Raw genomic sequence first — 113188 nt, forward strand, 5'->3', positions numbered from 1 at the left:
CGGCCGTGGCCGCAATACGCGGCCTTCCTGCTCGAACCGATCCAGGGCGAGGGCGGTATCCACAGCGTGGATGTGGAATTCGGACGCGCCATCCGCGCCTTCTGCAACCAGCAGGACTGCCCGCTGATCATCGACGAGATCCAGAGCGGCATGGGGCGAACGGGCGCCTTCCTCGCCTCCAGCCAGATCGGTTTGCGCGGCGACTACTACACCTTGTCGAAATCCCTCGGCGGTGGCCTGGCCAAGCTGTCAGCGCTGCTGATCCGGCAGGATCGCTACGACACGGACTTTGGTCTGGTTCACAGTTCCACCTTTGCGGAAGATGACTTCTCATCCGGCATCGCGCTGGCGGTGCTGGAACAACTGGAACGGGACGATGGCGCGCTCTACCGCCAGGCGGCGGAGCGGGGCAATGCGTTGAAGCGCGGGCTGGAAAGCCTGCGGGACCGCTATCCGGACGTGATCAAGGACATCCGCGGCCGCGGCCTGTTCCTGGGGCTGGAGTTCCACCCGCGTGACGCGGCGTACTCGCAGATCCTGCGCACCACGGATTACGCCGACTCGCTGGGCTATTTCATCGCCGGCTACCTTCTGCGCATCGAAGGTATCCGCATCGCGCCGACCGGTAGTTCGCCCAACGTGCTGCGCTTTGAGCCGTCCGTCTACCTCGACGACGACGCCATCGCGCGGGTGGTCGACGCGCTCGACCGCGTCTGCCGCATTCTGCGTGCGGAAGACACGCTGCACCTGGTTTTCCCGCTCAGCTCGCCCGAGCGTGCACTGCCGCGAAACGAAATCCGGGAATTCGGCCGCGGCCACATCGAGATGCCGGTGGCGGCAGCGCCGATACGGCCGGCGCGCAAGGTCGCCTTCATCAACCACCTGATCAGCCCGGACTGGCTGCGCCAGGTGGAACCCGCACTGGCAGAGATGGACGACAGCGAACTGCGCCGCTTCGTGCTCAACATGGCGGCCGTGAAGAAGAGCGCGCCGTATCCGGCGGTACGCATGCGTTCGCCGCTGGGCACGGCGGTGGACTTCATTCTCTATCCGCTTTGCGTGGCCTCCGAACAGATGGGCGACTGGCTGGTGCGCGCCGACCTGGAAGAGATCCGCGACGACATCGAAGAGCGCATCGAATCGGCGCGCGAGGACGGTTGCGAGATCGCCGGGCTGGGTATGTACACCTCGATCGTCACGAACAACTGCACGGCGCTGACGATCAACGAAATGGGGCTGACGTCGGGCAACGCACTGACGGTGGCGATGTCCCTGGAGGCGCTGGAGCGCGCCGTGGCCGACCGCGGCTGGGACTTTGCCGAGATGGACGTCGCCATTGTCGGCGCCGCGGGAAATATCGCTTCGACCTATGCGGCGATGCTGGCGGAGAAGACCACGCGCCTGACGCTGATCGGCAGCGGCCGCGACGGTTCGCGGGCGCGCATCCAGAAGACAGTGGAAGCGATCTACGACGCGGCATGGCAATCGCTGCTGCAGTCGGGAACGCCGCCGCGTGGACTGGTTGCGCGGCTGCTGGAGGAACCGCTGGTCAACGAATGGCTCCGCCAAGGGGCGCCGCGTGATGCGGGACGCCGGCTGCACGAGGCCCTCGTGGCGCGGCACGGCCACGACCCCTACATTCGAATCGGCACCATTGATGACATCCGCCGTTGCCAGGCCGTGCTGTGCGGCGCCAACGCGCCGGAGCCATTCCTGGATGCGGCGGTGTTCGCACCGGATGCGGTGGTGTGCGATGTCGCTGTGCCGCACAACGTGCGCGCCGAGACGCTGGCGGGCCGCCCCGATGTGATCTACCTGCAAGGCGGCATCGTTGCCACGCCCAATGGCGAGAGCCTGCACCCGGGTGCACGCGCCTACCTCGGCGCCGGCCAGATCTATGCCTGCATGGCCGAGACGGCGGTGCTCGGCCTGTCGGGACACCGGGGCAACTACTCCTACGGGTCGATCACGCCGCAGCAGGTGCGCGAGATCGCAGCGCTGGCGCGCCTGCATGGTTTCGGCCTGGCGGATTTCAAGCGCGGCAATTCCTTGTAGAAAATGGGATAATAGAAAAATGGAAATCATTGCCACTGAGCCGGTGACCGCTGCGGCGGTTCCGGCTGTCCTGGAAGGACAGGTTGCATTCATTACCGGCGCCAGTCGCGGTGTCGGCCGCGCCATTGCCCTGCGCATGGCCAGCGAAGGCGCCGACATCGCCGTGCACTACCGTTCCGATGAAGCAGCGGCGCACCAGGTGGCGGACGAGATCCGCGCGCTGGGTCGTCGGGTCGAGCTCTATCGCGGCAACATGGCTGATCGCGGCGATGTGGATCGCATCGCCGCCACTTTCCGCGACCAGTTCGATCGCCTCGACATTCTCGTCAACAACGCGGGTGTGACCCGCGACAACCTGTTGCTCACGATGAGTGACGAGGAACTGACCGAGGTCATCACCACCAACCTGCTCGGGCCCATCCGGCTCACGCGCGCGCTGGCGATGATGATGCTCGGTCGCCGCTACGGCCGCATCGTGAACATCTCCTCGTCGGCGGCGAGCAAGCCGGGGCGTGGACAAAGCAACTATGCGGCCGCAAAGGGCGGACTGGAAGCGTTCACCAAGGCGCTTGCCGTCGAGCTCGCACCCAAGGGCGTGCTCGTGAACGCGGTTGCACCGGGTGTGATCGATACCGCGATGTCCGAGCACATCCGTGCGCACGGCGAGGCGGAAATCTACGCCCGGCTGCTGCTCAAACGCATTGCGGAACCGAGTGAAGTGGCTGACGCCGTGATGTACCTGGCCAGCCCGCGCAATCGCTATGTCACCGGCGAGATCCTGCATCTCGACGGTGGCTTGAAGATGGCCTGACATGACCACGCGAAACATCGTCATTACCGGCGCCGCCATGGGAATCGGCGCGGCCATCGCGCGGCATTTCGCTGGTGCCCGGTCTCACCTGAACTTGATCGATCGCGACGCCGCCGCGCTTGCCGATATCGCGGCAAGCTGCCGTGAGGCGGGCTCCGTCGTTGAAGCCACCGTGGTCGACCTGGCCGATGCGGGTTGGCTGGCCCTGGTGCGCCCGCGCCTGCCGGGACAGGTCGACGTCCTGGTCAACAATGCGGGCATCTCGCCGGAGAATGACCCGGAAGATCGCCAGACCTGGGCGCGCGTCCTGGCCATCAACCTGGATGCGCCGGCGGCGCTGACGGCGGAATGTCTGCCGCGCATGCCGTCCGGAGCGCGCATCATCAATATTGCCTCGGTGCTGGGGCGTGCCGGCAAGGTACGCAATACAGCCTACTGCGCCTCCAAGCATGGCCTGCTCGGCTACACCAAGGCGCTGGCGCTGGACCTGGCGTCGCGCGGCATCACAGTCAATGCCGTCCTGCCCGGCTGGGTGGATACGCCGATGCTGCGCCGTGAGCTGGAGGCCCAGGCCGGCCAGGTCGGCAGCACACCCGAACAGGTGCTGCGCAACGCGCGCCGGCAGATGCCGATCAAGCGTTTCGTCCGCGAAGAGGAAGTGGCGGAAATGGTGGCGTGGCTGGCCGCGTCTGCAGCATCCGGCGTAACGGCGCAGAGTTTCGTGGTCGACGGGGGCTATACATGCGGTATGTAAGTGCCGTACTGGTACTGGCGGCATCGGGAGCCGCGGCGCCTGTGCCGGCCTTCGACGGCTCGATCGGCGCGGTATACAGCGCCGGCATTACCGACGGTGCCGCCTACGAGCGCGGCACGGTGCTGAAGCTGCGGTACGCGCAGTCGCTTGGCGGATTCGAGCTTCGAGCCGAGGCGCGGCACCGCTGGAATGACGCGGCCTGTGACGCATCTGCACCGGCCTGCGACGCTTACCGCGCGCACTTCGACTGGCGTGAGCTGTACCTCGCGCGCACCTTCGGTGACTGGCAATGGTCAGCGGGGTTGCAGCAGGTCGTATGGGGCCGCGCGGATAACCTGCGGGTGTTTGATCTGGTCAATCCACTGGACCTGCGCGACTACGTGCTTCCCGACCTCGGCGACTATCGCCTCGCCGTGCCGATGTTGCGTGGGCTGGGGCCGGTAGGTGAGTGGACGGTGGAGGCGGTGTGGCTGCCGTACTTCACACCTACGCGCTTCGCCGCGGCGGGCTCGCCCTATGACCTGGATCTGCCGGGACGGATCGCATCACTGGGCTTGCTACCCGAAGGAGAGCGGCGGCCATCGCGAAACGTGCGCAATGGCGAGGTCGGAGTCCAGCTATCGACGACGCGGGGAGCGCTGGATATCAGCCTGCTGGGATTCAGCGGCTGGAACGACGATCCGGTCTACGCGCTGGATGATCCGGCGCGGGTGGCTGTGGGCGCTCAATACCGGCGCCAGATGACGTTCGGGCTTGGCCTGGCCTATGCGCTCGAAAGCGGCTGGGTGCTGCGCGGGGAATCGACCTTCACGCCCGATGCCGCCTATTCCGCTCTGGGGCAGGTCCGCGGCGTGGCCCGGGCCGGTACCTGGAACGTGCTTGCCGGCGCCGATTACACCTGGCGCGACTGGGTGTTCTCCTTCCAGCTCAATGACCGATGGATCGACGACTGGCACGCCTCCTACGGCGTGCCCGAGCACGCGTCCATCGCCACCGCATCGGCGACGGGTACGACACATCGCGGCCGATTCACGCATCGCCTGGCCTACAGCGTGATGCCGCAGAACGGTGATGGCGCCTGGCTTCAATGGCGCAGTGCATGGCAATTCAACGATCGCTGGCAGCTGGAAGGCACGCTGGACCTGCTCAGCGGCGACGACACGGGTTTCTTCGGGCAGTTCCGCGACCGCGACCGGTTGCGCCTGGAACTGCGCCGCCAATTCTGACCGCTGGAGATGATGCAATGACATCGAGACTATGCACACTGCTGCTTGGCGCCTGCCTTGCCGGCACCGCCGGCGCAACAACGCCGGACGCCACGACGCTCATGGCCGAGGTGCGCCAGCGCAACGACGGGCAGGACGTCTACTCCGACCTGGACCTGGTCCTCATCGACGAAAAGGGCGGAACCCGCACGCGCAAGCTGCGCTACTTCCAGAAGGACTTCGGTGGCGACGAAAAGCTGCTGTTGTACTTCACCGATCCGAACGACGTGAAAGGCGTCGGTTTCCAGACGTTCACCTACGACGAGAAGGTCGGAAAGATCGACGACCAGTGGATCTACCTGCCGGCGTTCCGCCAGGTGCGCCGCATCGCGGCCACTGACAAGCGTGGCAGCTTCATGGGCAGCGAGTTTGCCTACATCGACCTTGAGAAAGTGCGTGTCACCGACTACACACAGAAGATCACCGGTGAGGAGTCGATCCTCGGGCGCGCCTGCTGGGTGGTGGAGCGGACGCCCTCCAGCGATGAAGTGGTTGCGCGGACGGGCTATTACCGCACCGTCGTGTGGGTCGACAAGGAGTCGGACGTGGTGCTCAAGCAGAGCTACTACGACGCCAAGGGCGTCGAGTTCAAAGTGATGACGGTGGCGCGCCTGGAGAAGGTGCAGGACATCTGGACCGTCATGCAGAGCGACATGCATGACCGCGTCAGCGACAAGAAGTCGAGCCTGGTGTTTTCCAACGTTCGCTACAACGTGGGGCTCGCCGACAAGCTCTTCGCCCAGTCCATCCTCAAGACCGGAGTCAGCGATGCAGACGTACCTCAAGCTCGTTGAGCGCTATGCGCTCGTCGTCCTGCTCGCGTTGCTGGGCGTCACGGCATTCTTCTTCCTGCAGTTGCCAAAGCTGACGACGGACAGCAACCCCTATCTGCTACCCGACACGCATCCCGCGCGCAAGACCATCCTGGAGATGCAGCAGGATTTCACCGGCACCTTCGACGCCGCGCTCATCGCCATCCACAACCGCAATGGCGTCTTCAACCGCCAGACGCTGGATGCCGTGTACGACATGACGCTGGCGTCGCGGCGGATGCTGCTGGTCAATGATGCGGATCGGGACCAGCTCGCCGCACTGCGCGACAAATACGCGGCGCAGTCGCCCGAATGGAAGTCGACCGTTGACGCCATTCTTGCCGATGGTTTGAGTCAGAACGACTTCAAGCTGGCGGAAAGCCTGCCGGCATTGGCCGCAAAGCTGCCGCTGGAGGACGCCGAGCGCGCGTTTGTGGATTTCTTCCCGCGTCGGATCAATCCGATCAAGGAGCTGGCGGGCATGGCGGCGACCGAGAACATGGTCGTGCGCGACGGCGTGCTCGTGGTGCGGCCGCCCCTGGTCGGGCGCGGCGCCGAACCCGAGCAGGTGCGCGGCGAAGTCATGGGCAACGCGTTGCAGGTGGGAGGCGCGGTTTCGGCCGATGCCACCGTCGCGCTGGTGGTGGTGGAACTCTACGTCAAGCAGGAAGACGCGGAAGGCCAGCTGCGCGCCTACGAGGCATTCCAGAAGATCGTCGACGACTATCGCGGCGCGCACCCGGACTTCGCCAAGGCCAACGATACTCATATCGCCGGCGTTCCGATCTTCATTGCCGAGCAGAAGAAGCTGGTCGATCGCGACATGGGCACGCTGTTTCCGCTGGTGATCGGCGTGGTGATGGTGGTTCTCGTGTTGTTCTTCCGGCGGCCGCTGGGCGTGATCCTGCCGCTCACCAACGTCGTGCTGGCCGCGATCTGGACGCTCGGGCTGATGGCCGTGAACCGTGCACCGCTGGACCTCATCACCAGTGTGCTGCCGGTGTTCCTGATCACGATCTGCGGGGCCGACGCCATCCACATGCTGAGTGAGTACTACACGCAGCGGGCCGACGGACACAGTGCGCGCGAGGCTGCGCGCCGGACGATGCGGGTCATGGTGTCGCCCGTCATCCTGACCACCGTCACGACCACGGCCGGCTTCCTGTTTGCGACCATGACCAATATTTCCAGTATCCGGTCATTCGGCATCTACATGGCGATCGGCCTGGCCTTTGCGCAGTTGATCGCGTTGCTCCTGGTGCCGGCATGGCTGAGCCTGTTCGGCGAGCTGGGCTGGCGCCGTGCGAAGACCGCCGCCGCGGCACCGGCACGGGCCCGTCACGAATGGCTGGGACAGGCGCTGGAGCGACTTTTCCGTGGCGTGATCCGCCATCGCGCTGCGTATGGCCTGGGGTTTGCGGCACTGCTGGCTGGCGCGGGTTTCATGACCACGCGTATCCATGTGGAAGACGCCGGTTCCAGCTACTTCATGCAGGACAATCCGTTCCGCCAGGCCGACGAGTTCGTCAACCGGCATGTGGCCGGTACGAGCCCGGGCTGGATCGAGGTGTCCACGGGCATGCCCGACGGCATGCTGACGGTCGACAAGGTGCGTTTCATCGAGGCGATCGACACGTTTCTCGCGGCGCAGCCCAATGTGACGTACAGCTACTCGCTGTCGAAGTACATCAAGCGCCTGAACCTGGTGATGCACGACATGGATCTGGCCTACGACCGCCTGCCCCAGGCGAGCGAAACGGTGGTCAGTGTCGATCCCGAGACGGGGGAGCGGACCGAAGCGGTCGTAAAGGGCGACGACATCGTCGCGCAGTCGGTGCTGATGTACGAGAACGGCGGCGGTTCAGACCTGACCAACGTGCTCAATCGCGACTTCTCCAAGGCCGTCACGATGTTCACGATGAACACCACGCGCGCCTCGGAGTACGACGCGCTTCTGACAGCGCTCAATCGCTGGCTCGCCGACAACACGCCGCCGGGCGTGCAGGTGAAGCTCGGCGGCACGCCTGTCATCTGGACCGGCGTGCTCGACGAAATCATCCAGGGCCAGCTCTCCAGCGCGTTGTACGCCCTGCTCGCCGTGGCGACCGTGCTGATGCTGTGGCTGCGTTCAGTGCGTCAGGGCATCCTTGCCACGCTGCCGCTCGCGGCCACGATGGTGTGTTACTACGGCTTCATGGCGACGTTCGGCATTGACCTGAATATCGGCACGGCGATCATCTCGTTCCTGGTCGTGGGCATCGTCGACTATTCGGTGCATTACCTGCACCGCATCCAGATTGCCCGCGAGGAGGGGCTGGCGCTCGATGAGGCCTTGCTGCACGCGGTGCGGCACGGCGGCCAGTCGATCGTGTTCAACGTCGCGGTGTTCTCGATCGGTTTCCTCACCCTGTTGATGTCCGAGTTCACGCCGATCGTGCACCTGGGGGCTCTGGTGGCGCTGGCCTTGTCAATCAGCGGTGCGATGTCGCTGTTCCTGATCACGTTGCTGGCGCCGGCGTTCCTGCGCGGACGACGGACGCCGGGGACCGCGGCGGTGTCGACGGCCGCGTGACCGGAGTGGCCGGCGGCGCCACGAAATTGCCGGAAGCGTGATGGTCTTCTCGTGAAACAGGGCTGCCGGGGCATGGATCCCGGCAACGCGGGCCCCGCGGCGCAAACCGGCGCCGCGGGGGGCTGCCCTGGCCGCGCCATTCGGGTCACAATCCGGGTTCGTCCTACCCGATCGGAACTCGCGTGCCGGCATTTGCTTACCAGGCCCTGGATGCCAATGGCAAGACGCAGCGCGGCGTGCTGCAAGGTGATACGGCACGTGCCGTGCGCCAGGCTCTGCGTGAGCGTGGACTCAATCCGCTTGAGGTGACGGCGGTCGAGGAATCGCGCAAGGGTGCGACGTTCGGACGCCGCGGACTCTCGGCATCGCAACTGTCCCTCTTCACCCGCCAGCTGGCGACACTGCTGGCCGCGGGACTTCCCATCGACGAGGCGCTCGCGGCGCTGGCCGAGCAGGGCGAGGACGAGCGCTCGCGTACCCTGACAGTGGCCCTGCGGGCCCGCGTGATGGAAGGCGCCGGGCTGGCGGCTGCCTTCTCGGAGTATCCCGAGACGTTTCCGGAAATCTATCGCGCGTCGATTGCGGCGGGCGAACAGTCCGGGCGGCTCGACACGGTGCTCGAGCGACTGGCCGACTACGCCGAGTCGCGCGACGCACTGCGCCAGAAAGTACTCACGGCGCTCGCCTATCCCATCCTTCTGACGCTGGTGGCGGTCGGCGTCGTCACGGGGCTGCTGGTGTACGTGGTGCCCCAGATCGTCGGGGTGTTCTCCAATCTGAAGCAGCGGCTGCCGCTGCCGACCGAAATACTGATCGGCTTATCGTCGGGCGTGAAGGACTGGGGCTGGCTGATCGCGCTGACGCTGGTGGCGCTCATTGCCCTGGTGGCCGTCGCGCTGCGACGCGAACCGGTGCGTTTCGCGTGGCATCGGCTCGTACTGCGGCTGCCGCTGGTGGGGCGTCTGACCCGCGCGTCGAATACGGCACGCGCGGCGCGCACCCTGGCCCTGCTGTCGGCCAGCGCGGTGCCGCTCCTGGATGCCCTGAGCATCGCCGCGCAAGTGGTTCCCAACCTGCCTATGCGCGACGCCATGCGGCGCGCGGCGCACCGTGTGCGCGAAGGTGGGGCATTCTCCCGGGCGCTGGCTGACAGCGGCTATTTTCCACCCGTCGCGCTGCGCTTGATCGCCAGTGGCGAGAAGTCCGGGCAGCTCGAACGCATGCTGGATGAAGCGGCCAATCACCAGGCCAAGGAGCTGGACCGCTGGCTCGCCGTGTTGACCGCGGTGCTGGGGCCGGCCGTCATCCTGCTGGTAGGCGCCATGGTGCTTTTCATCGTGCTGGCCATCCTGCTGCCGATCTTCAATCTGAACCAGATGGTCAAATGATCCGCTTCGACCAAGTCACCAAGCGCTATCCGTCGGGCCACGAAGCGCTGCAGTCCTTGTCGTTCGAACTGGCGGCGGGCGAGATGGCCTTCATCACCGGCCATTCGGGCGCGGGCAAGAGCACCCTGCTCAAGCTGATCGGACTGATCGAGCGACCCACGCGCGGGCATGTCACGGTCAACGGCCACAACCTGCACGGCATGCGCGCGCGCGGCATTCCCCAGCATCGCCGTGGCATCGGCATGGTGTTCCAGGATCACCGGCTTCTGATGGACCGCAGCGTCTATGACAACGTGGCGCTGCCGCTGATCATCGCCGGTCTGCCGCGCGACGAAGTGGGCAAGCGGGTGCGCGCCTCGCTCGACAAGGTGGGCCTGCTCGACCGCGAACGGGCGGCGCCCGTGACGCTATCGACGGGAGAGCAGCAGCGCGTCGGCATAGCCCGGGCGATCGTGGCCAAGCCGGCGGTGTTGATCGCCGACGAGCCGACCGGCAATCTCGATCCGCAGCTGTCCGCCGAGATCATGCAGCTCTTCGCGGATTTTCAGCAGGTCGGCACCACCGTGCTGATCGCCAGCCACGATCTGCCGCTGGTCAAGCGGATGGGCAAACGGGTGCTGGTGCTCGATCACGGGCGCCTGCTCGACGACTGGCGCCCGGGAGATCCGTGATGTTCCGCAAGAAGGCGCCCGCCAATCGCTTGAAAACCGCTGCCGCGCCCCGGCCCGCCGAACGCACGGTCACGCGCAGCCGGCCGAGTCTGCGCAGTTGGCGCGATCAGCATTTGTATAGTTTGTTTTCCAGTCTCGGGCGCCTGCTCGCACGGCCTTGGGCAACGACACTGACGGCGCTGGTGATGGGCCTGGCGCTGGCACTGCCGCTGCTGTTCCTGATCCTGCTGGACAACGCCCGTGGGCTGAGCGGTGGCTGGCAGGACGCGCGCGAGATCACGGTGTTCATGAAGCCGGGCACGGCGGAGGATCGCGTGCAGGCCCTGGTCGGACGCGTGACTGCGCGGTCTGACGTGACCGCGGTCAAGCGCAAGACGCCGGCCGAGGGACTGGAAGAATTCCGCGCCATGTCCGGCTTTGCCGACGCCCTGGATGTCCTGCAGGTGAACCCGTTGCCGGATGTCGTGATCGTGACGCCGCAGGAACGTCGCGACGGCGCCGAGCCCGACGTGCTGGCGGCGCTGCGCGCGGATGCCGATGTCGACCTGGTGCAGTACGACGCCGCCTGGCGGCGTCGCCTGGGCGCGATTCTCGGGCTGGGGCAGCGTGCCGGCGTCATCCTCGCCGGACTGCTGGCGCTGGGCACATTGCTGGTGGTCGGCAACACGGTTCGCATGGATATCCAGTCGCGTGCGGAGGAGATTGCCGTCATGCAATTGATCGGGGCGAGTCCGGGCTTCGTGCGCCGGCCCTTCCTGTATACCGGCATCTGGTACGGGCTCTTCAGTGGTGTGTTCGCGCTGCTGGTGGTGCTGGCGGTGCAGTGGGCAATGGCCGCGCCCGTCACGCACCTGCTGGAAAGCTACGACCATCGTTTCGTATTGAGCGGTCTCAACCCAATGTCGGGGGCTGCGGTGCCGCTGATCAGTGCCGTTTTAGGCTGGCTTGGCGCTATGCTTGCAACCGCACGGCATCTGGCCGAAGGTCATCCCGAATGAGCGTGGCGTGCTCCAGTCGATTCCGGCGCCGCTTCGATCGAGGGTCCCAATCGCGTTGACAGCACGGAGTTCCGCAGGGGGAACCATGGAAGCGCATCTCACCCGACACATCGCCAGCGACGAGCCGCGCGTGATGGTCGTGGACGGATCCAAGGTGGTGCGCCGCCTGATCGAGCAGGTGCTCAAGGCCGACTTGCCGGGCGTCACCGTCCTGGCCTGCGAAACCGGCGCGGAAGCCAAGCAGCAGCTGGAGTCGGGCGTGGTCGATTTCGTCACCACCGCCCTGCGCCTGCCGGACATGGACGGCCTGGAGCTGGCCCAGTACATCCGCGAACACGCACCGCAGGCCTACATCCCCATCGTGGTGGTTTCCGGCGATGTGCAGGAGCGCCTGGTGGCGCGCACCTTGTCGGAGGCGGTAACCGACTACTTCGACAAGTCACTCGGGTTCAACGCGCTGGCGTCGTTCATCCGCGGCTATGTGCGGCCGGAATCCAACGCCACTGGCGAAGTGCTCTATGTCGAGGACAGCCGCGTCGTGGCGCTCGCCACGCGCCGCATGATGGAAAAGCACGGCCTGACCGTGCTGCACGTGGTCAGCGTGGAGGACGCCCTGGCGCTGCTGGAAACCGCCAAGGCACAGGGCAAGGTGCCGGGTGCGGATATCGTCCTTACCGACGTCAACCTCAAGGGCGAGCTCACCGGCGGCGACCTGCTCGAGCGCATCCGCACCGAGTTCAACTACAGCAAGGCGCAGCTGCCGGTGCTGGTGATGACCGGTGATGACAACCCCAAGAACCAGGCCGCCCTCCTGCGGGCCGGCGCGAACGACCTGGTCGAGAAGCCGATCGAGGAGCGCCTCCTCATTACCAAGCTGCTGTTCCAGCTGCGGGTGGGCCTCCACGCACGCGGCAAACTCAATCCGGCCTAGCGCCATGCGGCGCGGTGCTTGACGGAAAGAGGCCAGGCAGGCAAAACCCGACGCCTGTTTGCCGGAGCGCCCCATGAGCGAATCCAAATTGAAGCTCGAACCGAGCTGGAAAGAACGGCTCGGTGACTACTTCGAGCGTCCTGAGATGACTGCGCTGTCGCAGTTCCTGCGCACCGAGCTGCGGGCGGGCAAGGTGATCTATCCGCCGCCGCGCCATATTTTCAGTGCGCTCGACGCCACGCCCTTTGACCGGGTGAAAGTCGTGATCCTGGGCCAGGATCCTTACCACGGCCCCAACCAGGCCCATGGCCTGTGTTTTTCCGTGATGCCCGGCGTGCCCATTCCGCCATCGCTGCGGAACATGTACGCGGAGATCCAGCGTGATCTGGCAATCCCCCCGCCCAACCACGGCTGCCTGCTGCGCTGGGCGGAACAGGGCGTGCTGCTGCTCAACGCCGTGCTGACGGTGGAGCAGGGCATGGCCAATTCTCACCAGGGCAAGGGCTGGGAGGGCTTCACGGATGCCGTGATCGACTGTCTCAACCGCGAGCGGGACGGCCTGGTGTTCATGCTGTGGGGATCGTATGCCCAGTCCAAGGGGCGGCTGATCGACACCCGCCGGCACTGCGTCTTGAAGGCGCCCCACCCCTCGCCGCTGTCCGCGCACCGGGGCTTTTTGGGCTGCGGGCACTTCTCGCGGGCGAATGAGTACTTGAAAGCGAACGGGACCGCCCCGATCGACTGGCAGGTCGGGCCGGCACCCGCCCTCACGGCGGCCTAACTATTTTACTGTACTCTCTGGTACAATATTGGTCGGGTCGCAGCAGGGCTCCGTTGCAAAAACAACGGGAACTCCCGCCGGCTTTAGCACTCACATCTGGCGAGTGCTAACCTAAGCACAGAATTGGAGGTTTCAAGCCATGAGTGAAGCCCTTGCCCTTGTCAGCAACAACCTGCCGATTCCGAGTGCCCTTGGAAGTCTCGACGCGTACATCAGCGCCGTGCACCGGGTACCGATGCTGACCCAGGACGAGGAACAGGACCTGGCCGAACGGCTGCGCTATGAGAATGATCTCGCGGCCGCCAAACGGCTGGTGCTGTCGCACCTGCGCTTCGTGGTCCACGTGGCGCGCGGCTACCAGGGATACGGCCTTCCCCTGGGAGACCTCGTCCAGGAAGGCAATATCGGCCTGATGAAGGCGGTCAAGCGCTTCGACCCGACCCTGGGCGTGCGCCTGGTCTCCTTCGCGGTCCACTGGATCCGCGCCGAGATGCACGAGTTCATCCTGCGCAACTGGCGCATCGTCAAGGTCGCCACGACCAAGGCGCAGCGCAAGCTGTTCTTCAACCTGCGCAAGTCGAAAAAGCGCCTGGGCTGGATGAACCACGAGGAAGTCCAGAGCGTGGCCAAGGAACTGGGCGTGCCGGTGGCGACGGTGCTTGAGATGGAATCCCGCCTGGCCGGCCGCGACGTCGGCTTCGACGCACCGCAGGATTCGGACGAAGACACCCCGCCGGCCCCGGTTGCCTACCTCGTCGACCATCGCGCCGACCCGTACGAGTCGCTGGCCAACCAGGACCAGGAAGATAACCAGCTCGAAGTGCTGACCGAAGGTCTGGCCCGCCTGGATGCCCGCTCCCGCGACATCATCGCGCGCCGCTGGCTCAAGGACGGCGAAAAGGCCACGCTGCAGGAACTAGCCGACGAATACGGCGTATCCGCGGAGCGTATCCGCCAGATCGAAGCCAATGCGATGAAGAAGATTCGCGCGCTGTTCGTTGCCTGATCCCCGTCGCCAGTCATGAAAGAAAACGGCCCCGGAAGGGGCCGTTTTCGTTGGTGGGCCCGCTACGGGGCAGCCGCTGTTTTGCGGCGGGGGTCAGCCCCGGCCGGTTCCACACGTTCGCGGTTTACCGCGTCGGTATCCGCCGCCGGCCTGGTTTCTCCGGGCTCCGTGCCGACGATGATCCGCGCGTGGCGCTGGTAGGTCCAATAGGACCAGGCCCAGTTGATCAGCACGATCAGCCGGCTGCGGAAGCCGATCAGGAACAGGATGTGGATGAACAGCCAGAACAGCCACGCCACCATTCCCGACAGCCGGACGCGTCCGAGATCGGCGACGGCCGCCCAGCGTCCGATCGTGGCGAGGTTGCCGAAATCCCGGTAGCGGAACCCGCTGGTGCTCTGGCCGCCGATCAGTCGACGGATCATGCGTGCCGCGTGGGTGCCCATCTGCTTGGCCGCCGGCGCGACGCCAGGCACGGGCTTGCCGTCGACACTGAGCGTGGCAAGGTCGCCGATGACGAAGACCGCGTCGTGCCCCGGCACCCGCAGGTCGGAGGCGACCGGCACGCGGCCGGCGCGATCAAGGCTCACGCCGAGACTGCGCCCCAGGGGCGAAGCGGCAACGCCGGCCGCCCACAGCACAGTCCGGGCTTCGATCCGCTCGTCGCCCAGGCTGATCCCGTCCGCATCCACGGCCGTGACCGGCGCGCCGGTCTGCACTTCCACGCCCAGACGCTCCAGTTGCTGGCGGGCCTTTTGCGACAGCGGCTCGGGCAAGGTCGAGAGGACCCGGGTGCCGGCCTCGACCAGCACGATGCGCGCGCGCGTCGGGTCTGCGCGCCGGAACTCGCGGCGCAGGGTGTGCCGGGCGATCTCCGCGAGCGTGCCGGCAAGCTCCACGCCAGTGGGTCCGCCGCCGATCACGACGAAGTTCAGCCAGGCACGGCGCCGCTCCGGATCCACCTCCGCCTCGGCCCGTTCGAAGGCAGTGAGAATGCGTCGGCGGATTGCCAGCGCGTCATCCAGGGTTTTCAGCCCTGGCGCGTGGGAGGCCCATTCATCGCGCCCGAAGTAGGCGTGGCGCGCGCCACTGGCAAGGATCAGATAGTCGTAGCCGAGGGATCCGCCGGCGGCCAATCGGATCTGCTTCGTGGCGGGTTCGATGCCGCTGACCTCGTCCATCAGCACGGTGACGTTGCCCTGGCGGCGAAGGATGTGCCGCAGCGGCGCGGCGATGTCGGGCGAGGAGAGTCCCGCCGTGGCGACCTGGTAGAGCAGGGGCTGGAACAGGTGATGGTTGTTGCGATCGATCAGGGTGATGCGGACGGCGTCCCGGCGGAATTCCCGTGCGGCCCACAGGCCGCCGAATCCGCCTCCGACAATGACCACATGGGGTACCTCCTTGTTGTTCACGATTGCACCTCGGTGATGTCAGTAGAGATCGATCGGGTCCACGTCCAGTGACCAGCGCGCCTGGCGCGCCGAGGGCAGCGCCCGGATCCGGTCCAGCCAGCGCGGCAGGCAGGCCTGCAGGCGCGCGCGATCGGTCGACGAGGCAATGAGCTGGAAGCGATGAAGTCCGGCGCGCAGGGGCATCGGCGCCGGGAAGGGACCCATGAATTCAATGCCGTCGAGGCTGCCCGGTTCCGTTTCCCGGGCTGCCGCGGCGGCGTCGTTGAGGAAGGCCAGGCTGCGCTCGCCGTCCTTGGCTTCGGCGCGCAGCAGCGCCAGGTGTGCAAAGGGGGGCAGTTCAGCGGCGCGGCGCTCGGCCAGCAGGCTTTCGGCCAGCGCGCGATAACCGCCCCGCAGCAGTTTCGCCAGCAGGGCGTGGTCGGGATGGTGCGTTTGCAGATACACCGCGCCAGGCTTGTGCGCCCGGCCGGCGCGGCCGCTGACCTGCACCACCAGCTGGCCGAGCCGCTCCGAAGCGCGGAAATCCACACTGTGCAGCCCCTCGTCCACGCCGAGGATGGCCACCAGGGTCAGGTTGGGCAGGTCGTGCCCCTTGGCCAGCATCTGCGTGCCGACATAGATACCCGACTGGTGCGGCCCCAGCCGGTCCAGCAATGCCTCCATGGCACCGCGGTTACGCGTGGTCTCGCGGTCCACGCGGATCACCGGGACGCCGGGAAACAGCTCGCCGAGGGATTCCTCCAGCCGTTCGGTGCCCTGGCCCTGCGGTTGCAGCGCCGGCCCGTGGCATTCGGGGCATTGCACCGGAACACGCCGCTCCGCCTCGCAATGGTGGCAGACGAGGCGCCCGCGCCCGCGGTGAAACGTCATCGGTTTGTTGCAACGCTCGCAGTCGGCGTGCCAGCCACAGTCGTGGCAGAGCAAGACCGGCGCATAGCCGCGCCGGTTGCGGAAGATGAGGGCCTGCTCGCCGCGCTGTACGCAGGCCTTGATGGCACTCACCAGCTCCGGTGCCAGCCCGTGCACGAGCCGGGCGCGGCGCTGGTCGACGATGTGCAAGGTCGGTGGCTTCGCGGCGCCGGCGCGTTGCGGCAGGGTCAACCGTGCGTAACGGCCGGATTCGGCGTTGGCCAGGCTTTCCAGCGACGCCGTGGCCGAACCCAGAACGACGGGGATCGACAGCGCCCGCGCCCGTACGAGTGCCAGGTCACGGGCGCTGTAACGGAAGCCGTCCTGCTGCTTGTAGGACGCATCGTGCTCTTCATCGACCGCGATCAGCCCCAGCGCCGGCAAGGGAGCGAAGATGGCCGAGCGCGTTCCCAGGATGACTTTCGCATCCCCGCGCGCCGCCGCCAGCCATGCGCGCGATCGTTCGCCTTCGGCCAGGCCCGAGTGCAGGGCGTGAACAGCGGGACCGAAGCGGTCGCGGAATCGGCGCAGGGTCTGGGGCGTCAGGCCGATTTCGGGCACCAGCACCAGGGCCTGGCGATCGCGCGCGAGCGCGGCTTCGACCAGCCCCAGGTAAACCTCCGTCTTGCCGCTGCCGGTCACACCTTCCAGCAGCCAGGGCTGGAACCGGCCGAAACTGGCCGTGACCGCGCCGATGGCTTCGGTCTGATGGGGATTGAGCGGTGGCCCCGGCACGCGCGCGCCGACCGGTGCACTGGCAGACAGGGATACCGTTTCGATAAATCCGCGATGGCGCAGCGCGGTTGCGCTGTCGCGCCAGCCGGGCAAGTCGGTATCGAGGGCAGCATAGGTCACCGGGCCCTCGGCCAGGCGCTCGAACAGGCTGCGCACGCGGCTGCCGCGGCGCAACGGCGGGTCGGACACCATCTGGCGGCCATGCGCGCTCAGCGCCAGCGCGCGATAGCCCTCGAAGGGCAGGGGCTTGGCCTGGCGCAGGCCGACCGGCAGGGCAGTCTCCAGCGCGATGCCCAGGGCGCATTGGTAATAGCGCGATGCCCATTGCAGGGTGGCCAGCCATTCGCCATTGACCAGCGGCGTTTCGTCGAGCACCGCGGTCACCGGCTTGAGTTTTCCCGGTGGAACATCGCTTTCGCTGGCGTGGCCGACAACCACGCCCACGCGGCGGTCACGCCCGAACGGCACTTCGACGCGGCACCCAGGGCGCACGCCGGTACCCCGCGGCGCGCGGTAGTCGAACACCTGGGGCAGGGGAACGGGGACGGCCACCTTGAGGATGGGCAGCGCAGTCGGGTCGCGAGGCAGGGGGGCGGGCGGCACACGCCATTTTCGCATAGGCCGCAGGGCCGTTCCGAGTGCTGCCGACACCATTTCCGCGCTTACGCGCAATTATTGCCAGAATATTGACAAATATGACGTAAAATATTGTTTTTAAACGAGTTCGCCGCTTATCCACAAGACCTGTGGATAAGCTTGTGGACCAACGCCGGCCAGACCCCCGAAAAGGCCGTCACGACTAGTGTCTGCTTGGCTTGGCGAATCTTTAATCAATCTGAAATATAGCTTGCAAAACAACGATTTAAGTTGCCATAAAAAGTCAAAATCTGACAAACGCGCGATTCGCGCCCATCGCCGCATCGGCAGCTCCAGCCTGTGCACAACCCTTGACAAGGGGGGCGGATCCGGAACCCGCGTCACTGCTGAATTTGGTCGATGTCAACCGGTCGGCCGGTGGTGCGTTGGGGCGATCAACGGGCGGGTCGAGAGCCTAGAATGATCGGGACCAGAGTGGACGGGACGCGTTGGATGCAGGCCGAGGACGGTGAGCTTGCCGATGCAAGGGTCAGGCTGGATCACTTCCTGCGTGGCGTGGAACGACGCGCCTTGCGCATGGCTGAGTTATCTGTCGGCGACAAGGACGAGGCGTTGGACGTCGTGCAGGACAGCATGCTCGCGTTCGTGCGTAACTACGCCACAAAACCGGCGGCCGAGTGGCCGCCCTTGTTCCACCGGGTGCTCGACAGCCGGCTGACGGATTGGCACCGGCGCAGCACGGTGCGCGGCCGCTGGCTGGCGTTCCTGCGTCCGGCGCGCGACGATGACGATGATTCGGACCTGCTCGCGGATATTCCAGACCCCGGCGAAGTGGGCCCCCTGGCGCGACTGGCCGGTGCCGATGCGGGTGCCGCGTTGGACGGCGCGTTGAAGGCGTTACCCTTGCGCCAGCGGCAGGCGTTCCTGTTGCGCATCTGGGAAGGCCTGGACGTGGCCGACACCGCCACGGCCATGCGCTGCAGCGAAGGCAGTGTGAAGACGCATTTGTGGCGCGCGCTCAACAGCCTGCGCGTGACGCTGGAGGAGCATCGATGAAGCCGGACAACGCCACCGACCAGATCCGCCGTCTGCTCGACGACTCGGTCGACGGCCTCGACGCCGCGACGCTGTCGCGGCTCAATCGCGCACGGCAGCGCGCCCTTGCCGCGCCGCCGCGCCAGAATGCCTGGATGCCGATGGGCCTGGCGGCTGCCGCCTCGCTGGTGCTGGCGGTGGCGCTGTTGTGGCAGCGCGAACCGGTGCATCCTTTGGCCCCCGCCGCCAGCACCGCCAGCCCGGTGCTGGATGTTCCGGAAGAAGAAGCGCTGGAATTTGTCGACGATCTGGAGTTCTACGCATGGCTGGAAGCGGAGGCCGAGCAAAATGGCTGATGGCCCTGTTCGCGGCCAATGCGTCGGCGCAGGCGCCAGCACCGGCATCACCGCCGGATCCGCCACGGGCCTCCCAGCCCGTGAAGGCCGCCCGTTCCGATGCTGCGCCGCGCGCCGAGCTGCTGCTGTTTCTGTCGGAATTCGAGGATAGCAATGGCGAGTGGGTCGATCCGATCGACGTGGCAGCGGCGCAAGACGCCCGCGCCGCTGGCGCAGAGGATGACGGCGATGAGTAAGTTCCGCTCGCTGTGTGTCCTGTGCTGCGCGCTGGTCCTGGTTGTGAGCCTTTCGGCTTCGGCGCAGACCGGGCCGGCTTCGGCCGCGCCGGTCGCCTTCCAGTCCCTGACAGCAGCCGAGCAGGAGTATCTCCAGCCGTTCGCGGCGCAGTGGGCGCAGCTGCCTCCGGAACAGCAGCAGAAGCTGCGCCGCGGCGCCGCGCGCTGGGCCACGATGACGCCGGAGCAGCGCCAGGAGGCGCAGGATCGTTTCGACCGCTGGCAGGCCCTGCCGGCCGAACAGAAACAGGCCATGCGCGACCGCTTCAAGGCATTTCGCCAGTTGCCGGCTGATCAGCAGGCGCGCATCAAGAAGGGGCTGGAGCGCTTCCGTAACCTTCCGCCGGCCGAGCGGCAGCGGTTGCGCGAAGAATTCCAGAACATGACGCCGCAGGAGCGGCGCGCCTTCCTGCATGGCGCCGAGACGGAGCGCCGTGCCATGGCCGAGCGTCGTTGGCTGCAGAAGCTGCCGGAGTCCGAGCGCGAACCCATGCGTACGATGCTGGAGAACTTCACGCCGAAGGAACGCCGTCTGTTCCGTCGCGCCATGCAGTCGGTACCTCAGGCGCAGCGGCCGGCGCTACGTAGCGAATTGCTCGCGCTCGATCCGGCGGCGCGGCTGCGCCGCCTGCAGGCGCTGGCGCCGCCCGAACCGCCCGGCAAGGCACCGGCCGGCGACGGTCTGGATTAGGACAGTCAGGCCTGCGCGCCCTCGGCGCGAACGGCAGCGGCGTGCAGTGTGAGCATCGGCTGCATGACCCGCCGGGTCGCACTGAACCGGCCACCAAAACGGTTCAGCGCATCCTCGCGCAGGCGCGGGGCGTGCGCCGCGAGATAGCTGTCGAGGGCGGACTGGTCCGTCAGCGTGTAATGCATGACCACGCCGACACGGTCGGTGTTTTCCAGGACGTCGCACCGGTCGTGCACGGTCGCGTGCAGGAAGCCGGGCAGGGCGATGATTTCCTCGACATGGCCGCGCAACCATTCGCGGTAGTTCTTTTCAATGGCGCGGTCCACTTCGACGGCGACTTCGTAGATGATCATGTGACGGCGAGGCTCACGAGGGCGGCAAAGACGATGGCCAGCGAGATCAGCACCGTGTAGCAGATGCCGATCGTGCCGAATTTGAGGATGGTCATGATCCATCCCTGGCGATAGACCCGCTTCTGCATCAGTAGCAGGTAGAGCGGAATCCACCAGCTGATTCCGAACTGCAGCCAGCCCAGCGGCGCGTCGAGTGCCGTCACGCTCAGACGGACGTGACCGAGGATCGCCAGCGACAGTGTCGCCATCGCGATAAAAGCATGGCTGTGCAGCGCAACGATCAGGTGTTCCATGTAGAGCCGCCGCTTGAAGAGATAGAAGAACTTCAGCAGGACGGCGAACAGCGGCATCAGGAAGAACAGCGTCTGCGGCAGCACGGTGAAGAAGCCGGTGACCAGGCGGCGCGGATCGCTCTTGGCCAGGATGAGGTTCTTGCGCGCATTGCCGATCAGATCGTTGATCTTGTCGTTCACGCTCTCGGGCAGGCTTTCGAACGTGAGCGGATTGGTCTTGGCGTTCCAGGGCGTGCCGTTGAACGACATTGTGCCGTCATCGATACCGGGTTCCGGTGGTGGCGGGGCGCCCTTGTTCTTCGCTTCCTCGACCTCCTTGAGCCATTGGATGCGCAGGCGGCCCGACTCCTTGATGCGTTCCTGGGCGATCACCAGGGGCGCCTGCGCCGCGGCGGCGATGCCGTCCTTGGCCTTGGCGCGCTCCAGCTCAGCGATCTCCTTGTCCACGGCGGCCTGCACCGCCTCGGGCGTCTTGGCACCGCGCAGGTCGCCCCCGTCGGCGATGAAGATCGGCGCGCGGTCCATGCCGGCGCGGTCCATGTAGGTCTGGACCGCGAAGAACGCCACCAGGGTCATCACGAAGAACAGGCGGAAGGGCGTGACATAGCGCACGCGCCGTCCCTGGAAATACTCGGTCGTAAGGAAGCCGGGGCGCCAGAATAGTGGGCCGAGCGTGCGCAGAATGCGCGAATCGACATTGAAGACGCTGTCGAGGACGTCGGCCATCATGCCCGACAAGGGACGGATCATGCCCTTGAGGGGTTGGCCGCAGGAGTAGCAATACGAACCATGCAGCGGCGCATCGCAGTTGGCGCAGCGCGCGGCGGAATCGGTTGAAAGCGGTGCTTGTGTCATTGGGGTCGCAACATTCCCTGGCTGCGCATCCATGCAAGCGTATCGCGGATCAGGATCGGCAAGGGCGTCTTGCGATAGTCCAGCTCCGATTCGGCCTTGCGGCAGTCCACCCGCAGCTGGCGGCAGGTCATGTCCACGGCTTCGGGTGTGAGGCGCGGTTCGCGGCGCGTGACCAGGCTGAGGACGTCGAGCATGCGCGCATACGCCCGCACCACCGCTTCGGGCGTGGCGCGGCGTGGTGCGGGGCGGCCCAGCTCGTCGGCTACCATGCGAATGAAATCCAGATAGGTGGCGTGTTCGCCGCCGAGCAGCCAGCATTCGTCGTGCCGGCCGCTGCGCCATGCGGCGATGTGTGCCCGCGCCACTTCGCGCACATCCGAGAATGTTCCACTGCCCGGCGGCGCGCCCGGTAGCCGACCTTGGTCGATAAGCCGGATCAGTCGCGCCCAGTGGCGCCTGTCGCCGGGGCCAAGTATCCGTGGGGGGGCCAGGATCACCGTTTCGATTTCGCCGCGCCGCCCGGCGTCGCGCACCAGCAGTTCTGCCAGCGCCATGCTGCGTTCGTAGTTGATCCACGACTCCACGCCCAGGCGCGGCAAGGCCTCGAACAGCGCAGAATGCTCGACCTTGCCGTAGGCGGCAACGGTGGAAGTGTATACAAAGCGTCGTGTGCCCGACTCGCGCGCCGCCGCCAGCAAGTTCGCCGTGCCGTCGACGTTATTGCGGGTCTGCTCGGCGTTGTGCAGGCGCCAGGTCGATGCATCCGACGCGGCGTGGAAGATGGCGTCGGTCGGAATCGCCAGCGCCGCGGCGAGGCTCGCGGGATCGCGCAGGTCGCCCTGGATCGGCTCGGCGCCCAGCGCGGCGAGCGCATCGCGGGATTCGTCGCTGCGGTGCAGGGCGGCGACCGCGACACCCTGTTCCACCAGCTGGCGGAGGAGGTGTTCGCCGAGGAATCCTGTTGCGCCGGTCAGCAGTACGCGTGTCATCGCATCCCCAGACTGGATGGACCCCCATGGCCACATCACCCTTGGCAATCCCGGCGGCTGGCAAGCCGAAGGCCTCGCAGGAGGCCCTGCGCCGTCGCATTGCGCTTCCGCCGGCGGAAGACAGGCCTGCCGGCCGTATCGGCTAGACTGCGCCGTTGCCCCGACCTCTCTCCATGGCTCCGATTCTAGCCTTCGACACCCCGCGCTTGCAGAGCGAACTCCGCGACACCGTACGTCTGGCCGGCCCGTTGATCGCCGGCCAGCTCAGTGGCGTAGGCATGACTTTCGTCGACGCGATGCTGGCCGGCCACCTGAATGCGCACACCCTGGGCGCGGTTGCCGTGGGCGCCAGCATCTGGGCGCTCGCCTTCGTTGCCGCACTGGGTGTGATGATGGCATTGCCGCCGTCGGTGGCTCAGTTGTCCGGCGCAGGCCGCCAGGCGGAGATCGGGCCCTTGTTCCGCCAGGCCCTGTGGCTCGCTGCCGCCTTGGGCGTGGTGCTGTTCCTGGCCGTGCGCCATGGCGGGCCGGCCCTGGTGACGCTGATCGGCGTGGATCCGGCGTTGCACGCGGATACGACGGGTTTTCTGCGGGCCATCGCCTGGGGCGCTCCCGCGCTGACCGGCTACTTCGCCGTGCGGGGCGTCAGCGAAGGCAACGGGCTCACCTGGCCGACCATGTATTTCGGCCTGCTGGGCCTCGTCGTGCTCGTGCCGATCGGCTGGATCCTCATGTACGGCAAGTTCGGCCTGCCGGCCATGGGCGCGGCAGGTACCGGCGCGGCCACCGCGATCGTGATCTGGCTGCAGTTCGCGGCCTATCTGGGCTGGCTGGCCTGGCGCGCCGAGTACCGACCGCTGGCCCTGTTCACCCAATGGGACCGCCCGCGCTGGCAGCCCGTGGCGGAGCTGTTGCGCATCGGCCTGCCCATGGGCATCGCCGTGTTCATGGAAGCCAGCCTGTTCGTCGCCGCGGCACTGGCGATCGGGCGGCTGGGCGAAACCACGGTGGCCAGTCACCAGATCGCGCTGAACGTGTCATCCATCGCGTTCATGGTACCGCTCGGGCTGGCGCTGGCGATCACCGTCCGTGTCGGACATGCGGTCGGGCGCAACGACGTGCGCGGCGTGCGCTATGCCGGCTTCTGCGGCATCGCGCTGGCGTTCGCCACGCAGCTGGCGGGCACGACGGTGATGCTGCTCTTTCCGGGCACGATCGCCAGCCTCTACACGAAGGATCTGGGCGTGATCGCCCTGGCCTCTGAACTTCTGGTACTGGCCGGCCTCTTTCAATTTCCCGATGGTATCCAGGTCGCCTCGAACGGTGCGCTGCGCGGGCTGAAAGATACCCGCATCCCCATGCTGGTCACGGTGCTGGCCTATTGGGGCATCGGCATGCCGGTCGGCGTGTGGCTGGCGTTCGGACGCGGCATGGGCGCGCGTGGCATCTGGATGGGCCTGATCGCGGGGCTCTCGGTAGCGGCCCTGCTGCTGTTCTGGCGCTTCTACAGCCGGGCCCGGCGAGGACGCTGGCAGGCGGCGCCGGCCTTGCGGGATTCTTGACCGCAGACGCGAGACAATAGTCGTCATCGATCGATTGCAGTGCTTTGGAGATATCCATGACCGAGCGAAAGCCGGGAGTGATACGCCGGTTCTTCGGCGGAATCTGGGCGGCCCTCAATTTCACGCGCAGGCTGGTGCTCAACGCGCTGTTCTTCCTGATCCTGCTGATCTTCGTCCTGGCGTTGTTCGCACCCTCGCCGGTCGTGCATCCGCGCACCGCGCTGGTGCTCGATCCGAAGGGGGAAATCGTCGAGCAGTACAAGTCCGACCCGGGTTCGCGCGCGCTGTCGCGCATGGTCGGCGAGAAAGGCTCGGAAGTGCAGTTGCGCGACCTGCTGCGCGTGATCGAGAAGGCCACGCACGATCCGAACATCGAACGAATCGTGTTGATGCCCGATGAGATCCGCGGCGCAGGCATCGCGACGCTCACCGAGATCGGTACCGCGCTGGAGCGCTTCCGCTCCTCCGGCAAGGAAGTCATCGCCGTGTCCGACGGCATGAACCAGATGCAGTACTTCCTGGCCACCTATGCCGACCAGATCCTGCTCCATCCGGACGGCGCCATCCTGCTCACGGGGTTTGGCAGCTACCGCAACTACTACAAGGACCTGCTCGACAAGCTCGCGGTGAAGGTGCACCTGTTCCGAGTGGGTGAGTACAAGTCGGCGGCCGAGCCCTACGTGATGAACCATGCCTCGCCCGAGGCGCGCGAGGCCGATCTGTTCTGGTTGGGCGGGCTGTGGGAAAACTGGCTGGCCGAGGTCGGGAGTCGCCGCAAGCTGGCGCCGCGGGCCATCCAGAATGGCATCGAATTGCTGCCGGAGACGATCAAGGATGCGGACGGTGATCTGGCCAGGATCGCCCTCACGGCCAATCTGGTCGATCGCCTGGCCACGCGTGACGAGGCGCGCCAGATCCTGATCGAGAAAGGGGAACGCGACGAGGCCATTCACAGTTTCCGCCAGGTCAGCTGGCGCGACTACGACGCCATGAATGTGCGCGACGCATTCGCCGAGCTGCGGCCGGCTGTCGCCGTCGTGGTCGCCGAGGGGGATATTTTCAACGGCGAGCAGGCGCCGGGCACGGTGGGCGGCGAATCCACGGCCAACCTGCTGCGCCGCGCGCGCGAGGACGACAAGGTCAAGGCCGTCGTGCTGCGGGTGAATTCCCCGGGGGGCGAGGCCTTCGCGTCGGAACAGATCCGGCGCGAGGTGGAACTGATCAAGGCGGCGGGCAAGCCCATGGTGGTATCGATGGGCGATGTGGCCGCCTCCGGGGGGTACTGGATCTCCATGAACGCCGACGAGATCTACGCCCAGGCCGGTACGATCACCGGCTCGATCGGTATTTACGGCCTTTTCGTCAGCGTGCCCGAGACGCTGGAGAAGATCGGCGTGCATACCGATGGGGTCGGCACGACGCCCTTCGCCGGGGCCTACGACCCGCGTCTGCCGCTCGATCCGGCGGTGGGCACGGTGATCCAGGCCGTGCTTGAAAAGGGCTATCGCGATTTCATCAGCCGTGTCGCTGCGGCGCGTGGCAAGGAAACCGAGGCGATCGAAGAAGTGGCGCGCGGCCGGGTCTGGATCGGACGCCAGGCGTTGGAGCGGGGGCTGGTCGACAAGCTCGGCGGACTGGATGCCGCGATCAGCGCGGCCGCGGAGCGCGCCAACCTGGGGTCCCACTGGACCACGCGCTACATCGAGAAACCCATGAGCGCGTTCGAGAGTTTCCTGATGGACGTCGCCGGCTCGTCCGGCGCGCGGGCACTTGCACAGATTTCCGCACTGCGGCCGGAGGCATCCTTCCTGGCAGAGGCGGCTGACCTGCAGCGTCCGTTGCGCCTGTTGCGCGGGGCGGCCAGCGGAAAGCCGACCATCTACGCCTACTGTTTCTGCGAAGTGCGCTAGTGCCCCGTGCCGCCCGCAGCGCGAGCCCCTCGCAACGGGGCTCGCGGCGCAGGTAGTTACTGACCTTCCGCTTCCTTCAGCCGCGCGTCGATTTCCTGCTTGTGCTGTTCGACTGTCTGTTCCACGGCCTTGGCGCGTTCCAGCGCCTTGAGCTGCGGATCGATCACGGTCTGGGCCGGCGGCGGGGTGGTGCAGGTGGCGGCGGCGGTGCGTCGCCGGTGCACGCGGTGAGCAGCAGGGCGAGCGGAAAGATCCAGGCAGTGCGCGACATGGGCCTTCTCCATAGCAGGTCAGGTACGACAGAGTAGCGGGTCCACCGGACTGGCGTGAGTCCTGTCGGGGACAGCGGCGCGAGTGCTGCGGTAAAGTCTTGCCCCCTTTGAAGGGCTCGCAACAAGGGCAGAGCGATGACGACAGCTTCACGCTGGCGGCTGGATGGCCGCATGGCGCTGGTGACCGGCGCCAGCAAGGGCATTGGGTTCGCCTGCGCGCGCGAACTGGCCGGGCTTGGCGCCGATGTGATTCTCGTGGCGCGCGATGAAACGCACCTGGAGACGTCCTGCGCCGAGCTGGCCGAGGAATTCCCGGACCGCGACATCGACGGCTTCGCCGCTGACCTCGCCGTACAGGAACAGCGCCTGGAATTGTTCGACTGGATCGCCGATCGCGGCACCAGCCTTTCCGTGCTGGTGAACAACGTCGGGACCAATGTGCGCAAGGCCACGCTCGATTACACCGAGGCCGAGTACCGCGGCCTGATCGAGACCAACGTGATCAGCGCCTTCGAACTGTGCCGCCTGGCGTATCCGCAGCTGGCCGAACACGGCAGTGCGGCCATCGTGAATGTGGGATCCGTATCCGGGCTGACGCACGTGCGTACCGGCTCGCCGTATGGACTCACCAAGGCTGCGCTGCACCAGCTCACCCACAATCTGGCTTGCGAATGGGCCGAGGACGGCATCCGCGTCAACGCCGTCGCGCCCTGGTACATCCGCACGCAACGTTCCGAGCCGGTGCTGGCGGATCCGGAATACCTCGAAGAGGTGCTGTCGCGTACGCCGATGGGACGGATCGGCGAGCCGGAAGAAGTGGCCGCTGCGGTGGCCTTCCTGTGCCTGCCGGCCGCCAGCTACGTCACTGGCGAGTGCATCGCCGTCGACGGCGGTTTCCTTCGCTACGGATTCTGAAGCATGGTCCGCGCCCGGCCGAACTGCCAGATGCCTTTCGGGCGGCTGCCGCAGGAACCGGATGGCGCGCCGCGCACTCCAGGGCCAGGCTCTGGAACCATGCCTGCACCGCTTCCCCTGCACCAGCACCGGCTTGCCATTGAACCCGCCTACGACTGGAACGCCGTGCTGCGCTTCTTCGAGCGCCGCGCGATTCCCGGCGTGGAGTCCGTGGATGGATCCACCTACCGGCGCGTGTTCGTCGACGAAGGCACGGCAGGCTGGTTCTCGGTAACGCAGGACCCCGACGATGCCCTGCTGCGGGTGACGGTCTCGCATCCATCGGCAGCGAGTGCGGCGCGTGTCTGCGAACGCGCGCGGGACCTGTTCGACCTCGATACCGACATGGCTGCTGTCCGCCGCCGCCTGCGACGCGATCCGCGGTTGGCGCCGGGCTCCCGCCGTCATCCGGACATCCGCGTGCCGGGTTGCTGGAACGGCTTCGAACTGGCGGTACGGGCAGTGCTGGGCCAGCAGATCACCGTCGCGGCGGCGCGCACGCTCGCCGCGCGCATCGTGGCGCGCCACGGCCATCGGCCGGATTCGCCGTATCTGGCGCCCGCGGACGCTGTCTTTCCCGACGCGCGGGTGCTGGCCGACGCCGACCTGGACGGCCTGGGCCTGACCGGCGCGCGTATCGCAACCCTGCATACGGTCGCGCGCGCCGTCGTCGACGGCGCACTGTCCTTCGAGCCGGAGCAGCCGTTGGAAACCTTCGTGGAGCGCTGCGTGACATTGCGGGGTATCGGTCCCTGGACCGCCCACTACATGGCGATGCGCGCCCTGCGCCATCGCGACGCCTTCCCGGCCGCCGATATCGTGCTACGTAAAGTGTTGCAGCCGGGCCACTGCTTCTCTGCCGCCGCGCTGGAGCGCGAAAGCCAGGCCTGGCGGCCCTATCGTGCCTATGCAGTGCTGCTGCTGTGGCGCATGGCGGGGTAGAGTGATGCACTACGATATTCTGTCCACCCCGATCGGGCCGCTGCTCCTGGCGGGCGACGCCAACGGGCTGGTGCGGATCGATTTCCCGGAACACGGCGCAGCCGCGTCGCCGGCGCCCGGCTGGGTGCACGATCCGGCCTGCTTCGCCGACGCGCGCGAGCAACTGCTCGACTATTTCGACGGACGGCGGTTCGCCTTCGACCTACCGCTGCAATTGCGCGGCACGCCCTTTCAACTGCAGGTATGGAACGCGCTGCTGACGATCGCGTGCGGTGATACCTGCAGCTACGGCGACCTGGCCTCGCGCCTGGGCAGGCCGAGTGCGAGCCGCGCCGTGGGCGCCGCCAATGGCGCCAATCCGATTCCCATCATCGTGCCCTGCCATCGCGTGATCGGCAGTCGCGGAGAATTGACCGGCTTCGGCGGTGGCCTTCCGCTCAAGCGCTGGCTGCTCGACCACGAACGCCGCTACGCACCGCCGCCACCGCTGCACCTGCGCTGAGGCTGCCGGCGTCGATTCCTCTACGAGGCGTAGACGCCGGCCGCGGGCGCGTGCTGTGGAAAACCCGGCGCGCAGTTACTCACAGGCGCTGTGGAAATCCCCCCGGAAAAGCCTGTGGATGAACCGCTACATCCCTTGTGGCACAAGGGCTCTGAGCATTCTGGCCGCTTTTTGCGCAGGTCGCTTCAGACTATCCACAGGGCCTGTGGACAACTGTGAGGACAAGTCTGTGAATGGCTGGCGCATCGCCAGGCGTAGCGCGGGGCTGGCCCGATTTGCGCAAGAAATGAGCAGAGCGGGAGTCGCATCGCGTCGGCGCAGGTATACACGTGGTCATGTGTACCCCCTCCGGCGTTTATGCACAGGGGCTGTGGACATCTGCCCGGAAAAGCCTGTGGACGGATTCCTGTTGACCGTTCTGCGCAAGGCTTTCGAGCAGTTTGGCGAATATTTCGCCAGTTGGTGCGCGCTATCCACAGGGCCTGTGGACAAGCATGGTGACAACGCTGTGCATGAGCCGCGCATCGCCAGGCCCGGCGCGGTCCTGGCACGGTTTGGTGAAATCTTGATCAACCATGGCGGCAGGCGTGCGCTGCAAAGTAGCAATGTGGTAAATAATGCGGGCGCGCGATGAAATCCACAGGCGCTGTGGATTACCGCTCGGAAAAGCCTGTGGATGGAATTCTGCAGGCCTTGCGGCGCAAGGGTTCCGCCCGGTTTGCTGAGTTTTTCGCCAGGCATCGCGCACTATCCACAGGGCCTGTGGACAAGTGTGGTGACAAGCCTGTGGGCAGGACCCTGATTGGCAGCGGCCGCGCGGGGTTCGTCCTGTTTGTCGAAATTTTGCCCAGCCTGCCAGAATACACATATACAACGCGGCGTTGTGGAAGTGCGCGGTGTGGCGGCGCGCTTATCCACAGCGCCTGTGGACAAACCGTGGGAGAAGCTTGTGGATCAAACCGTGCTGGCCGCGGCTGCGCTGGCGATCGAGCGGTTTGCGCACAGTTTGGTCAGCAGCCGGCCAGTTTCTCGGCAATGGCCTGTGCTTCCCGCCGGATGCCTTCGCGTTCGTCGCCCGATGCGGACCGCTGGCGCGCAAGATTCTGGTCAAGCTGGACGCGGAACTGGCGGCAGGCCTCAGCGGGGCTCATGCGGACGCAGCGATCCTGCACCTGCACATACGCCGCGGCGATGTCGCGCGACGTGCCAGGCGCGGCGATCGGCGTGCGGTTGAGCTCGGGCGCCGATACATGCGCGTTCTCCGCCAGCGACGAGGACGGGATACCCAGCACTCCGGCCGGGACGGCATAGGGAGCGGTGTCCCCGGTGTCGCTGTAGTAGACCTTCTCGTTGTCGGCGCGCACGCAGCGGAACAGGGGCGGTACCGGCGGTCGGGCGATGGGTGTCTGTACGACCGATGGCGCGGCGGCCGGGGCCGGAGCCGGTGGTGCGGCGGGTGGTGCTTCGGCGATCGCGCCGTCGCCGCGCTCGTACTGGAATGCCGTGGTGTCGTGGCCCGCCGTGCAGGGTTTGTCCTGGAAGGCGATACGGCCGCTGGCGTCGGTGCAGCGGTATCCCGTGGTCGCCGCCGCAGCAGCGCCGAAGGCCACAATCAGGCCGATGCCAAGCACACTTCCGGGAAGCGCGACTCTCATGGCGGGCGATTCTACGCCGCGCATCCCTCTTGCGGATCACCCCCGGATCTGGCCAAGCTCACGCCCTTTGCCAAGGTGCTGCCATGGCGGACTTCCTCGACTTCTTCAGCGACACCAAGACACGGCCGACCGCCGCCATGCGCCGGGCGATGGCAGAGGCGGAGGTCGGCGACGAGCGCGCGGGCGAGGACCCCACCGTGAACCGCCTCGTGGCGCGCTGTGCGGCGCTGCTGGGCAAGCCGGCGGCGATCTACCTGCCCTCGGGCACGATGTGCAACGAGATCGCGCTGGCCGTGCATTGCCGGCCGGGTGATGAGGTCCTGTGCGATACCACCTCGCACCTGATCGGCTTTGAGGGCGGCGGCCCCGCTGCCCTGGCCGGCGTCATGCTCCAGGCGATCCCCGGTGACCGCGGCCGCTACAGCGCCGGGCAACTGGGCGAGGCGTTGCGGCCGGATCGTCCCTACGCGCCGCGACAGCGCCTGGTGACGGTGGAGCAGACCGCGAACCTGGGCGGCGGCGCGATCTGGCCGCTGCAGCAGCTGGCGGCCGTCGCTTCCACGGCGCGGGCGGCAGGGCTTGCCACGCACATGGACGGCGCCCGCCTGTTCAATGCCTGCGTCGCGACGGGCACCGCGCCGTCAGCACACGCGGAAGGGTACGACTCGGTCTGGGTGGACTTCTCCAAGGGGCTGGGCGCGCCGGGCGGCGCGGTGCTGGCCGGCGATACCGGCTTCGTCGCCGAAGCCGAACGCCTGAAGTTGCGCTGGGGCGGGGCCATGCGCCAGAGCGGCATCATCGCCGCCGCCTGCGAATACGCACTGGATCACCACATCGACCGCCTCGCCGACGACCATGCCAACGCCCGGCGGCTGGCGCAGGGGCTGGCGCGTCTGCCCGGGCTTCGGATCGACCCGGACACCGTGGAGACCAACCTCGTCTATTTCGATGTCATCGATCCGCGTCGTGATGCGGCGGCGCTGTGCGCGGCGCTGATGGAGCGCGGTGTGCGCATGGGACCGATGGGCCGGCACACGGTGCGTGCCGTGACCCACCTGGATGTCGACGCGGCGGCGGTCGATGCCGCGTTGCAGGCGGTGGCGGCCTGCCTGGGGTAGCGCCGGCTGGACGCCACGCGCGTCTTTGGTAGACTCCGCGGCCGGGTGCACAGGGCGCCCGCCTCGCGAAAGCCGCCGCACCTGCCTGCCAGAACAATCCGATACCCCTCCTTGGCCCCTGCGAGAACGGCCGGACTTTGAAGGAGCTGGTATGTCTGCACATTCCGTTTCGACGTCCCCTGCCGCGCGTCCGTCGCCTTCGGCGGTGACCGTGGTCCAGTGTCAGGCGCGCAAGCTGCACCGGGTCGCGCGTGAAGGCCGTATTTCGGCCGCCATGCCGGCCTTGCGTCGACTGCAGGCCGCCGGCGTGCTGCCGGATCGCTCGTTGCGCCAGCTGTACGACGACCGCGCGAGCCTGCAGCGCAAGCACTTCCTGCGGCTGCTGGCCCGGGAAGCCGGCTACGTCGACTGGGAGCGTTACCGTCCGCACCTGGACACCCTGTCGATGGAAGCCTATGACCGCGCCCAGTCGGAACACCGCTGGTCCGGGCAGTTGAACGTGTGGTTCTCGCGCGTGCAGGACGCCGAGGCGTTTGCCGCGCGTCATGGTGGGCGCGTGGTCCGCGTCGGCCAGCATGCCCTGGTCACGGAGAACACCCCGGCCAGCGACGGAGACACCCCATGACGAACGAGATGGGCTACTACGTGGCCTGCGCGGCGCTGTCTGGCTGGATTCTGCTGGCACGCACGATCCGTCTGCGCTGACGCCCCGCGCCCTGGTGTGATGGCCGCCGGCCTGGCGATGCTGGCGGACCCTTGTGTTCGGGAAACGCTGCCCGCACGTCCTTGGCGTGGCGGCGGGCAGTCATCCGCTACCCTTTTGAAAGCAGGAAGCGGTGCAGGCTGCCCCGTGCAGCCCGCGCGTCGCTGCGTCCCGGCCCGGGACGCAGCCGTTGCCTGTCAACCCGGCGCGAGGAATACCGGATGTCCGCTTATGAATTGGCGCAACTGAACGTTGCCCGCATGAAAGAACCGCTCGAATCGCCGTCTATGGCGGATTTCGTGGCAAATATCGACCGGATGAACGCGCTGGCCGAGTCCTCGGCGGGCTATGTCTGGCGTTTCGTGGGCGATGGCGGCTATGCCAGCGAAGTGCGGCCACTGGGCGATGACATCCTGATCAACCTGTCCGTGTGGAAAGACGTCGAATCGCTGGCACGCTTCGCGTTCAAGAGTGATCACGTTGAAATTCTGCGCCGCCGTGGCGAATGGTTCGACCGCATGCCCGAGGCCTACGCCGTGCTGTGGTGGGTGCCCGAAGGCCACCGGCCGGATCTCGACGAAGCCAAGGCGAAGCTGGACCTGCTTCGCACACAGGGCCCCACCGCCGAGGCGTTTTCCTTCCGCACGGCATTCGCGCCACCCGGCCAGCCGGTCAAACCAAGCGACGTGCCGGACGTGGCGTAACCCGAACCCTGATTCAGCCGCGTTTGCGTTCGATGCCCAGCGGCAGCGCATCGATGCGCGCGTATTCGGGCGTGGCGAAGGTCTCTGGGCGCGCCAGATAGTCGGCTGCCATTGCCGTCGCGTCGTTGCCCCAGAATGCCTCGTCGCCGATGAGCAGTGTCGGCACGCCGAACACGCCCGCCGCGAGTGCGCGCTCGGTGTTGTCGCGGACAGCCTCTTTCACGGCCGGCGCGGCCAGCGCCTGGGCAATGTCAGTAACCCCCAGCGAGCCGGCCACGGTTTGCAGTGACGCAGCGTCGGTGTCACGCCCTTCCTGCCAGATGTGCCGGAAAATGGCCTCGACAGCGGGCCAGTCGCCACCTGCAGCGACGCACAGGCGCAGCGCCGGCAACGGATTGAACGGATGCGCCGGCGGAAACCGCAGGAGCGTGCCTTCCTGCGCCGCCAGCCACTGCACGAAGCGGTACGTGAAGCGGCGTTTTGCGGGAATTTCGGCGGGCCCAAGCTGGCCCAGCCGGTCGAGCACCGCGGCAAACAGGATCGGTACCGGCTCGATCGCCACGCGTTCGCGCAACGCCACCACCTTGGGCAATTGCAGCCAGGCAAACGGTGAAATGAAGTCGAAGTACCAGCTTGCCTGCATGACGCGCGCTCCGGTGCTGTGATCGGTGCCGTGTCTTGTACGCGTCTGGAACGACCGCGTCGACCTCGATTATGGCGTCACGGCCTCGCGTGTCGCTTTGCGTGCATCCAGGGGCCGTCGCCAGGGTCACACTGGTACAGTGAGCCGGTACTGCACGCCGGCGGGCGGAAGGCCTGCCGGCGTGGTGCGCCGCTTCACGGCAAGGCAGCGAGGATCACGCCGATCACGGTGAACTGCAGCGTGTGGTAACCGCCGTCGATCAGGAACAGTTTCAGGCTGCGCCGGGCAAACAGGTAGTTGATCCCGAAACTGGAAGCGACCCAGCACAAGCCCGCCGCAAAACCGGCACCCAGCCCCAGCGCCATGGGAGGTCGCGGCCCCAGGAACAGGGCAAACACCCAGGCGGCAAGAATACTCAACACGAAGGACAGCCCGAAGATGCGCGCCATGTTGCCGCGCTGCAGCTCTTCGTCCGTGAGCCCCACCTCCCGCTGCCACGCCCGCCCGAACAGCGCGGGTGAATACCAGATGCCGCCCAGAACGAATCCCGCCACTGCGGCGGCCAGCACGGCCCAATAATTGACGACTGGCATGAGGCTCCTCCCGTTGGAATGTGCGACGACAGTACCGGGGCCGGTCGGCGGGGTATTGGAAAAATGTCACCTCACCACGACGCTGCCCGGATCCGGTTGCGACAGGCGCAGGAACTCGGCCGGAGTGGTTCCGGCGTACTGCTGGAACTCGTTGATGAAATGGGACTGGTCGAAATAGCCGCAGCGATTGGCCAGGTCAGCCCAGGTGTCCGGGTGCCCGCGGCCGAGCGCCTGAAGCGTGGCGCCGAAGCGTTGCAACCGCATGAGAGCCTTCGGTGGCAGGCCCACTTCGCGGCTGATCACGCCGGTCAGGTGCTTGCGGCTGTAACCGGACTGCTGCGCCAGTTCCTGCGTGCGCAGGTTGCCACCGGCTTCGGCGATGCGCTGCATCGCCCAGTGCACCAGGGGGTGCACGCTCCGACCGGTCATCCCGACATCGAGCAGCCAGTTTTCCACTAGGTCAAAGCGCGCAGTCGTATCCGGCGTGTGCAGGAGGCGTTCGCGCAGTTGCCGCGCGCTGACGCCGATGATGGCCTCCAGCGGTTCGGTGCGGTTGGCCAGCGCCGCCTGCGACCACGGCAGCAACGACGCCGCGCCCGTTGCGCTGAAGGCGACGCCCAGCAGCGCGCTGCCCTCGGGGGCCTCGGTATCGATGGGGCCTTCGTACAGGCCCGAAAACCAGAAGTCGTCGAAAACGATCCGGATTTCGGGTGGGCCCGGCAGCACCAGGAACTGGGGAGGTCCGAGATTGACCAGAAGGTAGCTCTGCGTGCGCGGAAGAATGCGGTCGCGCTGGTACGCGACGCGCCCTTCGCCGTACCAGAACTGGGTGACGTGCTGGCGCAGGGCCGGGTGCGGTCGACGCATGGTCACGGACCACTGCCCGAGGGCGGATTCGTGCCGATACACGGTGGAGGCCGATTGCCCGGTCATGCGTTGCCGTCGCGTGCGTTGCCTGGCGAGCGGAGAGAGAAAGCGGGCCTTCCCCGGGAAGGCCCGCGCGAACGGTCAGAAATCTGCCGAAAGCGTGAGGATGACGCGATCGTCGGCGAGCTTGCCGAAGATGTCTTCGCCGCCGCCGCTGGTGTCGGAATAGGACAGCGCAACCGTGAAGTGGCCCCAGGTCCGCTTCACGCCCAGCACGGTCTCGGTGTAGCTGTGATCGTAGGAGTCATCCAGGTCGTAGTGACCCAGCGTCGCACTGAGGATGAATTCGTGCGGCAGCTCCCATGAACCGGAAAGCCCGTAGTAGATCCCGGTTTCGTCGGTCGCGAACACATCGTTGCTGTAGCCGACCAGCAGGGAGTAGTTCTCCTTGAAGATGATCTTGGTCAGCAGCTCGTTGTAGTCGTAGTCGTAACCATCCTCGGTGCCGGGATAGTTGTAGCGGATGAACTGGAGGTCCAGCTTCCAGTCTTCGTTGATACCCCAGTTGTAGCCGATGAAGGTATCGACCTCCATGTCGGCGCCGTCGTCGTAGTCGGCGTTGTCGGGGGTGAAGTCGACGGCGGAACCCCACACGCCGGCATAGAAACCGGATTCGTGCGAGTAGGTGACGCCGCCCTGGATGGCGGGGTCTTCCTGGTTCTGCGATACGCCTCGGAAGACGTAGTCGCTGGTGATAGCGGCGGTAAACGCGAATTTGTGCGGACTGGAGGACTCTTCCTGGGCGGCGGCAGTGCCGGCCAGGGCAATACCTGCGATAGCTACCCACAGTGCAGCTTTCTTCACGATGAATCTCCCATTGGGGTCGGGACGGTACGCATCATTGCTGATTTATGGTGTGTTCCACAATTGCCGGCGGCGCCGGGCCCGCTCCAGGCCCGGGTGGATCCGCTCAGGCCGCGGCGGCAGCGCCGCCGATGCTGCGCTCGATCAGACGCAGCAGGTCCTCCTCGGAATAGGGTTTGGAAAGGATGGTGTCCACGCCGGCATCGCGCGCCAGTTCCCGGTGGCGCTCGGTGGTACGCGAGGTGATCATGACCACGGGGATGTTCCGGGTCGACGGGTTCTTGCGGATGAACGAGGTGAGCTCCAGGCCGTTCATGCGCGGCATTTCCAGGTCGACCAGCATCAGGTTGGGACGCCGTTCGCGCACACGCTCGACCGCCTCCAGGCCATCACGGGCCGTGGTGGCCTCGAAGCCGGCGTCCACCACCAGCTGTTCGAGCGAGCGGCGCACGCTGAGGGAGTCATCCACGATCAGGATCAGTGGCGCCTCCACCGGCGTTGCCTCGACCAGGGTTTCGATCTGGCCCTGGCGCAGACGCTCGTGGACACCGATCACCTCCAGCAGGTCAACCACGGGGGCGACGGCGCCGTTACCGAGGATGGTCGCACCGAGCACGCCGGGCAGGGGCGGTACGCAGGCGCCCAGCCCCTTGACGATGACCGAGCGCGCTTCGCCGAGACGGTCCACGATGATGAGCGCACTGCCGCGCGGCCCGGCCTTGGCCATCAGCGCCGAGTGGCGCGCGCGGCGCACGGGTGCGCCGGAATAGCCGAGCAGGTTCTCCAGGCCGTATACCGGCAATGTCTGTTTCTGTACCTGTGCAAAAAGCTGCCCGTCCTTCTCGAGGAAGTCGCCCGGTTCCAGTGCAATCAGGCGCTCGATGCCATGCAGGACCAGCGCCACGGTGGCGAAGTCCGTCTGGGTCAGCAGCACCTCGGCGACCACCTGGCTGACCGGCAGCTGGATTTCGAACTCGCAGCCCTGGCCCGGTTCGGTCTTCAGGGTCAGCGAGCCCTTCAACTGGGCGATGCTGCGATGGACGATGTCCATGCCGATACCGCGGCCCGAGGTCTGCGTGACCTCGTTGCGGGTGGAAAAGCCGGGCCGGAAGATCAGCTGACTGATCTGTTCCGGCGTGACCGGCTGGTCCGCTGCGATCAGGCCGCGCTCGATTCCCTTGCGGTGAATCGCTTCCAGATCGAGCCCGCGGCCGTCGTCGGTGCAGCGGATGCGCACGACGCCGGCGTCGCGCTGGAACGACAGGGCGATGTGCCCGTGATCCGGCTTGCCGCTGGCGCGGCGTTCCTCGGGGTATTCGATACCGTGATCGACCGAGTTGCGCAGCATGTGTATGAGCGGTTCGGCGAGCCGGTCGATAATCTCGTGATCGACTGCCGTGGTTTCGCCGTCGAAGTGGATATCGCATTGCTTGCCGAGCTGGCGCGCGGTTTGCCGCACGACGCGCTGCAGGCGCGGTAGCAGGCCGGAAACGGGCAGGGTGCGGGTCTTGAGCACCTGGCCCTGGAGGTCCAGGTGAATCCGGTCTTGCAAGGACAGCAGGTCGCGCAATTCGACGATGTCCTGGCCCACGTCATTGTTGGTGGTGCGGGCGTCGACGCTCGCTTCGACCAGTCGCAGGGTCACCGTGTGCAATTCGTTGTAGCGGTCCATTTCCAGGGCGTCGAGCTCGTCGCCCATGCCCAGCCGCACCGAACCGACGGCGGCGCCGCGGACTTCCACCAGTTGCTGCAATTCCGCCACGAGGGTCTGCAGTGCTTCGTTCTGGCCGGCGATTTCGCCGGCGCGCTGGTCGATGCGCGCGACGCGGTTTTCAATCTGTCGGGCGTAGATCACCGCTTCGCCGGTGAGTCGCAACAGATGATCGAGCAGGCTCATCGGCACGGTGATGGTCTGCTCCGGGGCGACTTCCGGCGCGAGGTCCTCCGCAGCCGCCGGCGCGGGCGTTTCACCCACTGGGGCTTCGGCGACGGGTGCGGCCTGCGGCCGCTCTGCCGTCGCGGAGACCGATTCACCCAGCAGCGCATTCGCCCAGTTCAGTACGCTCTGCAGCACTTCCAGCGCGTTGTCGGGCTGCGGGCCGCGCCGCAGCACGAAATCGCTCATCGACTCCAGGCAGTCTGCCGACTCGACGAGTACGTCCGCGAGTTCAGCGACCGGTATGCCGGGTTCCTCGGCCAGCTTGATCAGGATCTCTTCGAGGTTGTGCGTCAGGTTGGCGATGCCGCGCACGCCGACGATGTTCCCGTCGCCCTTGAGGGTGTGCGCGATGCGGCGTGCCGCATCGAGGTCGTCCGCATCGCCGGTCCGCACGAACCGCTGGATGCGCGCGGAAAACTCGCTGGCGCGCCCCGGCAGCTCGTGCAGCATGCCGGCCAGAACGGTCGGAAGGACGTCTTCGGCGATATCGAGTGCGATATCGTCGGGTTCGGCCAGCGTCTTGCGCGCGGCCTTGAGCGCCGGATCCAGGCCGATCGCCACGTTGACCAGCAGGTCGACCAGTGACTCGACCTGTGGCGGCGAGACGCCCCACGGCTGTGCTACACAAAGCGTTGCAGCGAGATCCGTCGCGGCTGAGCGTTCCGTCGGTGACTGCAGGTAGCCGATCAGCATCACCGGCCATTCGCCCAGCAGGGACAATGCGTCCGGATCGAGCGGTTCGCTACTGTTGCCGTACTGTTCGAGCGCGCCACTGAAGTGGATGCAGACACGCTCGAGGCCGGGCAGATTCAAGGCCTCGGCCGCCGCGGTGATCAGGTCGAATTGCTCGCGGTAGGCGGCAATGGCTTCCATCTGTCCCGCCAGGTCGTCGCTGTACTGCACTTGTCCCGCCAAGGGCAGCAGCTGCGACGATACGGCCTCGATGACCAGCTCAAGCTCTTCGGGAGCGACCCAGGCAACGGCGTTGGCGTCCGTTTCAGCGAACGCCGGTTCGTCCGCCTGCGGCGAGGCCCCCCACGCGTCCGCCGCGACGTCGCCGGGTTCCGGCAACTCTTCGCCGAGCGGGAAGCTGGCATCGGGTTCGGTATCGCCCAGGAAGGTGTGGTCCTCGCCGATGGCCAATCCGGTGTCTTCGTCCGATTGGGCGATGACAGGGTCTTCCTCGCCAATCGAAAACCCGTCCGATGTTCCGCCGATCGCAAAACCTGGGCCATCCTCTTCCGTGTCGATCGCGGCGTAGCGGTCGGTGTGTCCGGCCGGGACGGCACCGATGGCCAATCCGGTGTCTTCGTCCGGGCGCGCGGCGAAGGCGGCTTCCTCGCCGATGGCAAACCCGTTCGGTGGTGCGCCGATCGCGAAACCGGATTCATCCGCAGCCGCGCTGACCACGAATCCGGAACCCTCCGCATCCGCCGGATACATCGGTTCCTGCGCTTCCGCGGCCACCGGCGGTGACGCTGGCGGGATCACATCGTCGGTTGCAGGGACGTGTCCCACCACGCGCAGCGGTGCCTGGCTCGCTGCTGCCATTGCCGCTGCGCAGGCCTCGCGCGCGAGGCGGTCCGCGTCGCGCGCGAGCCGCTCACGCACCAGCGAGGTGAGTTCGCTGGGAAGGTTGGGGAACCAGGATATCGCCAGCAGGTCATCCAGCACCGCCGAGCTGTGTGCCGAATCGGTCTGCCCCATGGCGTAGACAGTCAGGTCGCCGATGAAGGCGGCGAAGCGCTCGGCATCTTCCGAACGCATCGCGCCCGGCGGGCGCCGGCCCTGCACTTTGCGTAGCAGTCGCATCACATAAAAGATGCCCTGCAAGCCGTGGGCGGTGCTTTCGTTCTCCAGCTCCTGCAACGCGCTGTCGAGCGTCGCCGTGGGCGTGCCGAGCTCCTCGTCGAGCACGGACGCGGCAAGGTGCGCGATTCCGTCAATAAGCCGATCGATATGTCCGTCGGAGATCATGGCCTGGTTCCGATGAGCCTGTAGCCGCTGGGACGACCGGGTCCGTTATGAGGACGGCAGCGTGAACACGCGGACCGATTCGAGCAGGCCCGAGGCGTACTCGCTCAGGTTGCGCGTTTCCTTGGCCTGCGTTGCCAGCTGTTCGGTCGTCAGGCGTGTGGCCTCCTGAATCTGGTGTGCACGGGATTGCAGCACGTCCGAGGCCTTTGACTGCTCTTCGGTGGTGTGTGCAATATCGCGGACCGAGCTCACCAGGAGGTCGGTCTTCTCCTCCGTGGTGCGCATCTGCTCACCGGCGCGTTCAGCCATCTTGGAAATTTCCACGACCTGCGTGATGGCGCGGTTGATGGCGTCCACCGTGTCGACGGTTTCGGACTGGATTGCGCCGACGAGGTTGGAGATCTGCTGCGTGGCGGTTCGTGCGCTCTCGGCCAGTCGCTTCACTTCGTCCGCCACCACCGCGTACGCGCGGCCTGCCTCACCGGCCGCCACGGCCTGCATACTGGTGTTGAGGGCCAGCATCGAGGTGCGTTCGGCGATCGTGCCGATCAGGTTCACCGCCACGGTAATTTCCTGCGAGCGCTCGCCCAGGCGCTTGATGCGCTTTTCCGTCTCTCGAATCAGGTCGCGGGATGCCGAGATGCCGCCGACCGTTTCGCGCACCGATGCCAGTGCCTGGCGGGTCGAGCGGATCGCTTCTTCCGCCGCGGTATCGGCGCGGACAGCACGTTCTGCAATTTCCTTCAGGGCGCGGGCCGCGGATCCCAGCTCGTCCGAGGCCTGCTGGATTTCCTTCGAGCCCTTGACCGCCACCGCCATCGCCGACTCGGAACGTTGCCGCACCCGTCCGGACGCGTCCGCCACCTTGTTGGAAATGTCGTCCACCCGCCGGAGCACGTTGGCGGTTTCGCGGGTCATCATGTTCAGGGCGTCCGAAATGGCGCCAGTCACGTCGGGCGTCACGGGCACCTTCACGGTAAGGTCGCGGGCGCTGAGTCGGCTCACCGCCTGCATGATTTCGATTACCGAGTGGTTGAGGCTTTCCGACTCGCGCGCGGCCTCTGCCAGCGTCGACACACGTTCGTCGAGCAGTTTGTCGAGCGCGGCGCCCAGCTCGCCCAGTTCGTCGGTCGTGGGCAGGTGGGAACGTGCGGACAGGTCGCCCTGGGTCAGCTTCGTTACGGTCGACTGCAGCGTGCCGATCGGCCGGTTGATCGACCGCGCCAGCCGGGTGGCGAAGAATGCCGCCGCTGCCAGCACCAGCGCCAGCGTAACGATCGTGGCATAGAGCACCGTCCGGAACAGGCCTGCAATCGGCGCAAAGGCTTCCGCTGCGTCAATTTCCGCCAGGAGTGCCCATTTCTGACCGAGGATGTTGATCGGCGTGTACGCGCTGAGCACCGGAATGCCGCGGTAGTCGGGGAACACACCGTATCCCGTCTTGCCGGCGAGGCCGTCGGCGATACCCTGTGTGCTCATGCGTTGCAGACCGATGTTCGAGTTCTTCGCATCAATGCGCTTCTGCAGTTCGGCCGGCACGCCTGACATCGTCAGCGATGCCATGTAGTCGTTCTTCTGCTCGATCAGGAAGCGGCTGATACTGCGCGGCGTGGAGTCGGGGCCGACCATGTAGATTTCGCCTGAGTTGCCAAGACCTGCTTCGCGCCATTTGCGGTCGAATGTCATGATCTTGTTGATCTGGTCGATCGGCACCTGCACCAGCAGCACGCCGATCTTCTTGCCACCTTCAAACAGCGGCGTGGACATGAACGCCGCCTGGTCCTCGTACGATGGAAGGTAGGTGGCGTAGTCGGTGAGGTAGAAGAAGTCCGGTGTGGTTGCGTCGCGCGCGGCGCGGAACGCCTCGCCGAACTGGGTTTTCGCGTACGGCCCGTTGAGCAGGGAGGTGGCGAAGTCCAGTTCCTTGAAGTAGGTGTAGACGAGGTTGCCGGTTTCCACATCCGCCAGGAAGATGTCGTAGAAGGCGAACTGCGTCACCACCTCGCGCATGAAGGGGTGGAGCTGCTGGTGCGCCTGCGTGTACGCGGAACCGTCCGGGGATGCGTCGAGATTGTTCTTGCTGCCCAGCGGATTCGGGTTGGCGGCGATGTAGTGATACTGCAGCGCGATCGTGGCATCCGGCAGCTGGGTCAGGATGGGGCCCATGTCCACGTCGGAGCCCGGGTTACGCTTGCTGTATTCCTGGACGAAGTCGCCAGCGTAGTATTTTTCCAGTCGTGCCCTGGCATCGGCGACGTTGAAGCCGGGGGCCATTACCGGTGCGTTGAACGCAGCGGTCAGGGACTTGATACCACGCTGCACTTCGGGGGCGTGGGCCACCACCTGGACAGTCTTGCGCAGGCTGTCGAAATACGCCTGGATTTCTGACTGTTTCACCGCGCGCAGCGAGATGAGCTGATCTTCTGCGCGTTGCTCCAGGGATCGTCGTGCCGAGGTCAGCGCCAGTGCCGCAATCACGATGGCAGCCAGTAGTACCGGGACACTGGCCAGCGCCAGCGAGCCGTATTGCACGCGACCACGAATGGTCTGGAACGCACGAATGGAAATAGCCATGATCAGTTCCCCTGCAGCGACACTCGACGCACAGTCCTTCCGCGGACCGCGCCAGTGAAAAGGTGTTTGACCCATTGGTCGAACTGGAAATCGAGCCAGTCGATCCCGCTACTGGCGAAGTAACGATCTACGTAGGGCAGCAGCTCGGGCGCGACGTGGGACAGGTCGTCGGACGATTGCCGGATACGCTCAAGCTGCGGTTCCGTCGCAATAGGTATCGCAAATGCCGTTTCGCCGGTGCCCACGACCAGGACAGAAGGCGACGCCTGGCGTCGCGATTCGCCGAACAGCTCGGCCACGAGGTCGAAAACGGGAACCAGCGTGCCACGTAAATTGAGGACGCCCGCGAACCAGGCGGGCACGTTGGGAATGGGGCACAGGGTTGCGCGCCTGACCATCTCGGTCGGACGCGCCGCAGGCAGCAACAGGTTGGCGTGTCGCCCGTCGGGGATGGGTAGCGAGATAGCGAAACGTGGCTCGCCGGGATCGGCAGCCGGGCTGGGTTCGGTCGTCGCATTCACCGCGGGACCGGCACCGGGAAGAGGAGGCGGCTGGGAATCGCCGGGTGGGAACTGCTCCGTTGTCTGCATCGCAACACCTCTGCTGGTAGAGGGAGTGGACGCTCCTATCGCAACTCGGTATTTTGCAGCGGTCTGCCGGACGCGACCGTTCGATCGCAGCCCGGCGGAGACGGTATGACGTGGTGATTCAGCTCAGGGCTGACTGGATGGTGTCCAGCAACTCTGTTTTCGTATAGGGCTTGCCGACGAGGGCTTTTGCACCCTGCATCTTTGCCCACATGTGGTCGGCCTTCTGGTTCTTGGTGGAAACCATGACGATGGGGATGGTCTTGGTCACCGGATCCGCCTGGAGCGCGCGGCAGGCTTCATAGCCGTCCATCTCCGGCATGACGATATCCATCAGGATCAGACTGGGTTTGTCAGATTTTGCCTTGTCCACGGCTTCGCGGCCGCTCCCGGCGGTGACAGCGAGCCAGCCAGCCTCCGTGACGATTGCCTTGAGGTTGGCCATCTCGGCTGCGGAATCGTCCACAATGAGAATTTTCTGAGGTGCCATGGTCAGCTCCTGCGGTGGTAAGGGAATTGTGGGTTGGCCCTGGTGAGGCGCTGTCCGGCCGTCAGGCGGCGATCACATAGCCGCGCGCCTGCGCCGCGACCGTGTCGTTCTTGAACAGCTTCATCACCACTTTGTTAACGGCCTGATAGAACGTCTTCAGGTCGATCGGCTTGACCAGATAGAGATCGCATCCGGCGAGCGCGCCGCGGGCGCGGTCAAAGGGCGATGACCGGCTGGTCAACATCACGATGGGGAGGTGCTTGGTCGCCGGGTTGCGCCGCAGCTGCCGGCAGACGTCGTAGCCGTCGATTCCGGGCATCACGACGTCCAGGAACATCAGGTCGAACTGATGCTTCTCCAGAAGCAGGAATGCGCTGTCGGCGTTGGAGGCCAGGTCGGCGCGGATGCCCACTTTCGACAGGGCCGCTTCGAGCTGGTTACGCACGGTGACGCTGTCGTCGAGGATCAGGGCCCGCAGTGGGCCGAGTTTCGACAGTGGATGCGGCGCGGCGCCGGGCTTGAACGGGCCGGGCTCCGGAGCGCGTGCAGCCACCGCGGGAGCCGGTGCCGGGCTCTGCGTCGGGGCGACACTTTGCAGCGCGCGCTGTGCCATGTGGAGAAATTCTACATGCACAACGTCGTCGAGGGTGAAGACCAGTTGCGACCAGAGCGACTTGCGCGGAATGCGGTAGCGGCCTGGGGTGGATTCGGGGGTGTCGGTGAGGTGCACGACGACCAGTCGCGGATTGCGGGCCTGGAGCTGGGCACAAAGGGTGCGCCCCTCGGGGCTCTGCGGGTCCAGCAGCGCGACGTCGCAATTATTGGCCAGATTGGCCACTGCCGCGGTGTATCTGAAGCGCGTGGACGGCGCATGCGAAAGAATGATCTGGATCATCCGTTCGTCTTTCGGTGTGATGCCGCACAGCCCCACGGAATACTGATCGCCAGCCATAGGAACCCCCCAAAGCATTGGAAGTCAGATTCGACTTCCGATCATTTCGCCCGGGCAGAGTGGTGACGCACATCCTGTACGAGGACCCTGCCATCGCCGGGAGCGGCTGAAGGATTTGCCGCTGTTCCGGGACGCTTCGCTCCTGCGAATGCCGTGCCAACATGTTGCTACTACTTTGTCCCGGCGTTCGCAAAGAAACGTTTCGTCACTGTTGCCCATGCGCAATGGTGCGCCGTTTTCGCCGCATGCGTAGGCAGCGGCCGCAACTCAGGGTAGAGTGGCCGGGATAGGCAGTGGATTCGGTAGACCGATCAGTGACCTGCCGGCGTGGCGTCGCCGGCGCGCAAGGGAAAATCCGGACAAACCGTGCAAGGACGGCTTTTCGCGGCAGTTCGCGCCCAACGGCGTGCGATCCAGGGGGGACGTCGTCCACCCGTCGGGCGGTCAGCGTGACCGCGTGCCGCCGGCGGGCCAGCCATCGGTGTGTCCGGACCATGCCCAAGGAGACCGGTTTCGACACATGAAGGACAAAAACGAGATAGTGAGCAATTGGCTGCCGCGCTATACGGGCGTGCAGCTGGACGAATTTGGCAAGCATGTCCTGTTGACCAATTTCAGTAACTACGTGGAATTGTTTGCCCAGTGGCATGGCGTGGAAGTCCGCGGGCGCGACAAGGCCATGCCCAGCGCCCATGCCGACGGGCTGTCGATCATCAATTTCGGTATGGGAAGTCCCACCGCGGCGACGGTGATGGACCTGCTCTCGGCCATCATGCCCAAGGCCGTGTTGTTCCTGGGCAAGTGTGGCGGCCTCAAGCGCAAGAACCAGCTTGGCGATCTGATACTCCCTATCGCAGCGTTGCGCGGAGAAGGGACATCGGCCGACTATTTCCCGCCCGAGGTACCGGCCCTGCCGGCGTTCACCCTGCAGCGCGCGGTGTCTTCCACCATCCGCGACTGCGGCCGCGACTACTGGACCGGCACGGTCTACACCACCAATCGCCGGGTCTGGGAACACGACGAGGCCTTCAAGGGCTATCTGCGCCGCACCCGCTGCATGGCGATCGACATGGAGACGGCCACGCTGTTCAGCGTCGGCTTCTTCAACAAGATTCCCACCGGCGCGCTGCTGCTGGTATCCGACCAGCCGATGATCCCGGAAGGCGTGAAGACCGAGGAAAGCGACCGCAAGGTCACCGGCGAGTATGTCGAGGCACATATCCGCATCGGTATCGACGCGCTCAAGGAACTTCGCGACGAGGGCAAGTCGGTCAAGCACCTGCGGTTCTGACCGCAGGCGGCTGCGCCAGGCGGGGCATCCCGGCAGGGGCCGGGTGTCGCCGCTGGCCGGGCGAGGCAACCCCGGTGACAGCGACGCCGGCCCGGAGCCGGCGTTCGTGGGTCAGTTCTTCTTGATTTCGTCCATGCTCCAGTTGAACTGGAGGAAGATGACGGACGGTTCCTTGCCGGGATCAAGCCGGACCTTGCATTCGACCGTCTGCCGGTACTCGCTGGTCAGCCCCTTGTCGAAGACGATCTGCGAGGACAGGTAGAGCACGTCTGCCTGCTCGGGCTTGGCCTTGGCGGCGAGGTCGGCCAGATCCAGCTCGAAGGTGCGTCCGGCCAATTTGTTGCGGACTTCGGACTCGCAGGCCTTGGCTGCCAGTTCCTCACGTCCGCCGCCGCATCCGGTCAGCACGACCGCCATGGCAATCGCCATCGTGAGCGCACGCATCGATGTCTCCTGTCGTTCGTAGGTTGTACGGGAAGGCAAACCCACGTTCCCATTGGACCACTGAGCGCAGTATACCAGCCGGCCTTGCAGTCGCCGTGCCATTGCTTGCGCACCGGCGCGCGATAGTACGGAGCGACTGGCCTGCCTGCCTGGCCATCTGGCCAGGCAGGCTGGTCGTTTTTCAGTAGCGCGGAATGGCCGGGTCGATCTGGCGCGACCAGGCGTCGATACCGCCCTCGACATTGAACACCTGGCGGAAACCCAGGCCGCGGAAGTGCTCGGCGGCGCTGCGGCTGGAATTGCCGTGGTGGCACAGGAAGGCCAGTGGCTGGTCCTTGGGCAACTGGGCGAGCCGGCCGATCGAGTCTTCGTCGAGCACCTGGGCACCGGCAAACGGGGCGTAGGCGCGGTCGGGTGCGGGGCGGACGTCGACGACAGTGATCGTGCCAGCCGCGATGCGTGCCTGGAGCGCCGCGACGTCGAGGTTCTGCACCGCCGGCGGCGCGTTCGGATTGGTGATGGACAGCCCGCTGCCCTGGATCGCGTCGACCCAGTCGATCACGATTCCGCGGGCGCGCTGGGCGGTGTTGAGATCCATGTGGATGGCAATGCCGTTACTGCTGGCGACGATTTCGGAGCCATCCGCCTCGCGCAGGAAGAACTGCGCCTGGAACCGGGCATCGATCTGCAGGTGCAGGACGGCGTCGCCGGCGTCAGCCATGCCGGCCTTCATGGCCTCGGCGGCCGCGTCGGTGACGGTGACCGGCGGCGGCGTGCGGTCCGGCCTCGGGCAGGCCCAGCAGCTCGTGCAGCTCGCCGCTGTTGGCCATGCTCGCCACGATGTCGGCCCCGCCGATCAGCTCGCCGCCGACGTACAGCTGGGGAATCGTCGGCCAGTCGCCGTAGACCTTGATGCCCTCGCGGATTTCCGGGTCGGCAAGGACGTCGACGCTGAGGTAGTCGTCCAGCAGGCCATTGAGGATGCCGGCAGTACCGGCGGAAAAGCCGCAGCGCGGCGCATTGCGGGTGCCCTTCATGAACAGGACGATGCGGTTTTGCTGCAGCAGCGCGTCGATGCGTGCGCGGAGGCTGGGATCAAGGCTCATCGGTATCTCGGGTCTGACGGCAGAACCCGATGATACCGCGTCGCGCCGGGGTGGGCTGGGCAGCCCGGCGCGGCGCGGCCGTCCCGTCCGATGTCGCCCGCCAGCCCCCGGTTGCGTGAAGGAAACGACAAACGCCGAGTTCCGCCAAGGGCTTACGTTGTGTCTGGCGTGCTTTCGGTGATAATCCGCGCCGCCGCCGGCCCGACGGCCGGCCACCCCCTGGAGATCCTATGCACCGCACCCTGCTCGCCCTGGGTATTGCCTTGGCCCTGTCTGCGCCGTCAGCAGCGCAGGAGAATCCCGCCGCCGATGCGCGGCCGGTCGACCACACCATCCCCCTGACCTATGTGGGTACCAACGCCCGGGTCAGTCTGGGCGTGAACGACGACGGCGACATTCACGGCGAGGGCCTCGGCATTTTCGGCTTCGACGGTGATTCCGCCTGGCTGGGCCAGCTGTGGCTTGCCGAGCATGGCGCTGGCGGCGTGCAGTTCGACTACCACTGGCTGTGGGGCGGCAAGACCCGCCAGGACACCATCGACAATCCGGACAGCGTGGCTGTCGCCAAGGCCTTCGTCGCCGTCGACCAGAATATCTGGAATGACCGCAAGGCGACGCTGGGCGTCGGATACGAGAAGAATGATTTCTTCGTCGATGGCTACCTGACCGCGGGTATCACCGGCAAGCGCTTCATCGGTTCCACCTTGACGATGGATACCACCACGCTCAACGGGACCGAGAACGGCCACACGTATACGCAGATTTCGACCACGCGCACCATTACCGACGCCTTCGAGCATCCCTATGAAAAGGGGCTCGGCGTGCGCCTGGGGCGCTACTTCGACCAGCCGCTGCTGCGCCTGCGCGGCGGCCTGGATTACGAGCGCGGCAAGTTCGATTCCGACCAGCTGACCGTCTCGCTCGGTGTGGACAAGTACATCCGCAACACCGGCTGGAGCCTCTCGCTGGACGGTGAATACCTCAAGAAGAGCGGCGAGTTCGAAATCGACAAGCGCGACACCCGCGGCTGGCTGTTCGCGCGCTACGAGTTCGGCGAAAGCTTCCGTGCGCGCGAGCCGCACAAAATGGTGGAGGTCGTGCACCCCGCGGTGCAGGCGGTGCCGCCGGCGCCGCAGGTGATCCGCAACGAGGTGAAGCTCGACGGCGACGCATTTTTCGATTTCGACCGCTCGACCCTGCGCCCGGACGCCGTCGCTGCACTCGATGAGCTGCTGGCGAAGCTGTCCTCCAATGCACGTGTCAGCCGTATCCTGATCGTCGGACACACTGACAGCATTGGCACTGACGCCTACAACCAGAAGTTGTCGGAACGCCGCGCCGCGAGTGCGAAACAGTATCTCGTCAACCACGGCATCCCCGCCGACCAGATCGACACCCGTGGCGACGGCGAGCGCGATCCCAGCTTCCCGAACACGACGAAAGAACTGCGCCAGAAGAACCGTCGCGTCGACGTGGAATTCCTCACGGTCGAGGAAACCACGGTGCCCGTATCGGTTCCCTCGCCCAAGCCGACGGTGGAGTGGAAGAAGGAAGCGGTGCCTGCGCCAGCCGCCTGGATCGAGCGCGCGCTGCGCAATCCGGCGCAGCACAAGCGCACGGTTGACGTATACCGTTTCGAACGCGAAACCAGTACCACCACGCTCGGACCGAAGGTGTTCGACAACCGTCCCCCCGATGCAGTCGATGATTCGGCGACGCTGCCGGTGAACGCGCCGGCCACGGCCATTGCCGTGCTGGCCAATGACACGGATCCCGATCACGACACCCTGACCGTCACGGCGGTGTCCGCTGCAGCGCACGGTACGGCGACGTTCACGGCCGGCGGCGTGAGCTACCAGCCCACCGCCGGTTTCACTGGCACGGATACCTTCACCTACACCATCTCGGATGGCTTCGGTGGCAGCGACACGGCCACCGTCACGGTTCGCGTCGGTGCCGGCAACCGCCCGCCAGTGGCGCAGAACGACCAGGTTTCCACGCCGGCAGGTATACCTGTGAACGTGAGTGTCCTGGCTAACGACAGCGATCCGGATGGCGATACCGTCTCGGTTACGAGCGTGGGCACGCCGGCGCATGGCACAGCCCTCAAGAACGCCGATGGCTCGGTCACCTACACGCCGGTGGCGGGCTACACCGGTACCGACACCTTCACCTACGCGATCAGCGACGGCAATGGCGGCAGCGCAACGGCGCAGGTGACCGTCACCGTGGGTGGTGCAGGCAACCGGCCGCCGGTGGCAAATCCGGACCGGGCCCAGGTGCTCAAGGGCTACGGCGCGGACATCAATGTGCTGGGCAATGACACGGACCCGGACGGCGACCGCCTGCGCGTGATCGCCGTGCAGCACAGTGGCGATTTCGTGGTGAACCTCTCGATCAATCCTGATGGCACGGTGCGCTACCAGCACACTCACGGCACGCAGGGCTATGACTACTTCACCTACACCGTGACGGATGATCACGGTCACGAGGTGACCGGCACCGTCGAGGTGCTGGTGCAGGTGATTCCGTAGGGTGAAGCCTGGCCTGCGATCGGGTGTCCGATCGCAGGCCGGAAGAACGGCCGCTACCAGCTAGGTAGCAGTCGTCGCGCCCAGGCCGGCAGCGGCACGGGGCTGCGGAGAGTGTCGCTGGTCGGAAGCTGTGCAAGCGCAGCGCGGCGATCGGTCCAGTGCAGGAGTTCGAAACGACCATCGAAGTGCTCCACCAGTGCGGTGCAGTGCTCGACCCAGTCGCCGTCGTTCATGTAGTCGACGCCGCCTTCCCGGCGGATCGTCCCGAAGTGGATATGGCCGCAGATCTGTCCATCGAGTCCGCGTGACCGGGCACTGTCGATCGCGCAGGATTCATAGCGGCGGATGAAATCCACCGCCTTTCCGATGGACGACTTGGCCAGGATGGAAAGCGCGAAGTACGGCAGCCGCAATCGCCGGCGCAGCGCGTTCAGGCCGCGATTGAGAGCACACAGGAAGCGATAGCCGCGGTCTCCGAACCACTTCAGCCAGCTGCGGCCCTGGTGTTCCGGATCGAATTCGTCGCCATGGCAGACGCAGTAGCGACGACTGTCCGCACCAACGTGGATCGCATCCAGGGCGATGTCGATCGCGCCGATGCGTTGCCCGGCCAGTCCGCGTAGCCGGGCATCGTGGTTTCCGGGAATGTAGGTGACCTGCGTACCGGTAGCGGCGAGGTCCAGGAATTCAGCCATCACCTGGCTATGCAACGCAGGCCAGTACGGCGTGTGTTCAAGCGCTTCCAGGTCGATGATGTCGCCGACCAGGTACAAGTGGTTGCAGCGCGTGGATCGAAGGAAATCCAGCAGGAACTCCGCGCGGCAGTCACGCGTGCCCAGGTGGATGTCGGAAATGAAGATCGTGCGAAAGCGCAGGCGGTCCATGGGGCGCGCCGGTAGCCGAGCCGGTCAAAGGCTAGCGGCGAGGTGTCGCCGGCCGATGGCAGTCGCGCTTCAGTGCGATGACAACGCCGCCAGCGCCGGCGGGTAGATCTCCCGCACCCAGCCAGTGTACTGGCGACCGGAGGGATGCAGGCCGTCGCTGGCCAGCTGGTCCGGCGAATTGCCGGCCCGGCGCGAGGCCGGTGCGACATCGGCCCAGGCCACCCGGCGCTTGCGGGCTTCTTCCCGGTTCACGGTGTTGAAGGTGTCGAGCTCGCGCGCGATGGTGGCAGTATCACGGCCAGATCCCGCACCGAAGGTTGTCACGCCCCAGTCGGGAATCGATACCACGACCACCCGTTCCGGACGGTGGCCGGCCAGCATGATCGCGCGATCGAGCAGAGCAGCAAATTCCGTGCGGTACTGGTCGACCGGATAGCCCCGGTACTGGTTGTTGACGCCGATCGAAAGCGTGACAAGGTCATAGGGTGGCGACAGCGCTGCCTTGTCCATGGCTGCCGACAGCTCGTCCGTGGTCCATCCGGTGGTCGCGACGATGGTCGGGTCTGACAGGGGAACGCCATTGGCGCGCAGTTGCGCGGCCAACTGGTGCGGCCAGCGCTCCGGTGCCGAAACGCCCTCGCCGATGGTGTAGGAATCACCCAGCGCGAGGAAGCGCAGTTCAGAGACGCCCGTGCTGACTCCCTGAGTCGCCAGCACGGCGCCAAGCAGCCACTCAGGCCACATGGCGCGCGCGCGCCTTGCTGCCGGCGGCCAGGCGATCCAGGCAGCGTTCGATGCGGTCGAACACGTCGGCGATCTGGTCGGGCTCGGGAAGCAGGGTCAGGCGGAAGTGGTTACGTTCGCGGATATTGAAGCCGGTACCGGGCACGACCAGCACGTTCTCGGTTTCCAGCAGATCCAGCGCAAAGGTCTCGTCGTCGAACTGCGAGAAATGCTCGTTGCGGACACTGGGGAACGCGTACAGCGCGCCCTGGGGCTCGACCACGCTCAGGAATTCGCTGTTGCGGACGCCCTCGATGACGGCCCGGCGCGCTTCATAGAGACGCCCACCGGGGGAGGTCAGCGCAGCGGTGGTATCCGGGCCGTTAATGGCCGGTGCTACCCCCCATTGCGTCGGAACGTTCGCGCACAGACGCAGCGCAGAAAGCAGGTCGAGCGCGGAACGGAATTCGGCAAGCTTGGAATCGGCGCCGGAAAGGCTGATCCAGCCCACCCGGTAGCCGCACGCGCGATGCATCTTCGACAGGCCGCTGTAGGTGACGCAGGGCAGGTCGCCGGCGAGCGGCGCCAGCGGCTGGAACGCGGCCTGATCGTAGAGGATGCCGTCGTAGATTTCGTCGGAGAGCAGCAGCAGGCGATGGCGCTCGGCGACACGCACCAGCGCCTTCAGCAGATCGGTCGGGTAGACCGCGCCGGTCGGATTGTTCGGATTGATCAGGACCAGGGCGCGGGTGCGCGGCGTGATCAGGCTTTCGACTTCGTCCGGGTCCGGCAGGTGGCCGCGCGACGCCGGGCAGGGATAGTAGCGGGCCCGGCCGCCGTTGAGCACGGTGGCTGCACTCCAGAGCGGGTAATCGGGACTGGGCAGCAGCACTTCTTCACTGCTGTTGAGCAGGGCGCGCAGGGTCAGGTCGATCAGCTCGCTGACACCGTTACCGATGAAGACGTTTTCGGCATGGGCGCCAAACGCGCCGCGGGCCGTCTCGCGCGCCGCGATGGCCTCGCGTGCGGCCATCAGGCCCTGCTGGTGGCAATAGGCCTCGCTCTGGGCCAGGCGCGATTCCACGGCGGCGCGCACGTGCACCGGCACGCTGAAACCGAACAGGCCCGGGTTGCCGATATTGAGGCGGATGATCTCGCGCCCTTCGGCCTCCAGCTCACGAGCTCGACGCGACAGGGCTCCACGAATCTCGTAGCGGACATCGCCAAGACGGGAACTGACTGGAACGTTGCGCTGCGCCATTGGAGCCGGCCTCTGTCAAATTTCCGCATCCTAGCGGCTGTATTTGAAATATCCAACCGAAGGTCCGAAACAACTGTCTCAAGCGTACGGCAACGCAGCATCGCGGCGCCGTGAGCGGCTTCAAAAAGACATCCGGATGTGTCTGCCAGCGGCCGGTGGCATGGCAGATGAATGGCAGCTGGCTGAACGCATCGGGCGACGGTAATCCGGCGCAACCCTTTGCCTCCGGTAGCCATCCGTACGCGGGCCTCCCAGAAGTCACTGTTCCTACTGGCAGGCGCCAGTTGACCACCGTGCGCATACGATGCGCCCTTGACGGAAGGAGTTATGGTGTTATAGTTACCTACAACACCAGGGCAAAGACCATGAAAACCTCACTATTGGCGAGCTTGATCGTAGTGTCCCTAGCGACATCGGCGCTGACCGGCTGCGGGCGGGACGCCCAGTCCAAACCGCCCGCCGCGGATGCGAAACCGAAGGTCGAGGCCGTACCGGTCGAGGTGGCCGCGGTGGCGCAGGGCGACATCACCGCGACCTATTCGGGTACGGCAACGCTGGAAGCCGAGCACGAAGCGAAGGTCGTCAGCGAAATCGGCGGCATCGTCCTGCGGCTGGAAGCCGAAGAAGGCCAGCGCGTGAAGAAGGGCCAGATCCTGGCCCGGCTCGATGCCGAGCGTCACAGCGTGCTGCTGCGCCAGGCCGAGGCGGAGCTGGAGCGTCTGCGTCACAGCGACACACGTAATGAGAGCCTGTTCAAACGCCAGCTGATCGCACGCAATGCCTACGAGCAGAACAAGTCTCGACCTGGCCTCGCGCAAGGCCGAGGTCGATCTGGCACGCCTTTCCCTGTCAAAGTGCGCTGTCATCGCGCCGTTCGACGGCGTGATCACGCGCCGCCTGATCAAGCAGGGCCAGCTTCTGAAGATGAACGATGTCGCCTTCGAGATGGCCGACTTCAGCGATCTGAAGGTGCGCCTGCGTGTCCCGGAACGCGCCAGCGTGGCGCTCAAGGCGGGCCAGCCGGTGCAGTACCGCGCCGACGCGCTGCCGGGCAAGGATTTCACCGCCACCGTCAACCGCGTCAGCCCGGTCGTCGACGCCAGGAGCGGCACGGTCGAAGTGGTCGTGGCGGTGGACAACACCACGGGCGCCCTGCGGCCTGGCCTGTTCTCCCGCCTGGACATCGCCTACGACCACGTCGCCGCGGCGACCCTGCTGCCCAAGTCGGCCGTGCTGACCAACGAGCGTGAATCGAGCGTCTTCGTCATCCGCGACGGCAAGGCGGCACGCGTAGCCGTGAAGCTGGGTTACGAGTCGGGCCATCAGGTGCAGGTGCTGCAGGGGCTGAGCCCCGGTGTCGAAGTCATTACCGCGGGACACACCAGTCTGACCGACGGTGCCCCGGTCGACGCGATCAAAGCCGTTGATCGCGAGCTGGCGGCGGTCAAGAGCTGAACAGCGGGCGGGTGGTTCGCAAGGATCAGCCCGCCCTTTCCGTCTGTACAATCGGCGAATGGAGCTCACCCCGGAACACGGCGCACGCCTCGCCGCAATAGGCTGGCGAAGCGATATCACCCTTCCTGCCGATGCGCCGGACCAGGCCATTCCGGCGCGCGTCATCGTGCAGCACCGCAACGGCTACGTGGTGCACGATGGCGAGAAGGAATTCACAGCACAGCCGGCGCCGCGCTTCCTCAAGCGCAATCTCGATCCCACCGAGCGGCCGGCGGTTGGGGACTTCGTCCTGCTCAAGCCGGGCAAGCCGCCCCAGATCGAAACCATTCTTCCGCGCCACGCCCTGCTGTCGCGTGCGGCGGCCGGCGAGCGCTATCAGCGCCAGCCGATCGCCACGAATGTCGACACGGTGCTGGTGCTGATGGGGCTGGACGGTGATTTCAACCCCCGCCGGCTGGAACGCTATCTGGCGTTGATCCAGGCCTCCGGTGCGCATTGCGTCGTGGTGCTGACAAAAGCCGACCGCCACGACGATCTCGACGCACTCCTGGTCGACGTCGGGGACGTCCTGCCGCCGGACACCATCGTGCACGCGGTCAACGCCAAGGACGCGGCCAGTATTGCCGTCCTGCACCCCTATCTGGGACCGGGACTGACGGCGGTGCTGGTGGGCTCGTCCGGGGTCGGCAAATCCACCTTGACCAATACGCTGCTGGGTGTCGAACGCCAGGCCACGCGCGAGGTGCGCGAGCACGACAGCCGCGGGCGACACACCACCACGTTCCGGGCGTTGATCGCGCTGCCGCAGGGTGGCTGCCTGATTGACACCCCCGGCATGCGCGAGCTCAAGCTGACCGGCGAGGAAAATCTCGAAGCGGGCCAGTTTGCCGATATCGAGGCACTGGCGACCCAATGCCGCTTTGGCGATTGCGCCCACATGAGCGAGCCCGGTTGCGCCGTGCGCGCTGCGCTCGAGCAGGGCGACCTCGATTCCGACCGCTGGCACAGCTACCAGAAGCTGCGCGACGAAATCCAGGCCCAGGCCAGCAATCTCGAGGCGCAACTCAAGCGCAAGGGCGAGGCGCGCATTCTTGGCAAGGCGCTCGGGCAGCGGCTGAAGGAAAAATACGGGCACCGCTGAGCGGGCCCGTCAGCGCGCGCTTTTGCGCCGCACCAGTTTCAGGCCGCTCCACGTCGCATCAACCGCGCACACTTTCACGTCGACCAGCTGTCGCGGCAGCGCGAGCTCGCGCACCGTATCTTCCGTGACGTCCGTGGCGATCTTCGACGCCTTCTTCGGCCATGAAATCCACAACTGGCCGTCCGGCGCCAGACGCTCGTCGAGCGCTGCCAGTGCCTGGGCCAGCGCTTCGCGCGACTGCACGAACACATGGCCGAAGTTGAAGGGCGCGCCGTGTCGTGCGAGGGTCACTTGGGTCATGTCAAAGCCGGTCAGCTGCGCGTAGCGCTCGACCGCTTCGGACAGGTGCACGCACAGGCCTGGTTTGAGGCCCAGCTTCTGCCACAAGGGCTTTCCCGAATATCCCGCGTCGTTAGAAGTGGTTTGCATATGACGGCCTGTCGTCGCTTCTCGCATAGCCCACAAAGTCGGTGCGGCGAGGCGGAAGGTGCCACCGGCGTCACACTCGCGCACCCATCTGACACCTGTCACCTCCGATGGCTGACCGTCGGCCGTGGTGGAGGCGCGGCAGGTGAGCCACTCTATGGCACACTCTAGAGTGGTCTGACCCCGTTGGGAGCCGACTTTCCTGCCAAGACCCCAATCAGCCCAGCCGCGCCGGCCCTCACTGCGCACAGCCGGCGACCCCGACCTTGAAGGGGTACGCGAACGACCAAAGCAGGCACGGCCTTTTCAACGGCCCTTTGGCGATCCTCATCAGCGCGACAGCCGGCGCAGAACGCATTCGTGACTTTCAAGCAAGGTGGAATCGTGGACAACTCGGAAATGCTCAAACAGCTGCGCATCGACCGCAACGAACCCGCGGCCGAATCCGGCGGAAAGGGAAAGTGGGTGGCGATCGCAGCCGTCGTTGTCGCCGGAATTGCCGCCGGCGCCTGGATGATGCTCGGCAAGGGCAACACCTGGGTCATCAAGACAGCCGTCGCGCAGCCGGCGGCAACGGTGGCGTCTTCCGGCGGCTCGGTGCTGGATTCGTCCGGCTATGTCACGGCGCGCCGACAGGCGACGGTGTCGTCGAAGGTGACTGGTCGCGTGATGGAAGTGCTGATCGAGGAAGGCCAGCGCGTCGAGGAAGGCCAGGTGCTGGCCCGCATCGATCCGATCGACGCGACCGCCCATCTCCATCTGACCCAATCGCAGCTGGACGCCGCCCGCGCGCAACTGGCCGAACACAGGGTGCAGCTGCAGCAGGCCGAGCGTGACCACAAGCGCGTGCAGGACATGGTCGCGCGAAAACTCACCAGCCAGCAGTCGGTGGAAGATGCACAGACCAAAGTGGCAGCGCTGCGCGCGCGCATTGCCGCGCAGGAGCGGCAGGTCGCCGTGGCCGAGCGGGGCGTTTCGATCGCCCAGGTCGACGTGGACAACACCGTCGTCAAGGCGCCTTTCGCTGGCGTGGTGACGGTGAAGGCGGCGCAGCCGGGCGAAATCGTCTCGCCGATGTCCGCCGGCGGCGGCTTCACCCGCACCGGTATCGGCACGATCGTCGACATGACTTCGCTCGAAATCGAAGTGGATGTGAACGAGTCCTACATCGGTCGCGTGCAGCCGGGCCAGCCGGTGGAGAGCACGCTCAATGCGTACCCGGACTGGAAGATCCCGGGCAAGGTCATCGCCATCATCCCGACCGCCGATCGCAGCAAGGCAACCGTCAAGGTGCGCATCGGAATGGATAGCAAGGACGCCCGCATCGTGCCGGACATGGGTGCCCGCGTCGCCTTCCTGAGCGAGGAAAAACCCGCCGAGGTGAAGGCAGCGCCGATGCCGGGCGTGCTGGTTCCCGGCGACGCCGTGCAGACCGAAGGTGAGGCGACTTTCGTCTATGTCGTGCGCGATGGCCGTGTCGAAGCGCGTAAGGTGACGCTTGGCCAGTCGATGAACAGCAATCGTCAGGTGCTCAGTGGCCTGACCGCCGGCGAGCGTGTCGCCGTTGCCCCGCCGGATGGCATCAAGGCGGGCGACAAAGTGAAGACCAGCATGTAACGACATTCCGACGCGGGCGTACCGGCCATCGAGATGGCCGGTGGCCGCGTCGTGCCGGCAGCCAGCCATCGGCGCCGGCCGGACATCAAATCAATACCGGAGATACGTGTATGACCAACCTTGTCAGCATCCGCCAGCTCACCAAGAGCTATACGCGCGGCAACCAGAAGGTGGAAGTGCTGCACGGGCTTTCGCTGGATATTCCCAAAGGCGATTTTGTTGCCCTGATGGGGCCGTCCGGCTCGGGCAAGACGACACTGCTGAACCTGATCGGCGGGCTCGACCAGCCGACCTCGGGCGAGCTGGCGATCGACGGCAAGCAGATCGGCCGCATGAGCGCCGGGCAGCTGGCCAAGTGGCGCGCGCAGAACGTCGGCTTCGTGTTCCAGTTCTATAACCTCATGCCCGTGCTCACCGCCGAGGCGAATGTCGAGCTGCCGCTGCTCCTCACCAATCTCTCGAGCGCCCAGCGCAAGAAGAATGTGCAGATCGCGCTGCAGGTCGTGGGACTTGCCGATCGTGCCCGCCATAAGCCGAAAGAGCTTTCCGGTGGACAGGAGCAGCGCGTCGCCATTGCCCGCGCCATCGTGTCGGATCCGACGATCCTGGTCTGCGACGAACCCACGGGTGACCTCGACCGCAAGACGGCCGATGAAATCCTCACCCTGCTGCAGACGCTCAACCGCGAGCACGGCAAGACCATCGTCATGGTGACGCACGATCCGCGCGCCGCCGAGTACGCCAAGCGCACCCTGCATCTGGACAAGGGCCAGCTGGCCGAACAGGCCGCGCACTAAGCGCTGCCCGGCAACCAGGACATTGCCATGACCAAGACCGGTTTCGTCATCGCCAATCTGTTCCGAAAGAAGTCGCGCTTCGTGCTCACCCTGCTGTCGGTGATCATGGCGTTCCTTCTGTTCGGCCTGTTGCAAAGTGTCAACGTGCTGTTCAATGCCGGCGCCGATTTCGTCGGTGCCACGCGCCTGATGACCCAGGCGCGCGTGTCCTTCACCCAGTCACTGCCGCTGCGCCAGCTGCCGGAAATCGAGAGCATCCCGGGCGTCAAGCGCGTGATGTACCAGCAGTGGTTCGGCGGCATCCTGGAGAAGGACAAAGAACAGCTCTTCACCTTCGCCGTTGATCCCGAGCGCCTGCACGACGTCTACCCCGAATGGCAGATGCCCGAGGAGCAGTGGAAGGCCTTCGCCAATACCCGCACCGGCATGATCGTCGGCAAGCTCCTGGCCGACAAATACGGCTGGAAGGTGGGCGACAAGGTGCCCCTGGGTTCGGACATCTTCCCGCAGAAGAACGGCAGCAAGTCCTGGGCCTTCGACCTCGTCGGCATCTACGACGGCAAGGACGAGGAATGGAAACGCAAGGCGCTGCAGGTCTTCATCAACCACGCCTATTTCGACGAAGCGAACATGTTCATGCACGGCATGGCCGGCATCTACACGATCCAGCTGACCGATCCGGACCTCGCCAAGCAGGTGGCCGAGGCGATCGACAAGCGCTTTGAAAATTCGCCCGACGAAACCAAGACGCAGACCGAGAAAGACTGGAACGCCGGCTTCATCAAGCAGATGGGTGACATCGGCATGATTGTCCGCTGGATTCTCTTCGCCGTGTTCTTCACCCTGCTGCTGGTGGTCGGCAACACCATGGCGCAGAGCGTGCGCGAACGCGTTCCGGAACTGGCCGTGCTCAAGACGCTGGGCTTTTCGGATGGCGCCGTGCTGGGCTTCGTGTTGTCCGAATCGCTCACGCTGTGCGCCCTGGGTGGCGTGATCGGGCTGGGCATCTCTACCTTGCTGGGCTTTCTGATCCAGAAATCGCCCGCGGGAATGATGTTCCCGATCAGCGTCGACTGGCGCGTGTGGAGTGCCGGCATCGTGGCGATCCTGGTGCTCAGTCTGGCGGTGGGTCTGTTGCCCGCGCTGCGTGCCCGTCGCCTGAAGATCGTCGACGCGCTGGCCGGTCGCTAAGGAGTCCGACATGTTCAAAGAAACCACTGCCATTACCGGCATCAATCTCAAGAGCGTTCCCGAGCGCTGGGCGCCGTCGCTGGTCATCATGATCGGCCTGGCCGGTGTCGTGGCCGTGCTGACGGCATTGCTGGCGATGGGCGAAGGCTTCCGCCAGACCCTCGCCGCTACCGGCAGCCGCGACGTCGCGCTGATCCTGCGCGGCGGTTCCAACACCGAGCTGAACTCCGGCATGTCGCGCAACGAGGCGTCCGTCGTTGAGCAGGCCCCGGGCATCAAGAAGGATGCCGAAGGCAAGCCGCTGCTGGCCAAGGAACTCACCGTCATCACCGAGCTGCTCAAGAAGGGCGAAACGGTGAACGGATCCAACGTCACGCTGCGCGGCGTCGATCCCAACTCGTTCAAGCTGCGTCCGCAGCTGCGCCTGGTGGAAGGGCGCATGTTCGAGCCGGGGCTGCGTGAACTGGTCGTCGGCCGCGGTGTGACACGCCAGTTCAGCGGCGCTGCGGTGGGCGAAGTGATCCGCATGCGCAGTTCCGAGTGGAAGGTCGTCGGTGTGTTCGAGTCGGGCGACGCCAGCGAGAGCGAACTGTGGGCGGATGCCGAAACCGCGCAGACCAGCTTCGGCCGCCAGGGCTATTCGTCCATCCTTGCGGCCCTGGATGGCGAGGGCGCGCTGGAAACCCTGCGTACGGCGCTGAGCGCGGATCGCCGCCTCACGCTCGATGTGCAGACCCAGCAGGACTACTACAGCGCGCAGACGAAGAACTTCCGCATGACGATCGGCGTTCTGGCCGGCTTCATCACCGTGGTCATGGGCCTAGGCGCGATCTTCGCGGCCTTGAACACGATGTACGCCGTGGTGGCCACGCGTTCGCGTGAGATCGCAACGCTGCGCGCACTGGGGTTCGGCGCATTTCCGGTCGTGCTGTCGGTGATGATCGAGGCCATCGTGCTGGCGCTGGTCGGTGGCCTGTCCGGTGCGTTGATCGCCTATGTGCTGTTCAACAATTTCACGGTTTCCACGCTGAGCCAGAACTTCACCCAGGTGGTTTTCAGCTTCAAGGTGACGCCGGCGCTGGTCGTGCAGGGCTTGATCGTGGCCCTGATCATCGGAACGATCGGCGGGCTGCTGCCCGCGATCCGTGCCGCGCGACTGCCCGTGACGACGGCCTTGCGCGAATCGTGAGAACACACGGTGCTCCGGCAAGGGCCGGAGCACCGTTTCATGGCGTCAGTTTCCGGGTTTGTCGCGGGCGAGCGTGATCGTCGCCACGCCCGCCAGAATGATCGCCATCCCGACCATGTCGAGCAGGTGCACTTGCTCGCCACCCAGCAGCACGCCGAACAGCACCGCCACCGGCGGATTCACGTACGCATAGCTGGTGGCCAGCGCAGGACGCACGGTCTTGAGCAGATACACGTAGGCGCTGAAGCCGACGATGGATCCGAAGACGCCCAGGTAGACCAGGGCGAGGGTCGCGCGCAAGGTCGGCGACGTCGGGAACGACTCCCCGCCAACCAGGGCGAATACGGTCAGTGCCACGCTGCCAGTCAGCATCTGCGCGGCGGTGTTCATGGCGGGGGCCGGCATGTCCTGGCGCTTGCTCCACAGCGAACCAAAGGCCCACGACGCCGCGGCGGTAATCAGGGCGACCGCACCCACTGGCGAACCACGCAGGTCACCCCCGAAATTGAGCACGATCACGCCGGCGAAACCGATCAGCAGGCCGACCGTTTCCAGCTTGCGCGGCCAGTGTCCGAACAGCGTGCCGAAAATGGCGGCGAACAGCGGCATGCTGGCTACGGCGACCGCGGCCAGTCCCGACGACACGCTCTGTTCGGCGTAGCACACCAGGCCGTTGCCGAGGCCGAGCAGCAGGCTGCCGCTGATCGCGCAGTTGCGCCATTGCAGCGGGGTGGGTGCCGGCATGCCGCGCCAGCGCAGGAAGCCGTACAACACCACGCCAGTGACCAGAAAGCGGATGGCCGCCATCGTGAACGGCGGATAGCTTTCCAGGCCGACGCGAATGGCGAGGTAGGTCGAACCCCAGACGATGTACAGGGAAACCAGCGCGAGTGGAATCAGTACACGCGGGGAAAAACGCGGCGCGGCAACGGGCGGCGCGGAACACACGGATTGATCAGTCATTGCGGCCTTCGATCACGGACACCTTCCCCCACCGTGCATCCTAGGCCAGCGGTGACACGCGCCCCAGACCCACTGGTCACGGCGAAACTGGAGCCAATTGCGCTTCCTGGCGCAGGATCTGCCGCTTGCGATTGATGCCCCAGCGATAGCCGCCAAGCGAGCCGTCGTCGCGCACCACCCGGTGGCAGGGCACCACGATAGCCAATCGGTTGGCGGCACAGGCGCGTGCCACCGCACGCGCGGCGCGCGGTGCGCCGATGGCCTCGGCGATTTCGCGATAGCTGCGTGTCTGGCCCGCGGGGATGCGCGTGAGTGCCTGCCACACGCGCCATTGGAACGCGGTGGCGCGCAGGTCCAGCGGCGGCAGCGCGGCCGGCGGACGGTCCTGCCAGCCCAGCTCGCTCTGCACGCGATCGATCATGCCAGCCAGCCATTCGTCGCGGCCGGCGTCCACGCGTTCAAGTTCTGCGGCGGGCAATTCCTTGCGCAGTTCGCACAGCAGCTCGTTCTCGTTGGCGCCCAGCAGAATGGCGCAGATACCGCGTTCAGTGGCCGCGACCAGCAGTTCGCCAAGGTCGGTCGGCAAGGTCGTATAGCGCACCGCGGTGCCTGCGCCGCCGCGGCGGTAGCTGGCGGGCGTCATGCCCAGCAGCGGATCGCTCTTTTCGTACACGCGACTGCCGGAGCCGAAACCGGCTGCGTAGATCGCGTCGGTGACGCTGGTGCCCTCGCGCAGCGCGCGCTTGAAGCGCTCCATGCGCCGGCTGGATGCGAACTCGGCGGGACTGATGCCATAGCGCGCCCGGAATCGCCGCTGCAGATGGCTCGGACTCAATCCCACCGCCTGGGCCAGTTCGTCGAGCTTGGGCGCGGGATCGCTGTCGGCGATCAGGGCGTGGGCGCGGGAGACGGGATCATCGCGGGTCATGGCGGCATTCTGGCGAGGGTGGATGGGGCAAAGTCTGCGCCCGCTCCACCCGCGCCGCTATCCGGAAGTTGCGCCCGCCCGCCGGCTGGCGCTCAGCCCGCGGCGCGCATTGCCGCCCGCTCTTCCAGGAGACGGAACAAGCCGGCGGCCTGCGCCGCCGGGCGCTGGGCGAGACGATCCCGGTAGGCGACCAGGTGAGGATAGGCCTCGATCACGCCCGCAAGGGTCAGCAGCACCGTGCCGTGGCCGAAGATCACGTCTGGCAGGGTGAAGGCCTCGCCGAGCACGTAGCTGTTGCGCGCCAGATGCGCGTCGAGCACCTGTAGTCCCGGCTTCATCGCGGCGATGGCCTGCTGGCGCTTTTCCGGGTTCGGTGCCAGGAAGCCATGGCGGAAAACGTCCACCCCATAGCGGTCGAAGTCGCTGGCGGCGTGGAACAGCCAGGTCCAGTACTGCTGCCGCGCCGGTGTGCCCGGCGGCGGGATCAGGTCGTGTCCGGCGTGGCTCTCGGCCAGGTGCTGGCAGATGGCGACCGACTCGAACATGGCGGCGTCGCCCCATTGCACCGTCGGCACATGGCAGAACGGATTGAGGTTGCGGTACTCGTCGGCGAGGTGATCGCCGCCGCCGTAGCTCAATCGCCGCTCGTCCAGGGGAAGGCCGAGCTCATGGGCGGTCCAGCGCACCCGGGCGGAGCGGTCGAACGGAGCGAACGAATACAGCGTCATGGCGTCGGTCATCGGGATACCTCGGGCTGGTCAAGGGAAAAAGTACGATTGCGTACGGTTGGCCGGATGCAGCCATCCTCGCCATCCACGCCGGCGGATCCAGAGCGGAAAACGCCAGCACCGGCGGACCTCGCCCGGGTGCCACCTTTCGTCGTCCCGAAGCCCCGGACGAATGGCCCGTACGCGCCCGTGCAGTCGTCATCGAAGCCCGATATAGTCGGCGGCCATGCCGGCCATGTGTGCCGGTAGCGGGGTCGTCCGCGAGGAATGGCGGCGATCCTGGCGAAGCCCGGCAGCTTCGCATCCGGGATGGGATCGCCCATGCCCGCACCTTCCGGCTCAGCCCGGTTGCTCGCTGCGACGATTCGGCGCGGATGTCGCCTGATCGCGTCTTTCTTTAGGGGGTATCACCAGATGTCTTACGGGATTGGGGCGCTGCGCGGCATCGCGCTGGCGTCGGTATTGGCCGCGGCGACGGCTGCGCAGGCCGATACGGCGATTTTCATCAATGAATTCCACTACGACGATTCGAGCAGCCCTGACGCCGGCGAAGCCATCGAGGTGGCCGGGCCGGCGGGTACGGATCTGACCGGCTGGTCGATCGTCCTGTACAACGGCTCGGGCGGTGCGCCCTACGCCACCCTGACCCTGAGCGGCACGATCCCGACACAGTGCGGCGCCTACGGCACCGTGAATGTGCCGGCAGTCGGCCTGCAGAACGGTTCACCCGACGGGTTCGCGCTGGTCAACGGAACCAGCGTGGTCCAGTTTCTGAGCTACGAGGGCACGTTCCAGGCCGCCGGCGGGCCGGCCGGCGGCATGACCAGCGTCGACATCGGCCGCTCCGAAAGCAATAGCACGGCGCCGGGCACCTCGCTGCAACTGACGGGCACCGGCAGCGAGTACGGCGATTTCGCCTGGCAGCCGTCGGCGACCGCGTCGTTCGGTAACTGCAACGTCGGACAGAGCTTCGGACCACCGGTCGACCATCCGCCGCGCGTGGCTTCCACGTCGCCGGTACCCAATGCCTCCGGCGTCGCCGTCACGGCAAACATCGACATTACCTTTTCCGAAGCCGTGACCCTGGGCGCGACCTGGTACGACATCCAGTGCAACCTCAGCGGCGCCCACGCCGCGTCGGTGAGCAACACCGGTCTGACGTATCAGCTGGATCCCACCGTCGACTTCGCCTCCGGCGAAACCTGCACAGTGACCGTGCGGCGCGACCAGGTGACCGATACGGATCCGCCGGCCGATCCGATGGTGGCCGATCACGTCCTGACGTTCTCCACCCTGGGCGACCTGCCGCCGACCGTCGCCAGCAGCGCGCCCGCCAACAACGCCAGCGCATTCCCGCTGGCCGGCAATCTGCAGATTACTTTCAGCGAAGCGGTCACGCTGGACGATGGCTGGTACACGCTCAGCTGCGCCACCTCGGGCACGCATACTGCCGTGCAGACGGGCAGTGGTGCGGGCTACACCCTGAATCCGGCGACGGACTTCACGCCGCTGGAGCAGTGCACCTGGACGATTCTTGCCGATCACGTCCACGATACCGATGGTGTAGCGCATGCAATGGCCGCCGATCGCGTCGTCACGTTCACGACGGCCGGCGACACCAGCAATTACTACGCCGGCGTCGACACCAGTTCGGGCCCCGCGCTCAAGGCCTGGTTGCACAATCGCATCAAGAACCACGTGGCGTTCCCCTATTCGGATGACGTCAATCCGGATACATGGAATGTCCTTGAAGCGGCGGACCAGGATCCCGGCGATACGTCCAAGGTGCTCGATGTCTACAAGAACGAGAGCTACGCGAAGGTGGGTGCCGGCAACAGCAACTACAACCGCGAACACACCTGGCCCAATTCGTTGGGTTTTCCGAATGCGAGCGTGAATTCCGCGGTCAATCCGCCCTACACGGATTGCCACATGCTCTACATCTCGCACATCGGCTACAACGCCGACCGCGGTAACAGCCCCTACGGCAACTGCGCCTCGTGCACCGAGCGTCCGACGACGCTCAACCACGGTGTCGGCGGCGGCAGTGGTGCTTATCCGGGCAATTCCAACTGGTTCAACGCGAACACGTTCGAGACCTGGAACCATCGCCGGGGCGATGTGGCGCGCGCCGTGCTGTACATGGCGGTGCGTTACGAGGGGGGCATGAATGCAGCGAACGTCATGGAGCCGGACCTGGAGCTGACCGACACGCGCTCGCAGATCGTGCAGACCAACGCGCAGCCGACAGGTGCGGTGGCCTATATGGGTTTCAAATCGGTGCTGCTGGACTGGAACGATCAGGATCCCCCGGATGCGCGCGAGCAGCTGCGCAACGACGTGGTGTATTCCTACCAGACCAACCGCAATCCGTTCATCGACCACCCGGAATGGGCGCGCTGCGTGTTCAACAACACGGGGTGCCCGGTGCAGCAGGACGGCATCTTCGCGGACGGCTTTGATCCCTGACGGACACAGGCGGGGTGGCCGGCACCGGCCACCCCGGCGTTCAGAGCGTGCGGTAGATGTATTGCAGGATGTCCAGCCAGTACACCGCCTGGTAGATCAGCGCAAAACCCAGCACCGGCACCGTGAGCAGCCCGATGCGATGGTGGCGTTCACGCAATGCGGCGCGAACGTAGCGGAAAAAGGCCAGCACAGAACCCAGCAGCCAGATGACACCCAGCCCGAAGCCAGCAACGATGGCGGGGTGGAAGGGCGAGCGCGGTGTTGCCGCGAGCCATTGGGAAAACAGCACGGTCGTCGGCCAGAGCAGCACGGCGGCTGCCGCCAGTGCGAGTAGGCCGAAGCCGACTACGTAGGGTATTTCGTCGGACTCGAGCGGGCGCGACGAACTGGCTCCCCAGGCCGCCGCTGCGAATGATCCGAGCAAGGCGGACGTCCACGCGCCCCGCGCGAATGCCGGCGATCCGTAGGCCAGCGACAACAGGCCGACCAGTACGGCAGAACTGAAGAGCGCGACGCCCAGTCCCGTGGCGACCAGCTTTCGATCGGAAGGCGTAATTTCCGTGTGCATGCGCCATTGCTCCGTTCACGGCATGGCGCGTCGGGCGCCATGCCGTGTTTGGCTGGATTACAGCGCCGCCAGGCGCTCGGCCTGTTCGCGCAGGCCCGACAACGTCGTGCTGAATTCCGCCAGGCGCTGGCGTTCCTGGTCGACCACGGCCGCGGGCGCATTGGCGACAAAGCTCTCATTCGACAGCTTGCCGTTGCACTTGCCGATCTCGGCCTGGATCCGGCCGATTTCCTTGGCCAGGCGCGACTTCTCGGCGTCGACGTCGATCAGGCCGGCCAGGGGGATGAGCAATTTCAGGTCGCCGATGATCGCGGCCGAGGCGGCCGGCTCCGATTCGCCGGCTTCCAGCCAGCGCTGCGATTCCACCCGGGCCAGGAAGCCGATCTGCGATCCGAACTTGGCCGAACGCGCGCGATCGCTGGCGTTGCCGCCGGCAAACAAAAGCGGAATGGTCTTGCCCGGTGCGAGATTCATCTCGCTGCGGATGCGTCGCAGGTTGGACACCACGGCCTTGAGCCACTCGATTTCCGCCTCGGCGCTGTTGTCGAGCGCGATGTCCGCGGCGCGCGGATAAGACTGGCGCGAAACCGTTGGCGCATCGATGCCCAGCTTGGGCGCGATGTTTTGCCAGATCTCCTCGGTGATGAAGGGAATCAGCGGGTGCAGGCCGCGCAGCAGGGCTTCCAGCACGAACAGCAGGGTGTGGCGCGTGGAATCGGCGGCAGCGGCGTCGTCGCCATTGAGCGCCGGCTTGGCCAGCTCCAGGAACCAGTCGCAGAACTCGTTCCAGGTGAACTCGTACAGCGCCTGGGAGACGAGGTCGAAGCGGTACGCGGCGAACTGGGTTTCCACTTCCGCCAGGCAGTGATTGAGGCGGCTGAGAATCCACTTCTCCGCCTCGGTCACCGCGGCCGGTGCGGCACCCGCCGGCGCCGCGTAGTTCTCGCAGTTCATCAGCACGAAACGCGCGGCATTCCACAGCTTGTTGCAGAAGTTCTTGTAGCCGCCGCAGCGGTCCAGGTCGAACTTGATGTCGCGGCCGTGGGTGGCGAGCGAGGCGAAGGTGAAGCGCAGCGCATCAGCGCCGAATGCGGGAATGCCGCCGCTGAAATCCTTGCGCGTGGCCTGTTCGATCTTCTTGGCCATCTGCGGCTGCATCAGGCCGCCGGTGCGCTTGGCGACGAGTGCTTCCAGGTCGATGCCGTCGATCAGGTCCAGCGGGTCGAGGATGTTGCCCTTGGACTTGGACATCTTCTGACCGTCCTTGTCGCGCACCAGACCCGTGATGTAGACGTCGCGGAAGGGCACCTGGCCGGTGAAGTGATCGGTCATCATGATCATCCGGGCGACCCAGAAGAAGATGATGTCAAAGCCCGTCACCAGCACCGAGGTGGGCAGGTAGCGGTCAAAGCCGCGCTCGGCCATGGCTGTTTCGTCCGGCCAGCCCAGCGTCGAGTGGGCCCACAGGGCCGAGGAGAACCAGGTCTCCAGCACATCCGCTTCGCGCTGCAGCGCCGGCGCAGTGCCACCGTTCTTGGCGGCGGCCTGGGCGATGGCACCGGCTTCGTCGCGCGCCACGTAAGCGTTGCCGGCCTCGTCGTACCAGCAGGGAATGCGGTGGCCCCACCACAGCTGGCGGCTGATGCACCAGTCCTGGATGTTGCCCAGCCAGTGGCGGTAGGTGTTGATCCAGTTCTCGGGCACAAAGCGAACTTTCCCGCTTTCCACCAGTTCCAGGCCGCGGCTGGCCAGGCCGTCCATCTTCACGAACCACTGCCACGTCAGGTAAGGCTCGATCACCTGGCCCGTGCGGTCGCCGCGCGGCACCTGGAGCTTGTGCTTCTTCTCCTCGACCAGGAGGCCGGCGGCCTCCAGGTCGGCGAGCACGACCTTGCGCGCGTCGTAGCGGTCCAGCCCGCGGTACTTCGCCGGCGCGTTGTCGTTGATCTGCGCGTCGTCGGTGAAGATGTTGATCGGGGTGAGGTTGTGGCGCTGGCCGATGGCGTAGTCATTGAAGTCGTGCGCCGGCGTGATTTTCACGCAGCCGGTACCGAACTCGCGCTCGACATAGTCGTCGGCGATGATCGGGATCAACCGGTCGGTCAGTGGCAGCCTGAGGGTCTTGCCGATGAGGCCGGCGTAACGCTCGTCTTCCGGATGCACGGCAACGGCGACGTCGCCCAGCATGGTTTCCGGGCGGGTGGTGGCCACCACCAGCGAGTCGCTGCCGTCGGCCAGCGGGTAGCGGATCGACCAGAGCTTGCCGTCTTCTTCCTCGCTGACGACTTCCAGGTCGGAAATGGCGGTCTTGAGCACCGGGTCCCAGTTGACCAGCTTCTGGCCGCGGTAGATGAGGCCCTGCTCGTACAGGCGCACGAAGGTTTCGACGACGGCCTGGGACGGAATCGCATCCATGGTGAACGCGGTGCGCGACCAGTCGCCCGAAACGCCCATGCGGCGCATCTGGCGCTCGATGGTGTCACCCGATTGCTGCTTCCATTCCCACACCCGCTCGATGAATGCATCGCGGCCGAGCTCGTTGCGGGTCTTGCCTTCGGCACCGAGCAGGCGGGTTACCACCATCTCGGTGGCAATGCCGGCGTGGTCGGTGCCCAGCTGCCAGAGGGTGTCGTAACCGCGCATGCGGTGGTAGCGGATCAGCGTGTCCATGATGGTGTGCTGGAACGCATGACCCATGTGCAGGGTGCCGGTCACATTCGGCGGCGGCAGCAGGATCGCGTAGGGTTCGCCGGTGCCCGAGGGCTTGAACCAGCCGTTGGATTCCCACTGCGCGTACCACTTCGACTCGATCTGGCCCGGTTCGAAACTCTTGTCCATGACGTAAATGACCTCGGCCCGGACACTGCGCACCCGGGCGGCAAACGGAAAGGAATGGGCCGATTGTAGCGGGGCGGGGGGCGTGGGCCCAAACCCGCCCGTCCGGCTCGGCAGGACGCCGCTATTCCAAGGCCCCGCGGGGCGCCGCTACACTCGGGTCGACGAGGCTGCCGATGGGGGATCGCATGAGCGTCAATACCACCGATCTGGCCAAGCTCTATCCGCTGGACTCCCTGCGTCCGGAAAACCTCGAGCAGCTGGCGCGCGAGGCGGCGAGCGAGGAATTCGGAAAAGGCGCCGTGCTGTTTACCGCCGGCGAGACTGACGAGCAGACGATCTTCGTACTGGCCGGCCGGATCCGCGGCGACTACCCCGACGGCAAGATCAAGGAAACCGACGCGGCCACACTGCAGGGCCGTTACGCCCTGGGCGACATGCAGCCGCGCCGTTTCACGGCCACCGTGACCTCCATCAGTGCCACGATCGTGCGGCTGGACCGGCGCTACATGGAAAAGATCATCTGCTGGGACCAGCTTTCCAGGGCCGAAAACTTCAAGCACTACGATCCCGCGCCCGAGGCCAACCGTTGGGTGTTCCGCCTGCTCCAGTCGCGAGTGATGCACAAGTTGCCGACGGCCGGCATCGAACGCATGTTCCAGCGCTTCGAGCAGGTGGATGTCCGCGCCGGCGAAGTGATCGTGCGCGAGGGAGAGGAGGCGGACTACTTCTACGTCATCAAGGATGGGGCCGCGTCGGTCTCGAAAAGCCTGGAAACCGGCGATTCCGTCGTGGCCTACCTGGTGCGCGGCGACAGCTTCGGCGAGGACGCCCTGCTGGCCAACACTGTGCGCAACGCGACCGTCACCATGATCAAGGACGGAAAGCTCATGCGCCTGGCCAAGCGGGGATTCGACGAGGTCATGAAGCCGCCCGCGGTGGACTGGCTCACGCCCGGCAAAGCCTCGATCATGGCCCGCCAGGGCGCTGTCGTGCTGGACGTGCGCATGCCCGAGGAGTTCCAGCAGCGTGCGATCAAGGGGGCGATCAATACACCCTTGTATACCTTTCGCGAAACCGTGGCCGAGTTCGACCGCGGCAAGAAATACGTGATCTATTGCAACACCGGCGAGCGCAGCGCGGCGGCGGCGTTCATCATGTCCAAGATGGGATTTGACGCCTACGCCCTTCAGGGCGGCATCTCCGGCATGATCAAGCAGATCGACCGCAAGCCGGAAGCGCAGGCCAAGGTCGACTGAAGCGCGGCCGCAGCGGCGGCCGCGCGGTACCGCTTACTGCATCAGCTGGTCGCCGATCAGCACCACGTCGGCCGGCCGGGCGGCGAACAGCCCGACACACACCACGCCGACGATCTGGTTCAGATCCCGCTCGAGCGCGACCGGGTCGAGGATCGTGAGGTTGTGCACGTCCAGCACCCAGTTGCCGTTGTCGGTCACCACGCCTTCGCGCCACACCGGCTGGCCGCCGCGCTTGACCAGTTCCCGCGCCACGTAGCTGCGTGCCATCGGGATGACCTCGACCGGCAGCGGGAACTTGCCGAGTACGTCCACGCGCTTGGCCGGGTCGATCATGCAGACGAACCGGTCGGAGGCCGCGGCGATAATCTTCTCGCGCGTGAGTGCGGCGCCACCGCCCTTGATCAGGCGCCGGTGCGGATCGCATTCGTCGGCGCCGTCCACGTAGAGCGGTACCGTGCCGACGCTGTTGAGGTCCACGACGCGGATGCCGCGCTCCTTGAGCAGTTCCGTCGAACGCTCGGAGCTGGAGACGGCGCAGTCGATGCGGTCGGCCATCTTGCCCAGTTCATCGATGAAATAGGCGACGGTCGACCCGGTGCCCACGCCGACGACGCTGCCGTCCTCGACATAGGTGATGGCTTTCTGCGCGGCCAGGCGCTTCTGTTCTTCGCGGTTCATGGGGGGCTCTGTGAAGTGTTTGGAGGTGAGGCGGGTGGCGTATCGGCACTATTCCAGCGCGAGGATGAAGTCCCATTCGGATTTGGCGACCGGCATCACCGACAGGCGGTTGCCGCGCTTGACCAGGGCCAGGTCTTCCAGTTCGCCGTGCGTCTTGAGTTCGGCCAGCGTCACGGTGCGGCGCAGCTTGCGTTCGAAGGCCACGTCGACCATGAGCCAGCGCGGCTCCTCGCGCGTGCTGGCGGCGTCGTAGTAGTCGCTGGCGGCGTCGAACTGGGTCGGGTCCGGATAGGCCGCCGAGGCGATCCGGGCAATGCCCACGACGCCCGGTTCATCGCAATTGGAGTGGTAGAACAGCACGCCGTCGCCGACTTTCATCCCGTCGCGCATGAAATTGCGCGCCTGGTAGTTTCGTACACCGTTCCACGGTTCCACTTTTTTCTTCGCCAGCGCGTCGATGGAAAACTCGTCCGGTTCGGATTTCATCAGCCAGTAGCGCATGGGTACTCCGCAATCGTGTGAAGGCAGGCAGCCGTTACTGCGGCGCCTCGCAGGAAATCAGTTCGGATTCGGTGGCGATGAAGTCGAGCTTGACGTCCCAGGGGGCCTCGTCGAGGGCGTCGACTTCCTGGAAGGCATAGCCCACGCCGACCAGCAGCGGTTCGGTCGGCCGGTCCTGCCCGTGCAGGAAGGCGAAACTCGTATCGTAGAAGCCGCCGCCGTAACCCAGGCGATTGCCGCGACGATCGAACGCCAGCAGGGGCACCAGCACGAGCTGGATAGCGGCCGGGTCGACCAGCTGGGCGGTTTCGGCCGCCGGTTCCGGGATGCCGAACCGGTTCGGGACGATGGCGGTGTCGTTGCGGTACGGGGCGAAGCGCAGCTGGCGGCGTGCACCGGCGATCGGCAGATAGAACTGCCTGCCGCGGCGCCAGGCGTCCGCGACGACCAGATGCAGCGACAGCTCGCCATTGACGGCGAAATAGCCGGCGATGTGCTGGTCGATGGTCAGCTCGGGAAGCTGCCGCAGCTGGGTCATCAGTCCCTGGGCGGCCTGGATGCGGGCACCGGCGCCCAGGCGGGCGCGTTCCTCGCGCATGCGGGCGCGCAGGGCATGTCGCTCCGGGCTGATCTCGGTCATGCGGCACGACTCTAGTGGGGCAGGGCTCCACGCGCGCCGGAATACGGTCGGCGGAGCGTCCAGCCCTGCATCCCGCATACTGCTCCGCACGCGCCAGGAGCGGCGTGCAGGGCGGCGGGAGACACGGCTGTCAGGAGAGGAGGACGTCCTCCGCCACGCCGATGCGCACTTAACGACCTTGAACCCCAGTAACAGGTGGGACAGCTCGCGAGATCTCAGGCTTTCCGCTCATGACGGACTTGCACACCGACCTCAGCACCGCAAACCCGGGGTAGTCGATTAGGAACAAGGCAAATGTTTGATGCGCTGTCGTACGCGGCAGAGAACGACGGCGCCTATTTTACGGATGCACTGAGCACACCTTCAAGCTTGTGTTTCAGGGCCTGCACGTGCTGTGCCACATCACTGGCATCGGTGGCACCCTGTTGCTTGAGATTGATCAGTTCGTGCGTGATGTTAAGCGCGGCTAACACGGCGATGCGATCCAGGCCCGGCGCGCGGATGGCATTGCGGACTTCACGCATCTTCCCGTCCAGGTAGGCCGCGGCGGCGATCAGGCCGGGACGCTCCTCCGCGGTGCAGGCGATGAGGAATTCGCGATCGAGAATGCTGACCGAGACCGGGTCGCTCATGGAATCCTCAGGCGTTCTGTTCCAGCGATTTCAGCCGCGCGATCATGGCCTCGACCCGGATGCGCGCCTGTTCGTTCTTCGATAGCAGGACGGCTCGTTCGTTGGCCAGCTGTTCCTGGCTCTGGCGCAGGCTGCGGTTTTCTTCCGTCAGACGCTGGCACAGCTCGACCAGGCGGTCGATGCGGGCGCTGATTTCGCGGAGATCCGCGAGGGTGGAGTCGGAACCGGACATGGCTGGAATATAGCAGAGCCCCGGGTGCTGGCAATGACGACGCCTTCACTGGCCGGCGGGTGCACCGGAAGCCTGGCTGGCGGTGGTCGTACCGGTGCGCCGCGCCGTCAGGAACTCCAGGCAGCGCTCGGCCGGCAAGGGCAATGACAGGAGATTGCCCTGGATCTCGTCGCAGCCCTGCTCGCGCAGGTAATCCAGTTGCTCGGAGGTTTCCACGCCCTCGGCGATCACATTCAGCCCGAGCGAGTGGGCCATGGTGATGATGGTGGCAGTGATGGCCTCGTCGTCCGGGTCGGAGGTGATGTCGCCGACGAACTCCTTGTCGATCTTGAGCGTATCGATCGGCAGGCGCTTGAGGTAGGCCAGCGAGGAATAACCTGTTCCGAAGTCGTCGATTGCCAGCGAGACACCGACGGACTTGAGCTCGTTGAGCGTACGCACCGATTGCTCGGCGTTCTCCATGATCGTGCTCTCGGTCAGTTCCAGCTCAATCTGGTTGGGCACGATATCGTGCTCGGCGAGGATGTCGCACAGGCGCCGCGTCAGCTCGCCGCGCAGCAGCTGCAGCACGGAAACGTTGACAGCCATCACCACATCGCGGATGCCGTGATCCCGCCACGCGGCGAGGGTGGCGCAGGCGCGGTCGAGTACGAAGTCGCCGATGTCGATGATCAGGCCGGCCTCTTCCGCCAGCGGAATGAACAGGGCCGGGGAAACCTCGCCGAGGTCTTCGCTACGCCAGCGGATCAGGGCTTCCACGCCGACGATGCGCGAATCGGCCAGCGCCATCTTGGGCTGGAACACGAGGCGGAATTCGCCGCGTTCCAGTCCCTTGCGCAGGGCGCCGATGATGGTGGCGCGGCGGCGCGCCGCGGCGTCCATGTCCGACGTGTATACTTTGTATGTGTTGCGCCCGGCTTCCTTGGCCTGGTACATGGCCGTGTCGGCGTACTTGAGCAGGTCCGTGGGCACCTGGCCGTGGTCCGGGTACAGGCTGATGCCGATCGACGGGGAGATCACCACTTCCTGGCCCGCATCCAGCTCCAGCGGATGGGCGAACGCTTCCAGGAGTTTCGCGGCGACGTGTTCGGCCTCGACGCCGTCGCGCACATCTTCCAGCACCACGGTGAATTCATCGCCGCCCAGGCGTGCCACGGTATCCGTGTCGCGCACGTGCGAGCGCAGGCGGGAGCCGGCGGCCTTGAGCATCCGATCCCCGGCCGCGTGACCCATGGAATCGTTGACATGCTTGAAGCGGTCCAGGTCCAGGAACAGCACGGCGACGCGCCGGCCGTGGCGCCGTGCGCGCATGATGGCGTGGCCCAGGCGTTCGCCCAGGAGGGTGCGGTTGGGCAGGCCCGTCAGGGTGTCGTAGTTGGCCAGGTAGCGCAGCTCCTGCTCGGCACGCTTGCGGTCGGTGATATCCGACAGCACGCCGACGAAGTGCGTGCGCGTGCCGTGGGCATCGCGCACTTCGGCCAGTTCCAGCCAGCTGAGAAATTCCTCGCCGTCTTTGCGCCGCTGCCACAGTTCGCCGCGCCAGTGGCCCGTCTGGCTGAGCGTTTCGCGCATCTGCTCGTAGACCTCCGGCGCGTGCTGCGGCGAATTGAGGATGGCCGCGTTGCGGCCCGCGACTTCCTCTTCGCGGTAGCCGGTCATGCGCGTGAAGGCGAGATTGACCGAGGTGAAGTGGTAGTCCAGGTCGGTCACCGTGACCGCCTCGGTCATGTTGCGGATCACTTCTGCAGCGATGCGGCGTTCGCGATCGGCCAGGCGCGTGGCCGTGATATCGCGCGCGGTACCACAGATGCGCATCGGCTGGCCTTCACTGTCGCGCTCGACGATCTTGCCGCGCGACAGTACCCAGACCCATTCGCCGTTGGCGTTGGCGATGCGGTGCTCGGACTCGAAATGATCGCTCACGCCGCTGATGTGGTCAGCCAGGGTGCGGTCGACCCGGCTCAGATCGTCCGGGTGCACGGCAAAATTGCGCCAGTCGTCCGCGGAAACGGTTTCTTCGGCGGTCTTGCCCAGGAGTTCGTCGGCGCCGAACCGGTACAGGCGGCCCTGGCGCATGTCGAAATCCCAGAACTCGTCGCCCGAACCCCACAGGGCCAGGCGCAGCCGGTCCTCGCGCTCGCGCAGTTCGTTCTGGTGGCGCAGTTCCTCGCGCCGCTTGGTGCGCCGCTCGCGCCAGATGATGGCAATGACGAAGGCCGCGCTCACGGCATACAGTGCCTGCATCCAGCGTGAGGCCCACCAGGGCGGCACGATGACGAACGACAGCGAAGCGCCCGCCTCATTCCAGATGCCTTCGGAGTTACTGGCGCGAACCCGGAATTCGTAGCGGCCGGGGTCGAGATTGGTGTACGTCACGTCGTGACGGGCGCTGCCGTCGATCCAGTTCTCGTCGAATCCTTCCAGTTTCCAGGCGAACCGGTTCCGTTCCGGCGCCGCGAAATCCAGCGCGGCGAACTCGAAGCGGACCAGGCGTGCTGACTGCGGCACACGCCACACCTGATTGTCCGGCACGGCCGGCAGGGTACTTCGCTCGGTGCCGATGCTCAGCGCCGTGAGCACGACCGGCGCCACGAACCGGCGCTGCGTCAACGCGTCGGGCCGCACGACATTGGTGCCATTGATGCCGCCGAAGAGCAGCTCGCCGTCGGGGGCGGCAAAGGCGGCGCCGCCATTGAATTCGTAGGCCTGCAGGCCGTCCTTGAGCGAGAAATTGCGGATCTGCCGGTTGCGCGTGTCGTAGCGCGAGATGCCGCGGTTGGTCGACAGCCACAGGGCGCCGTGCCGGTCTTCCAGAATGCCGTAAATGGTGCTGCTGGCCAGTCCGTCGCGGGTCAGTACGCGCGAGAAGCGCGCACCGTGGTCGTCCAGTTTCAGCAGGCGGTTCAGGCCGCTGTGCGTGCCTACCCAGATGGTGCCGTCGGCGCTTTCGTGGATCGTGCGAACCAGGTTGCCGGCCAGCGAGCCTTCCACGGATTCGTCCTGCGGCAGCAGGCGCAACGTGCCCGTGGTGGTATCGAGCAGGGCCAGGCCATCGAGTGTTCCGACCCACAGGCGTCCCTGCCGGTCCTGGCGCAGCGCCAGCACCATGTTGTGGGGCAGGCTGGCCGGGTTGGCATCGTCGTGCTGCCAGGTCTGGGGCGTTGGCGAGCCCGGTTTGTAACGGATCAACCCGTGGGTTCGGGTACCCAGCCAGAGGTCACCGTCAGTGCCGCGAATCAGGCTTCGCACCTCCGATTCGCCGCTGGCGACCAGGCCGGCGCCGGCGAGCACGCTGATCGGTGCAACGCTGCCCTGGCGGGTTTTTGGATCCAGCTCAAGCAGGCCATGACTGCTGCCCAGCCACAGCCGCCCGGTTCCGGAACCGACGATGGCGTGGATGCGAAATTCCGACGGCGCGGTCTTGAAGCCCAAGGCCTTGGCCAGGGGTTCGTTCCAGTCCTCGAAGCGGTCGCGCTGGCGGTCGTAGCGCTTGAGGCCGTCGCCTTCGGTGCCGATCCAGATGAATTCTGTCGAATCGGTCCACAGCGCGCTGACGACGTTCTTGTTGACGCGGTCCTTGGGCGGCTCCAGGTCCAGCAGCCAGCTGAAGACGACGCCGCCGGGCCGCGTCGTGGCGACGCCGCGTGCTTCGCCGCCGATCCACAGTAGACCCGAACGATCCACCATCAGCGTGGTGATGAATTCCTCGGGCAGTGAGCCGGGCAGATCGCGCTGATGATGCAGCCACTCGCTCTGGCTGGTGCCGGGGTCATAGTTGGCAAGGCCGGCGCCGCGGATGGCCAGCCAGAGTTTGCCGTCGCGGTCCTCGGCGATGTCCCATACATTTGCCGGCTCCGCCTTGGGCCAGAGGCGCTCGGCCTTCGAGCCGTCGCTGTTGACCCGGAACAGTCCGTTCAAGGTGCCCGCGTAGAGCACGCCGTTGCGGCTGACCGTGGCGGTCAGCACGCGATCCAGTTCCGGTGCGCGCAGCCGTTCCACGGCGCCGGTGTCGCGCTGGATGCGCAGCAGGCCCTGGCTGGTCGGCGCATACAGAATGCCGCCGGCTGCCGGCACGAACCGCCGCACGGGCCGCAAGGGCAGCCCGTCGAGGTCAAAGCGGAAGACGTTGTGGCGGCGACCCGTCTTGGGATCGACCAGGTCGATGCCGTCGCGCGAACCGACCCATAGTCCGCGCCCGGCTTCGTACCACAGCGCCGAGATGCTGTTGGCGCGTGCGGTCGCGGCGGTGGCATTGGCGGCCGGCAGCGTGGCGGCCTTGCCGCTGACCGGATCCACGCGCGCCAGGCCGCTGGCATTCGTGCCGACCCAGATCGTGGCGTGCTCGTCCTCGGTGATCGCCGTGACGAAATTCTCCGGCAGGCTGTCGACGTTGCCGGCGCTGTGCTCGAACACGCGGAAACCGTAGCCGTCGTAGCGGTGCAGGCCGCCCTGCGTGGCAATCCAGATGAATCCGGCGCGATCCTGGTGGATGGCGCCAATCGTGTTCTGTTGCAGGCCCTGTTCGCTGCCCAGGCTGTCAAAGTAATAGGTGCGCTGGGCTGCAGGCGCGGCGTGGGCCAGACACAGCAACGCCAGCGAGGCGAGCTGGCGCCACGCCCGGCGAAATCCGGGACCCACAAGGCCTTGCAAGCCTGTCATGCAGCCCGCCCTCCCTCGACCTGCCGCGACGCCCGGCGCCGCCTGGCCAGTTTAGGGTTTCGGGGGTGCACGCGCTATGCCAGCACGGGAAGGCGAAACCGTTTTCCACGGGATGTCCGGGGCGTGGCGTCCGGTTCCGCACCGGTCACGGCTTTGGCAATCCCGTTACACTATGGCCGCCCACTCTTGCGCTCAGCCGCCATGACGACGATCGCCATCTCCCACGCCGAGCTCGATTCGGCGCTCAATGATCTGCGCTTCGGCGTGGCGCCCAGCGACCTCCACGGTTCGCTGACCGGATTTCTCTGCGGCGGCGGCATCGCCAATGCCCGCAACTGGCTGCAGCGGCTGGAAATCGAACCGGACGAGACACGCAGCCAGGCCGAACGCCAGGCGCTGCTCGAACGTGTCTTTGCCGATTGCCGCGCCCAGCTCGACGATCCCGACATGGGATTCGAACCTTTGCTGCCCGGTGAAGACCAGCCCCTGGTCGACCGCGCCGAGGCCCTGGTGCAATGGTGCCGCGGATTTCTCGGTGGTTTTGGCCTTGCCGGCGTGCATGCGCGGGGGCTTTCCGACGACAGCGCCGAAATCCTGCGCGATTTCAGCACCATCGCCGGCTCGCGCTTCGACTACCAGGACGCCGAGGAGGACGAATCGGCCCTGGTCGAGGTGGTGGAGTTCATCCGTGTCGGCGTGATGTTGCTGCGCACGGAGCTGACCGCCGGCCCCGGCGCGGGCAGCAGGCTGCACTGACGCCGCCGGGCCGCATGATCTCGCCCAAGGAATACACGCGCCGACGCCGACAACTGATGCGCCTGGCCGGTGGCCAGGCCATCGTGGTCGTGCCCGCAGCGCCGCAGCGTCTGCGCAACAGCGATGCGACCTATCCCTACCGGCAGGACAGCGATTTTCACTACCTTTCCGGTTTTCCCGAGCCGGAAGCCGTGCTGGCCCTGCTGCCCGGGCGCAAACACGGCGAAGCGATCCTGTTCTGCCGCGAGCGCGACAAGCTGCGCGAAGCCTGGGAGGGGCCATCGGCCGGGCCGGAAGGCGCTGTACGCGACTTCGGCATGGACGATGCCTTTCCAATCGATGACATCGACGACATCCTGCCGGGACTGATCGAGGGGCGCTCGCGGGTCTATTATCACTTCGGCCGCGACAGCGACTTCGACCTCAAGCTGATCGGCTGGGTCAAGCGCGTACAGACGCTGCGCGGACCGGATGCCCGGGCGCCGCGCGAATTTGTCGCTTTGTCACATCTTCTGCACGATCTTCGCCTGTTCAAGTCACGCGACGAGCTGCGGGTCATGCGCCAGGCGGCAGCGATCGCTGCCGAGGGGCATCTTCGCGCCATGCGCGTGGCGCGGGCCGGCATGGCCGAGCACCAGGTCGAGGCGGAGCTGCACCACGCCTTCCGCAGCGCCGGAGCGGTGCCCTCGTACGAGCCCATCGTGGGCTCGGGTCACAACGCCTGCGTGCTGCACTATCGCGCCAACAACGGCACGCTCAGCGACGGTGACCTCCTGCTGATCGATGCCGGCGCCGAATACGCCTGCTACGCCTCGGATATCACACGGACGTTCCCGGTGAACGGGCGGTTTACCCGCGAACAGGCCGCGCTGTACCAGATCGTGCTGGACGCCCAGGAAGCGGCCATTGCGCAGGCGCGGCCGGGACGTCCCTGGCTGGCCACGCATGAGGCCGCGGTGAAGGTGATCGCCGGTGGACTGTGCGATCTGGGCCTGATCAAGGGCGATGTGAAAGGCGCCATCGAAAGCGGTGCCTACAAAGCCTTTTTTCCGCACAAGACCGGCCATTGGCTCGGGCTGGATGTCCACGACGTCGGCGATTACCGTGTCGACGGCGAGCCGCGTGTCCTCGAACCCGGCATGGTGATGACGGTCGAGCCCGGCATCTATATCGCGCCGGACGCCAGGCACGTGGCGGCGAAGTGGCGCGGCATCGGCATCCGCATCGAGGATGACGTGGTGGTGACGCAGAACAAGCCGGAAGTCATCACGGATGCGGTCCCCAAGACGATCGCCGCGATCGAGGCTTTCAAGTCGCGCTAACGCTCGCTGTCCGCATTTGTCGCTTTTGTGTTGTTTTTGTCATTCCCGCGCATCGCCGAATGCAGCACTGGCCAGGCGATCACCAGGATGATGCCGCCGTAGAAGGGCGTCATTCCGGCGCTCACCCGGCATGCCTCGGCCGTGCTCAGGGCGCATTCGATGCCGTGCACGATGAGTGCTCCGACCACCGCCACCAGCGCCGCATAGACAAATGCTTTCACCAGTCTGCCTCCTGCCATCAAGCCGGGCCCGAGTATGCCAGTCCGCGGCTGTGCCGGGCGGACACGCTGCCAATCTGCCGTAATCCCGCGGGAATTGCGGGTGTTGCCGGAATCCGTGGCGTCGCGTGGCAAGATGACGCACGCGCCTTCGCTTGATCCAGGTCAAGCGATAATTCCTTCGTTCGTAGGAGCGATGAGATGGCTGATGCGGAGTTACTGTCGCGAATCCAGTTTGGATTCGTCATTTCCTTCCATATTCTGTTTCCCGCGTTCTCGATAGGGCTGGCCAGCTGGCTGGCTTTTCTCGAAGGCGTCTGGCTCTGGAAACGCACCGATATCTGGCGTGACCTGTACTTCTTCTGGTTGAAGATTTTCGCCGTCGCGTTCGGAATGGGCGTGGTTTCCGGCATCGTGATGAGTTTCCAGTTCGGCACGAACTGGTCAAACCTCACCCTCGCGGCGGGCAATATCCTCGGTCCGCTGCTCAATTACGAAGTACTTACCGCGTTCTTCCTGGAGGCCACCTTCCTGGGCGTCATGCTCTTTGGCTGGCGTCGCGTCAGCCACGGTACGCACTTCTTCGCCACGTGCATGGTGGCATTGGGAACGCTGGTATCCACTTTCTGGATCATCTCCGCGTCGAGCTGGATGCATACGCCGGCCGGGCATGTCATACGCGACGGCATCTATTACCCGGAAAGCTGGTGGGCGGTGATCTTCAATCCGTCCTTTCCCTACCGGCTTGCGCACATGACACTGGCGGCGTTCATCACCACCGCGTTCGTGATCGGCGGCGTCTCGGCCATCTACCTGCTGCGCCGCCGGTGGGAGGAAAAGGCGCAGCTGATGCTCAAGCTCGCCCTGGTGTTCGTGATCATCGTGGTGCCGATCCAGGTATTCGTCGGCGACCTGCATGGCCTCAACGTACGCGAGCACCAGCCGGCGAAGCTGGCGGCCATCGAGGCACGCTGGGAAACCGAGAAGCGCGTCCCGCTGACACTCTTCGCGTGGCCCGACGAAGTAGCTGAAACCAATCACTACGCGGTGGATGTTCCGTACCTGGGAAGTCTCATCCTGACCCACTCGCTCGACGGCGAGGTCAAGGGGCTGAAGGATTTTCCCCGGGACCAGCGGCCGCCGGTGAAGCCCGTGTTCTTCGCCTTCCGCGTGATGGTGGGGCTGGGCTTTGCGATGCTCGCGATCAGCGGGCTGGGCCTGTTGCTGTGGTGGCGCGGGCGTCTGTTCACGGCGCGCTGGTTCCTGTGGGCGTTCGCGCTGATGCTTCCATCCGGATTCATCGCTGTTCTCGCCGGCTGGTATGTCACTGAAATCGGACGCCAGCCCTGGGTGATCTACGGACTGATGCGCACCCGTGACGCCTTCAGTGGGGTAGACCTGGCCAGCGTGGTGATTTCACTGAGCACCTTCGTGGTGGTGTACGCCATCGTGTTCGGTTTTGGAATATGGTACTTGTACCGCCTGTTCCGCGCGGGGCCTGGCTCGGCACCGCCGCGCAACGTACCCGGCAAGACACCGGCGCGCCCCCTTTCCGTGCCGGATGCGCCGGTGGAGGAATCGCCATGAATGCGGCTGACGTGCTCCCCGTGGTCTGGTTCTTCATTATCGGCTTCGGCGTGCTGATGTATGTGCTGCTGGACGGCTTCGTGCTGGGCATCGGCATCATCTCGCCCTTCAGCGACGATGAGCACCAGCGCGACCTGATGATGAACACCGCGGCGCCGATCTGGGACGGCAATGAAACCTGGCTGGTGCTCGGTGGCGCCGGCCTGCTGGCGGCGTTCCCCAAGGCCTATTCGCTGATCCTCTCGGCCTTGTACCTGCCGGTCCTGTTGATGTTGATCGCGCTGATCTTCCGCGGCGTCGCCTTCGAATTCCGTTTCAAGGCCGAGAGCTCGCGCTGGGTGTGGGGCGCGGCCTTTCACCTGGGTTCCCTGGCCGCCGCGTTCGCCCAGGGTGTCATCCTGGGTGCCATCGTCGAAGGCATGCCGGTCAAGGAGGGAAAATACATCGGCGGTGCGCTGGGCTGGTTCAGTCCCTTTTCGATGCTGACCGGTGTCGCACTGATTTTCGGCTACGCCCTGCTGGGGGCGACCTGGCTGATCCTGAAAACCGAAGGGCGTGTGCAGCGCATCGCCTTTGACCTGACACGGCCGCTGATGATGGTGGTGATCTGCTGCATGTTCCTGGTGAGCGTGTCCCTTCCTTTCCTGGATTCGCAGCTGATGCAACGCTGGTTCACGATGCCCAATTTCCTGTATCTCTCGCCGGTGCCGATCCTGACGGCGATCAATGCCATGCTGTTGTGGCAGGCCGTGATCCGGAATCGCGAGCTGGCGCCCTTCGTGCTGTCGCTGAGCTTCTTCGCGCTGGGATTCATTGGCCTGGTGCTGGGCGTGTGGCCCAACATCGTGCCGCCGTCGCTATCGATCTGGGAAGCGGCGTCCGCGCCGTCGAGCCAGGGTTTCATCCTGGTCGGGACGGTCATCATGCTTCCGGCGGTGCTGGCGTATACCTGGTATTCCTATCGGGTGTTCCGCGGCAAGGTGACGGAAGATGCCGGGTATCACTGAGAACGCCCCGACCAGGGCGCGATAGGCCTGATACGGCTGGCGCCGGCAGAGTCAATCCGAGAGCGGGTCCGGGCTTCCCTCAAAGCCCGGTTCGACCGGTCGCAGGTGCAGCGCCTGACCAATGGACTGCGCGCCTGGCGTGAGCTTCTGCGCGATGCCGCCGGTGATGGCGAGGATCAGCGCAACCACGGCGAAGATCCAACCGGTGCGGCGCACCGCGGTGCCGAGCCAGTTGCCGTGGCGGTCGATGCCACGTACCCGCTTGTACAGGCCGCCGGCCAGCGCAACGTCGACGAGCAGTTCGGCCAGAAGGGCCGGCGCGGTGACGATCACCGAGATCGCCAGCACGGCCCCCGTGGCCAGTGCCAGTACGGCGATGATGACCAGGAAAAGCGCGATGCCATCGTCGCCGGCGTTGCCGAAATCCCAGCCTGAACCGATGTCGCCACTGGACCCGCTCTTGCGTTCACGCTCGACCGGTTCGATATCGTCGCCGATATCCGCTTCGGATTCGGAATTTCCCGCATGCAGCCAGCACCACAGGAAGAACAGGAAGGCGCCGTACGCGATGCCCGTGGCGAGGGGGTAACGGATCCACATCGCGCCGACCCCGGCCCGCAACATCAGATAGGACGCCAGGAAGCCGACCGCGCCGGTCAGCGACACCATGAGGAACATGGTCAGGCGCGGCCAGTGCACTTTCTCCAGCAACTTCCTGCGCCGGGCGATTTCGCGTTCCCGATTGAATGTGCGCGGTGAGTCCTGCATGAGGGGTCTCGTTCCTGAAGCGACGGCCAGAGACTAGCGCATCGCCGTCCGATGAATTGTTGGGCGGTTCCGGCGCGGAGCGGCAGTCCGTCACAGTGCGGCGAAGGCGTCCCGGGTGAGATTCTCCGGATCGCCGCCGGTGCACACGACATCGTCTTCGATGCGCACTCCGCCGTACTGGCGGAAGTGATCGACCTTCTCCCAGTTCACATCCGCGGCGACATCGCGGGACTTGAGCTCGGCCAGCAGCATGTCGATGAAATAGATGCCGGGCTCGATCGTCATCACCTGGTTGGCGTCGATCGTGCGGGTCAGGCGCAGGTACGGATGGCCCGGTGGCCTGGGAATCGTCCCGCCGGTGTCGCTCTGCTGGAATCCGCCGATGTCATGGACCTGCAGGCCGATGTAGTGGCCCAGGCCGTGCGGGAAGAAGGTGTTGGTGACGCCGGATTCGACGGCGCTCTCGGGGCTCATCCGGATAAATCCCTGGTCGCGCAGGATGCCGCCGAGCACGTGGTGCGCGTGGACGTGCAGGTCCGGGTAATTAAGGCCCTTGCGTACTTTGCTGCAGAATCCACGTTGTGCTTCGTCTACCGCGTCGATGAGCGCTTGGAACTCACCTGCATGGGCCGCCGCGTAGGTCCGGGTGATGTCGCAGGCGTAGCCGTGAAAGCTCGCTCCCGCGTCGATCAGGAAAGAATGCGACTGTGCGGGCGGGTTGCGGTCAAGGCTCATGTAGTGCAGCACGGCGCCGTGCTCGTTCAGGCCGATGATGTTGCCGTAGGGCAGTTCGTTCTCGGTCTCGTGGGCGGCCGCGAGATAGGCCATGTGGATACCGTACTCGGACTCGCCCGCGCGAAAGGCCGCTTCCGCCGCCCGATGCGCACGCACGCCGAGCTTGGACGCCACCCGCATCATGGCCAGCTCGTAGTCGGTTTTCCAGGCGCGCTGGTAATGCAGGTAGTTGACCACCGCTTCCGGATTGTTGGGCACATGGCTGCCCAGCGCGGACGGCGGTTCCCCGATGATCGCGCAGCGCGCAGGATCTGCCGGCAGGTGGCGCGTGGCGTCCGCGGCGTCGCGGATGATGGTGATGTCGACGTGCGAAACCCAGTAGCCGGCGGGCGCTTCCGGCACCACGTGCCAGTAGTCATGAGGCTGCAGGTAGATCAGCTGCGGCCGCTTGCCGGGTGTGATCACCAGCCAGGAGCCGGGCGCCTTGGTGATCGGCAGCCAATGCTTGAAATGCGGATTGACCTGGAACGGGTAGGGCATGTCGTCCAGGAACTGATAGTGCGCGTTGCCGGCGGGAATCAGCAGGTGATCGTAGCCGCCGCGTTCCAGCGCGGTGGCCGCGTGCCGGCAAAGCGTGGCGAGGTGTTCCGGATAGAGCTGGCCGAGCAGGGCAGTGGGCATGGGGACACTCCGATGTTCCAGCGGACATTGTGCCAAGGCGCCGCCATTGACGCGACCGCCGTCACACCCTGAGCAATTCGCGGCGGTCGGTGTGTCGGTTTGCACGGTACTCGTTCGTACAAGGCAATACGGTTACGAACGTTGACGGCCAACGCCGCGAGGAGACGGAAATGGCTTTGAAATGGGGGCTTTTCGCATTGACCGCACTCAGCGGTTGCCATGCCTGGGCCGCTGCGCCGTTTGTCGCGCCGGCGGTACCATCTGGCAGCATACAAGTCATGTTGTGTCCCACCGAGGTCGCAACGCCGGGGTCGACCCGTCTGGTAACCTTCGGACTGCCGCTGCCGCGCGGCTCGCTGACCAGCACACAGCTCGATACGGTGCGCCTCCTCAAAGGCGCCAACGAAGTGGCGATCTTCGTGGACCAGCTGACGCCCTGGCGCCACCGGACGAACGCCGCGCTCGACGGCACCTCGGTACGTGTCGCCCGCGTGCAGCTGAACTACAGTTTCGCCGGCACCGCCTGCGAACCGGTGACAGTGAGCTGGGGCGGCCCACCGCGTACGCAGACGCGGCCCATGCTGGTAACGCCGCGGACTGGCTGGCACACGGTCACTACGGGCACCTTCGTCAGTGCTGATGCGGTCGAGGAACCGGATGTCTACGCGGTGCTGCCGAAGGAGTGGCTGGCCAACGGCGTGCTCAAGGGAGTCCGCAATGTGCCGTTCGATGCATCGGTGCCGCTGACGCGCGAGAACCCCGCCACGATGGACGCCACGCAGCACTGGCCGGGTTACACCGAGCTCGATCACGCCCAGAAGAATAACTTCTTCAGCATGATCAACGAAGACGATCCGGCAGTCACCACCTTGTGCGAGTACAAGACGGATTTCGATCCCTGGCTTTACGATCGTTCGTCCACGATGTACGCGCTGTACTTCCGCAGCGGCAGCTTCAAGGCGCTACGCGAGGCGGTTCGGGCATCCGACTTCTACCTGGATCACATCAACGCTTCCGGCTATTTCACGCTCAAGAACGGTGATGCGAAGTACGTTTACGCGGAGAACCTTGCGTACACGATCTGGGCGACAGGTGACACCAGCCTCTCGCCAAAACTGAACGCCATGCTTGGGGCGCTCGACAATTTCAACCACGTGCTGCCGACTGACCCCGGTCGCATGTGGACCGAGCGTCACGCCGCGTTCAAGCTGCTGTCGAATGTGATCGCCTATGAGCTGAACGGCGGCAGCGCCCAGCGCGACAAGGTGAACGCCATCATCACGCAACTGGAGCGTCACCAGAACGGGGCGGACGGGACCATTCCGCAGCCAGCCGGGTATGTCGACGGCGCGTTCTATCATCTGGGCAGCCAGCACGACAATGACTGGGCGGCGGGATCCTACGGCGCGTCCAGCTGGATGAGCGTGCTGCTGACGGATGCCCTGTTGCGCGCTTACCTGACAGCCGAGGACAACACCACTGCCGTGATACTGCGCCGCCTCGGCAACTTCCTCCGGGCCAGTGTCATCACCACCACGGCACACAGCTACGACACCTATAGCGGCCCACTCGCATCGCCACGCTACGGTGTGCTAAGCAACGGTGCCACCGGCAGGGTCTACGCGGACGATGTCGAGCACGGACTGGATGTTGCGACAGGGCTGGCCTGGTCCGCCTACTTCGCGGACCTGACGGGGCAATCCGCGCTGGCTGACCAATTCCGCGATACGGCGGAAGACCTGTACTTCACCTACGACACCAGCGTGAATCATTGGGTCCGTCCGGATGGCCCGGCATCGGGCGTAACGGCGTTCCGCGTCTCGCCCTGGCGCAAGTATGGCTGGGAGCATCGCGTATCTGTCGGCTTCGCCTGGGCAATGGGCGCCGGCGGTGCCAGCGAAACGATTTTCGCCAACGGCTTCCAGTAACCGCCTGTCAGCCTTCTGCACGCCAACACCGAAGGACACACCGGCTCACGGTGTGTCCTTCGGTATCTGTGGATAATGTATCTATTGCCACGTGGTCCTGGCGCCCGCCGGGACCGCGGCGGCCACGCGGCTTTGCGATCAAGCAAGACTGGCCTGCCGTTTTTGCCATTTCCGCCGCTGTCGCACGGGCAGCCCCCATGGAGTGTGCTAAGGTGGTCCGTCACCGATCTGGTGAAGGTATGTTGCTGATTTTGATAGCAGAGTTGGCGTGCCCGGCGATCCGGAAACGGCTCGGGCGATCAACAGCGCAGCGGGTAGTGGGGCCGCAACGGCGGCCAGTGGCGGGCACCGGAGGCAGGCATGTTCTCGAAGGGTAATCAGGCGATGGCGACGGGCATGTGGCAGCAGATCGCGCAGCTGACGATGGGATTTGAAGTCAACTCGATCGCCATGCATCCCGATGGCAGCCGGCTGGCAGCGGGCGGTTTCACCCATCCCGGCATCGCGTTCTGCGATGTCGGCGCCGGCAAGGTGTCGCGCGAACAGAGCCTGACGGTGCCGCGCGTCGGCTACGGCGCGATCGCCTGGAGCCCCGTCACGCCGGGCGGGCTCGACTATGTGGCTGCGCTGGAAACCTCCGGCACGGCGCTGCGCGTGTTTAACGGCAAGAGCTTCGATCTGGCGCATCAGCTGGAATTTGGTGACCTCGGGGCCGCCGAAGTGGTCGCGTTCAACGCGGACGGCAGCCGGCTGGTGGCTGCCTGTTCGCAGCTGATTGGCGCGTATCGTCCAGAGACCGCCATCTACGACACTGCCACGTGGCGCCCGGTGAGCTTTGACAGCGGCCTGAACGCCGCCCATGGCGGATGGTTCCAGGGCTCCGCCCTGGTGCTGGGCTACGAGCGACGCCGGGACGGTGCGACGCACCTGCTCAGTGTCGATGCCAATGACCCGGCAGTCCGGCGCGACCTCCTGGTGGCTGGCGATGGACGCACCCAGCACAAGCTCGCGGTGCACGCGACGGCAGGCCTTGCCGCCGTGGCCACGCACCACGGCAGCGAGACGACGATTTGCCTGGTCGACCTGGCCCAGCAGCGCATCACGCAGACATTCGCGATTCCGCGCTATATCTGCCGTTCGGTGTGCTTCGTGCCGTCGCTCGGCTGCCTGTTGCTGCTGCTGACCAATGCCGAGCAACGTACCGCCAAGCTGCTCGACTACACCACGGGCAGCTTCTTCGATATCGAAGGTGCCGACGGCGTGAGCGGAATCGGTGCAACGGCTGATGGCCGGCGTTTCGCCGTGGCCAGCGAGCGCTCGCTGCGCGTCTTCGCGGTCTGAGGAGACGACGGCCATGCCCTCGGTCAAGGATCTCTACGACGCCACCGCGAACAGTTATCTCGACTACGCCGGCAAGCCCACGACACCGCCGCCGGGCTATCGCGACCTGCGTATCCCCGTCGAAAGCGACAACAATCACAGTGCCGTGGCGTACTACAACGACAAGGAAGGCGATCTCATCATCGCTCACCGCGGCAGTGTCGGCATTCCGCTGATCTCCTACGACTGGCGCGTCACGGATCTCAAGATCGCCTTCTCCGACAGCAACACACCGGCCGACGATGACGCCGTGCGCTTCACCGAGCGCACGATGAGAACGCTGCGTGACGAAGGCCTTCCGGTCAATCACGTCTACCAGACCGGTCATTCCAAGGGCGGTCACGAAGCGCAGGTGGCCAGCGCCAAGCTGGTGGACCAATACAAGGGCCAGCTGCCCGTCGACTGCGTGACCTTCAATGCGCCTGGCATCCGCGACGTCAACCGCACGCCGGGGATGGACTACAAGCACACCAACCTGCGTGTCGAGGGCTTCATTTTCGACGATCCGGTCAGTGGCGCGGGCGGCAAGCCGCTGGGGCATACGCTGGACGTGAAGTCGGGCCCCACGGTGCTGCTGCCATTTCAGGCGCATACGATGGATTCGGTCGACGTCTCGCTGCGCCGGTATCCGGACCTGGCCAAATCGGAAGCGGACGACCTGAACACCGCCGTGCGTGCCACCCGGCAGGTCGACGAAGTGCTGGCGATCATGCCGCAGGTGCAGGAGCGCCGGCAGCAGGCCGAAAAAGCACTGGCGCGGGAGCACGGTGCTGGTCAGGCCCCGCCAGTCGCATCGCCGGAAACGCTGGCCAGCGACATCCAGGTCACGCGGGCCACCCCGATGAGTGCGGCCGAGCAGGCCGAAGTCGACCGTCGTATCGATGGCCTGGCCAAGCTCGAGAATTCCGGCGGAACCAGCTACACATTTTATAGCAACGCCCGTGAGGCGATCGCGCAGAACGGCGGTGACCCGCGTAAGGTCGACTGGCGTGCCGTCGAAACCGAAACGATCCGCCAGTCCATCGGTGAGAACGGACAGTCCCCCGAAAGCGTGCGCGCGGTGCTGGCGGAGCGCAGCCCCGGCGCAGTCACCCCGGTGCAGCAGCAGTCGGTGGCCGACCGCGTGCAAATGAGTGCGATGGACCTGCAGGCCGGTTACGAGCGTGGTCGATCGCAGCCAGGTAACGATCTGAAGTCCGGTATGTGAGATGGCCGCTCCGGGGGCACCGGGGCGGTTTCAGGCTACCTGCGCCTGCGGTGTTTCATCGTAGGCGGCCCGGATCACACCGGCGAGGCGACGCACCCCTTCATCGAGATCCGCATCGCTCGCGGTCAGGCTGACGCGCAGGCATTCTCGCGCGTGACGCCACTGGCCGCGCAGCCCGACGAAGAAGAACGAACCGGGTACCACGAAGACGTGGGCCGCTTTCGCGCGGGCATAGAGCGTGAGATCGTCGATGGGAAGGTCTTCCAGCCAGAGCCATCCGAACAGCCCGCCGTCCGTGCTGTGCAGACGCCACGGCAGGCCATCCAGGTGTTCGCGCAGCAGCGCCTGCAGGCGCTGGGCCTTCGCCGCGTACAGGGGGCCCACGACCGTGCGGCAGACCGCATCGAGGCTGCCGTCGTGGATCGCCTGCGCCACGAGCGCCTGTCCCAGCCGCGGTGCATGGATGTTCATGTTCGACAGGAAGCTGAGCGCTGCCTCGATAACGGCCTCGTCGGCCACTGCCACGCCGATGCGCGCACCCGGCAGGCCGGCCTTGGAAAAGCTCATGCAATGCACGACATGGCTGTCAAACAACGGCCGCATGGCCACGCGGTTGAGCGCCGGATACGGCAGGCCATAGGCCGAGTCGACGATCAGCGGCACCTGTGCCTGGGCTGCGCGCCCGGCCAGTTGTTCCAGCGCCGCGTCGGGAATGACCATCCCCGTCGGGTTTCCGGGACGCGAGATCAGCAGCGCGCCCACGTCCTCGCCAATGACAAGGTCGTGCGGATCGATGCGGTAGCGGAACGTATGCGCGCCATCCGTTTCGACGGCAGGACGCGTGGAGGCCAGTGTGTCGGCGTCCAGCGTCACGCCCTCGTAGCCGGTGTACTCGGGCGACATCGGCAGCAGTACGCGACGACGGCTACCGTCGCTCATCGCGCCGGCGAACAGATTGATCAGGATGAAGAACAGCGTCTGGCTGCCCGGCGTGACCAGCAGATTGCGCGGGGAGATATTCCACCCGTAGCGCACATTCAGGTCGGCCGCGAGCGTATCGAGGAACGGGCCGTAGCCGCGGCTGGATCCATAGCGGCCGATGACCTCGCCGAATTCTGCCGACGGCAGGCGCCGGGCAATGCCATGCCACAGTCGTTCAAGCTCGGGTACGACGAGCGGGTTGCCCGCGCTGAGATTGATCCATGGCCGTGCCGATGGCGCGGCGGTGGCCGTCTCGATGTCGCGCATGATCTCGCGCACGCCGGTCAGTCGCAGCATCTTCTGGCCCAGCGCCGACAGTGGGTATCGCATATCCCGTACCTTTCGAAAACACGGCCGGATCGCGATGCGGCCACGACATCGTGCGGGGCCGGCCGGATGACAGGCGGCCGGCGCAGCGCAGCAGAAGGATGCCTGCACGTTAGCGGCGCCCGCCGGTTGCGTTCTTGCCGCCCTGCGGCGCCGGCGCGGGGCGAATGGTCATATTGGCAGCAAGATGCCGCATCCCCGCGCAGAGACGTCAGGTACACTCGCCGGCATTCCACGCGAAAAATTCCGGCCGCGTATTGCAGCCGCTTTGGCGTGTGGAGCGGGAGAACCGGATGGCAAGGCAATGGATGATGGCGTGCGTGCTCCTGGCAGCGGGTGGCATGGCGCAGGCGCGCGCTGAGCGCGAAGACGGATGGTCGATCGACGTGCCCGAGTGCGCCCGTCCGATCGAGCGCGTGCCCGGGCTGCCGCTGTACGACGCCCAGGCGCGCGCCGAGTACGCGGTCAACCCGGCAGCGCAGATGAAGCCCGATTACAGCAACATGCCGGCGCATCTGAAAATCGACCTTGCACCGTGCTACGGCGACGACGGTGCTTTTGATGCCGCGCTGCGCATTCTCCCGGTCGATCCGTACCTGCGCATCATGGCTCCGGCTGATCGGGCGGATCCCTACATGGAGGAGGCGTTCAGCGACCTGCGGCACTGGATCCGGAACGCGGACCCGCATCCGGGTGACTGGCCCATGGTGCCATATCTGGATATGTCGCCAATGTATACAGCTGGCCAGAAACGGCTGGCGTTCGGCGGTGGCCGCGGCAAGCGCGTAGTGACCCAGTTCGTCAACGATGTCGATTTCGCCCGGTCGCGGCAGATCAGCTACGTATTCCAGGGGCTTAGCGCGGACAACCAGCACTTCGTCCTGCTCACCGTCCCGCTGACGGTGGAAGGCCTGGCCGAGCGTGACGCACAGACGCACCTGGATTTCACCATGGACGCCCTGGACCAGAACCTCGCGCTGCGCGACGAATATGGCAAGGCGATCGCGAAACATCTGCGCGAGAAGGCCGCATCCATCCGTCCGGCGCTCGAGGAACTTGACCGCATTGTCATGGGGATCCGGCGCACCGCGCCGCCGTCGCGGCGCGCGCGCTAGGTAGTCAGGTTTTCGCGCGGGCAGCCTGCAGTGCCTTGCGCACCGGCAGGTCACGAATGCGGATGCCGCTCGCGGCGAAGATTGCATTCGTCAATGCCGGTGCCGCCGTCGGAATGCCCATTTCGCCCGCACCGGCAGGGTCGGCGGTGCTGGGCAGGATATGCACTTCCACATCGGGTGCCTCCGCAGAGCGGAGCAATGGGTAATCGTGGAAATTGCTTTGCACGACGCGACCGCCCTCGATCGTGATTTCCAGATTGAGCGCGGTCGACAATCCGTCGATGGTGCCGCCGATCATCTGCGCTTCCAGCCCGAGCGGGTTGATAGGCCGCCCGACATCGCCCGCGCACACGCAACGCTCGATGGTCAGCTCGCCGCGCTTGCCGACCTTCACCTGCATGGCGTGGGCCGCATAGCCGCCGAAGGTGAAATGGCCTGCGATGCCAAGGCCGCTGCCACGTGGCAGCTTGCGTCCCCAGCCGATCGCATCTGCTGCCTTCTTCAGCACGGCAGCCAGGCGACCTGTGTCGAATACCGGACCACCATGCTGGGCGTAGGGCAGCGGTTTGGCGTCGCCGAGCAGCTCCAGCCGCAACGCCAGCGGATCTTTTCCCACGGCATGGGCGATCTCGTCGATAAAACTCTGCACGACGAAGGCATTTGCCGTGTGCGCCGGCGCGCGCCAGGACCCGCGGATGATGCCGGTCTCGACGTCGAACCATTCCAGACGCAGGTTTTCGATGCGGCCGGCGGGAAAATCGTCCGGATACAGCTCCGCCGTCCAACGCCGGTCGGGGGTGACGTCGGGGCGCCGGTCATACTTGGTCGCGCTGGCCAGCTGGTGCAGCCACCCGGTGACCCGTCTCTCCTTGTCGATCGCCGCGCGCAGGCGGTGCACGCCGAAGGGGCGGAACCAGTCGTGGCGCATATCGTCTTCGCGTGTCCACACCAGCTTGACCGGCTTGCCGCTGAGTTTGGACAGGCGTACCGCCTCGGCGACGAAGTCATTGCTCAGGCGCCGGCCGAAGCCGCCACCCACGCGGGTCATCCGCACGTCGATCTGGTCGCGGCCAAGACCGGTGATCGTCGCTGCAGCCCGGGAGGCGCCGCCGGGCTGCTGCATCGGGGCCACGATGGTGACCTTGTCCGCCTCCACGAAGGCGCAGGCGTTCTGCGGCTCCATCGGGGCGTGGGCCACGAACGGGACGTGGTAGCGGGCTTCGATGCGCCGCGCCGCGGCAGCCATTGCGGCGTCCGTGTCGCCATCGTTGCGCGCCCTCACGCCGGGCGTGCGGAAGAGTCGTTCGCACTGTTCGACGAGGGCCTTGCTCGAATCCGCTGTCCAGGGGCCGGGTTTCCACTGGATCTTCAGGGCCCGCCGCCCCTTTAGGGCACTCCAGGTGTCGTCCGCGAGGACTGCAACGCCCGCGGCAAGCGTGTTATCCGACCGCAGCGGCGCACCCTTGACTGGCCCGGGGATCGCAATGACGTCGCGCACGCCGGGAATCTGTCTGGCCAGCGTGGCGTCAAATTCTCCGACCTCGCCATCGAAATACGGGCAGCGCTCGATGCTGGCAACCAGCGCGCCCGGCAGGGTGCTGTCGATGCCGTAGGTCGCCTTGCCGGTGACGATATCCTGGGCATCGACCACACGCCGCGGCGTACCGATCAGGCGATAGTGTGCGGGATCCTTCAGCGGCGCCGGCTCGGTTGCTGCCGGCAGGCGTGCCGCCGCTGCCGCCAGCTCCGCATAGCGTAGCGACCGTCCATCCGCGTGGACCACGCGGCCCTCCCTCGTACGCACGGCGTCGACACCGCATTGCCAGTGGCCGGCAGCTGCCAGCACGAGACGACGCCGTGCTTCGGCGCCGGCCTGACGCAAATCTTTCCAGGCCTCTGGAATACTGGTGCTGCCACCCGCTCCCTGGGGGCCGAACTTCCAGCCGAACTCGCCCTTGGCATCTTTCTGCAGGCCCAGTGGCAACTGTTCGACGCGCACCGATTCCCAGGCCACGTCGAGTTCCTCTGCAATCAGCATCGGCAGGCTCGTTTTCACACCCTGGCCGATCTCCGGCGCACGCGCGCCGATCACTACGGTGCCGTCGCTCTCCAGTCGCACGAACAAACCGAGCCTGCCATCCGTGACGGTTTCGGCGGCGTCTTCGGCGAAGGCCGGAACACCAATGACGAGCGCGCCGGCAGCGGTCAGCCAGATGCGCAGGAAGTCGCGACGCGACACGGTATTCATGCGTCCTCCTTGCGCGCCAGCTCGGCGGCGCGCCGGATCGCCTGCCGGATGCGCGGATAGGTGCCGCAGCGACACAGGTTGCCGATGGCGGCGATGGCCGCGTCGTCGGGTTCGGGGGTGGTCTTGAGCAGATCCACCGCCGCCATGATCTGCCCCGCCTGGCAGTAGCCGCATTGGGCGACATCCAGTTCGAGCCAGGCCTGCTGCACCGGATGCAGCCTGCCCTCCGGCGCCAGGCCTTCGATGGTCGTCACGCGTCGACCCGCCATCGCACTCATGGGTGTGACGCAACTGCGCTGCACCTTGCCGTCGATGTGCACGCTGCAGGCGCCGCAAAGACCCATGCCGCAGCCATACTTGGTGCCCGGCAGCGCCGCATGATCGCGCAGGTACCACAGCAGTGGCATGTCCGGATCGCCGTCGAATTGGCGCGTGATGCCGTTGATGGTCAGTTCGATGGTCATGGAGGCCCTCCTGGAGTACCGCCACCGTGCCACGGCGAATACGGCTTTTCCCACGGCGGAGGTCATACGCTCGAACCACTCGGCGTGCAGTGTACTCAGTCCGGCGCGTGGGCCTGGCGGGCTCTGCCGTGGTGGCGGGGTGGTCCCCGGAGAACGGCGAAGCGATGAAGGAGGGCGACAATGCAAATTCCCGAGTATTGGGCCGAAGCACGCGCGCAGTCGCGAACGCAGACTAGGCAGTTCACGGTGCGGCGATTTGGATGGTCTGATACGAGTCTTGCCGAGGCACAGACAATGGCGGAGCAGCGCGCGAATGCCGCGCTCGCCCAGGTTGTTTCCGGGCAGAATCTCCGGCGGCGTGAATCCCGGGAACCCTACGGCCTGAGCCAGGGACTACCGATCCGCGAAGAGGTTCTGGCCCGCCACGATGAAGTAGTGATCACGCGCAACAGCTATGGTGCGCAGTGCCTGAATACGCCGGACGTCCTGATTGCGGACATTGACCACGCTATCCCCTTTGGCGTGGTGGTGTCGCGATTGTCATGGCGTTGCTGTTCCTGATGCTGTTCAGCGGGCTGGTGTGGTTGACACAGGGGGACACCGCCCTGGCTCCGCTGTGGGTGATTCCACTGGGCGTGCTGGCCCTGGCTCTGGCCTGGGTGGCCGCCGCCTCTCTGGTCGAAACAGCACAAGCACGGAGCGTCGCGCGTGCTGGCGGACCCGAATCGTCGGCGCTGCATCGCATTCGCGCCATTGCGGTTGCCGAGCCGGGATGCCGGTTCCGGGTATACCGGACACCCGCCGGCCTGCGTGTCATCGCGTTGCACCGTCGCTTTGAACCCGGCGAACCGGATGTCGCGCGGTATTTCCAGCAACTGGGCACGGATCCGCTGTACCGGACCCTATGTCTGACGCAGCGCTGCTTCCGCGCCCGTCTCACGCCCAAACCATGGCGCATTGAAATGCCACACGGCCTGCGCCCCTCGCACGGCAGCTGGCCAGTGCCAGACACGATGCGGGCGGTCCGTGAGCAGTGGGTGCGCGAATACGAGCTGAAGTCGCGTGGGTACGCGGCGTGCGAGTTCATCGAAACCATCGGCAGCGGTAACGTGGATGCCATTGCCGAAAAGGTCTGCCGCTTGCACGATACCCTGTCGGGCGCGGAAGATCGGCTACCTATTGCATAGCAACGATGCAGGTGCCGGCGAACGGTCTGGTACCGCTGATGCGCCGAAGGAGGACTGCGAGAACGCTATTTCTGTCATACATCCGTACAAGACCCAGGGGATCTGGGTATTCGACGATGAACGTGTCGGGTTGCAGGAAGAGCCCTTTTAATTCCGGGGCGGACACGCTGATCGAACGGATGGTCGTCGACATCGCCGACGCCGAAAATGGGTTCACCCTGTTGTTTTCCGCACACCCGTTTCCCGGTTTCCAGCTGCAGCTGGACTGGCAGCGCGCCGATATGAGCGGCAACTGGTATCGCTCGGCAACACTGGACATGGAAGGGGGGCTGTGTCCGGCGCTCCTGAAATACTTCGACGCGCCACCGGCGCAGCTGTACGCCCAGTTCCGCGCGAGAGCGAAGTAGTCCTGGTCGAGGTCACGTGGGCGGGACGCCGTTCGCACCGCAGACGATGACGCCAACGTTCTCACCCGGTTGCGGCCGATAGGCACCGGACAACAGCGCGGAAAGGGCGGCTGCGCCGCCCGGTTCGGCGAAAATGCGCAGTTCGGTCCAGAGTTTCCGCTGCGCATCGACGATGGCATTGTCGTCGACCAGCACCACGCGTTCGACGGCGCCCTGTGCGGCGGCCAGGGCGATCGTGCCGGCGCGGCGCGCGCCGAGTGAATCCGCAGCGACGCCGCTCACCGTGACATCCACGGGTTTGCCTGCGGCCAGTGCGTCGTGCAGGGCGCAACTGGTGCGCGGCTCGACGCCGATGAGGCGCGCCCTGCCGCGATACCAGGCGGCCATGCCGCCGATCAGCCCTCCGCCACCGACGGCGACCAGGATGGTGTCCAGATCGGGCACCTGTTCCTCCAGTTCGCGGCCCAGCGTGCCCTGGCCGGCGACCACGTCAAAATCATCGTAGGCGTGGATCGCGAGCGCGCCGGTTTGCGCCTGCCGGTTCTGGCTGGCCTGCAGCGCGTCCGCATATTCGCGGCCGCCGACGACGACCTGCGCGCCGAACTGGCGCAGGCGTTCGAGCTTGGCTGGCGCCACGATGTCCGGGACGAAGATCTCGGCCGGAATGCCCAGGGCCCTGGCCGCGTACGCCACGGCCGCGCCGTGGTTGCCGCCGGAAGCGGCGATGACGCCGGCGGCGGGAATGTCGAGCTGGGACAGCAGCCGGTTGAACGCGCCGCGGGGTTTGAAGGAGCCGGCGTGCTGGAGGCACTCCAGCTTCAGCCACAAGGCGCCCGCGTGGCCAAAGCTCCCGGCACCCGGCTGGATGACCGGTGTGCGCCGGACATGGCGCCGGATTCGCTCCGAAGCGGCTTCGATATCGGAACGGCTGGGAAAGAGCGCTGGGGCCACGGGAACCTCCATCCGATCGGGCCTCGCAGAATAGCGCGGCACCGGCCCGGCGCACCGGCCGCATGACGGCGCCAGTCAGTGTCGTTCCACGACACATTCCGGCAGTGCCGCCGTTCCCGCGGGCCTGGCACCCGGGGGCATCCTCCGCGTCCTCGCCCTGCCGGTGCGGACGGCTTGTGTGCTGGGCTGCCCCGATGTAAACAATGGTACGGCCGGGGTCGTTCTGGCCCGGTTTCTGCAGTGGTTGACGGCACTTCCGCGGCTGACACCCCCATGGACCGACTCGACGAGCTTCGTCATCGCTACGCGAAATCCCTGCCGCAGAAAGGCCGGGACCTCGATGCGGCATGGCGGCGCTGGCTGGCGTCCCTGGAGGATCGCGACGCGCTGGCAGACCTGCACCAGCATGTCCACCGCCTCAGCGGTTCCGCACCGGCCTACGGCTTTGAAGACCTCGGTGCACTCGCCCAGCCGCTGGACGCCATGTTTGCCGAGTGGATCAACGCCGATCCCGCGCAGCGGCTGCCCGCGCGGGCGCTGGCCGACCGCATGGCGTCGCGGATGCAGGCGCTGGTGCAGGCCCTGGCGTTCTAGGGCCGGCTGGCCGGCACGGTCATGCCGGCGGTATCCTTGGCGTTTTCCCCGGTGGCGCCTTCGTTCGCACCGTCGGCCAAGGCGTGAGGTTTACATGAGTACATTTCCACCCGTATCCCTGGTCGGCGTGCCGACGGACATCGGCGCCGGACATCGTGGCGCGTCGATGGGGCCGGAGGCGCTGCGCGTCGCTGGTATCGGCCAGGCGCTGCAGGAACGCGGCCTCACCGTGATCGACCGCGGCAATCTCATCGGTCCGATGAATCCCTGGCAACCCCCTCGGACGGTTATCGCCACCTGGACGAGGTCGTCACCTGGAATCGCCTGGTGTACGAGGCGATCTATGCGGAACTGGGGCAGGGCAACCTGCCGGTCATGCTCGGCGGCGACCACTGCCTGGCCATGGGCTCGATCATGGCCGTGGCGCGCTGGTGCCGCGAGCAGAACAAGAAACTGCGCGTGATGTGGCTGGACGCCCACGCGGATTTCAACACCAACGTCATTACGCCGTCCGGCAACATCCACGGTATGCCGGTGGCGTGCCTGTGCGGGTATGGACCGTCGGTGCTGACCGAACTGGCCGGCGCCGCGCCCGCGGTGCGCGCGGATGAGATCCGCCAGATCGGCATCCGTTCTGTCGACCCGGGCGAGAAGAAGCTGGTCCGTGACGCGGGACTCGACATCTACGACATGCGCTATATCGATGAGGTCGGCGTCAAGCGGGCGATGGAGGAAGCGCTCGAAGGCGTGGACGAAAACACGCACCTGCACGTGAGTTTCGACGTGGACTTCCTGGATCCCTCTATCGCGCCCGGCGTCGGCACGCGCGTGAAGGGTGGGCCGAACTACCGCGAAGCCCAGCTGGTGATGGAGATGATGGCCGATACCGGGCGCGTGGGTTCGCTGGATGTGGTGGAGCTCAATCCCGCCTTCGACAAGCGCAACCAGACGGCCAAACTGGCCGTCGACCTGGTGGAAAGCCTGTTCGGCAAGTCGACCCTGATGCGCGACTGACCCGCGTCACCGCAGCCCTGGAATGCGAAAGCGCCGGCCTTGCCGGCGCTTTGCGTTTGTGCGGTGAGCCGATCAGCGGTGGGTCGGCGGATCCGGCGTGAATCCGTTCGGGAACGGATCGGGTTCGCGCGGATGGCGCGGCGGCCGTGGGACGATGCCACGCGAGGCGAGATTGGCGTAGGAGTCGTACCAGATCGACACGACTTCATACGGATGGCGGCTGTCGCGCTCGAACGTGGTGTAGCTGGCGTGGCTGGATTCGCGCGCGCCATGGCCGGTGCCCAGGGATTCGCGCTGGCGCCGTGCACCTTCCTCCGCACGGGCCATGTCGGCACTCGCCCCTGCCGTTGCGGGTGCCTGCGCCGTCGGGGCTGCCGCTGACTTCGGGGCCGAGCGCTCCGCGGCGATCTTGTCGTCGCGATAAACCGGCGGCGGTGGCGGTGGCGGTGGGACATACCGTTCACGGTAGGCCGCCACGCCGATCACGCCGACATTGTTGGGGCGGCCGGTCTGCGCGGCATAGGAATCGCGCAGCCGGGTGAATTCGAACTGGGCGATTTCGTTCATGTTCTTGCGCCAGCCGGCGATCTCGGTGCTCTCGTACGGGCCGAGCACGTAACCGGACTGATCCGGCGCAGCCGTCTGGCCGCTGATCGCATTGACGCCGTCCACGGACAGCACGGCGAGCACCCGCTCGCCGGTGCGATTGACGATGCGCACCGCATAGCGGTGGCCCGGCGTGCCGGCGACATACTCCTTGCCGCGGGCGGGGTAGAGCGGCAGCGTGGCACCGGAGTCGCGGTCCACGATGGAAACATCGACCAGCACGCCGGCCTGGGCCGCCGTACCGAGTGAGGCCAGGGGAAGCAGGGCGGCGAGGAGGTGACGCAGTTTCATGGCAGGCTCCGGGCGGTTTGCGATGGGGATTGCGTGTGGCTGGAACGCCCGCGCAGCATCAACGGGGTTACCAACGGCGGGGGGCGATCTTTCCGAACGGTTCAGCCTGGGCAGCCGGTACGGCGTGCGCGAACGCGGGATATCCGGTTGTCGGCCGCGATGGCGCCGAATACGATTGCCGATTCGCATGACGCCCGGCTGGCTCGCGGCGCGTGCCACCTTCCGCCAGGCGATCGCATCGCCACGAACGAGATCAACGCATGAAAACCCGTGTCCTGACAGGCATCACGACGACCGGCACGCCTCACCTGGGCAATTACGTCGGTGCGATCCGGCCGGCGATTGCCGCCAGCCGCGGTGCCGATGTCGAGTCGTACTACTTCATGGCGGACTATCATGCCCTGATCAAGTGCGATGACCCGGCCCGCATCGCACGGTCACGCCTGGAAATTGCCGCCACCTGGCTGGCCTGCGGGCTGGATCCGGAAAAAGTTCACTTCTACCGCCAGTCGGACATCCCCGAAATTCCCGAACTGACCTGGCTCCTCACCTGCGTGACCGCGAAGGGGCTGATGAATCGCGCCCATGCCTACAAGGCATCGGTGGACCAGAATGTCGCGGCCAACGAGGACCCGGACGCCGGCATCACGATGGGCCTGTACAGCTATCCGATCCTGATGGCTGCCGACATCCTGATGTTCAACGCGCACAAGGTGCCGGTCGGCCGCGACCAGATCCAGCACATCGAGATGGCACGCGACGTGGCCGCGCGTTTCAATCATCTTTTTGGCGCCGGACGCGAGTATTTCGTGCTGCCTGAGGCAGTGATCGAAGAGAGCGTGGCGACACTGCCGGGCCTCGATGGCCGCAAGATGTCCAAGAGCTACGACAACACGATCCCGCTGTTCGAAGGCGGCGCGAAGCGCCTGAGGGAAACCATCGCGCGCATCGTCACCGACTCGAAGCTGCCCGGAGAACCCAAGGACGCCGACGCCTCGCACCTGTTGACCCTGTTCCAGGCATTCGGCAGCGCGGAGGAAACCGCCGCCTTCCGCGCCGACCTGATCGGTGGCCTCGGCTGGGGCGACGCCAAGCAGCGCCTGCTGGAGCGCATCGAACGCGACGTCGCGCCGATGCGTGAACGGTATGACGCGCTGATCGCAAAACCCGGCGATATCGAGGACATCCTCCAGGCCGGCGCGAAAAAACGCGCGCGATCGCGACGCCATTCTTGGAATCGCTGCGTGAAGCGGTCGGCCTGCGCTCCTTCACGGCCGGTCCCGCGGCGAAGGCGAAAGCGGCCGGGGACAGCGTGAAAGTGGGGCGTTTCGTCGGGCCCTATCCGGAGGACGGCGTATTCAAGCTCCGGCTGGAGGACAGCGATGGTACGCCGGTGCTGCTGGCCGAAGCGGCGACGCCGAAGGAGATTGGCGAAAAAATGAAGTTGTTGCGATCGGCAACGGAAGACGCCGTGGAGGTCGACGAGCCGACCAAGGGTGATGGGCATCGAATCGTCGTCAATCGTGTCGAGGCGGGGCGATGGGTGTTTCCAAGCCTGGTTGACGAGGCGGCGATCAAGCAGAGATTCATCGCTATTGTCGACGCCATCGGCGCTGCGTCGAAGAAAGACAAGAAAGCGGTGTGACGTTCGGAAACAGGCAGAAAATGCTGCAGCCCCCGCTTCGGCGCGCAGGATGCGCGCCGCGCTTCATTGGACCAAGCACGCTGACGCGCCCGGCAGTGCCGGGCATCGCTTCGTCAGTGCCAACCTACCGTAGCCGCAATGGGCCGGTTGCCGGCAGCGCAAAGACCGCACGCTCCTTCGATCCGACGGGCCATCGGTGCGTGTGCGGCCATCTGCCACAGTGGCAGTCACGCTGAGCTGCCCGATAGTGCGTGGCGGTTTCCTACGCGCCCCACCCATGAGCTTGCTAGCCCTCGTTCTGTTCTCACCCTGGTTTTCCATCCTGAGCTGGGTCTACTGGCGATTTCCTGCGGACCGCACGGGTGATCCGCGCCGTCGCCGGTTTGACATCGCCGCGATCGTCCTGGCTGTTGCACTCGGTGCGGCGGCCATGCACGGCGGTTACGTCGCCAACATCGGCATCGGTGGTGGCATCTGGAAACAGGTCATCGCCACGCTGTATGGCTATGGCAGCTTCCTGGGGGTGCTGGCGGTCGCGTTCGTTCTGCGGCGTCGGATCGTGCGTGCCGCGGGTTAATCCCAGCGGTTGAGGTGTGGACCGAAAGCCTTGCGCTGCCTGCGCACGACGCAGTAGCGGTGGCCGCTCGGAGCTTCCATCACCCACCAGCGCCCGTGCTTGAACGCGACGGGTTTCGCGCCGAGTGCCTCGAGGCGACGCATCTCCGCGTCGACGTCGTCGGTTTCGATGTCCAGGTGTACGCGACTGTCGTGCTCCACGCGTTGTAGCAGGATGATGGGCTCGTCCGGGCCCGTTTCGAGTTCCGCGTAACGCCCGTCCCCATCCTGGTCGAGCGAGGCGATGGGCTTGCCCAGGGCTGCACTCCAGAAACGGGCGGATTCTTCCAGGTCGTCGACCTTGCAGTCCAGAACCAGCGTGCACAGACGGCTGTGATGCATGGAATTCACCTTATCCGGCGCCACGGGATGCAGGGCTGCATCCCGTGGCGCGTCCGTCGATCAGTGTGGCAGGGCCAGATCATCGAGCATGGCCTTCAGGAAGCGTGCCGCCTCGCCGCCGGTGGCGGCGCGGTGGTCGAAGGTCAGCGACAACGGCATCAGCCGGTGGGTTTCGACACCGCCCATCACCGGCACCAGTTCGTGGCGCAGCTTGCCGGCGGCGACGATCGCCACGCAAGGCGGAACGACCACGGGCGTGGCATAGCGCCCGGCGAAGACGCCGAAGTTGGAAAGGGAGATCGTATATCCCTTGAGCTCTTCGGGCGGAATGCTGCGGTTCCTGACCGAATCGCGCAGGCGGTTGATCGCCTGGCGCAGGCCGGCGGCGTCCAGCACATCGGCGTTGCGTAGCGCGGGCACGAAGAGGCCTTCTTCCGTATCGACGGCGATGCCGACATCGACATGACCGTGCAAGGTGCGGGTGAGGTTGTCGCCGTCAAACCAGGCGTTGAGCGCGGGAACGGCCTTGCAGGCGCGGACCAGCGCGCGGATCAGGCGAACCGTAATGTCGTTGCCGGGTTGCCAGGCGTGCAGGTCGGCGTCGTCGCACAGCGTGGTCGGTACAACCTTGGCGTGCGCATCGGCCATGACGCGCGCCATGTTGCGGCGCACGCCCTTGAGCTGCTCGGGCTGACCCAGCACCGATTGCGAGGGCGGCGAGGTGCGCATGGGCTGGCCGGTGGCCGACAGCACCGTCCGGGCCTCGTTCGGCGCGGCTGCGGCGGCAACGGGGGCTGCCGGGCGGGCAGCGGCTGCCGGTGCCGTCGACGGGCGCGCAGTGCCGTTCTTCGCTGCGTCTTTCACGTCGTTCATCGTCAGCACGCCGCCGGCGCCGGTGGGCGTGACGCCAGCCAGATCCACGCCCAGCTTCTTCGCCAGCGCGCGCACGGCGGGCATGGCCTTCACCCCGCCGACCGAAACGGCCTGTTCCGCAACGACGCGGTCGCTGGCTTCCATGGCGCCCACGACCGTGCCGGCGTCGGCGCGCGGCTGGGATTCGCCGGTCTTGATGACGCCGCCATCATCGGAAGCGACCACCTTGTTGGTGCCTGCCTGCTGCGGCGCCGGTGCGCCGGCCCCTTTTGGCAGGGCGGGCGCATGCGCGTGGTGATGGCCGGTGTCCTGCGCCTCCGCGCGCTGCGGCAGGTTCGGATCGAGCTCGATTTCGACCAGCGCCGCGCCGGTATTGATCACATCGCCGTTCTTGCCGTGCAGGCGGGTCACTTTTCCGGAAAACGGCGACGGCACTTCGACGACTGCCTTGGCGGTTTCCATCGAGACCAGCGGGGCGTCCAGCCGGATCACCTCGCCTTCCTTCACGGCCCATTCGACAATCGTGGCGTCGGGAAGTCCTTCGCCGAGGTCAGGAAGGAAAAACGTCTTGGTCGTGCTCATGCGTGGCCTCAGTTGGCATCCATAGACAGATCGCGCGCCGGCAACCAGCCTTGCTCGCCGCGCCCGTTCTCCACCCACCACCATCCGCCGGCTTCTTCCAGCAGGCGGACTTTCTCACCCGCGACCGCATCGAGTTCGCGCGCGGTGTAGTCGCGCACCGCCTGCACGTGGCCGCGGTCGCCCGACAGATAGGATTCATGCACCCAGCCGCTGCGGCCACCGCCGTCGGTGGCCCAGATGAACTGCGGCCATTCGGTATCGCGTTCGCCCACGAGTACGTTCTCGCCGCGGGCGAAACGCACCGGGTCGGCGTACTGGGTCTGATAGTCGCGCAGCAGGGTCGCGATCATGCTCAGCTCGCAGCGAGGGTCTTGCGCACGGCCGCCAGGATGCGTTCGACGCTGGGCAGATATTTCATTTCCAGGCGGAACAGCGGAATGTGCGTGTCATAACCGGTGACGCGCTCGACCGGCGCGACGAGATCGTACATGGCGTGCTCGGCCAGCCGCGCGGCGATCTCCGCGCCGAAACCGGCGGTGCGCGGTGCTTCGTGGACAATGACGCAACGTCCCGTTTTTCGCACGGATTCGTGGATGGTATCGAAGTCCAGTGGCTTGATGGTGGCCACGTCGATGACCTCGGCGCTGATGCCCTCCTTGGCGAGGGCGTCGGCCGCTTCCAGGGTTTCCTTGACCTGCGCGCCCCAGGTCACCAGGGTGACGTCGGTGCCGTCGCGCAACACGAAACACACATCCAGCGGCAGCGCCTCGCCGTCATCGGCGACCTCTTCCTTGTACTGGCGGTAGATCCGCTTGGGTTCGAAGAAGATGACCGGATCCGGATCGCGGATTGCCGCCAGCAGCAGCCCATAGGCGCGCGAGGGCGAGGAGGGCATCACCACGCGCAGACCAGGCACGTTCGTGAACACCGACTCGTTGGCTTCCGAGTGATGTTCCGGGGCTCGGATGCCGCCGCCCCAGGGAACGCGCAGCACCATCGGACAGGTCAGGCGGCCGCGCGTGCGCGTGCGAAAGCGTGCGGCATGGCAGACGATGTGGTCGACCATGGGGTACACGAAGCCATCGAATTGCGCCTCCGCCACGGGTTTCATGCCCTGCGCGGCCATGCCGACCGTGATGCCGGCAATGGTGGTTTCGTCCAGCGGCGTGTCGAGGACGCGCACCGGCCCGAACTTCTCGGAGAGTCCGGACGTGGCGCGGAACACGCCGCCGTTAACGCCCACGTCCTCGCCCAGCACGATGACGGACGGATCCTTCGCCATCTCGTGGGCGAGGGCCATGGTAATCGCTTCGATCAAAGTGACTTGTGCCATTGTCCACTTACCTGTCGGCCGTAGGCCGGGTTGGTCCGAGCGGGTGATGCATCACCCACATCGGAAGGGATTCGTTTGCGCGCGCGAAGGCGCGCTCGCCGATCACGACGAAGCCGTTGCGCTCGTAGAAGCGGCGTGCGCGGTCATTGGACTGGAGCACGTCGAGCCACAGACAGGCTTCGCCGGCGTCGCGGGCCTGCGCCTTGCAGGCCTCGAGCAACGCGGTTCCGAAACCGCTGCGAGTGGCCGCGGCGCGGAAATAGATCTTCTGCAGCAGCGCACCGTGCTCCGCGCGTGCCGGTACGCCCTGCTGCCAGGCCAGTTTGGCGTAGCCGACCCAGTTGTCGTCGTCTGCGCAGATCAGATAGCAGGCCGAGCCGTTGTCGATGTCGTTGCGGATCAGGGATTCGCCGAACTGCCCGTCGAGCCATGTCGATAGTTCGTCGGCTTGCCACAGGCCGGCAAAGTGGTCGCGATAGGTGTCGCGTCCCAGTGCGGACACGACAGCCGCTTCGCTCGCGCTGGCCCGGTGAATGCGCATCAGGCGGAGCGGTTCTCGCGGGCGAGGACCTCGGCGCGCTGCGCGGCCAGGTCGGCTGGCATGTCCGCATAGACGTAGTCGAACATGGCCTCGACCGGCTGTACCTTGGTTTCGAGGTAGGCGTTCACCTCGATATCCACGATCTTCTCGCACTCGGTCTTCCACGCTTCCTCGTGCTTGTCGCTCCAGGCTTTCTGCGCAACCAGGTAGTTGCGCAGCCGTTTGAGCGGCTCGCGCTCCCAGGCGGCCTTGACCTCCGCTTCGGCGCGGTAGCGACGGGCGTCGTCAGCGGTGGTGTGGTCAGACAGGCGATAGGTCACTGCCTCGATCACCATGCCGCCGTGACCGTGGCGCGCGCGCTTGATCGCGTAGTCCATCGCCGCCCGCATGGCAATCAGGTCATTGCCGTCGACCTGCAGGCATTCCAGTCCGGCGGCGATGCCTTTCTGGGCCAGGGTCCTGGCGCCGGTCTGGCTGGCGCGCGGCACCGAGATGGCCCACTGGTTGTTCACGATGACGCTGACGTAGGGCAGGGTCTGCGCACCGGCCATGTTGATGGCGCCGTAGAAATCGGTCTTGGAGGAACCGCCGTCGCCAACCACGCTCACCGCCACCCGCGGCTCGTTGCGGATCTTGAACGCCAGTGCTGCGCCGGCGGCGTGCAGGCATTGGGTGGCGATCGGCACGCACCAGGGGAAGTCGTGCGCGGGGCCGGAAAAATCGTTGCCGCGTTCGTCGCCGCCCCAGTACATCAGCACCTCGCGCGGCTTGACGCCCCGCACGAACTGCGCGCCGTACTCGCGATACATCGGTGCGAAGACGTCGTCCTCGCGCATGGCAGAGCCGATCGCCACGTGTGCGGCCTCGTGGCCCAGGCACGAGGCATAGGTGCCCAGTTTGCCGGTGCGCTGGAGCGCTACGGATTTGGTATCGAACACGCGCACGAAGGCCATGGTCTTGTACAGCTCGACCAGTTGCTTGGTGTCGCGGGCGAACTCGGGAAGGTCGTTGCGTACCAGCTTGCCGTCGGCGTCGAGGTACTGCAGATATTCGATTTCAAACGAGGCGGCGATGGACATCGTTCCTCCGCTGCGGAATGGGGCAATGAATGTGTGCCGGGACGGACCCGGCAGGGGAGCACCGCGCGCACAGATCCAGTGCTGTGGCGGATCGCGTGGCTCCGAGGGGCCGCCTTGATAGCAAGCCCGCCGGGCCAGTGCAAGGCATGCCGCAGCATGGGACAGACCCCGTGCGGCGCGCTGCGATCGTCGCGGCTGCGAGTGGCCGGCGTCGGCCGCGGCGGTGTGCGGGTGGCGTATCGATGACAATCTCCTTTCGCATCGGATGCCGGCCAGCGCGGGCGAGCCGTGTGGTTTCTGCCGATGGCCCGCGTGGCGACCGTCGCCAAGTCTACCGCGGCCGGTGTAAAGCCGTCGCGCAGGGATCTCGGCTAAGCTTGGCGTTCAGCCGCGCGGTTCGCGGCGCCGCGGATCTTCGGGAACAACGACACATGGCGACGGAAACGATCAAGCGCGACCTGGAAGCAGGCATCACCACCGACCTGAAAGACCGCGTCAGCTACGGTGGCTATCTGCAACTGGACACTTTGCTATCAGCGCAGTTGCCGCTGTCCAACCCCGAGCACCACGACGAGCTGCTGTTCATCATCCAGCACCAGACGTCCGAGTTGTGGATGAAACTGATCATCCACGAGCTCAAGGCGGCGATCGCTCACCTGGCGGTGGATGACCTGGACCCTTGCCTGAAGATCCTTGCGCGGGTCAAGCAGATCCAGCGCCAGCTTTTTGAACAATGGGCGGTGCTGGAAACGCTCACGCCGTCCGAGTACCTGCAGTTCCGTCATGTCCTTGGCCCGGCATCGGGATTCCAGTCACACCAGTACCGGACGATCGAATTCCTGCTGGGCAACAAGAACGCCGACATGATCGCCGTGTTCGCCCACGATCCGGCGCGCCAGCAGGCGCTGCGCGAGGTGCTGCAGTCGCCCAGCCTCTACGACGAATTCCTGCGGCACCTGGCGCGCGCAGGGCACGCGGTACCGGCCGCCTGCGTGGAACGCGACTGGTCGCAGCCCTACGAGCGTCATCCGGAACTCATCGACGTGTTCCGCCGCATCTACGAGAACACCGAAACGCACTGGTCGTCGTATCACCTGTGCGAACAGCTGGTTGACGTCGAGGAAAGTTTCCAGTTATGGCGTTTTCGCCACATGAAGACGGTGGAGCGCATCATCGGTTTCCGCCGTGGCACCGGGGGTTCGTCCGGGGTCGCCTTCCTGCGGAAGGCCCTGGAACTGACCTTTTTCCCCGAGCTTTTCGAAGTGCGCACGGTTATCGGAACGTGACTGCCGCGTCCGGCGCCATGGCGTCCGGGCAGTACAGGATGCGCCATCGTATGCTGCACTGCAGCAGTGTTACGGTTTGACTCGTGCGTTCGCAGCGGTTAAACGTTGCGCCCCGCGCCACGCTGACCAGCCGGCGTGATGTCCACTTTTCGACTTAACCATCACTGTAGGGGAAGACCGCATGAGCGGTAGCACGACTGCGACGGCAGCAACGCCGCCCGACTTTCCGCAGACGCTCGGCCACCCGAGGCCGCTGTGGATGCTCTTCATGACCGAGTTCTGGGAACGCTTCGCGTTCTATGGCATCCGCTGGGCACTGGTGCTGTATATCGTGGCGCAGTTCCATGGCGGCAACGCCACCGGCGAGGCGCCGGCCAACCAGACCTACGGTGCCTACCTGGCACTGGTCTATGCCGCTGCCATTTTCGGCGGCTATGTGGCCGACCGCGTCATCGGCTACCAGCGCTCGATCCTGCTCGGCGCAGTCATCATGTCGGTCGGGTTGTTCCTGATTGCCGTGCCCAACGAGCAGATCTTCAAGCTCGGCCTTGCGACCATCATCGCCGGCAACGGGCTGTTCAAGCCCAATATCTCGACCATGGTGGGCAAGCTCTACGCGGTCGGTGACGAGCGACGCGATTCGGGCTTCACCCTGTTCTACATGGGCATCAACCTGGGCGCGATGGTGGCGCCGCTGCTGACCGGCTGGGCGGCCGAACGGATGTTCGGCGGCACCCCGCAGCTGCCCGCGTACAAGATCGTGTTCATCGTGTCGGGCATCGGCATGCTGGTCAGCCTGGTGTGGTTCTGGTTCGGGCGTCGCCAGCTGGGCGGCATCGGCCGGCCCGCCGAGGGCGGTGAAAGCAAGCAACGTGTGCTGCTGACCGCGGTTGGTGCGATCGCCGCGATCCCCGTGATCTATTTCCTCCTCGCGCTGGGCGCCAGCGTACTGCAGTGGGTGCTGACCGCGATGTTCGTGGCACTCGGCGGGCTGCTGCTGGTCGAGGGTATCCGTGAGGGCACCAGGCAGCGCGACATGGTGATCGCGATGCTGATCATCTTCGCCTTCAACGTGCTGTTCTGGTGCTTCTTCGAGCAGGCCGGCAGCTCGTTCAGCTTCCTTGCCGACAAGATCGTCAACCGCGACTTCGGCGGCTGGATCTTCCCGGTCGGCTGGTTCCAGTCGGTCAATTCGCTGGCGATCATCACGCTGGCGCCGGTCCTGGCCTGGCTGTGGGTGGCCATGGGCCGCGCCAATCCGTCGATTCCGCGCAAGTTCGGCCTGGGCCTGATCTTCAACGGCCTGGCCTTCCTCCTGCTGATGTTCGCCCTGACCAAGCTGGTCGACCCGGCCACGCTGAAGATCCCGTTCTGGACGCTGTTCATGGTCTACGTCATCCAGTCGGTTGGCGAGCTGTGCCTGTCGCCGATCGGTCTTTCGATGGTGACCAAGCTGGCGCCGATGCGTCTGGTCGGCTTCGGCATGGGTGGCTGGTTCCTGTCCACCGGCATCGGTAACAACCTGTCGGGCATCTTTGCCAGCCACGTCAGCGGCGAGACCGGCATGAACATCCAGTCTGCGCTCGGCGGCTATACCTTTGGTTTCTGGGCGCTCGTCATCCCGGGCGCGCTGCTGTTCCTGATCGCGCCGCTGATCCAGAAGCTGATGCACGGCGTGAAGTAAGCTAAGCCGGCAATGCACAAAAAAACGGCGGCCTCCGGGCCGCCGTTTTCGTTTCCGGAGAGGGCTCAGTCCCGGCCCAGCTCGTGCAGCTCGGCCTGCCACAGCTTTTCCAGGATGCGCGAAAGCCAGCGCTGCTCGTCCGGATCCAGGTGCGCCAGCAGGCGCCGCTCGTGCTCGAGCGCGAGGGGGGCGACCTGGTCATAGACCTTCCAGCCCTTCGGCGTCAGCGTGAGCACTGACTGGCGTTTGTCGTGGTCGGCGGTGTCGCGGGCGACGCGGTCGTCGTTTACCAGGGTGGCCACGGCGCGGCTCACGGCGACCTTGTCCATGGCGGTCCGCTCGGCCACTTCCCGTGCCGAAATGCCGTTGTAGCGGCCCAGGACGGCCAGGACGCGCCATTCGGTCACCGACAGCTGGAACCGGGTCTCGTATTCCCGCGCAATCGCCTGGCTGACGGTGTTGGACAGCACTGACAGCCGGTACGGCAGGAATTGCTCAAGTTCCAGCACCTTATGCGTGCTCATGCGGCAGCGCCCCTTGCAAATGGTTTCAGTTGAAACTATAACGTTGATCTCGGCGTCGCAAGCCGATTCCCAGCCATGCCACGGAGCCCGCCATGAGCCTGCAACCCAATCTCGGCATGCAGCCGACCCCGTTCGAGAACCCGATGGGTATCGACGGTTTCGAATTCGTCGAATTTGCGGCGCCGGACGCCGCATTGCTGCACGGCCTGTTCCGCCGGCTGGGCTTTACCGCAATCGCCAAGCATAAACACAAGGCGATCACCTTGTATCGGCAGGGTGGTGTCAATTTCCTGGTGAACGAACAACCCGACTCCTTTGCGGCGGATTTCGCGAAGGCGCATGGCCCCTGTGCCTGTGGTTTTGCGATTCGCGTGACCAGGCCGGCGGAGTGGGTGGCGGACAAGGTGGTTGCCAACGGCGGTGAACGCCACGACCAGAAGCTCGACTCCCGCGCGGTGGATACGCCGGTGGTGAAGGGCATCGGCGACTGCATGCTGTACCTGGTCGACCGCTATGGCGACAAGGGCAGCATCTACGGCGATTTCGAGGCTATTGCGGGCGCTGACCAGCACCCGAAGGGCTTCGGACTCACCTTTATCGACCATCTCACGCATAATCTCTATTTCGGCAATATGCAGAAGTGGTCGGATTACTACGAGCGGCTGTTCAACTTCCGCGAGATCCGCTATTTCGACATCAAGGGCGTCAAGACGGGCCTGGTGTCCAAGGCGATGACGGCGCCCGACGGCGTGGTCCGCATCCCGCTCAACGAATCGTCCGATCCGAAGAGTCAGATCAACGAATACCTGGATCAGTACCGTGGCGAAGGGATTCAGCATATCGCCTGCTTTACCGACAACATCTACGAGACGGTCGAGGCGATGCGCGCGGCCGGCGTGGAATTCCTGGATACGCCCGACACCTACTACGACGTGATCGACCAGCGCGTGCCGGACCACGGCGAGGACGTGGCGCGCATGGCGCGCAACAAGATTCTCATCGACGCCGATGCGGAAACCAAGCAGCGCAAGCTGCTGCAGATCTTCACCCAGAACGCGGTCGGCCCGATTTTCTTCGAGATCATCCAGCGCAAGGGCAACGAAGGGTTTGGCGAAGGCAATTTCCAGGCCCTGTTCGAAAGTATCGAACGCGACCAGATGCGCCGCGGCGTGCTGTAAGGTCGCCAGGTGGGCCCGCCGCTGGCGTGGCCGGATCGATCGATTGAGGGATACCCCGTGACCAAGCTCGACATTCTGCCGGACGCCTCCTTGCGCGACCGCTACCAATCTGGATTCGGCAACGAATTCGCCACCGAGGCGCTGCCCGGCGCACTGCCGGGCGGCCGCAACTCACCGCAGCGAGCGCCGTACGGGCTCTACGCCGAGCAGATCTCGGGCACGGCTTTCACCGCGCCACGCCACGCCAACCGGCGCAGCTGGCTGTATCGCATTCGTCCCGCGGCGCTGCACCGGCCGTTTGAAGTGCTGGATGGCGGCGCGTTCCACGATCGTTTCGACGAAGTGCCGCCCTCGCCGAACCAGCTGCGCTGGGACCCCCAGCCCATTCCCACCACGCCAACCGATTTCATCCAGGGCCTGTCGAGCATCGCCGGCAATGGCGGCGCGGCCGCGCAGCAGGGCATCGGCATCCATCGTTACGCCGCCAATCGTTCGATGGTGGACCGTTACTTCTACAGTGCCGACGGTGAGCTGTTGTTCGTGCCGCAGCTGGGTTCCCTGCGCCTGGCCACGGAGCTGGGCGTGCTGGACGTCCAGCCGCAGGAGATCGCGGTGATTCCGCGGGGTATCCGCTTCCGCGTGGAACTGCTGGACGATGCCGCCCGCGGTTATCTGTGCGAAAACTTCGGCGCTGCGCTGCGCCTGCCGGACCTGGGGCCGATCGGATCCAATGGCCTGGCCAATCCGCGCGATTTCCTCACGCCGGTTGCCGCCTTTGAAGACCGCGAAGGCGATTTCGAACTGATCGCGAAGTTCCAAGGGGGGCTGTGGCGGGCCGCCATCGGACATTCGCCGCTCGACGTCGTGGCGTGGCACGGCAACCATGCGCCGTACAAGTACGACCTGCGCCTGTTCAACACGATCGGGTCGATCAGCTACGACCATCCCGATCCGTCGATCTTCACGGTGCTCACCTCGCCGTCGGATACGCCAGGTACGGCAAATCTGGATTTCGTGATTTTTCCCCCACGCTGGCTGGTGGCCGAAGACACCTTCCGTCCGCCGTGGTTCCATCGCAACATCGCCAGCGAGTTCATGGGCCTGGTGCATGGCGCCTACGATGCCAAGGCCGGCGGCTTCGTGCCGGGCGGGGCGAGCCTGCACAACTGCATGAGCGGGCATGGCCCCGATGCGGCGAGCTTCGACAAGGCCACACACGCGGACGTCACGCAGCCGGATCACATCGTTGATACCATGGCCTTCATGTTCGAAACGCGTGCGGTGATCCGACCGACGCGGCAGGCGCTGATGTCGCCGCAGTTGCAGCGTGACTACGCCGACTGCTGGCAGGGCCTGAAAAAGCACTTCAATCCGGGCGCGCGTTAACGCGGCGCCAAAGGCGCGTAGCCCGGCGGACGATCGCCGCCGGGTGGGTGCCGCTGCACGCATCACAACGGAGAACTGCATGAAATTGGCAACGCTCAAGCAAGGTGGCCGCGACGGAACGCTGATCGTGGTGAGTCGTGACCTGTCGCACGCGATGGTGGCAACCGGTATTGCCATGACCCTTCAGCAGGCGCTGGAAGACTGGAGTGTCGTCGCACCACGCCTGAACGCCTTGTATGAGCAGCTCAATACTGCGGTTGAAGCGATCCATGCCGGCAGCGACGATCCGGTTCGCGTGGGCGGCACCACCGACTATGCAGCGGGGGTCTTTGCCGTCGACTTCGCGCAATTGGCCGCGCCGTTGCCGCGCGCCTACGAGTTTGTCGACGGCAGTGCCTACCTGCCGCATGTCGAACGCGTGCGGCGCGCGCGTAACGCCGAAGTGCCGGCATCGTTCTATGTCGATCCGCTGATGTACCAGGCCACCAGTGCCGGCTTCTACGGCCCCCGCGATCCGGTCATCGTGCCCAGTGAAGACTACGGCATTGACCTGGAAGCCGAAATCGTCGTCATCACCGACGATGTTCCCATGGCTGTCACGCCGGCCCAGGCTGCCGAGCACATTCAGCTGGTCGGACTGGTCAACGACGTCAGCCTGCGCAACCTGATTCCCGATGAGCTGGCCAAGGGCTTCGGCTTTTTGCAATCCAAGCCGCGCTCGGCCCTGTCCCCGGTGTTCGTCACGCCGGACGAGCTGGGCGACGCCTGGGCCGACAGCAAGCTGAGCCTGCCACTGGTGACGCACAAGAACGGCGAATGGATGGGCGCGCCGGAAGCCGGCGT

General features: G+C 65.8%; 101 protein-coding genes, 1 other RNA gene and 3 pseudogenes (2 of these 105 cut by a window edge). 55 read left to right on the plus strand and 50 right to left on the minus strand.

Annotated features, from left to right (window positions below):
• The 12 genes from N4264_RS05495 to rpoH all read left to right on the plus strand — a co-directional run.
• Positions 1–2055 carry the 3' portion of an aminotransferase class III-fold pyridoxal phosphate-dependent enzyme gene (locus N4264_RS05495; RefSeq protein ID WP_261696064.1) on the plus strand. It extends 819 nt beyond the left edge of the window, so the window shows 2055 of its 2874 coding nt (coding positions 820–2874); the start codon falls outside the window, past its left edge; the stop codon is at positions 2053–2055.
• A gap of 19 nt (positions 2056–2074) precedes the next feature.
• Positions 2075–2866, plus strand: a complete 792-nt coding sequence (locus N4264_RS05500; RefSeq protein ID WP_261696065.1) for a 3-oxoacyl-ACP reductase family protein — start codon at positions 2075–2077, stop codon at positions 2864–2866.
• Between the two features lies 1 nt (position 2867).
• Positions 2868–3620 (plus strand): SDR family NAD(P)-dependent oxidoreductase, encoded by a 753-nt coding sequence (locus N4264_RS05505; RefSeq protein WP_261696066.1) that lies wholly within the window; start codon positions 2868–2870, stop codon positions 3618–3620.
• Positions 3608–4846, plus strand: coding sequence for a DUF1302 family protein (locus N4264_RS05510; RefSeq protein WP_261696067.1), 1239 nt, complete (start codon positions 3608–3610; stop codon positions 4844–4846). Before N4264_RS05505 ends, N4264_RS05510 begins: the two co-directional genes overlap by 13 nt.
• Before the next feature lie 17 nt (positions 4847–4863).
• The gene (locus N4264_RS05515; RefSeq protein WP_261696068.1) at positions 4864–5679 is read left to right on the plus strand and encodes an outer membrane lipoprotein-sorting protein; all 816 of its coding nucleotides are present in this window, start codon (positions 4864–4866) and stop codon (positions 5677–5679) included.
• Entirely contained in the window at positions 5654–8269 is a 2616-nt protein-coding gene (locus tag N4264_RS05520; RefSeq protein ID WP_261696069.1) for an efflux RND transporter permease subunit, read from the plus strand. Before N4264_RS05515 ends, N4264_RS05520 begins: the two co-directional genes overlap by 26 nt.
• Before the next feature lie 182 nt (positions 8270–8451).
• Positions 8452–9657 (plus strand): type II secretion system inner membrane protein GspF, encoded by a 1206-nt coding sequence (gene gspF, locus N4264_RS05525; RefSeq protein ID WP_261696070.1) that lies wholly within the window; start codon positions 8452–8454, stop codon positions 9655–9657.
• Positions 9654–10328 carry a cell division ATP-binding protein FtsE gene (ftsE, locus tag N4264_RS05530; protein WP_261696071.1) on the plus strand — a complete coding sequence of 225 codons (675 nt, stop codon included), beginning with the start codon at positions 9654–9656 and terminating at the stop codon, positions 10326–10328. The genes gspF and ftsE overlap by 4 nt, the downstream gene beginning before the upstream one ends.
• Positions 10328–11326: a permease-like cell division protein FtsX gene (gene ftsX / locus N4264_RS05535; protein ID WP_261696072.1), complete on the plus strand. Its 999-nt coding sequence runs from the start codon at positions 10328–10330 to the stop codon at positions 11324–11326. Before ftsE ends, ftsX begins: the two co-directional genes overlap by 1 nt.
• An 85-nt stretch (positions 11327–11411) precedes the next feature.
• Positions 11412–12257: a response regulator gene (locus tag N4264_RS05540; RefSeq protein ID WP_261696073.1), complete on the plus strand. Its 846-nt coding sequence runs from the start codon at positions 11412–11414 to the stop codon at positions 12255–12257.
• 73 nt (positions 12258–12330) lie between these two features.
• On the plus strand, positions 12331–13038 hold the full coding sequence (gene ung / locus N4264_RS05545) for a uracil-DNA glycosylase (protein WP_261696074.1): 708 nt from the start codon (positions 12331–12333) through the stop codon (positions 13036–13038).
• A 139-nt stretch (positions 13039–13177) separates the two neighbouring features.
• Positions 13178–14044 (plus strand): RNA polymerase sigma factor RpoH, encoded by an 867-nt coding sequence (rpoH, locus tag N4264_RS05550; RefSeq protein WP_261696075.1) that lies wholly within the window; start codon positions 13178–13180, stop codon positions 14042–14044.
• 62 nt (positions 14045–14106) lie between these two features.
• Here the strand turns inward: rpoH and N4264_RS05555 are convergent, their stop codons facing one another.
• Complete coding sequence (locus N4264_RS05555) at positions 14107–15456, minus strand: NAD(P)/FAD-dependent oxidoreductase (RefSeq protein WP_261696076.1); 1350 nt, start codon at positions 15454–15456, stop codon at positions 14107–14109.
• Between the two features lie 18 nt (positions 15457–15474).
• Positions 15475–17703 (minus strand): primosomal protein N', encoded by a 2229-nt coding sequence (locus N4264_RS05560; RefSeq protein ID WP_425508312.1) that lies wholly within the window; start codon positions 17701–17703, stop codon positions 15475–15477.
• Positions 17704–18156: 453 nt separating this feature from the next.
• Between N4264_RS05560 and N4264_RS05565 the strand changes: the two genes are divergently transcribed.
• The 4 genes from N4264_RS05565 to N4264_RS05580 are packed head-to-tail and all read left to right on the plus strand — an operon-like array spanning position 18157 to position 20054.
• A complete protein-coding gene (locus N4264_RS05565) occupies positions 18157–18753 on the plus strand; it encodes an RNA polymerase sigma factor (RefSeq protein ID WP_261696077.1) in 597 nt (198 codons plus the stop codon).
• Entirely contained in the window at positions 18750–19088 is a 339-nt protein-coding gene (locus N4264_RS05570; protein ID WP_261696078.1) for a DUF3619 family protein, read from the plus strand. Before N4264_RS05565 ends, N4264_RS05570 begins: the two co-directional genes overlap by 4 nt.
• Positions 19088–19324 carry a hypothetical protein gene (locus N4264_RS05575; protein WP_261696079.1) on the plus strand — a complete coding sequence of 79 codons (237 nt, stop codon included), beginning with the start codon at positions 19088–19090 and terminating at the stop codon, positions 19322–19324. The genes N4264_RS05570 and N4264_RS05575 overlap by 1 nt, the downstream gene beginning before the upstream one ends.
• On the plus strand, positions 19317–20054 hold the full coding sequence (locus N4264_RS05580; protein WP_261696080.1) for a DUF3106 domain-containing protein: 738 nt from the start codon (positions 19317–19319) through the stop codon (positions 20052–20054). The genes N4264_RS05575 and N4264_RS05580 overlap by 8 nt, the downstream gene beginning before the upstream one ends.
• A 5-nt stretch (positions 20055–20059) precedes the next feature.
• Here N4264_RS05580 and N4264_RS05585 read toward each other — a convergent pair whose 3' ends face one another.
• Genes N4264_RS05585 through N4264_RS05595 form a run of 3 tightly spaced genes read right to left on the minus strand, consistent with a single transcriptional unit; the run spans position 20060 to position 22544 of the window.
• Positions 20060–20407 (minus strand): DUF4286 family protein, encoded by a 348-nt coding sequence (locus tag N4264_RS05585; protein ID WP_261696081.1) that lies wholly within the window; start codon positions 20405–20407, stop codon positions 20060–20062.
• The gene (locus tag N4264_RS05590) at positions 20404–21555 is read right to left on the minus strand and encodes a DUF3667 domain-containing protein (protein ID WP_261696082.1); all 1152 of its coding nucleotides are present in this window, start codon (positions 21553–21555) and stop codon (positions 20404–20406) included. Before N4264_RS05590 ends, N4264_RS05585 begins: the two co-directional genes overlap by 4 nt.
• Entirely contained in the window at positions 21552–22544 is a 993-nt protein-coding gene (locus N4264_RS05595; protein WP_261696083.1) for an NAD-dependent epimerase/dehydratase family protein, read from the minus strand. Before N4264_RS05595 ends, N4264_RS05590 begins: the two co-directional genes overlap by 4 nt.
• A 173-nt stretch (positions 22545–22717) precedes the next feature.
• Here N4264_RS05595 and N4264_RS05600 point away from each other — a divergent pair, with 173 nt between their 5' ends.
• Together N4264_RS05600 and sppA are read left to right on the plus strand one after the other, a co-directional pair.
• Positions 22718–24106, plus strand: coding sequence for an MATE family efflux transporter (locus N4264_RS05600; protein ID WP_261696084.1), 1389 nt, complete (start codon positions 22718–22720; stop codon positions 24104–24106).
• A 56-nt stretch (positions 24107–24162) separates the two neighbouring features.
• On the plus strand, positions 24163–26016 hold the full coding sequence (gene sppA / locus N4264_RS05605; protein ID WP_261696085.1) for a signal peptide peptidase SppA: 1854 nt from the start codon (positions 24163–24165) through the stop codon (positions 26014–26016).
• A 56-nt stretch (positions 26017–26072) separates the two neighbouring features.
• Here the strand turns inward: sppA and N4264_RS05610 are convergent, their stop codons facing one another.
• Positions 26073–26300 carry a hypothetical protein gene (locus N4264_RS05610; protein WP_261696086.1) on the minus strand — a complete coding sequence of 76 codons (228 nt, stop codon included), beginning with the start codon at positions 26298–26300 and terminating at the stop codon, positions 26073–26075.
• A gap of 123 nt (positions 26301–26423) precedes the next feature.
• On the opposite strand from N4264_RS05610, the gene N4264_RS05615 reads away from it, so the two are divergent.
• From N4264_RS05615 to N4264_RS05630, 4 genes are all read left to right on the plus strand, one after another.
• Positions 26424–27203 (plus strand): SDR family oxidoreductase, encoded by a 780-nt coding sequence (locus N4264_RS05615; RefSeq protein WP_261696087.1) that lies wholly within the window; start codon positions 26424–26426, stop codon positions 27201–27203.
• A gap of 99 nt (positions 27204–27302) precedes the next feature.
• Positions 27303–28184 (plus strand): DNA-3-methyladenine glycosylase family protein, encoded by an 882-nt coding sequence (locus N4264_RS05620; RefSeq protein ID WP_261696088.1) that lies wholly within the window; start codon positions 27303–27305, stop codon positions 28182–28184.
• Between the two features lie 4 nt (positions 28185–28188).
• The gene (locus tag N4264_RS05625) at positions 28189–28686 is read left to right on the plus strand and encodes a methylated-DNA--[protein]-cysteine S-methyltransferase (protein WP_282563032.1); all 498 of its coding nucleotides are present in this window, start codon (positions 28189–28191) and stop codon (positions 28684–28686) included.
• A gap of 394 nt (positions 28687–29080) precedes the next feature.
• Positions 29081–29320, plus strand: a complete 240-nt coding sequence (locus N4264_RS05630; RefSeq protein ID WP_261696090.1) for a hypothetical protein — start codon at positions 29081–29083, stop codon at positions 29318–29320.
• Between the two features lie 376 nt (positions 29321–29696).
• On the opposite strand, the gene N4264_RS05635 is transcribed toward N4264_RS05630, so the two are convergent.
• Positions 29697–30341, minus strand: a complete 645-nt coding sequence (locus N4264_RS05635) for a DUF4124 domain-containing protein (protein WP_261696091.1) — start codon at positions 30339–30341, stop codon at positions 29697–29699.
• 83 nt (positions 30342–30424) lie between these two features.
• Between N4264_RS05635 and N4264_RS05640 the strand changes: the two genes are divergently transcribed.
• The 3 genes from N4264_RS05640 (at position 30425) to N4264_RS05650 (ending at position 32866) form a co-directional block, all read left to right on the plus strand.
• Complete coding sequence (locus N4264_RS05640; RefSeq protein WP_261696092.1) at positions 30425–31459, plus strand: threonine aldolase family protein; 1035 nt, start codon at positions 30425–30427, stop codon at positions 31457–31459.
• Positions 31460–31610: 151 nt separating this feature from the next.
• Positions 31611–32084: a nitrous oxide reductase accessory protein NosL gene (locus N4264_RS05645; RefSeq protein ID WP_261696093.1), complete on the plus strand. Its 474-nt coding sequence runs from the start codon at positions 31611–31613 to the stop codon at positions 32082–32084.
• Between the two features lie 299 nt (positions 32085–32383).
• The gene (locus tag N4264_RS05650; protein ID WP_261696094.1) at positions 32384–32866 is read left to right on the plus strand and encodes a DUF3291 domain-containing protein; all 483 of its coding nucleotides are present in this window, start codon (positions 32384–32386) and stop codon (positions 32864–32866) included.
• Positions 32867–32879: 13 nt separating this feature from the next.
• Here the strand turns inward: N4264_RS05650 and N4264_RS05655 are convergent, their stop codons facing one another.
• From N4264_RS05655 to N4264_RS05695, 9 genes are all read right to left on the minus strand, one after another.
• Complete coding sequence (locus N4264_RS05655; protein WP_261696095.1) at positions 32880–33509, minus strand: 2-hydroxychromene-2-carboxylate isomerase; 630 nt, start codon at positions 33507–33509, stop codon at positions 32880–32882.
• Between the two features lie 194 nt (positions 33510–33703).
• Complete coding sequence (locus N4264_RS05660) at positions 33704–34102, minus strand: DUF1761 domain-containing protein (RefSeq protein WP_261696096.1); 399 nt, start codon at positions 34100–34102, stop codon at positions 33704–33706.
• Positions 34103–34168: 66 nt separating this feature from the next.
• Positions 34169–34969, minus strand: coding sequence for a helix-turn-helix domain-containing protein (locus tag N4264_RS05665; protein WP_261696097.1), 801 nt, complete (start codon positions 34967–34969; stop codon positions 34169–34171).
• Positions 34970–35110: 141 nt separating this feature from the next.
• On the minus strand, positions 35111–35833 hold the full coding sequence (locus tag N4264_RS05670; protein WP_261696098.1) for a TorF family putative porin: 723 nt from the start codon (positions 35831–35833) through the stop codon (positions 35111–35113).
• Positions 35834–35939: 106 nt separating this feature from the next.
• Complete coding sequence (locus N4264_RS05675; RefSeq protein WP_261696099.1) at positions 35940–39749, minus strand: hybrid sensor histidine kinase/response regulator; 3810 nt, start codon at positions 39747–39749, stop codon at positions 35940–35942.
• A 45-nt stretch (positions 39750–39794) separates the two neighbouring features.
• Complete coding sequence (locus N4264_RS05680) at positions 39795–42323, minus strand: methyl-accepting chemotaxis protein (protein WP_261696100.1); 2529 nt, start codon at positions 42321–42323, stop codon at positions 39795–39797.
• Between the two features lie 2 nt (positions 42324–42325).
• Positions 42326–42913, minus strand: coding sequence for a chemotaxis protein CheW (locus N4264_RS05685; RefSeq protein WP_261696101.1), 588 nt, complete (start codon positions 42911–42913; stop codon positions 42326–42328).
• Positions 42914–43031: 118 nt separating this feature from the next.
• The gene (locus N4264_RS05690; RefSeq protein WP_261696102.1) at positions 43032–43400 is read right to left on the minus strand and encodes a response regulator; all 369 of its coding nucleotides are present in this window, start codon (positions 43398–43400) and stop codon (positions 43032–43034) included.
• A gap of 61 nt (positions 43401–43461) precedes the next feature.
• Positions 43462–44295 (minus strand): response regulator, encoded by an 834-nt coding sequence (locus N4264_RS05695; protein ID WP_261696103.1) that lies wholly within the window; start codon positions 44293–44295, stop codon positions 43462–43464.
• Between the two features lie 577 nt (positions 44296–44872).
• On the opposite strand from N4264_RS05695, the gene N4264_RS05700 reads away from it, so the two are divergent.
• Positions 44873–45643, plus strand: a complete 771-nt coding sequence (locus tag N4264_RS05700; protein ID WP_261696104.1) for an AMP nucleosidase — start codon at positions 44873–44875, stop codon at positions 45641–45643.
• A 111-nt stretch (positions 45644–45754) separates the two neighbouring features.
• Here N4264_RS05700 and N4264_RS05705 read toward each other — a convergent pair whose 3' ends face one another.
• Positions 45755–46087, minus strand: a complete 333-nt coding sequence (locus N4264_RS05705; RefSeq protein ID WP_261696105.1) for a hypothetical protein — start codon at positions 46085–46087, stop codon at positions 45755–45757.
• A 181-nt stretch (positions 46088–46268) separates the two neighbouring features.
• Positions 46269–47193, minus strand: a pseudogene (gene grxD / locus N4264_RS05710) (Grx4 family monothiol glutaredoxin).
• 230 nt (positions 47194–47423) lie between these two features.
• Here grxD and N4264_RS05715 point away from each other — a divergent pair.
• Positions 47424–49727 (plus strand): Ig-like domain-containing protein, encoded by a 2304-nt coding sequence (locus tag N4264_RS05715; protein WP_261696106.1) that lies wholly within the window; start codon positions 47424–47426, stop codon positions 49725–49727.
• Positions 49728–49780: 53 nt separating this feature from the next.
• On the opposite strand, the gene N4264_RS05720 is transcribed toward N4264_RS05715, so the two are convergent.
• The 4 genes from N4264_RS05720 to N4264_RS25965 all read right to left on the minus strand — a co-directional run bounded on the left by N4264_RS05720 (position 49781) and on the right by N4264_RS25965 (position 53323).
• Positions 49781–50611 (minus strand): UDP-2,3-diacylglucosamine diphosphatase, encoded by an 831-nt coding sequence (locus tag N4264_RS05720; protein ID WP_261696107.1) that lies wholly within the window; start codon positions 50609–50611, stop codon positions 49781–49783.
• 69 nt (positions 50612–50680) lie between these two features.
• Positions 50681–51355, minus strand: a complete 675-nt coding sequence (locus N4264_RS05725; protein ID WP_261696108.1) for an SGNH/GDSL hydrolase family protein — start codon at positions 51353–51355, stop codon at positions 50681–50683.
• Positions 51345–52595 carry an aminotransferase class I/II-fold pyridoxal phosphate-dependent enzyme gene (locus N4264_RS05730; RefSeq protein ID WP_261696109.1) on the minus strand — a complete coding sequence of 417 codons (1251 nt, stop codon included), beginning with the start codon at positions 52593–52595 and terminating at the stop codon, positions 51345–51347. The genes N4264_RS05725 and N4264_RS05730 overlap by 11 nt, the downstream gene beginning before the upstream one ends.
• Before the next feature lie 404 nt (positions 52596–52999).
• Positions 53000–53323: a hypothetical protein gene (locus N4264_RS25965; RefSeq protein ID WP_261696110.1), complete on the minus strand. Its 324-nt coding sequence runs from the start codon at positions 53321–53323 to the stop codon at positions 53000–53002.
• A gap of 49 nt (positions 53324–53372) precedes the next feature.
• Here N4264_RS25965 and N4264_RS05740 point away from each other — a divergent pair, with 49 nt between their 5' ends.
• The gene (locus tag N4264_RS05740) at positions 53373–54050 is read left to right on the plus strand and encodes an efflux RND transporter periplasmic adaptor subunit (RefSeq protein WP_261696111.1); all 678 of its coding nucleotides are present in this window, start codon (positions 53373–53375) and stop codon (positions 54048–54050) included.
• 58 nt (positions 54051–54108) lie between these two features.
• Positions 54109–55191: a ribosome small subunit-dependent GTPase A gene (gene rsgA, locus N4264_RS05745; RefSeq protein WP_261696112.1), complete on the plus strand. Its 1083-nt coding sequence runs from the start codon at positions 54109–54111 to the stop codon at positions 55189–55191.
• A 9-nt stretch (positions 55192–55200) separates the two neighbouring features.
• On the opposite strand, the gene N4264_RS05750 is transcribed toward rsgA, so the two are convergent.
• On the minus strand, positions 55201–55620 hold the full coding sequence (locus N4264_RS05750) for a DUF3052 domain-containing protein (RefSeq protein WP_261696113.1): 420 nt from the start codon (positions 55618–55620) through the stop codon (positions 55201–55203).
• Between the two features lie 378 nt (positions 55621–55998).
• On the opposite strand from N4264_RS05750, the gene N4264_RS05755 reads away from it, so the two are divergent.
• The 4 genes from N4264_RS05755 (at position 55999) to N4264_RS05770 (ending at position 60411) form a co-directional block, all read left to right on the plus strand.
• On the plus strand, positions 55999–57234 hold the full coding sequence (locus N4264_RS05755) for an efflux RND transporter periplasmic adaptor subunit (RefSeq protein ID WP_261697580.1): 1236 nt from the start codon (positions 55999–56001) through the stop codon (positions 57232–57234).
• 110 nt (positions 57235–57344) lie between these two features.
• On the plus strand, positions 57345–58031 hold the full coding sequence (locus N4264_RS05760) for an ABC transporter ATP-binding protein (RefSeq protein ID WP_261696114.1): 687 nt from the start codon (positions 57345–57347) through the stop codon (positions 58029–58031).
• A gap of 27 nt (positions 58032–58058) precedes the next feature.
• On the plus strand, positions 58059–59222 hold the full coding sequence (locus N4264_RS05765) for an ABC transporter permease (protein ID WP_261696115.1): 1164 nt from the start codon (positions 58059–58061) through the stop codon (positions 59220–59222).
• A gap of 10 nt (positions 59223–59232) precedes the next feature.
• Complete coding sequence (locus tag N4264_RS05770; protein WP_261696116.1) at positions 59233–60411, plus strand: ABC transporter permease; 1179 nt, start codon at positions 59233–59235, stop codon at positions 60409–60411.
• Positions 60412–60456: 45 nt separating this feature from the next.
• Here N4264_RS05770 and yedA read toward each other — a convergent pair whose 3' ends face one another.
• From yedA to N4264_RS05790, 3 genes are all read right to left on the minus strand, one after another.
• The gene (yedA, locus tag N4264_RS05775; RefSeq protein ID WP_261696117.1) at positions 60457–61374 is read right to left on the minus strand and encodes a drug/metabolite exporter YedA; all 918 of its coding nucleotides are present in this window, start codon (positions 61372–61374) and stop codon (positions 60457–60459) included.
• Between the two features lie 76 nt (positions 61375–61450).
• Positions 61451–62302, minus strand: coding sequence for a methylated-DNA--[protein]-cysteine S-methyltransferase (locus N4264_RS25655; protein WP_282563033.1), 852 nt, complete (start codon positions 62300–62302; stop codon positions 61451–61453).
• A 92-nt stretch (positions 62303–62394) separates the two neighbouring features.
• Positions 62395–63042 carry a glutathione S-transferase family protein gene (locus tag N4264_RS05790; protein WP_261696118.1) on the minus strand — a complete coding sequence of 216 codons (648 nt, stop codon included), beginning with the start codon at positions 63040–63042 and terminating at the stop codon, positions 62395–62397.
• Positions 63043–63444: 402 nt separating this feature from the next.
• Between N4264_RS05790 and N4264_RS05795 the strand changes: the two genes are divergently transcribed.
• On the plus strand, positions 63445–65499 hold the full coding sequence (locus N4264_RS05795; RefSeq protein ID WP_261696119.1) for an endonuclease: 2055 nt from the start codon (positions 63445–63447) through the stop codon (positions 65497–65499).
• A gap of 40 nt (positions 65500–65539) precedes the next feature.
• Here N4264_RS05795 and N4264_RS05800 read toward each other — a convergent pair whose 3' ends face one another.
• Positions 65540–66067: a hypothetical protein gene (locus N4264_RS05800; RefSeq protein WP_261696120.1), complete on the minus strand. Its 528-nt coding sequence runs from the start codon at positions 66065–66067 to the stop codon at positions 65540–65542.
• Between the two features lie 57 nt (positions 66068–66124).
• Entirely contained in the window at positions 66125–68914 is a 2790-nt protein-coding gene (locus N4264_RS05805) for a valine--tRNA ligase (RefSeq protein WP_425508337.1), read from the minus strand.
• 176 nt (positions 68915–69090) lie between these two features.
• Between N4264_RS05805 and N4264_RS05810 the strand changes: the two genes are divergently transcribed.
• Complete coding sequence (locus N4264_RS05810) at positions 69091–70161, plus strand: cyclic nucleotide-binding domain-containing protein (RefSeq protein WP_261696122.1); 1071 nt, start codon at positions 69091–69093, stop codon at positions 70159–70161.
• A 33-nt stretch (positions 70162–70194) separates the two neighbouring features.
• Here N4264_RS05810 and rpiA read toward each other — a convergent pair whose 3' ends face one another.
• From rpiA to N4264_RS05845, 7 genes are all read right to left on the minus strand, one after another.
• Positions 70195–70839 carry a ribose-5-phosphate isomerase RpiA gene (rpiA, locus tag N4264_RS05815; protein WP_261696123.1) on the minus strand — a complete coding sequence of 215 codons (645 nt, stop codon included), beginning with the start codon at positions 70837–70839 and terminating at the stop codon, positions 70195–70197.
• A gap of 48 nt (positions 70840–70887) precedes the next feature.
• Complete coding sequence (locus N4264_RS05820; protein WP_261696124.1) at positions 70888–71340, minus strand: EVE domain-containing protein; 453 nt, start codon at positions 71338–71340, stop codon at positions 70888–70890.
• A 34-nt stretch (positions 71341–71374) separates the two neighbouring features.
• On the minus strand, positions 71375–71980 hold the full coding sequence (locus tag N4264_RS05825; RefSeq protein WP_261696125.1) for a 5-formyltetrahydrofolate cyclo-ligase: 606 nt from the start codon (positions 71978–71980) through the stop codon (positions 71375–71377).
• Between the two features lie 143 nt (positions 71981–72123).
• Positions 72124–72308: non-coding RNA, 6S RNA (gene ssrS, locus N4264_RS05830), on the minus strand.
• 7 nt (positions 72309–72315) lie between these two features.
• Positions 72316–72612, minus strand: a complete 297-nt coding sequence (locus tag N4264_RS05835) for a cell division protein ZapA (RefSeq protein WP_261696126.1) — start codon at positions 72610–72612, stop codon at positions 72316–72318.
• 7 nt (positions 72613–72619) lie between these two features.
• Positions 72620–72844: a TIGR02449 family protein gene (locus tag N4264_RS05840; protein ID WP_261696127.1), complete on the minus strand. Its 225-nt coding sequence runs from the start codon at positions 72842–72844 to the stop codon at positions 72620–72622.
• Positions 72845–72889: 45 nt separating this feature from the next.
• Positions 72890–77503, minus strand: coding sequence for an EAL domain-containing protein (locus tag N4264_RS05845; protein ID WP_261696128.1), 4614 nt, complete (start codon positions 77501–77503; stop codon positions 72890–72892).
• Positions 77504–77704: 201 nt separating this feature from the next.
• Here N4264_RS05845 and N4264_RS05850 point away from each other — a divergent pair, with 201 nt between their 5' ends.
• Together N4264_RS05850 and N4264_RS05855 are read left to right on the plus strand one after the other, a co-directional pair.
• A complete protein-coding gene (locus N4264_RS05850) occupies positions 77705–78259 on the plus strand; it encodes a UPF0149 family protein (protein ID WP_261696129.1) in 555 nt (184 codons plus the stop codon).
• A 14-nt stretch (positions 78260–78273) separates the two neighbouring features.
• Positions 78274–79581, plus strand: coding sequence for an aminopeptidase P N-terminal domain-containing protein (locus tag N4264_RS05855; protein WP_261696130.1), 1308 nt, complete (start codon positions 78274–78276; stop codon positions 79579–79581).
• Here the strand turns inward: N4264_RS05855 and N4264_RS05860 are convergent.
• Complete coding sequence (locus N4264_RS05860; protein WP_261696131.1) at positions 79578–79802, minus strand: hypothetical protein; 225 nt, start codon at positions 79800–79802, stop codon at positions 79578–79580. The genes N4264_RS05855 and N4264_RS05860 overlap by 4 nt on opposite strands.
• A 198-nt stretch (positions 79803–80000) precedes the next feature.
• On the opposite strand from N4264_RS05860, the gene N4264_RS05865 reads away from it, so the two are divergent.
• Together N4264_RS05865 and cydB are read left to right on the plus strand one after the other, a co-directional pair.
• A complete protein-coding gene (locus tag N4264_RS05865; protein ID WP_261696132.1) occupies positions 80001–81386 on the plus strand; it encodes a cytochrome ubiquinol oxidase subunit I in 1386 nt (461 codons plus the stop codon).
• Positions 81383–82393, plus strand: coding sequence for a cytochrome d ubiquinol oxidase subunit II (gene cydB / locus N4264_RS05870; protein WP_261696133.1), 1011 nt, complete (start codon positions 81383–81385; stop codon positions 82391–82393). Before N4264_RS05865 ends, cydB begins: the two co-directional genes overlap by 4 nt.
• Positions 82394–82444: 51 nt before the next feature.
• Here cydB and N4264_RS05875 read toward each other — a convergent pair whose 3' ends face one another.
• Both N4264_RS05875 and pepQ read right to left on the minus strand, forming a co-directional pair.
• Positions 82445–83161 (minus strand): hypothetical protein, encoded by a 717-nt coding sequence (locus N4264_RS05875; RefSeq protein ID WP_261696134.1) that lies wholly within the window; start codon positions 83159–83161, stop codon positions 82445–82447.
• A gap of 90 nt (positions 83162–83251) precedes the next feature.
• On the minus strand, positions 83252–84577 hold the full coding sequence (pepQ, locus tag N4264_RS05880) for a Xaa-Pro dipeptidase (RefSeq protein ID WP_261696135.1): 1326 nt from the start codon (positions 84575–84577) through the stop codon (positions 83252–83254).
• A 170-nt stretch (positions 84578–84747) separates the two neighbouring features.
• On the opposite strand from pepQ, the gene N4264_RS05885 reads away from it, so the two are divergent.
• From N4264_RS05885 to N4264_RS05895, 3 genes are all read left to right on the plus strand, one after another.
• Positions 84748–86505, plus strand: a complete 1758-nt coding sequence (locus N4264_RS05885) for a hypothetical protein (RefSeq protein ID WP_261696136.1) — start codon at positions 84748–84750, stop codon at positions 86503–86505.
• 360 nt (positions 86506–86865) lie between these two features.
• A complete protein-coding gene (locus N4264_RS05890) occupies positions 86866–87846 on the plus strand; it encodes a WD40 repeat domain-containing protein (protein WP_261696137.1) in 981 nt (326 codons plus the stop codon).
• 13 nt (positions 87847–87859) lie between these two features.
• Positions 87860–89092 (plus strand): Mbeg1-like protein, encoded by a 1233-nt coding sequence (locus tag N4264_RS05895; protein WP_261696138.1) that lies wholly within the window; start codon positions 87860–87862, stop codon positions 89090–89092.
• A gap of 30 nt (positions 89093–89122) precedes the next feature.
• On the opposite strand, the gene N4264_RS05900 is transcribed toward N4264_RS05895, so the two are convergent.
• Entirely contained in the window at positions 89123–90403 is a 1281-nt protein-coding gene (locus tag N4264_RS05900; RefSeq protein WP_261696139.1) for a valine--pyruvate transaminase, read from the minus strand.
• Between the two features lie 290 nt (positions 90404–90693).
• Here N4264_RS05900 and N4264_RS05905 point away from each other — a divergent pair, with 290 nt between their 5' ends.
• Positions 90694–91515, plus strand: coding sequence for a hypothetical protein (locus N4264_RS05905; RefSeq protein ID WP_261696140.1), 822 nt, complete (start codon positions 90694–90696; stop codon positions 91513–91515).
• A 4-nt stretch (positions 91516–91519) separates the two neighbouring features.
• Here N4264_RS05905 and N4264_RS05910 read toward each other — a convergent pair whose 3' ends face one another.
• The gene (locus N4264_RS05910; protein WP_261696141.1) at positions 91520–93763 is read right to left on the minus strand and encodes a xanthine dehydrogenase family protein molybdopterin-binding subunit; all 2244 of its coding nucleotides are present in this window, start codon (positions 93761–93763) and stop codon (positions 91520–91522) included.
• Complete coding sequence (locus N4264_RS05915) at positions 93760–94227, minus strand: (2Fe-2S)-binding protein (RefSeq protein WP_261696142.1); 468 nt, start codon at positions 94225–94227, stop codon at positions 93760–93762. The genes N4264_RS05910 and N4264_RS05915 overlap by 4 nt, the downstream gene beginning before the upstream one ends.
• Positions 94228–94521: 294 nt before the next feature.
• Between N4264_RS05915 and N4264_RS05920 the strand changes: the two genes are divergently transcribed.
• The 3 genes from N4264_RS05920 (at position 94522) to N4264_RS05930 (ending at position 95821) form a co-directional block, all read left to right on the plus strand.
• Positions 94522–94788 carry a hypothetical protein gene (locus tag N4264_RS05920; protein ID WP_261696143.1) on the plus strand — a complete coding sequence of 89 codons (267 nt, stop codon included), beginning with the start codon at positions 94522–94524 and terminating at the stop codon, positions 94786–94788.
• Positions 94770–95414, plus strand: a complete 645-nt coding sequence (locus N4264_RS05925; RefSeq protein WP_261696144.1) for a hypothetical protein — start codon at positions 94770–94772, stop codon at positions 95412–95414. Before N4264_RS05920 ends, N4264_RS05925 begins: the two co-directional genes overlap by 19 nt.
• A gap of 116 nt (positions 95415–95530) precedes the next feature.
• Entirely contained in the window at positions 95531–95821 is a 291-nt protein-coding gene (locus N4264_RS05930; RefSeq protein WP_343231990.1) for a DUF6717 family protein, read from the plus strand.
• A 12-nt stretch (positions 95822–95833) separates the two neighbouring features.
• On the opposite strand, the gene N4264_RS05935 is transcribed toward N4264_RS05930, so the two are convergent.
• Positions 95834–96772: a threonine/serine dehydratase gene (locus tag N4264_RS05935; protein WP_261696146.1), complete on the minus strand. Its 939-nt coding sequence runs from the start codon at positions 96770–96772 to the stop codon at positions 95834–95836.
• A 273-nt stretch (positions 96773–97045) separates the two neighbouring features.
• Between N4264_RS05935 and N4264_RS05940 the strand changes: the two genes are divergently transcribed.
• Both N4264_RS05940 and rocF read left to right on the plus strand, forming a co-directional pair.
• Positions 97046–97366: an Hpt domain-containing protein gene (locus N4264_RS05940; RefSeq protein WP_261696147.1), complete on the plus strand. Its 321-nt coding sequence runs from the start codon at positions 97046–97048 to the stop codon at positions 97364–97366.
• Between the two features lie 94 nt (positions 97367–97460).
• Positions 97461–98380 (plus strand): annotated as a pseudogene (gene rocF / locus N4264_RS05945) (arginase).
• Between the two features lie 72 nt (positions 98381–98452).
• Here the strand turns inward: rocF and N4264_RS05950 are convergent.
• Positions 98453–99277, minus strand: a complete 825-nt coding sequence (locus N4264_RS05950) for a hypothetical protein (RefSeq protein WP_261696148.1) — start codon at positions 99275–99277, stop codon at positions 98453–98455.
• A 260-nt stretch (positions 99278–99537) separates the two neighbouring features.
• On the opposite strand from N4264_RS05950, the pseudogene N4264_RS05955 reads away from it, so the two are divergent.
• Positions 99538–100922, plus strand: a pseudogene (locus tag N4264_RS05955) (tryptophan--tRNA ligase).
• A gap of 277 nt (positions 100923–101199) precedes the next feature.
• Positions 101200–101499 (plus strand): hypothetical protein, encoded by a 300-nt coding sequence (locus N4264_RS05960; protein ID WP_261696149.1) that lies wholly within the window; start codon positions 101200–101202, stop codon positions 101497–101499.
• Here N4264_RS05960 and N4264_RS05965 read toward each other — a convergent pair.
• The 6 genes from N4264_RS05965 to pdhA are packed head-to-tail and all read right to left on the minus strand — an operon-like array spanning position 101496 to position 106287.
• Positions 101496–101879: a VOC family protein gene (locus N4264_RS05965; RefSeq protein ID WP_261696150.1), complete on the minus strand. Its 384-nt coding sequence runs from the start codon at positions 101877–101879 to the stop codon at positions 101496–101498. The genes N4264_RS05960 and N4264_RS05965 overlap by 4 nt on opposite strands.
• Before the next feature lie 60 nt (positions 101880–101939).
• Positions 101940–103334 (minus strand): dihydrolipoamide acetyltransferase family protein, encoded by a 1395-nt coding sequence (locus N4264_RS05970; protein ID WP_261696151.1) that lies wholly within the window; start codon positions 103332–103334, stop codon positions 101940–101942.
• An 8-nt stretch (positions 103335–103342) separates the two neighbouring features.
• On the minus strand, positions 103343–103684 hold the full coding sequence (locus N4264_RS05975; protein WP_261696152.1) for an SH3 domain-containing protein: 342 nt from the start codon (positions 103682–103684) through the stop codon (positions 103343–103345).
• Between the two features lie 2 nt (positions 103685–103686).
• Positions 103687–104667 carry an alpha-ketoacid dehydrogenase subunit beta gene (locus tag N4264_RS05980; RefSeq protein WP_261696153.1) on the minus strand — a complete coding sequence of 327 codons (981 nt, stop codon included), beginning with the start codon at positions 104665–104667 and terminating at the stop codon, positions 103687–103689.
• Between the two features lie 7 nt (positions 104668–104674).
• Complete coding sequence (locus tag N4264_RS05985) at positions 104675–105208, minus strand: GNAT family N-acetyltransferase (RefSeq protein WP_261696154.1); 534 nt, start codon at positions 105206–105208, stop codon at positions 104675–104677.
• The gene (pdhA, locus tag N4264_RS05990; RefSeq protein WP_261696155.1) at positions 105208–106287 is read right to left on the minus strand and encodes a pyruvate dehydrogenase (acetyl-transferring) E1 component subunit alpha; all 1080 of its coding nucleotides are present in this window, start codon (positions 106285–106287) and stop codon (positions 105208–105210) included. The genes N4264_RS05985 and pdhA overlap by 1 nt, the downstream gene beginning before the upstream one ends.
• A 431-nt stretch (positions 106288–106718) precedes the next feature.
• Between pdhA and kynA the strand changes: the two genes are divergently transcribed.
• Positions 106719–107573, plus strand: a complete 855-nt coding sequence (kynA, locus tag N4264_RS05995; RefSeq protein ID WP_261696156.1) for a tryptophan 2,3-dioxygenase — start codon at positions 106719–106721, stop codon at positions 107571–107573.
• A gap of 181 nt (positions 107574–107754) precedes the next feature.
• On the plus strand, positions 107755–109257 hold the full coding sequence (locus N4264_RS06000) for a peptide MFS transporter (RefSeq protein WP_261696157.1): 1503 nt from the start codon (positions 107755–107757) through the stop codon (positions 109255–109257).
• A 65-nt stretch (positions 109258–109322) separates the two neighbouring features.
• Here N4264_RS06000 and N4264_RS06005 read toward each other — a convergent pair whose 3' ends face one another.
• Positions 109323–109781, minus strand: a complete 459-nt coding sequence (locus N4264_RS06005) for a MarR family winged helix-turn-helix transcriptional regulator (protein ID WP_261696158.1) — start codon at positions 109779–109781, stop codon at positions 109323–109325.
• 92 nt (positions 109782–109873) lie between these two features.
• Between N4264_RS06005 and hppD the strand changes: the two genes are divergently transcribed.
• The 3 genes from hppD to N4264_RS06020 form a co-directional block, all read left to right on the plus strand.
• Positions 109874–110959 (plus strand): 4-hydroxyphenylpyruvate dioxygenase, encoded by a 1086-nt coding sequence (gene hppD / locus N4264_RS06010; protein WP_261696159.1) that lies wholly within the window; start codon positions 109874–109876, stop codon positions 110957–110959.
• Positions 110960–111016: 57 nt separating this feature from the next.
• The gene (gene hmgA / locus N4264_RS06015) at positions 111017–112345 is read left to right on the plus strand and encodes a homogentisate 1,2-dioxygenase (protein ID WP_261696160.1); all 1329 of its coding nucleotides are present in this window, start codon (positions 111017–111019) and stop codon (positions 112343–112345) included.
• A 79-nt stretch (positions 112346–112424) separates the two neighbouring features.
• Positions 112425–113188 carry the 5' portion of a fumarylacetoacetate hydrolase family protein gene (locus tag N4264_RS06020; protein WP_261696161.1) on the plus strand. 277 nt of this gene lie beyond the right edge of the window, so only the first 764 of its 1041 coding nucleotides appear in the window; it begins with the start codon at positions 112425–112427; its stop codon lies off the right edge, out of view.

Source organism: Tahibacter amnicola (genome assembly GCF_025398735.1).
In the GTDB taxonomy this organism is placed as follows: domain Bacteria; phylum Pseudomonadota; class Gammaproteobacteria; order Xanthomonadales; family Rhodanobacteraceae; genus Tahibacter; species Tahibacter amnicola.

What these genes read in the sequence shown, in the direction of transcription:
- N4264_RS05500 (WP_261696065.1), top strand. Translation starts at nt 2,075, where the DNA reads ATGGAAATCATTGCCACTGAGCCGGTGACCGCTGCGGCGGTTCCGGCT.
- N4264_RS05505 (WP_261696066.1), top strand. Translation starts at nt 2,868, where the DNA reads ATGACCACGCGAAACATCGTCATTACCGGCGCCGCCATGGGAATCGGC.
- N4264_RS05510 (WP_261696067.1), top strand. Translation starts at nt 3,608, where the DNA reads ATGCGGTATGTAAGTGCCGTACTGGTACTGGCGGCATCGGGAGCCGCG.
- N4264_RS05515 (WP_261696068.1), top strand. Translation starts at nt 4,864, where the DNA reads ATGACATCGAGACTATGCACACTGCTGCTTGGCGCCTGCCTTGCCGGC.
- N4264_RS05520 (WP_261696069.1), top strand. Translation starts at nt 5,654, where the DNA reads ATGCAGACGTACCTCAAGCTCGTTGAGCGCTATGCGCTCGTCGTCCTG.
- ftsE (WP_261696071.1), top strand. Translation starts at nt 9,654, where the DNA reads ATGATCCGCTTCGACCAAGTCACCAAGCGCTATCCGTCGGGCCACGAA.
- ftsX (WP_261696072.1), top strand. Translation starts at nt 10,328, where the DNA reads ATGTTCCGCAAGAAGGCGCCCGCCAATCGCTTGAAAACCGCTGCCGCG.
- N4264_RS05540 (WP_261696073.1), top strand. Translation starts at nt 11,412, where the DNA reads ATGGAAGCGCATCTCACCCGACACATCGCCAGCGACGAGCCGCGCGTG.
- ung (WP_261696074.1), top strand. Translation starts at nt 12,331, where the DNA reads ATGAGCGAATCCAAATTGAAGCTCGAACCGAGCTGGAAAGAACGGCTC.
- rpoH (WP_261696075.1), top strand. Translation starts at nt 13,178, where the DNA reads ATGAGTGAAGCCCTTGCCCTTGTCAGCAACAACCTGCCGATTCCGAGT.
- N4264_RS05565 (WP_261696077.1), top strand. Translation starts at nt 18,157, where the DNA reads ATGATCGGGACCAGAGTGGACGGGACGCGTTGGATGCAGGCCGAGGAC.
- N4264_RS05570 (WP_261696078.1), top strand. Translation starts at nt 18,750, where the DNA reads ATGAAGCCGGACAACGCCACCGACCAGATCCGCCGTCTGCTCGACGAC.
- N4264_RS05575 (WP_261696079.1), top strand. Translation starts at nt 19,088, where the DNA reads ATGGCCCTGTTCGCGGCCAATGCGTCGGCGCAGGCGCCAGCACCGGCA.
- N4264_RS05580 (WP_261696080.1), top strand. Translation starts at nt 19,317, where the DNA reads ATGAGTAAGTTCCGCTCGCTGTGTGTCCTGTGCTGCGCGCTGGTCCTG.
- N4264_RS05585 (WP_261696081.1), bottom strand. Translation starts at nt 20,407, where the DNA reads ATGATCATCTACGAAGTCGCCGTCGAAGTGGACCGCGCCATTGAAAAG.
- N4264_RS05590 (WP_261696082.1), bottom strand. Translation starts at nt 21,555, where the DNA reads ATGACACAAGCACCGCTTTCAACCGATTCCGCCGCGCGCTGCGCCAAC.
- N4264_RS05595 (WP_261696083.1), bottom strand. Translation starts at nt 22,544, where the DNA reads ATGACACGCGTACTGCTGACCGGCGCAACAGGATTCCTCGGCGAACAC.
- N4264_RS05600 (WP_261696084.1), top strand. Translation starts at nt 22,718, where the DNA reads ATGGCTCCGATTCTAGCCTTCGACACCCCGCGCTTGCAGAGCGAACTC.
- sppA (WP_261696085.1), top strand. Translation starts at nt 24,163, where the DNA reads ATGACCGAGCGAAAGCCGGGAGTGATACGCCGGTTCTTCGGCGGAATC.
- N4264_RS05610 (WP_261696086.1), bottom strand. Translation starts at nt 26,300, where the DNA reads ATGGAGAAGGCCCATGTCGCGCACTGCCTGGATCTTTCCGCTCGCCCT.
- N4264_RS05615 (WP_261696087.1), top strand. Translation starts at nt 26,424, where the DNA reads ATGACGACAGCTTCACGCTGGCGGCTGGATGGCCGCATGGCGCTGGTG.
- N4264_RS05620 (WP_261696088.1), top strand. Translation starts at nt 27,303, where the DNA reads ATGCCTGCACCGCTTCCCCTGCACCAGCACCGGCTTGCCATTGAACCC.
- N4264_RS05625 (WP_282563032.1), top strand. Translation starts at nt 28,189, where the DNA reads ATGCACTACGATATTCTGTCCACCCCGATCGGGCCGCTGCTCCTGGCG.
- N4264_RS05635 (WP_261696091.1), bottom strand. Translation starts at nt 30,341, where the DNA reads ATGAGAGTCGCGCTTCCCGGAAGTGTGCTTGGCATCGGCCTGATTGTG.
- N4264_RS05640 (WP_261696092.1), top strand. Translation starts at nt 30,425, where the DNA reads ATGGCGGACTTCCTCGACTTCTTCAGCGACACCAAGACACGGCCGACC.
- N4264_RS05645 (WP_261696093.1), top strand. Translation starts at nt 31,611, where the DNA reads ATGTCTGCACATTCCGTTTCGACGTCCCCTGCCGCGCGTCCGTCGCCT.
- N4264_RS05650 (WP_261696094.1), top strand. Translation starts at nt 32,384, where the DNA reads ATGTCCGCTTATGAATTGGCGCAACTGAACGTTGCCCGCATGAAAGAA.
- N4264_RS05655 (WP_261696095.1), bottom strand. Translation starts at nt 33,509, where the DNA reads ATGCAGGCAAGCTGGTACTTCGACTTCATTTCACCGTTTGCCTGGCTG.
- N4264_RS05660 (WP_261696096.1), bottom strand. Translation starts at nt 34,102, where the DNA reads ATGCCAGTCGTCAATTATTGGGCCGTGCTGGCCGCCGCAGTGGCGGGA.
- N4264_RS05665 (WP_261696097.1), bottom strand. Translation starts at nt 34,969, where the DNA reads ATGCGTCGACCGCACCCGGCCCTGCGCCAGCACGTCACCCAGTTCTGG.
- N4264_RS05675 (WP_261696099.1), bottom strand. Translation starts at nt 39,749, where the DNA reads ATGATCTCCGACGGACATATCGATCGGCTTATTGACGGAATCGCGCAC.
- N4264_RS05680 (WP_261696100.1), bottom strand. Translation starts at nt 42,323, where the DNA reads ATGGCTATTTCCATTCGTGCGTTCCAGACCATTCGTGGTCGCGTGCAA.
- N4264_RS05685 (WP_261696101.1), bottom strand. Translation starts at nt 42,913, where the DNA reads ATGCAGACAACGGAGCAGTTCCCACCCGGCGATTCCCAGCCGCCTCCT.
- N4264_RS05690 (WP_261696102.1), bottom strand. Translation starts at nt 43,400, where the DNA reads ATGGCACCTCAGAAAATTCTCATTGTGGACGATTCCGCAGCCGAGATG.
- N4264_RS05695 (WP_261696103.1), bottom strand. Translation starts at nt 44,295, where the DNA reads ATGATCCAGATCATTCTTTCGCATGCGCCGTCCACGCGCTTCAGATAC.
- N4264_RS05700 (WP_261696104.1), top strand. Translation starts at nt 44,873, where the DNA reads ATGAAGGACAAAAACGAGATAGTGAGCAATTGGCTGCCGCGCTATACG.
- N4264_RS05705 (WP_261696105.1), bottom strand. Translation starts at nt 46,087, where the DNA reads ATGCGTGCGCTCACGATGGCGATTGCCATGGCGGTCGTGCTGACCGGA.
- N4264_RS05715 (WP_261696106.1), top strand. Translation starts at nt 47,424, where the DNA reads ATGCACCGCACCCTGCTCGCCCTGGGTATTGCCTTGGCCCTGTCTGCG.
- N4264_RS05720 (WP_261696107.1), bottom strand. Translation starts at nt 50,611, where the DNA reads ATGGACCGCCTGCGCTTTCGCACGATCTTCATTTCCGACATCCACCTG.
- N4264_RS05725 (WP_261696108.1), bottom strand. Translation starts at nt 51,355, where the DNA reads ATGTGGCCTGAGTGGCTGCTTGGCGCCGTGCTGGCGACTCAGGGAGTC.
- N4264_RS05730 (WP_261696109.1), bottom strand. Translation starts at nt 52,595, where the DNA reads ATGGCGCAGCGCAACGTTCCAGTCAGTTCCCGTCTTGGCGATGTCCGC.
- N4264_RS05740 (WP_261696111.1), top strand. Translation starts at nt 53,373, where the DNA reads ATGCCTACGAGCAGAACAAGTCTCGACCTGGCCTCGCGCAAGGCCGAG.
- rsgA (WP_261696112.1), top strand. Translation starts at nt 54,109, where the DNA reads ATGGAGCTCACCCCGGAACACGGCGCACGCCTCGCCGCAATAGGCTGG.
- N4264_RS05750 (WP_261696113.1), bottom strand. Translation starts at nt 55,620, where the DNA reads ATGCAAACCACTTCTAACGACGCGGGATATTCGGGAAAGCCCTTGTGG.
- N4264_RS05760 (WP_261696114.1), top strand. Translation starts at nt 57,345, where the DNA reads ATGACCAACCTTGTCAGCATCCGCCAGCTCACCAAGAGCTATACGCGC.
- N4264_RS05765 (WP_261696115.1), top strand. Translation starts at nt 58,059, where the DNA reads ATGACCAAGACCGGTTTCGTCATCGCCAATCTGTTCCGAAAGAAGTCG.
- N4264_RS05770 (WP_261696116.1), top strand. Translation starts at nt 59,233, where the DNA reads ATGTTCAAAGAAACCACTGCCATTACCGGCATCAATCTCAAGAGCGTT.
- yedA (WP_261696117.1), bottom strand. Translation starts at nt 61,374, where the DNA reads ATGACTGATCAATCCGTGTGTTCCGCGCCGCCCGTTGCCGCGCCGCGT.
- N4264_RS25655 (WP_282563033.1), bottom strand. Translation starts at nt 62,302, where the DNA reads ATGACCCGCGATGATCCCGTCTCCCGCGCCCACGCCCTGATCGCCGAC.
- N4264_RS05790 (WP_261696118.1), bottom strand. Translation starts at nt 63,042, where the DNA reads ATGACCGACGCCATGACGCTGTATTCGTTCGCTCCGTTCGACCGCTCC.
- N4264_RS05795 (WP_261696119.1), top strand. Translation starts at nt 63,445, where the DNA reads ATGTCTTACGGGATTGGGGCGCTGCGCGGCATCGCGCTGGCGTCGGTA.
- N4264_RS05800 (WP_261696120.1), bottom strand. Translation starts at nt 66,067, where the DNA reads ATGCACACGGAAATTACGCCTTCCGATCGAAAGCTGGTCGCCACGGGA.
- N4264_RS05810 (WP_261696122.1), top strand. Translation starts at nt 69,091, where the DNA reads ATGAGCGTCAATACCACCGATCTGGCCAAGCTCTATCCGCTGGACTCC.
- rpiA (WP_261696123.1), bottom strand. Translation starts at nt 70,839, where the DNA reads ATGAACCGCGAAGAACAGAAGCGCCTGGCCGCGCAGAAAGCCATCACC.
- N4264_RS05820 (WP_261696124.1), bottom strand. Translation starts at nt 71,340, where the DNA reads ATGCGCTACTGGCTGATGAAATCCGAACCGGACGAGTTTTCCATCGAC.
- N4264_RS05825 (WP_261696125.1), bottom strand. Translation starts at nt 71,980, where the DNA reads ATGACCGAGATCAGCCCGGAGCGACATGCCCTGCGCGCCCGCATGCGC.
- N4264_RS05835 (WP_261696126.1), bottom strand. Translation starts at nt 72,612, where the DNA reads ATGAGCGACCCGGTCTCGGTCAGCATTCTCGATCGCGAATTCCTCATC.
- N4264_RS05840 (WP_261696127.1), bottom strand. Translation starts at nt 72,844, where the DNA reads ATGTCCGGTTCCGACTCCACCCTCGCGGATCTCCGCGAAATCAGCGCC.
- N4264_RS05845 (WP_261696128.1), bottom strand. Translation starts at nt 77,503, where the DNA reads ATGACAGGCTTGCAAGGCCTTGTGGGTCCCGGATTTCGCCGGGCGTGG.
- N4264_RS05850 (WP_261696129.1), top strand. Translation starts at nt 77,705, where the DNA reads ATGACGACGATCGCCATCTCCCACGCCGAGCTCGATTCGGCGCTCAAT.
- N4264_RS05855 (WP_261696130.1), top strand. Translation starts at nt 78,274, where the DNA reads ATGATCTCGCCCAAGGAATACACGCGCCGACGCCGACAACTGATGCGC.
- N4264_RS05865 (WP_261696132.1), top strand. Translation starts at nt 80,001, where the DNA reads ATGGCTGATGCGGAGTTACTGTCGCGAATCCAGTTTGGATTCGTCATT.
- cydB (WP_261696133.1), top strand. Translation starts at nt 81,383, where the DNA reads ATGAATGCGGCTGACGTGCTCCCCGTGGTCTGGTTCTTCATTATCGGC.
- N4264_RS05875 (WP_261696134.1), bottom strand. Translation starts at nt 83,161, where the DNA reads ATGCAGGACTCACCGCGCACATTCAATCGGGAACGCGAAATCGCCCGG.
- pepQ (WP_261696135.1), bottom strand. Translation starts at nt 84,577, where the DNA reads ATGCCCACTGCCCTGCTCGGCCAGCTCTATCCGGAACACCTCGCCACG.
- N4264_RS05885 (WP_261696136.1), top strand. Translation starts at nt 84,748, where the DNA reads ATGGCTTTGAAATGGGGGCTTTTCGCATTGACCGCACTCAGCGGTTGC.
- N4264_RS05890 (WP_261696137.1), top strand. Translation starts at nt 86,866, where the DNA reads ATGTTCTCGAAGGGTAATCAGGCGATGGCGACGGGCATGTGGCAGCAG.
- N4264_RS05895 (WP_261696138.1), top strand. Translation starts at nt 87,860, where the DNA reads ATGCCCTCGGTCAAGGATCTCTACGACGCCACCGCGAACAGTTATCTC.
- N4264_RS05900 (WP_261696139.1), bottom strand. Translation starts at nt 90,403, where the DNA reads ATGCGATACCCACTGTCGGCGCTGGGCCAGAAGATGCTGCGACTGACC.
- N4264_RS05905 (WP_261696140.1), top strand. Translation starts at nt 90,694, where the DNA reads ATGGCAAGGCAATGGATGATGGCGTGCGTGCTCCTGGCAGCGGGTGGC.
- N4264_RS05910 (WP_261696141.1), bottom strand. Translation starts at nt 93,763, where the DNA reads ATGAATACCGTGTCGCGTCGCGACTTCCTGCGCATCTGGCTGACCGCT.
- N4264_RS05915 (WP_261696142.1), bottom strand. Translation starts at nt 94,227, where the DNA reads ATGACCATCGAACTGACCATCAACGGCATCACGCGCCAATTCGACGGC.
- N4264_RS05920 (WP_261696143.1), top strand. Translation starts at nt 94,522, where the DNA reads ATGGCGGAGCAGCGCGCGAATGCCGCGCTCGCCCAGGTTGTTTCCGGG.
- N4264_RS05925 (WP_261696144.1), top strand. Translation starts at nt 94,770, where the DNA reads ATGGCGTTGCTGTTCCTGATGCTGTTCAGCGGGCTGGTGTGGTTGACA.
- N4264_RS05930 (WP_343231990.1), top strand. Translation starts at nt 95,531, where the DNA reads ATGAACGTGTCGGGTTGCAGGAAGAGCCCTTTTAATTCCGGGGCGGAC.
- N4264_RS05940 (WP_261696147.1), top strand. Translation starts at nt 97,046, where the DNA reads ATGGACCGACTCGACGAGCTTCGTCATCGCTACGCGAAATCCCTGCCG.
- N4264_RS05950 (WP_261696148.1), bottom strand. Translation starts at nt 99,277, where the DNA reads ATGAAACTGCGTCACCTCCTCGCCGCCCTGCTTCCCCTGGCCTCACTC.
- N4264_RS05960 (WP_261696149.1), top strand. Translation starts at nt 101,200, where the DNA reads ATGAGCTTGCTAGCCCTCGTTCTGTTCTCACCCTGGTTTTCCATCCTG.
- N4264_RS05965 (WP_261696150.1), bottom strand. Translation starts at nt 101,879, where the DNA reads ATGCATCACAGCCGTCTGTGCACGCTGGTTCTGGACTGCAAGGTCGAC.
- N4264_RS05970 (WP_261696151.1), bottom strand. Translation starts at nt 103,334, where the DNA reads ATGAGCACGACCAAGACGTTTTTCCTTCCTGACCTCGGCGAAGGACTT.
- N4264_RS05975 (WP_261696152.1), bottom strand. Translation starts at nt 103,684, where the DNA reads ATGATCGCGACCCTGCTGCGCGACTATCAGACCCAGTACGCCGACCCG.
- N4264_RS05980 (WP_261696153.1), bottom strand. Translation starts at nt 104,667, where the DNA reads ATGGCACAAGTCACTTTGATCGAAGCGATTACCATGGCCCTCGCCCAC.
- N4264_RS05985 (WP_261696154.1), bottom strand. Translation starts at nt 105,208, where the DNA reads ATGCGCATTCACCGGGCCAGCGCGAGCGAAGCGGCTGTCGTGTCCGCA.
- pdhA (WP_261696155.1), bottom strand. Translation starts at nt 106,287, where the DNA reads ATGTCCATCGCCGCCTCGTTTGAAATCGAATATCTGCAGTACCTCGAC.
- kynA (WP_261696156.1), top strand. Translation starts at nt 106,719, where the DNA reads ATGGCGACGGAAACGATCAAGCGCGACCTGGAAGCAGGCATCACCACC.
- N4264_RS06000 (WP_261696157.1), top strand. Translation starts at nt 107,755, where the DNA reads ATGAGCGGTAGCACGACTGCGACGGCAGCAACGCCGCCCGACTTTCCG.
- N4264_RS06005 (WP_261696158.1), bottom strand. Translation starts at nt 109,781, where the DNA reads ATGAGCACGCATAAGGTGCTGGAACTTGAGCAATTCCTGCCGTACCGG.
- hppD (WP_261696159.1), top strand. Translation starts at nt 109,874, where the DNA reads ATGAGCCTGCAACCCAATCTCGGCATGCAGCCGACCCCGTTCGAGAAC.